Origin of the sequence: Spongiimicrobium salis, from assembly GCF_043678055.1 — a bacterium.
In the GTDB taxonomy this organism is placed as follows: Bacteria; Bacteroidota; Bacteroidia; order Flavobacteriales; family Flavobacteriaceae; genus Spongiimicrobium; species Spongiimicrobium salis.
In genome coordinates, this window is the sequence record NZ_JBHEQA010000002.1 from 458,176 (window position 1) to 573,518 (window position 115,343).

At 38.5% G+C, this 115,343-nt stretch carries 100 protein-coding genes (2 of these 100 only partly in view); 33 read left to right on the forward strand and 67 right to left on the reverse strand.

The window, feature by feature from the left end; genetic code table 11:
* Positions 1-3,139, reverse strand: partial view of a WD40/YVTN/BNR-like repeat-containing protein gene (locus ACEXOE_RS11355; protein ID WP_394748905.1) — the 5' portion only. 98 nt of this gene lie to the left of the window's left edge; only the first 3,139 of its 3,237 coding nucleotides appear in the window; it begins with the start codon at positions 3,137-3,139; its stop codon lies beyond the left edge, outside the window.
* Positions 3,140-3,580: 441 nt separating this feature from the next.
* Here ACEXOE_RS11355 and ACEXOE_RS11360 point away from each other — a divergent pair, with 441 nt between their 5' ends.
* Genes ACEXOE_RS11360 through ACEXOE_RS11370 form a run of 3 tightly spaced genes read left to right on the forward strand, consistent with a single transcriptional unit; the run spans position 3,581 to position 5,559 of the window.
* The gene (locus ACEXOE_RS11360) at positions 3,581-4,345 is read left to right on the forward strand and encodes a YHYH protein (RefSeq protein ID WP_394748906.1); all 765 of its coding nucleotides are present in this window, start codon (positions 3,581-3,583) and stop codon (positions 4,343-4,345) included.
* Complete coding sequence (locus ACEXOE_RS11365; protein WP_394748907.1) at positions 4,346-4,906, forward strand: toxin-antitoxin system YwqK family antitoxin; 561 nt, start codon at positions 4,346-4,348, stop codon at positions 4,904-4,906.
* A 5-nt stretch (positions 4,907-4,911) separates the two neighbouring features.
* On the forward strand, positions 4,912-5,559 hold the full coding sequence (locus tag ACEXOE_RS11370; RefSeq protein WP_394748908.1) for an SCO family protein: 648 nt from the start codon (positions 4,912-4,914) through the stop codon (positions 5,557-5,559).
* A gap of 74 nt (positions 5,560-5,633) precedes the next feature.
* Here the strand turns inward: ACEXOE_RS11370 and ACEXOE_RS11375 are convergent, their stop codons facing one another.
* Positions 5,634-7,646 (reverse strand): serine hydrolase domain-containing protein, encoded by a 2,013-nt coding sequence (locus ACEXOE_RS11375; protein ID WP_394748909.1) that lies wholly within the window; start codon positions 7,644-7,646, stop codon positions 5,634-5,636.
* A 52-nt stretch (positions 7,647-7,698) separates the two neighbouring features.
* Positions 7,699-8,604, reverse strand: a complete 906-nt coding sequence (locus tag ACEXOE_RS11380) for a TolB-like translocation protein (protein ID WP_394748910.1) — start codon at positions 8,602-8,604, stop codon at positions 7,699-7,701.
* A 257-nt stretch (positions 8,605-8,861) separates the two neighbouring features.
* Here ACEXOE_RS11380 and ACEXOE_RS11385 point away from each other — a divergent pair, with 257 nt between their 5' ends.
* The gene (locus tag ACEXOE_RS11385; RefSeq protein WP_394748911.1) at positions 8,862-9,878 is read left to right on the forward strand and encodes a sensor histidine kinase; all 1,017 of its coding nucleotides are present in this window, start codon (positions 8,862-8,864) and stop codon (positions 9,876-9,878) included.
* Positions 9,871-10,563, forward strand: a complete 693-nt coding sequence (locus ACEXOE_RS11390; RefSeq protein ID WP_394748912.1) for a LytR/AlgR family response regulator transcription factor — start codon at positions 9,871-9,873, stop codon at positions 10,561-10,563. Before ACEXOE_RS11385 ends, ACEXOE_RS11390 begins: the two co-directional genes overlap by 8 nt.
* A 53-nt stretch (positions 10,564-10,616) precedes the next feature.
* On the opposite strand, the gene ACEXOE_RS11395 is transcribed toward ACEXOE_RS11390, so the two are convergent.
* From ACEXOE_RS11395 to ACEXOE_RS11435, 9 genes are all read right to left on the reverse strand, one after another.
* A complete protein-coding gene (locus ACEXOE_RS11395; protein ID WP_394748913.1) occupies positions 10,617-11,747 on the reverse strand; it encodes an alpha/beta hydrolase in 1,131 nt (376 codons plus the stop codon).
* 11 nt (positions 11,748-11,758) lie between these two features.
* A complete protein-coding gene (locus tag ACEXOE_RS11400) occupies positions 11,759-13,414 on the reverse strand; it encodes an alpha/beta hydrolase-fold protein (RefSeq protein ID WP_394748914.1) in 1,656 nt (551 codons plus the stop codon).
* Between the two features lie 127 nt (positions 13,415-13,541).
* Positions 13,542-14,333: a helix-turn-helix domain-containing protein gene (locus ACEXOE_RS11405; protein WP_394748915.1), complete on the reverse strand. Its 792-nt coding sequence runs from the start codon at positions 14,331-14,333 to the stop codon at positions 13,542-13,544.
* Between the two features lie 16 nt (positions 14,334-14,349).
* The gene (locus tag ACEXOE_RS11410; protein WP_394748916.1) at positions 14,350-15,273 is read right to left on the reverse strand and encodes a TolB family protein; all 924 of its coding nucleotides are present in this window, start codon (positions 15,271-15,273) and stop codon (positions 14,350-14,352) included.
* Between the two features lie 21 nt (positions 15,274-15,294).
* Positions 15,295-16,191, reverse strand: a complete 897-nt coding sequence (locus tag ACEXOE_RS11415) for a TolB-like translocation protein (RefSeq protein WP_394748917.1) — start codon at positions 16,189-16,191, stop codon at positions 15,295-15,297.
* 10 nt (positions 16,192-16,201) lie between these two features.
* Entirely contained in the window at positions 16,202-16,852 is a 651-nt protein-coding gene (locus ACEXOE_RS11420) for a hypothetical protein (RefSeq protein ID WP_394748918.1), read from the reverse strand.
* A 5-nt stretch (positions 16,853-16,857) separates the two neighbouring features.
* Positions 16,858-17,778 carry a DUF5050 domain-containing protein gene (locus ACEXOE_RS11425; protein ID WP_394748919.1) on the reverse strand — a complete coding sequence of 307 codons (921 nt, stop codon included), beginning with the start codon at positions 17,776-17,778 and terminating at the stop codon, positions 16,858-16,860.
* Positions 17,768-19,597, reverse strand: coding sequence for a serine hydrolase (locus tag ACEXOE_RS11430; protein WP_394748920.1), 1,830 nt, complete (start codon positions 19,595-19,597; stop codon positions 17,768-17,770). The genes ACEXOE_RS11425 and ACEXOE_RS11430 overlap by 11 nt, the downstream gene beginning before the upstream one ends.
* Before the next feature lie 4 nt (positions 19,598-19,601).
* Entirely contained in the window at positions 19,602-21,434 is a 1,833-nt protein-coding gene (locus tag ACEXOE_RS11435) for a serine hydrolase (protein WP_394748921.1), read from the reverse strand.
* A 195-nt stretch (positions 21,435-21,629) separates the two neighbouring features.
* Between ACEXOE_RS11435 and ACEXOE_RS11440 the strand changes: the two genes are divergently transcribed.
* Together ACEXOE_RS11440 and ACEXOE_RS11445 are read left to right on the forward strand one after the other, a co-directional pair.
* Positions 21,630-23,312 (forward strand): histidine kinase, encoded by a 1,683-nt coding sequence (locus ACEXOE_RS11440; protein WP_394748922.1) that lies wholly within the window; start codon positions 21,630-21,632, stop codon positions 23,310-23,312.
* A 6-nt stretch (positions 23,313-23,318) separates the two neighbouring features.
* Positions 23,319-24,017 carry a LytR/AlgR family response regulator transcription factor gene (locus tag ACEXOE_RS11445; protein WP_394748923.1) on the forward strand — a complete coding sequence of 233 codons (699 nt, stop codon included), beginning with the start codon at positions 23,319-23,321 and terminating at the stop codon, positions 24,015-24,017.
* A gap of 20 nt (positions 24,018-24,037) precedes the next feature.
* Here ACEXOE_RS11445 and ACEXOE_RS11450 read toward each other — a convergent pair whose 3' ends face one another.
* From ACEXOE_RS11450 to ACEXOE_RS11475, 6 genes are all read right to left on the reverse strand, one after another.
* Entirely contained in the window at positions 24,038-25,180 is a 1,143-nt protein-coding gene (locus tag ACEXOE_RS11450) for an acyltransferase family protein (protein WP_394748924.1), read from the reverse strand.
* Between the two features lie 258 nt (positions 25,181-25,438).
* On the reverse strand, positions 25,439-26,524 hold the full coding sequence (locus tag ACEXOE_RS11455) for an alpha/beta hydrolase-fold protein (protein WP_394749627.1): 1,086 nt from the start codon (positions 26,522-26,524) through the stop codon (positions 25,439-25,441).
* 278 nt (positions 26,525-26,802) lie between these two features.
* On the reverse strand, positions 26,803-28,047 hold the full coding sequence (locus ACEXOE_RS11460; RefSeq protein WP_394748925.1) for a serine hydrolase domain-containing protein: 1,245 nt from the start codon (positions 28,045-28,047) through the stop codon (positions 26,803-26,805).
* A gap of 101 nt (positions 28,048-28,148) precedes the next feature.
* Entirely contained in the window at positions 28,149-29,003 is an 855-nt protein-coding gene (locus ACEXOE_RS11465) for a hypothetical protein (protein ID WP_394748926.1), read from the reverse strand.
* A complete protein-coding gene (locus ACEXOE_RS11470; RefSeq protein WP_394748927.1) occupies positions 29,000-30,181 on the reverse strand; it encodes a serine hydrolase domain-containing protein in 1,182 nt (393 codons plus the stop codon). The genes ACEXOE_RS11465 and ACEXOE_RS11470 overlap by 4 nt, the downstream gene beginning before the upstream one ends.
* A gap of 50 nt (positions 30,182-30,231) precedes the next feature.
* A complete protein-coding gene (locus tag ACEXOE_RS11475) occupies positions 30,232-31,128 on the reverse strand; it encodes a DUF5050 domain-containing protein (protein WP_394748928.1) in 897 nt (298 codons plus the stop codon).
* Between the two features lie 223 nt (positions 31,129-31,351).
* Between ACEXOE_RS11475 and ACEXOE_RS11480 the strand changes: the two genes are divergently transcribed.
* The 6 genes from ACEXOE_RS11480 to ACEXOE_RS11505 all read left to right on the forward strand — a co-directional run bounded on the left by ACEXOE_RS11480 (position 31,352) and on the right by ACEXOE_RS11505 (position 38,279).
* Positions 31,352-32,428, forward strand: coding sequence for a sensor histidine kinase (locus ACEXOE_RS11480; protein ID WP_394748929.1), 1,077 nt, complete (start codon positions 31,352-31,354; stop codon positions 32,426-32,428).
* Position 32,429: 1 nt separating this feature from the next.
* Positions 32,430-33,119: a LytR/AlgR family response regulator transcription factor gene (locus tag ACEXOE_RS11485; protein WP_394748930.1), complete on the forward strand. Its 690-nt coding sequence runs from the start codon at positions 32,430-32,432 to the stop codon at positions 33,117-33,119.
* A 180-nt stretch (positions 33,120-33,299) separates the two neighbouring features.
* A complete protein-coding gene (locus ACEXOE_RS11490) occupies positions 33,300-35,216 on the forward strand; it encodes a hypothetical protein (RefSeq protein ID WP_394748931.1) in 1,917 nt (638 codons plus the stop codon).
* A 186-nt stretch (positions 35,217-35,402) separates the two neighbouring features.
* Positions 35,403-36,104 carry an FKBP-type peptidyl-prolyl cis-trans isomerase N-terminal domain-containing protein gene (locus ACEXOE_RS11495; protein WP_394748932.1) on the forward strand — a complete coding sequence of 234 codons (702 nt, stop codon included), beginning with the start codon at positions 35,403-35,405 and terminating at the stop codon, positions 36,102-36,104.
* Positions 36,105-36,129: 25 nt separating this feature from the next.
* On the forward strand, positions 36,130-37,056 hold the full coding sequence (locus ACEXOE_RS11500; RefSeq protein WP_394748933.1) for a LytR/AlgR family response regulator transcription factor: 927 nt from the start codon (positions 36,130-36,132) through the stop codon (positions 37,054-37,056).
* Positions 37,057-37,163: 107 nt separating this feature from the next.
* Complete coding sequence (locus ACEXOE_RS11505; RefSeq protein ID WP_394748934.1) at positions 37,164-38,279, forward strand: acyltransferase family protein; 1,116 nt, start codon at positions 37,164-37,166, stop codon at positions 38,277-38,279.
* Between the two features lie 30 nt (positions 38,280-38,309).
* Here ACEXOE_RS11505 and ACEXOE_RS11510 read toward each other — a convergent pair whose 3' ends face one another.
* The 3 genes from ACEXOE_RS11510 to ACEXOE_RS11520 all read right to left on the reverse strand — a co-directional run bounded on the left by ACEXOE_RS11510 (position 38,310) and on the right by ACEXOE_RS11520 (position 41,051).
* Entirely contained in the window at positions 38,310-39,065 is a 756-nt protein-coding gene (locus ACEXOE_RS11510) for a DUF4097 family beta strand repeat-containing protein (RefSeq protein WP_394748935.1), read from the reverse strand.
* Positions 39,066-39,211: 146 nt separating this feature from the next.
* The gene (locus tag ACEXOE_RS11515; RefSeq protein ID WP_394748936.1) at positions 39,212-39,976 is read right to left on the reverse strand and encodes a LytR/AlgR family response regulator transcription factor; all 765 of its coding nucleotides are present in this window, start codon (positions 39,974-39,976) and stop codon (positions 39,212-39,214) included.
* A gap of 4 nt (positions 39,977-39,980) precedes the next feature.
* Complete coding sequence (locus ACEXOE_RS11520) at positions 39,981-41,051, reverse strand: sensor histidine kinase (protein WP_394748937.1); 1,071 nt, start codon at positions 41,049-41,051, stop codon at positions 39,981-39,983.
* A 212-nt stretch (positions 41,052-41,263) separates the two neighbouring features.
* On the opposite strand from ACEXOE_RS11520, the gene ACEXOE_RS11525 reads away from it, so the two are divergent.
* On the forward strand, positions 41,264-42,472 hold the full coding sequence (locus ACEXOE_RS11525) for an FG-GAP repeat domain-containing protein (RefSeq protein ID WP_394748938.1): 1,209 nt from the start codon (positions 41,264-41,266) through the stop codon (positions 42,470-42,472).
* 118 nt (positions 42,473-42,590) lie between these two features.
* Here ACEXOE_RS11525 and ACEXOE_RS11530 read toward each other — a convergent pair whose 3' ends face one another.
* From ACEXOE_RS11530 to ACEXOE_RS11540, 3 genes are all read right to left on the reverse strand, one after another.
* Positions 42,591-43,085: a hypothetical protein gene (locus ACEXOE_RS11530; RefSeq protein WP_394748939.1), complete on the reverse strand. Its 495-nt coding sequence runs from the start codon at positions 43,083-43,085 to the stop codon at positions 42,591-42,593.
* 196 nt (positions 43,086-43,281) lie between these two features.
* The gene (locus ACEXOE_RS11535) at positions 43,282-43,977 is read right to left on the reverse strand and encodes a LytR/AlgR family response regulator transcription factor (protein ID WP_394748940.1); all 696 of its coding nucleotides are present in this window, start codon (positions 43,975-43,977) and stop codon (positions 43,282-43,284) included.
* Position 43,978: 1 nt separating this feature from the next.
* Positions 43,979-44,953: a sensor histidine kinase gene (locus ACEXOE_RS11540; protein WP_394748941.1), complete on the reverse strand. Its 975-nt coding sequence runs from the start codon at positions 44,951-44,953 to the stop codon at positions 43,979-43,981.
* Between the two features lie 212 nt (positions 44,954-45,165).
* On the opposite strand from ACEXOE_RS11540, the gene ACEXOE_RS11545 reads away from it, so the two are divergent.
* Genes ACEXOE_RS11545 through ACEXOE_RS11555 form a run of 3 tightly spaced genes read left to right on the forward strand, consistent with a single transcriptional unit; the run spans position 45,166 to position 48,040 of the window.
* The gene (locus ACEXOE_RS11545) at positions 45,166-45,573 is read left to right on the forward strand and encodes a hypothetical protein (RefSeq protein ID WP_394748942.1); all 408 of its coding nucleotides are present in this window, start codon (positions 45,166-45,168) and stop codon (positions 45,571-45,573) included.
* A 2-nt stretch (positions 45,574-45,575) separates the two neighbouring features.
* Positions 45,576-46,442 carry an ABC transporter ATP-binding protein gene (locus ACEXOE_RS11550; RefSeq protein WP_394748943.1) on the forward strand — a complete coding sequence of 289 codons (867 nt, stop codon included), beginning with the start codon at positions 45,576-45,578 and terminating at the stop codon, positions 46,440-46,442.
* A 50-nt stretch (positions 46,443-46,492) separates the two neighbouring features.
* Positions 46,493-48,040 carry an ABC transporter permease gene (locus ACEXOE_RS11555; RefSeq protein ID WP_394748944.1) on the forward strand — a complete coding sequence of 516 codons (1,548 nt, stop codon included), beginning with the start codon at positions 46,493-46,495 and terminating at the stop codon, positions 48,038-48,040.
* 110 nt (positions 48,041-48,150) lie between these two features.
* Here ACEXOE_RS11555 and ACEXOE_RS11560 read toward each other — a convergent pair whose 3' ends face one another.
* On the reverse strand, positions 48,151-49,314 hold the full coding sequence (locus tag ACEXOE_RS11560) for an MFS transporter (RefSeq protein WP_394748945.1): 1,164 nt from the start codon (positions 49,312-49,314) through the stop codon (positions 48,151-48,153).
* Between the two features lie 162 nt (positions 49,315-49,476).
* On the opposite strand from ACEXOE_RS11560, the gene ACEXOE_RS11565 reads away from it, so the two are divergent.
* The 7 genes from ACEXOE_RS11565 (at position 49,477) to ACEXOE_RS11595 (ending at position 55,160) form a co-directional block, all read left to right on the forward strand.
* Entirely contained in the window at positions 49,477-50,037 is a 561-nt protein-coding gene (locus ACEXOE_RS11565; protein WP_394748946.1) for a Crp/Fnr family transcriptional regulator, read from the forward strand.
* Positions 50,038-50,196: 159 nt separating this feature from the next.
* Entirely contained in the window at positions 50,197-50,754 is a 558-nt protein-coding gene (locus ACEXOE_RS11570; RefSeq protein WP_394748947.1) for a DUF4494 domain-containing protein, read from the forward strand.
* A gap of 299 nt (positions 50,755-51,053) precedes the next feature.
* Positions 51,054-51,887: an ABC transporter ATP-binding protein gene (locus ACEXOE_RS11575; RefSeq protein ID WP_394748948.1), complete on the forward strand. Its 834-nt coding sequence runs from the start codon at positions 51,054-51,056 to the stop codon at positions 51,885-51,887.
* Between the two features lie 32 nt (positions 51,888-51,919).
* Positions 51,920-52,651, forward strand: coding sequence for a hypothetical protein (locus ACEXOE_RS11580; protein ID WP_394748949.1), 732 nt, complete (start codon positions 51,920-51,922; stop codon positions 52,649-52,651).
* Position 52,652: 1 nt separating this feature from the next.
* Positions 52,653-53,333: a hypothetical protein gene (locus tag ACEXOE_RS11585; protein ID WP_394748950.1), complete on the forward strand. Its 681-nt coding sequence runs from the start codon at positions 52,653-52,655 to the stop codon at positions 53,331-53,333.
* 28 nt (positions 53,334-53,361) lie between these two features.
* A complete protein-coding gene (locus ACEXOE_RS11590; protein ID WP_394748951.1) occupies positions 53,362-54,447 on the forward strand; it encodes a sensor histidine kinase in 1,086 nt (361 codons plus the stop codon).
* Entirely contained in the window at positions 54,444-55,160 is a 717-nt protein-coding gene (locus tag ACEXOE_RS11595; RefSeq protein WP_394748952.1) for a LytR/AlgR family response regulator transcription factor, read from the forward strand. Before ACEXOE_RS11590 ends, ACEXOE_RS11595 begins: the two co-directional genes overlap by 4 nt.
* Positions 55,161-55,254: 94 nt before the next feature.
* Here the strand turns inward: ACEXOE_RS11595 and ACEXOE_RS11600 are convergent, their stop codons facing one another.
* Complete coding sequence (locus tag ACEXOE_RS11600; protein WP_394748953.1) at positions 55,255-57,315, reverse strand: helix-turn-helix domain-containing protein; 2,061 nt, start codon at positions 57,313-57,315, stop codon at positions 55,255-55,257.
* Positions 57,316-57,570: 255 nt separating this feature from the next.
* Here ACEXOE_RS11600 and ACEXOE_RS11605 point away from each other — a divergent pair, with 255 nt between their 5' ends.
* Together ACEXOE_RS11605 and ACEXOE_RS11610 are read left to right on the forward strand one after the other, a co-directional pair.
* Positions 57,571-58,146 (forward strand): ankyrin repeat domain-containing protein, encoded by a 576-nt coding sequence (locus ACEXOE_RS11605; protein WP_394748954.1) that lies wholly within the window; start codon positions 57,571-57,573, stop codon positions 58,144-58,146.
* Positions 58,147-58,168: 22 nt separating this feature from the next.
* Complete coding sequence (locus ACEXOE_RS11610; protein WP_394748955.1) at positions 58,169-59,251, forward strand: acyltransferase family protein; 1,083 nt, start codon at positions 58,169-58,171, stop codon at positions 59,249-59,251.
* A 74-nt stretch (positions 59,252-59,325) separates the two neighbouring features.
* Here ACEXOE_RS11610 and ACEXOE_RS11615 read toward each other — a convergent pair whose 3' ends face one another.
* From ACEXOE_RS11615 to ACEXOE_RS11685, 15 genes are all read right to left on the reverse strand, one after another.
* Positions 59,326-59,535: a hypothetical protein gene (locus ACEXOE_RS11615; protein WP_394748956.1), complete on the reverse strand. Its 210-nt coding sequence runs from the start codon at positions 59,533-59,535 to the stop codon at positions 59,326-59,328.
* Between the two features lie 266 nt (positions 59,536-59,801).
* Positions 59,802-60,251 carry a hypothetical protein gene (locus tag ACEXOE_RS11620; RefSeq protein WP_394748957.1) on the reverse strand — a complete coding sequence of 150 codons (450 nt, stop codon included), beginning with the start codon at positions 60,249-60,251 and terminating at the stop codon, positions 59,802-59,804.
* 6 nt (positions 60,252-60,257) lie between these two features.
* Positions 60,258-60,806: a hypothetical protein gene (locus tag ACEXOE_RS11625; RefSeq protein WP_394748958.1), complete on the reverse strand. Its 549-nt coding sequence runs from the start codon at positions 60,804-60,806 to the stop codon at positions 60,258-60,260.
* Positions 60,807-60,898: 92 nt separating this feature from the next.
* Positions 60,899-61,900: a hypothetical protein gene (locus ACEXOE_RS11630; protein WP_394748959.1), complete on the reverse strand. Its 1,002-nt coding sequence runs from the start codon at positions 61,898-61,900 to the stop codon at positions 60,899-60,901.
* An 82-nt stretch (positions 61,901-61,982) separates the two neighbouring features.
* Complete coding sequence (locus ACEXOE_RS11635) at positions 61,983-63,980, reverse strand: cadherin domain-containing protein (RefSeq protein WP_394748960.1); 1,998 nt, start codon at positions 63,978-63,980, stop codon at positions 61,983-61,985.
* 113 nt (positions 63,981-64,093) lie between these two features.
* Positions 64,094-64,843 carry a LytR/AlgR family response regulator transcription factor gene (locus ACEXOE_RS11640; protein ID WP_394748961.1) on the reverse strand — a complete coding sequence of 250 codons (750 nt, stop codon included), beginning with the start codon at positions 64,841-64,843 and terminating at the stop codon, positions 64,094-64,096.
* A complete protein-coding gene (locus tag ACEXOE_RS11645) occupies positions 64,824-66,818 on the reverse strand; it encodes a tetratricopeptide repeat-containing sensor histidine kinase (RefSeq protein WP_394748962.1) in 1,995 nt (664 codons plus the stop codon). Before ACEXOE_RS11645 ends, ACEXOE_RS11640 begins: the two co-directional genes overlap by 20 nt.
* Positions 66,819-67,100: 282 nt before the next feature.
* Entirely contained in the window at positions 67,101-67,403 is a 303-nt protein-coding gene (locus tag ACEXOE_RS11650; RefSeq protein ID WP_394748963.1) for a hypothetical protein, read from the reverse strand.
* Between the two features lie 315 nt (positions 67,404-67,718).
* Positions 67,719-68,417, reverse strand: a complete 699-nt coding sequence (locus ACEXOE_RS11655; RefSeq protein WP_394748964.1) for an OmpA family protein — start codon at positions 68,415-68,417, stop codon at positions 67,719-67,721.
* A gap of 2 nt (positions 68,418-68,419) precedes the next feature.
* The gene (locus tag ACEXOE_RS11660; protein WP_394748965.1) at positions 68,420-68,902 is read right to left on the reverse strand and encodes a lipocalin; all 483 of its coding nucleotides are present in this window, start codon (positions 68,900-68,902) and stop codon (positions 68,420-68,422) included.
* 166 nt (positions 68,903-69,068) lie between these two features.
* Complete coding sequence (locus tag ACEXOE_RS11665; RefSeq protein ID WP_394748966.1) at positions 69,069-70,124, reverse strand: helix-turn-helix domain-containing protein; 1,056 nt, start codon at positions 70,122-70,124, stop codon at positions 69,069-69,071.
* 23 nt (positions 70,125-70,147) lie between these two features.
* Positions 70,148-71,251, reverse strand: coding sequence for a type 1 glutamine amidotransferase domain-containing protein (locus tag ACEXOE_RS11670; protein WP_394748968.1), 1,104 nt, complete (start codon positions 71,249-71,251; stop codon positions 70,148-70,150).
* Between the two features lie 111 nt (positions 71,252-71,362).
* The gene (locus ACEXOE_RS11675; RefSeq protein WP_394748969.1) at positions 71,363-72,067 is read right to left on the reverse strand and encodes a LytR/AlgR family response regulator transcription factor; all 705 of its coding nucleotides are present in this window, start codon (positions 72,065-72,067) and stop codon (positions 71,363-71,365) included.
* Positions 72,042-73,088 (reverse strand): sensor histidine kinase, encoded by a 1,047-nt coding sequence (locus ACEXOE_RS11680; protein ID WP_394748970.1) that lies wholly within the window; start codon positions 73,086-73,088, stop codon positions 72,042-72,044. The genes ACEXOE_RS11675 and ACEXOE_RS11680 overlap by 26 nt, the downstream gene beginning before the upstream one ends.
* Before the next feature lie 60 nt (positions 73,089-73,148).
* On the reverse strand, positions 73,149-74,417 hold the full coding sequence (locus ACEXOE_RS11685; RefSeq protein WP_394748971.1) for an amidohydrolase family protein: 1,269 nt from the start codon (positions 74,415-74,417) through the stop codon (positions 73,149-73,151).
* Positions 74,418-74,749: 332 nt separating this feature from the next.
* Between ACEXOE_RS11685 and ACEXOE_RS11690 the strand changes: the two genes are divergently transcribed.
* Positions 74,750-75,427 (forward strand): CPBP family intramembrane glutamic endopeptidase, encoded by a 678-nt coding sequence (locus ACEXOE_RS11690; RefSeq protein WP_394748972.1) that lies wholly within the window; start codon positions 74,750-74,752, stop codon positions 75,425-75,427.
* 75 nt (positions 75,428-75,502) lie between these two features.
* Here the strand turns inward: ACEXOE_RS11690 and ACEXOE_RS11695 are convergent, their stop codons facing one another.
* Positions 75,503-77,200 carry an alpha/beta fold hydrolase gene (locus ACEXOE_RS11695; protein WP_394748974.1) on the reverse strand — a complete coding sequence of 566 codons (1,698 nt, stop codon included), beginning with the start codon at positions 77,198-77,200 and terminating at the stop codon, positions 75,503-75,505.
* A 119-nt stretch (positions 77,201-77,319) separates the two neighbouring features.
* Entirely contained in the window at positions 77,320-78,462 is a 1,143-nt protein-coding gene (locus ACEXOE_RS11700; protein ID WP_394748975.1) for a helix-turn-helix domain-containing protein, read from the reverse strand.
* A 188-nt stretch (positions 78,463-78,650) separates the two neighbouring features.
* Here ACEXOE_RS11700 and ACEXOE_RS11705 point away from each other — a divergent pair, with 188 nt between their 5' ends.
* The gene (locus ACEXOE_RS11705; RefSeq protein WP_394748977.1) at positions 78,651-79,208 is read left to right on the forward strand and encodes a YceI family protein; all 558 of its coding nucleotides are present in this window, start codon (positions 78,651-78,653) and stop codon (positions 79,206-79,208) included.
* A gap of 97 nt (positions 79,209-79,305) precedes the next feature.
* Positions 79,306-79,878 (forward strand): hypothetical protein, encoded by a 573-nt coding sequence (locus tag ACEXOE_RS11710; protein ID WP_394748979.1) that lies wholly within the window; start codon positions 79,306-79,308, stop codon positions 79,876-79,878.
* Positions 79,879-79,930: 52 nt separating this feature from the next.
* Here ACEXOE_RS11710 and ACEXOE_RS11715 read toward each other — a convergent pair whose 3' ends face one another.
* The 8 genes from ACEXOE_RS11715 to ACEXOE_RS11750 form a co-directional block, all read right to left on the reverse strand.
* On the reverse strand, positions 79,931-80,371 hold the full coding sequence (locus ACEXOE_RS11715; protein WP_394748981.1) for an SRPBCC family protein: 441 nt from the start codon (positions 80,369-80,371) through the stop codon (positions 79,931-79,933).
* A gap of 10 nt (positions 80,372-80,381) precedes the next feature.
* A complete protein-coding gene (locus ACEXOE_RS11720; protein ID WP_394748983.1) occupies positions 80,382-82,217 on the reverse strand; it encodes an erythromycin esterase family protein in 1,836 nt (611 codons plus the stop codon).
* Between the two features lie 67 nt (positions 82,218-82,284).
* Positions 82,285-82,863 (reverse strand): GNAT family N-acetyltransferase, encoded by a 579-nt coding sequence (locus ACEXOE_RS11725; protein WP_394748984.1) that lies wholly within the window; start codon positions 82,861-82,863, stop codon positions 82,285-82,287.
* A 55-nt stretch (positions 82,864-82,918) separates the two neighbouring features.
* On the reverse strand, positions 82,919-83,371 hold the full coding sequence (locus ACEXOE_RS11730) for a hypothetical protein (protein WP_394748985.1): 453 nt from the start codon (positions 83,369-83,371) through the stop codon (positions 82,919-82,921).
* 77 nt (positions 83,372-83,448) lie between these two features.
* The gene (locus tag ACEXOE_RS11735; protein WP_394748986.1) at positions 83,449-84,267 is read right to left on the reverse strand and encodes a DUF6597 domain-containing transcriptional factor; all 819 of its coding nucleotides are present in this window, start codon (positions 84,265-84,267) and stop codon (positions 83,449-83,451) included.
* 48 nt (positions 84,268-84,315) lie between these two features.
* Positions 84,316-86,703, reverse strand: coding sequence for an ABC transporter permease (locus ACEXOE_RS11740; RefSeq protein WP_394748987.1), 2,388 nt, complete (start codon positions 86,701-86,703; stop codon positions 84,316-84,318).
* Positions 86,704-87,169: 466 nt separating this feature from the next.
* The gene (locus tag ACEXOE_RS11745; RefSeq protein WP_394748988.1) at positions 87,170-90,805 is read right to left on the reverse strand and encodes a M1 family aminopeptidase; all 3,636 of its coding nucleotides are present in this window, start codon (positions 90,803-90,805) and stop codon (positions 87,170-87,172) included.
* A 13-nt stretch (positions 90,806-90,818) separates the two neighbouring features.
* Positions 90,819-91,703 carry an ABC transporter ATP-binding protein gene (locus tag ACEXOE_RS11750; protein WP_394748989.1) on the reverse strand — a complete coding sequence of 295 codons (885 nt, stop codon included), beginning with the start codon at positions 91,701-91,703 and terminating at the stop codon, positions 90,819-90,821.
* Between the two features lie 217 nt (positions 91,704-91,920).
* Here ACEXOE_RS11750 and ACEXOE_RS11755 point away from each other — a divergent pair, with 217 nt between their 5' ends.
* Positions 91,921-92,955, forward strand: coding sequence for a sensor histidine kinase (locus tag ACEXOE_RS11755; RefSeq protein WP_394748990.1), 1,035 nt, complete (start codon positions 91,921-91,923; stop codon positions 92,953-92,955).
* A complete protein-coding gene (locus ACEXOE_RS11760; protein ID WP_394748991.1) occupies positions 92,952-93,680 on the forward strand; it encodes a LytR/AlgR family response regulator transcription factor in 729 nt (242 codons plus the stop codon). Before ACEXOE_RS11755 ends, ACEXOE_RS11760 begins: the two co-directional genes overlap by 4 nt.
* Before the next feature lie 3 nt (positions 93,681-93,683).
* Here the strand turns inward: ACEXOE_RS11760 and ACEXOE_RS11765 are convergent, their stop codons facing one another.
* From ACEXOE_RS11765 to ACEXOE_RS11790, 6 genes are all read right to left on the reverse strand, one after another.
* Entirely contained in the window at positions 93,684-94,562 is an 879-nt protein-coding gene (locus ACEXOE_RS11765; protein WP_394748992.1) for a winged helix-turn-helix domain-containing protein, read from the reverse strand.
* Positions 94,563-94,670: 108 nt separating this feature from the next.
* Positions 94,671-95,423 (reverse strand): LytR/AlgR family response regulator transcription factor, encoded by a 753-nt coding sequence (locus ACEXOE_RS11770; RefSeq protein ID WP_394748993.1) that lies wholly within the window; start codon positions 95,421-95,423, stop codon positions 94,671-94,673.
* 3 nt (positions 95,424-95,426) lie between these two features.
* A complete protein-coding gene (locus ACEXOE_RS11775; RefSeq protein WP_394748994.1) occupies positions 95,427-96,491 on the reverse strand; it encodes a sensor histidine kinase in 1,065 nt (354 codons plus the stop codon).
* 9 nt (positions 96,492-96,500) lie between these two features.
* Positions 96,501-97,301: a hypothetical protein gene (locus tag ACEXOE_RS11780; protein ID WP_394748995.1), complete on the reverse strand. Its 801-nt coding sequence runs from the start codon at positions 97,299-97,301 to the stop codon at positions 96,501-96,503.
* Positions 97,298-97,720 (reverse strand): ABA4-like family protein, encoded by a 423-nt coding sequence (locus ACEXOE_RS11785; RefSeq protein ID WP_394748996.1) that lies wholly within the window; start codon positions 97,718-97,720, stop codon positions 97,298-97,300. Before ACEXOE_RS11785 ends, ACEXOE_RS11780 begins: the two co-directional genes overlap by 4 nt.
* Positions 97,721-97,944: 224 nt before the next feature.
* The gene (locus tag ACEXOE_RS11790; protein ID WP_394748998.1) at positions 97,945-99,990 is read right to left on the reverse strand and encodes an LruC domain-containing protein; all 2,046 of its coding nucleotides are present in this window, start codon (positions 99,988-99,990) and stop codon (positions 97,945-97,947) included.
* Between the two features lie 530 nt (positions 99,991-100,520).
* Between ACEXOE_RS11790 and ACEXOE_RS11795 the strand changes: the two genes are divergently transcribed.
* Complete coding sequence (locus ACEXOE_RS11795; RefSeq protein WP_394749000.1) at positions 100,521-101,084, forward strand: hypothetical protein; 564 nt, start codon at positions 100,521-100,523, stop codon at positions 101,082-101,084.
* Positions 101,085-101,089: 5 nt separating this feature from the next.
* On the opposite strand, the gene ACEXOE_RS11800 is transcribed toward ACEXOE_RS11795, so the two are convergent.
* The 7 genes from ACEXOE_RS11800 to ACEXOE_RS11830 all read right to left on the reverse strand — a co-directional run bounded on the left by ACEXOE_RS11800 (position 101,090) and on the right by ACEXOE_RS11830 (position 108,806).
* The gene (locus tag ACEXOE_RS11800) at positions 101,090-101,767 is read right to left on the reverse strand and encodes a LytR/AlgR family response regulator transcription factor (protein ID WP_394749001.1); all 678 of its coding nucleotides are present in this window, start codon (positions 101,765-101,767) and stop codon (positions 101,090-101,092) included.
* Positions 101,764-102,684 carry a sensor histidine kinase gene (locus ACEXOE_RS11805; protein WP_394749003.1) on the reverse strand — a complete coding sequence of 307 codons (921 nt, stop codon included), beginning with the start codon at positions 102,682-102,684 and terminating at the stop codon, positions 101,764-101,766. Before ACEXOE_RS11805 ends, ACEXOE_RS11800 begins: the two co-directional genes overlap by 4 nt.
* A gap of 121 nt (positions 102,685-102,805) precedes the next feature.
* Positions 102,806-103,513 carry a hypothetical protein gene (locus ACEXOE_RS11810; protein WP_394749004.1) on the reverse strand — a complete coding sequence of 236 codons (708 nt, stop codon included), beginning with the start codon at positions 103,511-103,513 and terminating at the stop codon, positions 102,806-102,808.
* Positions 103,514-103,528: 15 nt separating this feature from the next.
* On the reverse strand, positions 103,529-105,853 hold the full coding sequence (locus ACEXOE_RS11815; RefSeq protein ID WP_394749006.1) for a TonB-dependent receptor domain-containing protein: 2,325 nt from the start codon (positions 105,851-105,853) through the stop codon (positions 103,529-103,531).
* Between the two features lie 146 nt (positions 105,854-105,999).
* Positions 106,000-106,893 (reverse strand): sugar phosphate isomerase/epimerase family protein, encoded by an 894-nt coding sequence (locus ACEXOE_RS11820; RefSeq protein ID WP_394749008.1) that lies wholly within the window; start codon positions 106,891-106,893, stop codon positions 106,000-106,002.
* Positions 106,894-106,941: 48 nt separating this feature from the next.
* Positions 106,942-107,670: a LytR/AlgR family response regulator transcription factor gene (locus ACEXOE_RS11825; protein WP_394749009.1), complete on the reverse strand. Its 729-nt coding sequence runs from the start codon at positions 107,668-107,670 to the stop codon at positions 106,942-106,944.
* Positions 107,667-108,806: a sensor histidine kinase gene (locus tag ACEXOE_RS11830; protein WP_394749010.1), complete on the reverse strand. Its 1,140-nt coding sequence runs from the start codon at positions 108,804-108,806 to the stop codon at positions 107,667-107,669. The genes ACEXOE_RS11825 and ACEXOE_RS11830 overlap by 4 nt, the downstream gene beginning before the upstream one ends.
* A gap of 241 nt (positions 108,807-109,047) precedes the next feature.
* Here ACEXOE_RS11830 and ACEXOE_RS11835 point away from each other — a divergent pair, with 241 nt between their 5' ends.
* Positions 109,048-111,486: a TonB-dependent receptor domain-containing protein gene (locus ACEXOE_RS11835; RefSeq protein ID WP_394749011.1), complete on the forward strand. Its 2,439-nt coding sequence runs from the start codon at positions 109,048-109,050 to the stop codon at positions 111,484-111,486.
* Positions 111,487-111,626: 140 nt separating this feature from the next.
* Here the strand turns inward: ACEXOE_RS11835 and ACEXOE_RS11840 are convergent, their stop codons facing one another.
* The 3 genes from ACEXOE_RS11840 to ACEXOE_RS11850 all read right to left on the reverse strand — a co-directional run.
* On the reverse strand, positions 111,627-113,339 hold the full coding sequence (locus tag ACEXOE_RS11840; RefSeq protein WP_394749012.1) for an NHL domain-containing protein: 1,713 nt from the start codon (positions 113,337-113,339) through the stop codon (positions 111,627-111,629).
* Between the two features lie 266 nt (positions 113,340-113,605).
* Positions 113,606-114,256 carry a response regulator gene (locus ACEXOE_RS11845; RefSeq protein ID WP_394749013.1) on the reverse strand — a complete coding sequence of 217 codons (651 nt, stop codon included), beginning with the start codon at positions 114,254-114,256 and terminating at the stop codon, positions 113,606-113,608.
* A gap of 42 nt (positions 114,257-114,298) precedes the next feature.
* Positions 114,299-115,343, reverse strand: the final stretch of a protein-coding gene (locus ACEXOE_RS11850) for a ligand-binding sensor domain-containing protein (RefSeq protein WP_394749014.1). 1,928 nt of this gene lie beyond the right edge of the window; 1,045 of the gene's 2,973 nt are visible here — the last part of the coding sequence; its start codon lies beyond the right edge, outside the window; it ends in the stop codon at positions 114,299-114,301.

Sequence of the window (115,343 nt, forward strand, 5' to 3'; positions counted from 1 at the left end):
ACTTTGCCTTCACCTTCTTGAGTTGACTTTGCACACGACCTAAGAAGGCTTTGTGCTCTTCGGTAGGTCCATAGGTGTTGCCGAAAGCCCTCCAACCTAAGGAGCTTCCATCACTTGCCGTGGGGTTTGAACGCTCCCCCACTTCTCCTTTGACTTTATCTCCTTGAAGTTCTTTTTCAATGTCCAATAAGGTGTTTTTGACCGTTGTTAATTGCGTATACAGACCGGCAGAGGGCGATGTGGCTTTATTTAAGGCTCTCAACATGGCATCTACCTTTTGTTGCGATCTTGATAAGGCAATATTGGTTGCTGTGAGATCTTGTTGAAAGGCGAAGACTGCATCTCTAAAGCTATCCATTTCCTGATACGCCTTTCGCGGTAGCGTGCCTTCAAACAAGGGTTCTACTTTGAAGGTTTCCGGGCCCTGTAAAACGGTGTCTTCACCATCCATACGTTTCACTAAGGTTACGGTGTAATTTCCCGGGGTAACCATTATCCCGCCTCCACGAAATCCACGTCTACCTCTTGGCGCTTGCAAGCGTTCCCCACTTTTACTGGGATAACTCAAATTCCAGTTCACACGGTTAAAGCCTTTTTTATTGGTTCCTTTTACGGTATTGATCACTTTTCCATCAGCATCCTTAATGACTAAAAGAATGGAAGGCCCATCTTGCCTATTTTCTTCTTCAAGAGCTTCCCAGCCTGGGAATTTGGCATCCCCCTTTTTTTCTTTTTCCTTTCTGATGTCTTTTTTAGACTTGATTTTATTTCCCATAAAATAAGTAAAATTGGCGCCGAAAGGAGGATTTTTTGCAATCCACTCCGCATCACCTTGACTACCTACTCTTGTAGATTGTCTGTACCAGGCTGCGGGTTTCACCGGGAAAAGTTTTGCCTCCGTATTTGCCATGCTTGCCGAATATTCCCGTAAAGGAGTAATGTCGTCCAAAATAAATATCCCTCTACCAAAGGATCCGGCCACTAAATCGTTTTCACGTCTCTGGATCGTAATGTCCCGAATCGGGATCGTAGGCATTCCGTCTTTTAATGCTGTCCAATTCCTACCACCGTTCAAAGTGACATATACACCAAATTCCGTAGCGGCAAACAATAAATCCCGCTTTACGTGATCTTGAACCAATCTCCAAATCAATAGTTTATTGGGCAAATCTCCGTTCAATAAAGTCCAACTTTTTCCCTTATCCGTACTCTTGATAATATATGGTTTATAGTCGCCATACTTGTGATTGTCCAAGGCGGCATATACCGTATTGGCATCAAAAAGATCCGCGCGGACATCATTTACAAAAGGCGTGGCAGGAACTCCTTTTATAGCACTCAAGGTGAATTTCCGCCAAGTGGTACCGCCATCTTCCGTTACTTGAATGAGGCCATCATCGGTGCCTGCATAGAGTAAGCCTTCTTGCTTGGGGGATTCTGCCAGGGAAGTGATGGTGTTGTAGTTTGACATTGCCCGGACATCCCATGCATTGTCCCAACTCTGACTAGTACCGTAATAAGGAAAAGTCATTCTTTCCTGATTTAAGGTAAGGTCTCCTGAAATCGGAGTCCAGGCATCACCTCTATTTTCTGATTTCCAAACGCGTTGCGAAGCAAAATATAATCTTTTCGGATTATGTGAACTTACCACAATGGGAGCGTCCCAATTAAAGCGCTCATGAGGGTCTCCTTCCCTTGCTTGGGGTTGAATAAATACGGTTTCCCTTGTTTTACCATCTATTCTCCACAGTGCACCTTGTTGAAACTCTCCATAGCTAATGTCCGGGTTTCCGGGTTCTGTTGCTGTTTGTGCTCCATCGGCCCCCAAGGTTTTCCACCAATCCGCACTTGCAATACCATCAGAGCTGATCGTTCTTGAAGGGCCCCCATGGGATCCATTATCTTGTGTACCTCCATACACATTATAAAAGGGTTTTGCGTCATCAACCGCAATTTTAAAATATTGGGTAATAGGTAGATTTCGTACATATTTCCAACTTTTTGTACCATCAAAACTTTCATATAGGCCTCCATCCGTACCGATCAATAAGTAGTTGGGGTCAGATTTCTTAAAGACCAGGGCATGGCTGTCACTATGTTGGTTGGATCGGCTCATGGGCCTAAAGGTTTTTCCGTGATCTTTAGATTCCAAAGCACTATTATTCATAAAATAAAGCGTTCCTTCGTGATGTGGGGAAGCAATGATTTCTTGATAATAATGTGGTCCGGTACCCCCTGCAACGGCATCGGATTGTTTTACCCAGGATTCCCCACCATTCGTACTCATAAATACCCCGCCTTTTGTTCTGTCCAATTCAATAGCTGCATAGATAACATCGGAATTGAAAGGCGACATTGCCAATCCTGTTTTTCCTAGATTCGATTTAGGAATACCATTCTTAAGGGGCTTCCATGTTTCTCCTCCATCTATACTTTTATGAAGTCCGGATCCAGGCCCCCCGCCTAGATAACCTGCCACTGTTCTATGTCGCTGCCATGTAGCGGCATACAATACATCGGGCTTATTGGGGTCAATGAGCATATCCGTTGCACCAACCCAGGCTGCATCTCCTAAGGTACGTTTCCACGTTTTCCCGCCATCGGTTGTTTTGTAGACCCCGCGCTCTCCTCCTTTGCTCCAAAGGGGCCCTTGGGAAGCTACCCATAGCGTATTTGGATCGGTAGGGTGCACAATAATTTTCGATAGGTGCTCCGAATTCTTTAAGCCCATGTTTTTCCAGGTCTTGCCATCGTCGTGACTTACATAAATACCATCACCAAAACCAGCATGTCTACCACCAACATTTTCTCCTGTTCCTACCCATATAGTATGGGGATTATTTGGATCAATAGTTACACAACCAATGGAGTATACTTTTTGTTTATCGAATAATGGCGTCCAGGTAGTTCCTGAATTCATGGTTTTCCATACCCCTCCAGAACCTACGGCCACATACCAAATACTTTCGTTTTCTGGGTGAATGGCAATATCAGCTATTCTACCTGAGGTCATTGCCGGGCCAATATTTCTAAATTTTAATCCCTTTAGGGGGTTCGTGGATTTTTCTTGCCCATTGAGATTGTAGGTCATACTGAGCGAAAAAAAACAGAGTAGCGCAAACTTGAAGAGTGTTTTCATTTCGAGGTTGGTTTTAATTAATCGAATTTTATTGAAAAAGAGGATAAATCTACAAAAAATGTAATCCTATTGTATGTGTCTTATAGCATTGTGTTAGAGATTAACCCTTTATTAACATTTTAGGCACTGTTGATGCTAAATGCGTTTGATCGAAATAGGAATAAAATAGTAGATCATGTTCCCAATGTGCGCTCTGGGATAGACGCAATGTGACCTACAAAAAGAACATTGTGAACGACATCTTCTTTCAAATAAATAAAGAATCAAGTAATTAATTGCTTTTTAGGAGATAAGAATGTCCAGGTAGGCCTGCCCCTATTGCTATTGTATTGTGTTTATAGGATTGTGAATACGCCTTATTTCTTTTTACCCCTCCATAAAATTTCATATTAAACCTTTTTTCCATAAAATGGTCCTAAAAGAAACCACAATTTTCAAAGTATGAAAGAACTTTCTATTCTCTTTATATTTTCTATTGTTTTTCTGGCATGTTCGCGGGAAGACAGTAGTTTTATTGATGAAGGACCTGACCAGGAAATATCAAATCCAAATACCACATACGATATTCGTTCGATATTGTCTAAATTTTCAGGTACTGGGTTATCGTATGAAGTTAACGGCAACACCGTCACCTTTATCACTCAAGATTTGCCGGATCACACTAGCCCGTATTGGGAAGCCGACCACCCCCTTTATGAACCTTATAATGGAACAAACTTAAATTGGAGACAAAATCCAGGAAATATTGGAGTACAAAATATTGTTTTCACCATAAGCCTGAACCCTCAAGAAGCTACCAACAAGACTCCTACAGGCCTAGGACCTATTGGAATTGCAAGAAATGGAGTGGTTTTTTTCAATCAATACGCGGCAGGAAATGCACCCCTTAGCAATGAAATTGACTCCTTTGATCAATGGCTTGGGCATCCCGCAAATACCACCTATCACTATCATGTTGAACCCACTTGGCTAACCAATGAATTTGGGAGTGATGCTTTTTTAGGGTTACTTGTAGACGGTTTTCCAGTATACGGCCCAATGGAAAATGGAAACCTCATTACCAATGCCGATTTAGATGAATATCATGGACATGTTCATGATACTCAAGATTTTCCCAATGGCATTTATCACTATCACATAACTTCAGAAGACCCCTACCTTAATGGCAATGGCTATTTTGGCACAGCCGGAAATATTACAAGATAAATGAAATCGCTAATACCATATATACTCCTCCTTTTTCTTTATTTCAATTGTGATTTTGAGAAGGCTTGGATCTTAACCGATCATCCAGATTTAAATTTGATCAATGGTACGCTTTTTTTAAGGAATACGTCATTTGATGGTCATTTGGTAGATTATTATGATGAGGACTCCTTAAAAAGCTTAACGGTATTTAAAAATGGAAGAAAAAATGGTGTAGAAAAACATTGGAATGCCAATGGTACTTTGGCTGTTGAACGTTATTACCGTAATGGAATAAAAGTAGGACGACACCGTGGGCGGTATCTTAATGGGCAATTACAATTTGAGTATTTCTTTAACGATGAAGGTCGTTATCATGGCTCAAATAAAGAGTGGTATGCCACAGGACAGTTAGCCAGAGACTTTAATTTCGTCAATGGTCACGAGGTTGGTTTACAACGTCTTTGGAAAATAAATGGAAATATACGGGCCAACTATGAAGTGCGAAATGGGGAGCGTTTTGGACTAATAGGATTAAAAAAATGCAATACGCTTACCGTCAACCGTCAAACTTTAGAATAATAAGCATGAAGAACATCCTTTTCATTATACTTTTTACCCTTAGCTATTCTTGTCATGAGAAAAAGAATGTAACGGAAGTAGTTGCTGTCCATAATGGGGAACTACCCTATTTCAATACTCCGGATTTCACCCCTACTTGGACTAAAGGAGACCATAAAATCCCTGAATTTTCTTTAATCAATCAAAATGGGGATACCATAACAAACCAAAATTATAAGGGTAAAATATATATCGCTAACTTTTTCTTTACGATTTGCCCAAGCATTTGTCCTCGTTTGACCGAAAGTATGTTCACTTTACAGGAAAAGTATGGAAAAGATGATGACATACAATTAATATCACATTCCGTTATGCCCTGGTATGATAATGTTGAAGTATTGGCAGAATATGCTGAAAATAACGGAATATTAGAAAAGAAATGGAATATAGTGACTGGCCCGCAAGAAGCCATTTATGAGCTTGCACGAAATGGATATTTTGCCGATGAAGACTTTGTTAAAACGTCTAAAGAATCAAACTTTATACATACGGAAAACTTTATTTTAGTGGATAAGGAAGGATATATACGAGGTGTTTACAATGGAACACTTCCTATAGATATGAAACGACTTTCCCGTCACATAAAGATTTTGAAAAATCAGTACCAAATGTAATGCAGGAATGAAGAGATGGGGTTAGCCTCAGTGGTTTATGAAAAGCCCCTCTATAGTTTTTCTGTGCTTATTCCCTACTTGGGGCGTAGGGTTTCAATTATCCGTGCATCCACCCAGTAGGGACTTCCGGTCCAATATGTACTTCCATCTTCCCTGTACTTTTCAACTCCTCTCCAAAAGAAGAGATATTTTCCGTCTGGAGTCAACCTGGCTCCCTGTTCATGCAGTTCGGTGTTTATGCTATTTCCCATAGACATTGCTTCTCCCCATGAACCATCTTGTTGTTTAAAACTAATGTAGATATCCGCACCGTATACACCTTCTCGCTCGGCATCCCATATCAAATAAGATTCATCTGGTGCAATGAGTGGATGGGCGATCCATATTCCAGTATTAATACTCGGATTCATTTTTTGTGGAGTTTCATAGGTACCATTGAGGAGGCGTGAATAACTCATATGACCACTACCATCCGTAAAGTCTAACGTATAAAAGTAAAAAGTTCCTTTGGAGGAGACCGAGAACCCTGTGATGGGAATAGCTTTAAAGGGCTCTTTTTTTAGTATTTCTGAATGTTTGGACCACTCTGGGTCGAATTGCGTTCTATAGGTATCAATATTACTGGATAGTATGGAAGGTTCGCCCCAACTTTTATCTTTATACTTTACCACAAACCCTAATTTGGTTTTATTGTATTTTTCCGGACGCCTGCTAAAATAGAATTCTTTCATATCGGGTGTAAACATATAGTAAGCCTCTACATTTGTTTCTGTGGAGACCAGTTTGGGAGCAAAAACTTTAGGAAGTAGCCCTGGTGGTTTTTGACCGAGATAGCGATTTGCTGGAATAGGGAATTTATCTTGGCGCTTATTTTTCCCATTTTTGGTTGAATTGCGCATAGGAACAAAAGCAGGTAAGATCCGTTCTGCGGTTGTCTGGAGCGTATTATTGTCAAGATCATGGGCAGTTATGACAATCATGAGATCAAGTTCTTCGATGAGCATGATATATTGGCCCCCACCACCCCGGGCAGATGTAGTGAAGTAGTTTTTATGGCCCACTTTCATGTCTGCCTGCCACCAAAAATAACCGTAGCCAACATTGGTAACATTGCCCTGGTCCGCGAAATTTTCGTCCTCGCTCTGGCGCACAATGCTATGGATGGCCTTATTCATAAAAGCTTCTGAAACCAGTTGTTCTCCCTCCCACTTACCTTTGTTCATGGCTAAAATGCCCCATTTGATCATGTCTCGGGAAGTCATACTAGTATGACTTCCGGCCCGAGCTATCCCGCTAACATCGATCCCCCATTCGTAATTTGTGATATTCATTTTACTAAGGAGTTCCTTTTTAATAAAATTCGCAGCTGTTCCCGGTACAACGGCCTCAAGAACTTGCATCACTAATCTGGGGTCGTCCTTATAGGCGAAAGTCTGAGATGCCTCGGTAATAGGGGCACAATGCTCAAGAAAGGCTTGAAGATGCCTCTGACCTTTTATTTGAGCCGGATTTTTCTCTATTTCTTCTCGTTTCTCCGAACTTAAATGGATTCCAGAACGCATCGTCAGTGCCTTATGCAATGTGATCTTTTCTACACCGGGAACCAATTTTGTGGGATCCAGTTCTTTGAGAAAGCTGATCAACGGTTTATCCAGATCTGCCATATTGAGATAGCCCAACTGTATCGCGCGACCTAGCGCCATACTCGTATAGGTCTTCGTTGCAGACGCTTGAAAGTGAGGCAAATCTACACGACCCCGTGAATAATACGATTCAAAGAGAAGCCTGCCCTTATGGGCAATAAGGAAACTGTCGAACTTATCGTCATTATGATCTGCGATTTCCTGTGCCAACTGAAGGATTATTTCTTTATTACCACCATTGACCCCTAATTCTCCCACAGGAATACCGTCTTTTCTATCCATTGGCGTGGCGTCTATAAACGCTTTCTGGAGATATGGAATATCCCAAAATGAACTGTTGGCTTCGGCAGCGGTAGCTTCTGGTATTTTAGGAGCATTTTGCTGGGCAAAACTCCCATTGATGATGAGAACTATGAAAAGCAGTATTCTTGTGTTGTATTGCATTGTTTTATTGTTTATCCATCCATGGTCTATGCTACGATAGCTTTCCCCTAATTTAATTCTTGGGCCTAAGGTTCTCAATAACCTGGGTAGATACCCAATGCCTACTCGCTACCCAATACTTGCTTCCGTCTTCTCTGGTTTTTTCATCTGCCCTCCAAAAAAATAAATACTTTCCATCGGGGGTTACCCTTGCACTGTTCTCCTCTACTACCGAATTTATTTGCGCTCCCAGATTTATTGCAGGCCCCCAGGAACCATTTTTTTGTTTAAAACTAATGTACAGATCGTTATCCCCATATCCACCTTCTCGTTCACTGTCCCACAGGATATAGGATTCGTCCGGAGCAATGAAGGGATGAGCATTCCATTTCCCCGTATTGATGACTTTGTCCAATGGCTTTGGCGCTTCCCGTTTCCCATTGACCACTTGCGAATAGCGAAGGACGCCATTTCCATCTCTGGTAAATTCGTCAAAGACATGAGTGTCCCTGGACGAGGTCGTCAGACGCATAATGGGGATGTCTTCATAGCTTTTACCCAAACTTTTGATTTCTGACCAACCGGTATCGGTTCGTTCTATATATTTATTTTCTAAGTAGAGTATGTTGCCATCCGGAGAGCAATCTGTAGCGGAGAATGCGTATTTTTTCCAGACCCTGTTTTCTTTACGAAAGACAATAACACGGGGACGAAAAGGAGCTTCTTGGAAGGAAGTGCCCAGAGAGGAAGTAAAGTAAAACTCCTCCATGTCTGGCTTATGTATCTCTCCTAACTCCCAACCTTCTTTGGAAGAGGTGTTTGGCGTAAAAACTTCGGCAGTTAAACCCGGTGGTTTTTGACCAAGATAGACTTCTTTTGCAGCTGCTGAATTAAGATGGTTTGTTTTCTGATCTTTAGTAGTACAGGCGTTTAAAAGCAAGATCAATACCAACATCAAAATAAAATACGTTTTTCTCATTGTTTACTTTTTATACAGTTTGTTATGAAATTGTTTGCGGTCTTCTGTTCAATCATCTTTTTGACTTAAAAGTCCAGCAACCTTCATTCAATGGGAGATAAAACTAGCATATATACCTTGCGCAATTCTTTAAATGGGACAAAGGTCATATTTAGATGATAAAGTCATTTCATCATTGATAAACCGCTTTTGTAAAGAAATCGGCAAAATTTGTAGCTATAGCTATTATCTTTATTCTTCATTTGATAAAAGAATTTATGATTGGAAAGTCTTGGAAGCATACTCTCTTTATAAATGTGGGAATCTTTGTGCTGGTATTCATACTTGAGTTATTGAGTGGATGGCTTGTCAGAGATCAATTTGATACCAATTATAGGTTCTATCTATGGGCGCTTGGTTTTACGATCAATATTATGGTAATCATTTGGGTCAACCATTTTATTTTTATTCCCTATCTCTTGGATAAAGGAAGGTATTTTTTATATGGAATACTTCTCCTTGGAATCATTTCTGTCGCAGCTTACCTAAAGGGATATAAGATCGACTGGTATACTGTTACTAAAATGTTTTTCTTTTTACTTTACACCACAGGAACTGGGATGGCCGCTTTTTTCTTAAGAAGGAATACCATCATCCAAAGGGAGAACAATGAGAAGGAAAAATTGCAGAAAGAGATGGAAATCAATTATTTAAAAGAGCAGGTAAATCCACATTTTTTGTTTAATTCTTTAAACAGTATTTATTCGCTTTCAAGGCAACAATCCCTTGAGACTCCAGATGTCGTAATGCAACTCTCTGAATTAATGCGGTATCAATTGGAGAGTGCTAAAAAAGATATCGTTTTACTAAAAGAGGAGCTTCAATTTATTGAGAATTACTTGTTGCTCGAAGAAAAAAGATTGAGTAAACGCTGTACCATTGAATTTCTGATCAGTGGAGATTTGTTGGACTTGAGAATTGCTCCAATGTTGCTTATTCCCTTTGTTGAAAACGCAATTAAACACGGTGCTCGAAGTACCAACGAGCAAAGTAAAATTGATATTTCTGTTGCCGTAAAAAATAACACCCTTCAATTTACCGTTGTAAATTCTAAACCTCAGACGGTTGCGGCATCTAGCAGAAAAGGTATGGGACTCGCAAATGTAGGAAGGCGTTTAAACCTATTATATCCCAATGCGCACACCTTGGAAATTGATGATCAGGAAAAGGGGTATCGCGTAAATTTAATTATCGATTTATCCGTTTCCATAGTAAAAAATAAAGCTAATGATTAAAGTTGGCATTGTAGACGATGAAATACTGGCACGTAAGCTTATAGCAGAGTATTGTGCTAAAATTGATAGCTTGGAATTGGTCTTAAGTACCGGTAATCCTATTGAATTTATCAATTTTATGCAACAAAACACCCTTGACTTGATCTTTCTGGATATTGAAATGCCAGAACTTAGCGGTATGGATATTTTACGTTCCATGATAAAACCTCCCAAAGTTATTTTAACTACGGCTTACTCCGAGTACGCTTTGGAAAGTTATAACTATGGTGTTGTGGATTATTTATTAAAACCTATAAAAATTGATCGCTTTTTGAAAGCGATCAACAAAGTTTCGGCTTCTTTGATAACCTCACCTAAAAAGAATAGCAAAAGTGAGGAACTTCAGATAAAGCATGATGGCATGCCCGTAAATATTGTTCTGACTTCCATTCTGTACATCCAAAGTTTTGGAAACTATTTGAAAATCTTTACCGATTCCAGAATGTACCTGATTTCCGAAACGCTTATCAACATCACCACCTTATTGCCTGAAAATTTTGAACGTACCCACAAATCCTACATTGTCAATTTAGATCGGGTGACCAAAGCAACCAGAACACAGCTGTACATTGAAAACAAAAAAGTACCTGTGAGTGCTATGTATAAGGTCATTGTTTTTAAGAAATTGGAAAGGCCGAAAGAATAAGACCACATTGAAATTTAATTTCATACCTAGCCTATAGCTCCAAAGTAGCACTCCTAATTTACCTTAAGCGCTGTGATAACATTGGAGGGATCTGGATCCCGTTGACTGCTAAAACCGATGACCTCACCTTTCCCATTTCTATTGAAATGAAAATCAAAATACCTTCCCAGAACAGCAAATTCTGAGGTAGAGACGGCTTGTATTTTTAGACCTTCTTTTGCTCCTTCGCGCATTAAGGTCAATTCTCCTTGCTGAAGGACAATATTTCGGATATAATTGCCATTTTTGTACGTTCCGCAATACGCCTTTAGTTGATCTTCGGGCAATCTCATGGAGGGGCGTTTATAAACAAATCGCATCCCTTGGTTCAATGCTTCGGCCTCCCCTCCCAAATGCCCCATGTTTTCTACTTTTCGGAAACCCAGTTCTAAACCTTTATAGTGGTGTTTTTGTATTTGATGCAGCATTTGAAGGGCACTTGTCATGTCGTTATGTTCACTGTTTATCAGGAGTACCTTGGCCTGTAGTTCGGTATGGTTTTTATGATAGGTTTCTTCAAGCGCATACGGATACTTATTATCCCACCAAAGCGTAGGATTGTGAATGATATAACGATGGAATAAAGTGGGTTGGGTAAACAGGACGTAATGGGTGAACAAAGCTGCGAATGAAGTCCCCATCAGGGTTCGGTTTGTTGGGTCGGACCGATATTGTTGATCGATCATGGGAATAATTTCATCCTCCAATACCTTTAAAAATAGTGATGCTTCCCCTGAAGTGGGTATCCTCTCAATTCTTGTGGGTGTTAAATCTCTTGTCCGGTGTGCCGTGGGATCTGTCTTGGCATGACCATGGGTAATTCCAACAATGATGATTTCCGGGCTAAAGCCATCATCCCATAAACCTTCATACACATGTGTAGTGGTACCAAATACGCGATAACCGTCCAAAGCGTAAAATACAGGATAGGTTTTCGTGCTATCCTGACCGTAACTGGCCGGAAGATTAATGTGCAGGGTATAGTCGCTTTGATTGATTTCGGATTGCAAATATATGGACGCACTACCCACAGTGAACAGATCTTCGGAGGACGTTGAGATCACCTGGGAATGCATCCAGAAAGGCAATAAACATAGGATAAAAGAGCAGCTATATAAAAGACGATGACTTAGGGTTGATTTCATTTTTGATTTCGTTATAAATTGGCAGGTTTTAGTTTGTGGATCACTTCGGTACTTACCCAATAGAAATCAGATAACCCACCTTCTTCGTTATATCTACTAAAAAATAAGTATTTACCATCTGGAGTGACGCTTGGACAAGTTTCAGAAAAAGAAGTATTTACGGCACTTCCAAGATTGATTGGCCTAGACCAGCTATGGTCTTTCTTTTTGAAATACACATAAATATCACTTCTCCTTTCTTTATCCTCCGGGTTTCTGGCATTTACCAGCATAAAATCTTGTGATGGCGCTATAAAACCATGAACACCAAATGGAATCTTCATTTCCCGTACTTTTGGAAATTCATTGTTCTCCTTAGGAGCAATATACATTTTCCGTTTAGACACATTGAAATAAAAGAGATCTCCGTTTTTGCCCATATTTGGATAAAACACCTTATCCTCATTGATAGGGGAATTCAATACTTTGGCCTCGCCCCAAGAATCGCCAGAACGATCGGCAGACCAAATTTTTACGTCCGTATTGTCAAAATTAAGCCCTGTGAAATATAATTTTTCGCCATTGGCGCTCACAAAAGGGTGCATTTCTTCCTCCTTTTTGCCTTGAGTCAATGCTGCTTTTTCAGGACGGGTCCATTTTCCGCCTTCCAACTTTGAAAAATAGATTGCTGCAGCTCCACCATCTTTATTCGCTGAAAAATAGACTTCGTTCAAATCAGGAGAAAAGGAAATGCCGTGTTCATACCTTCCCTTGATCGAAATAATATCGGGTGCAAATATTTCAGGAATCAATTGGGGAGTCGTTTGTCCAAGGTAAGCTCCTTCCAAAACCGGAAAATTCATTTTTTTGGCCAACCAGTGTATCCCATGTACTACCGCCTCTGGGAAAGCGGTTTGATGGGTTCCTTCTATGACTTCCCGTTTTAACGTTAAGCTTTTATCCTTTCTATTTTTCAGCAGTCCAATAAATTCTTCCGTATGCTTGCCCAATGTATCTTCCAATGATCCATAAGAAATGAAAACATGGGCATCTAAACTTTTATGGTTTTGTTCTGCATTGGCGGCCAGTTTAGAAAAATTTGGGATTTCCCCCATAAGTGAAGGGCTTCCCAGGATATAGTTTTTAAATGTATGGGGTTGGGTTAGTAGAATATAAGCCCCAAATTCGGCACTAAGGGAATAGCCAAAATACGTACGGTTACTGGGGTCTGTTCTATAATTGCTTTCAACATACGGTATCACATCCTCACGAATAAAGGTCAAATGGTTAGCGGCTTGCCCAAAGTGATATTTCGCTTGATGTTCTGCATTCTCGGATTTCCTACTAGTGTAATCTCGAAACCTACTTCCATGTGCACCTATTTTATCCAAAGTTCCCTGTGGATTTTTTTCCCAAGAAATTCCCACTAAAATGGCATCTTCCATAATGTACTCAGTAGCACCAGAAAGGGTCTCTACATGCCAAAGTGCATCGGTATAATAAATTACTGGATGTTTACTGCCTTCTTCTTCAAGGTATTTTTCCGGAAGTCTGATGTAGAGCTCATACGATCTTCCTGTTTCTGTATCTTTTATAGGGATTACCTCCGTTCTGGCAAATTCCAGCTTTCCTTGGGCAAATAAAGTGTTCAGGGATATTAGACAGCATAAAAGTAGCATCTGTTTCATTTTCATTTTTTTTGTTATTGATGAATTAAAAATTGATTTACAATAGTTTATATTGTTATTTCCCTACCACTCCAACTATTTTATGGATCTCTTTAATAGGGATAAACAAACATACTTTTTAGGCATATTACCAGTCTTGTAAAATCTTGCAATTCTTCTTATAACTTCCCGGAGTGACTCCCACATATTTTTTGAAACTATGCGTAAAATGACTTTGATCATAGAATCCGGATTCAAGGGCAATTTCTACTAAAGGAGTGTTGGTGTGAAAAAGCGCTTTTGAATTTTCTATTCTAAGGGCGGTCAAGTATTCCAAAGGCGTTAAACCCATACACTTTTTAAAGCTTTTTTGTAATTTAAATTTATCGATCTTAAATTCTTTTTGTAGTGTTTCCAGGCGTATTGATCGGTTATAATTTACAGACATATATCTTAGAATATCATCAAAAGCTTGGTTTGTATATCCGTTCAAATGAGCAGGTTCCGTACCATTTAAAGTATCCAAGAAAAGCGTTTCGATGATTTTGAAAATTGAGGCTTCGGTGAGGGAAAATCCATGATCTCGATAGGATATAAAGTAAGGAAAGCTAGCCAGATACGAATAATCAACACCTATTTTTTGTGCAATATATTTAACCACATCATTGCTTATATAAAGAGCCTTATACGTCCAGGCATTCTGGGTGTCGCTCCAATTTTTATGAATGGAATATGGAGGAATCAATTGTATGGCATTCTTATGAACCAAAAAATTGATATCGTTAAAAGCAATGTTTTCACTCCCATACTCAATATAAGCCAAGCTCCAAGATTGATGAAAGTGAAAAGGAAAGCTTTTGTCGACAAAGGTAGCCGACTTCAGTTCAGTACCATCTAGAATGGGTAATTTTGTGGTTTTAACCTTATTTATTGCTATCATGGGATAAGGATATCGTTTAAAGGTTTGTAGGTTTTAATTGATGAATGACTTCTGTGCTTACCCAATGTATATTGGATAGGCCAGGTTCCTCGTTTCTTTCATCCCTGCCAAAAAATAAATAGTTGCCATCTGGGGTGATACTGGGGCACTTTTCATTAAAATTGGAGTTGATCTCTGCTCCGAGATGGATTGGTTTTGTCCATCCCCCGTCCTGTTTTTTGAAATAGACATAAATATCATTGTCTTTTCTATGAGCATCTTCTTTATTTCTGCTCGTTATCACTAGATACTCTTGAGACGGTGCAATAAATCCATGATGCCCAAATGGGATGTCAACTTCCTTGGCTTCTGAAAAGCTATTGTTTTTCCGGGAGGCATAATAGGTCTTAAAATTGGATAGATTAAAATAGAATAGATCTCCGTTTTTAGATTGATTCGGATAAAATATTGGATCGACATTGATGGGGGAATCAAGTTTTACGGCATTACTCCAAGCATTCCCCAAACGCTTGACCTCCCAAATTTTCGGTTCGGGCGAGGCCGGACTATGGGCGGTAAAATAGATACTTTTACCATCAGGGCTTACAAATGGATGCATTTCTTCATCGTCTTTCCCCTTGGTGAAATTTACTTTTGTAATGGATGTCCATTGATTCCCTTCTCGTTTGGAAAAATAGATTTCCGTGGCTTCATGTTCATTATCCGCCCCAAAATACATTTCGTCCAGATCAGGGGAAAACGTAATAGCGCCCTCAAACCTTCCATTGACGGAAACAATACCAGGAGCGAAAACCTCTGGAATTAAACCTGGTGGTTTTTGTCCAAAATAAAGGGTTTCTGTAATTGATGGTTCATTAACTGTTGCCTGTTGCTTTTTTGTATAACAGGCATTGATAGATAATGCTACAGCAAGTATCATAACAAAATGTATCTTGTTCATTAATTTCAATTTTGATTTAGATTATGAGTTAGGTCTAAGATTCTCGATAACCTGAGCATCCACCCAATATCTTTTCCCTACATAATTACGACTTCCATCTTCTTTTACTTTCCACTCTCCCCTAGTAAAAAACAGATATTTTCCATCATATGTCACATGTGGAGAGCTCTCTTGGAGTTCAGTGTTTATTATTGAACCCATATTTATTGGTGTTAACCAAGAACCATCTTTGTGTTTAAAACTTATATAGATATCCGATTGTCCATAGCCGTCTTCTCGTTCTACATCCCACATCAAATAGGATTCATCTGGTGCAATATAGGGGTGAGCAATGTATTCCCCTGTATTAATCTCAGCACCCATTTTTATTGGGTTTTCATATTTGCCGTTTATCAGGCGTGAATAACCCAGGTTGCCATGTCCGTTATCTTCTTTTTTAAAAAACGGAAAATAATAGGTCCCGTTAGATGAAACTGAGATACCATGTGCCTGTTCTTTTAAAAACCCTCCTAGGCTTTTGGGCTCCGACCAACCAGTATCAGTTTTTTCCCTATACTCCTTTCCAACGTACATCGTATTGCCATCTACAGAGAATTGTGGCCATCTGATATCGGTCTCAGATTCCTGGCCCCAACCATTGTTTTCATATCGAATAATAAAAAATGTACGCTTTTTATATTTTCCATTTTTCCTAGTGAAATAAAACTCCTTCATATCTGGTGAAAATGTACCACTTTCAAACTTACCTTCTGGAGATACGATTTTAGGATCAAAAAGTTTAGGAACTAAGTTTGGTGGCTTTTCTCCAAAATACCGATCTTCTAAGCTCGGAGAATAAGAATTATTTGTTACCTGAACTTTATTACCACAGGCATTTAGAAATAGTACTCCTATTAAAATGAAATATGTTTTTTTCATTAGTTGCGCTTTATTTGGAAAAGGAAAATTTGCCCCAAGTCGTTGTATTATCTTCTACAGCCTTTTCAGGGTACAATAATCTTCCTCCATCACCTTCTTGCTGAATGCCCCCCAGCCCAAACATCATCTTCCAGGTTTGGCCCGCGAATTTTTTACGTGATATTTGCATTTGCCGATGCGTTCCTTTTGCGAATTGGGGGTCTATTCTCTTTTCAGGATCAGCAAGGCCGCTATAAGGCACCCAGAATCCGGCATAGCCCTTCAGCTCCCACTTGCCTGATGCAGGTTTCCATTCCCCGTCCGTAAGTATATGTTCCCCCATTTGGGCAGAAAGATGAAACTTGTGGAGTTGATTCGTTTCCCCATGTGCTATATAAAGGTCTAAGATCGTGTAATCCTCTGCCTTACCACAGGCACAAAAGTAGAAGTAGTCTTCATCATACATGAGATAAATGGAAGCCCCAGCGGGCAAATCGATTTTGGTTGCGGCCTCCCATTCATCATTACCACAACGCCCATCCAACAACACTGTTTTCTTGCTTGGATTGATAGTGATGGTTTCGAGGCCTTTAGTTTCCGATACTTGATGCTGCTGCTTGGCAAAGCCACTATAACTTAGTGTAACAAGTACTAAAAGAACTAATCCTATTTTGTTTTTCATCGTTTTTAGTATTGAATTGTTTTTAACCATTCCGCTTGGGAACCATGATCAATGAGTTTTCGTTTTGCAGTGCCATCGGCATTCATGACATAGATGGTTCTGTCTTTTTTGTTTTTACCTGTGGGATTTGAAAAAATGATTTGGCTACCATCCGGAGACCAAGAAGGATACCAATCCCCAATAGCACTATGGGTCAATCGTTTTTGATGGGAGCCATCGATATTCATCACATAAATTTCAAAATTTCCATCCCTATTGGACATAAAGGCAATGCGTGTTCCATCAGGGGAAACCTCAGGATGCCACTCTTCACCATCATGATGTGTTAAGCGGGTTATGTTTTTACCATTAAGATCGGCGATGCTTATGGCACTACGCTTATCTTCAAATTCCCAAGAAAAAACAAGACGGTTCCCATCAGGAGTAAAATAAGGGTTCGTTCCTTTCAGCGATTTTATTTGGGTCTGATTGCTCCCATCTGCGTTCATCATCCAAATCTCCGGATGCCTAACCCCCGCTGCATCGGTATACTCTCTTGCAAAGACTATCTTTTTTCCATCTGGAGACCAATCGGGGGCACTATCCCATGTATTTTTAGCATAGGTCAATCGTTTTCTATGATTCCCATCACTGTTCATGGTATGAATGGACCAGGTCTTTTTATCATCGTATTTTGCGTAAAACGCGATGCGCTTTCCATTGGGGGACCAAGCCGCATATCCACCATTCTGATGCGTACTTTTTATTTTCGATGTAGCGGTTTTATGGCCGGAATAGATTTCTATATTGCCTGTTTGTTTTGAACCATAGGCAATGGTATAGAATTTTGACTTGGAGGAAACAACATGCTGCCCATGACCATTGACTCCCCATACGATCAAAAAAACAAACACCATTTTTGCTGGGGTAAAATATTCAATCTTCATTGGATGTCCTTTTTTGTAGTTCCTTGCGTTTTTCCCTAGCGCGATTATTTTGCGGGTTTAACGCTATGGATTTTGAATAATTTGAAATGGCCAGATCAATTTCGCCTACTTTTACGCAAGCTTCCGCATAACTATCATATACTTGGAAACTATCTGGATAGAGTATGGTATTTAATTTGAGCGTATTTTGGGCTATTTTGATCCTTTCTTCCCTTAAAAAGTGATGCCCTAGGTCATTGAGATAGTCCTCTGTAATGGTAGGATGGTCAGGATGCTCTTCTATGAAAGCTCGATACGCCTTTAGCGCTTCCTCAAACTGGTTCTCAATAAGGAATTGTACTGGCTCTTTTTGAGAGTTCGTGGTCTTGGTCAACCTAGAAACGATGCTTTCGTTATTGGTATTGCGGTATAGCAAGTCGATCGTATTTCCTACTGTATTGGGTTTGAATTGCATCAATTGACTTGAATTCCTTCTTGCGAAAGTACTATCGGAAACTCGAATCAATTCTTCCGCATCTGCATAAAGGATATTCTTGGCAAATAGTTGATCGTCTTTTTGAAAAACTTCCACTACCCTATTCTCTGCTCGATATGTACCGCTAATCCCGTTCCTCAAGGAGGGTTTTATTTCCATTTTTTTATAAGTAGGTGCATAGTTGTCCCAGGCATATACTTTGGAGACAGCACGGAACACTTCAAAGATAAAAGCGGGGTTTGGGGTGTTGGCCAGCACTACTACGCCATAGTCATTATCTTTATGGGCCGTCATTCTACTATAAAAGCCTGTGCTCCATCCGTGATGCTCAAAGTAGATATCGTCCTTATGGTCATAAATTAAAAAACCTAATCCATAACGATCCTCTACAAAAGGCTGGAGCATCATTTCCTTGAAGCTTTTTGATAATCCGCTATTGTCATTCCCTTTTTGAACCTGCTGTATGTTAATGATAAATTTGGCAAGGTCCTTTGCGGTGGTCCATAAACCGTTGGGGGCCAATTCCGGATAAATGTGCCGTTTCCCTTTCACAGCGGAACCATCCCGTAAATAACCGGTAGCAGCCCTTTCGGACTGTGCCGCTGTTAAGGTTTGATTAAAGGTGCTGTGGTGCATCCCTAAAGGTTTTAACACCAATTCATCCATAAGCTGCGGAAATGCTTTCCCCTCCACATCCATCATCATTTGTTGTACGATGGTATAACCACCTGCCGAGATCCAAAAATTTTCACCCGGGATTTTATCCACCATAATGGGATTTGAATTCGCCGGAGGGACTCCATGTAGTACCTCTAAAAGTGTTGGTACGGCCTGATCTTTCGGATATCCTTCAAAAGCGTGCATATTGATGCCGGCAGAATGGTTCAAGAGGTGTTTTAGCGTAACCTTCTTTTCTTTGGTAAATTCATTTTCCGGTACTTTCCAGGATGTTAAATAGGTATTGATATCTTCGTTTAGTGCTACCTTATGCTGTTCCACAAGGCGCAGTGCCGCATAGGCTGTTAAGGGCATACCGATGGTGGATACTTGGAAAAGGGTTTGCTCGGTCACGGGAGTATTACTTTCCCTATCCATAAGCCCATATCCCTTTGCCCAAGCAATTTCGCCTTTATGTATAACGGCAATGCTCACTCCGGGAATACCATAGTGTTCCAAACGTGCTTCTATGGTCGAAGTAGGGTCACCTTCTATATGCACAGGATTTGTGATGAGACCGTTTTCTACTTTTTTGATCAAATCGGCAGTAGGATCAACATTTGATTTTTCCTTACAAGATTGAAAAAGAATGAGAAGGAATACAATACTATATATGGGGGTCTTCATGCGATTATTTGCTTTTTTCCAACTCCTTGAGCTTTTCTCTCGTGCGGCTATTTTGAGGGTTTAATTGGAGCGATTTGGAAAAACTTGAAATCGCCAGATCAATTTCTCCTTCTCGGATACAAGCTTCTGCATAACGATCATATACCAGAAAACTATCTGGATAAAGGAGGGTATTCAATTTAAAGGTGCTTTGCGATAATTTTGCCCTGCCCTGATTTAAAAAGTGTTCGGCAAGATCATCTACATAATCCTCACTAACCGTAAGTAGCCTAGGATGCTGCTCTCGTAAAGCCCGGTATCCTTGAAGTGCTTTTTCAAATTCCCCATCAACAAGAAATTCAATAGGCTCCTTTTGAGCGGTATTGGTTTTGACCAAGGAAGAAGTTACAGCTCCATCGTTTCTATTGATGTTGTTCATCGTGATGCTTTTGCCTTCTGTACTCGGTTTAAATTGAATCAATCGGTTTGAATTTCTCGTTACAAAAGTGCTATCGGATACTCTGATCAATTCATTGCCATCCGTATTAATTATATTTTTAGCGAAGAGCTGATCGTCTTTTTGAAAAACCTTTACTACTCTATTGTCAGCTTGATATCTTCCACTGATTCTATTGACCAAAGCAGGCTCCACCTTCATTTTGGTATAGGTAGGAATATACCCCTCCCATTCATAGGCCAAGGCTACGGCGCGAATCACTTCGGCATTAAATGCCGGAAAAGTAGAGTTGGTCATCACGACAACCCCATATCCATTGTCCCTATGGGCCATTATCTCGGCATAAAAACCTGTATTCCATCCATGGTGCCTTAAATATATTTCATCACTTTTATTAAAAAGTTGAAACCCTAACCCACAGGTAAAAGACCAGCCTGAATTACTGACACCGTAGGGTTTACCCATTAATTCGGCAAGATCTTTTGGCAATCCTTTCGTGTGTTTGCCTTTTATGGTTTGCTGTACGTTGGCCACAAACTTAGCATAGTCTGTCGCAGTGGTCCACAACCCGTACGAAGCCATAGCAGGGTACACTTTACTTTTGTGCTCTACCATGGAACCATCCTGCAAATAGCCTGTTGCCGCAATATCCAATTGTGTTTTAGAAAGCGTTTGATTGAAGGTGCTACTATGCATTTCTAAGGGTTTTAAGACGAGTTTGTTCATGATTTCTGGGAATGTTTCCCCTTCCACCTCTATCATCATTTGTTGAACGGGTACATAGCTGGCGTATGCAAAACGAACACTTTCTCCCGGCTCCTTATTGATGACGACCGGCTCGTTCAGTGCTGGGGCGGTTCCCTTTAATATTTCTAGTAAGGTTGGAATTGTTTCCTCTCTACCATAATTGCCCGTTCCACGGGGGTATACCCCGGCGGAGTGATTCAAAAGATTTTTGAGGGTAACTTTCTTTTCTTTGGTAAATTCATTTTCCGGTACCTTCCAGGATTTCAAATAATTGTTGATGTTTTCATCCAAGCCTACCTTATTTTGTTCTACAAGACGTAAGGCACCATAGGCAGATACCGGAATACTCAATGCTGATGCTTGGAAAAGTGTTTGAGGGGTTACCGGAGCGTTACTTTCCTTATCCGTTATCCCATAACCTTTGGCCCAGACAACTTCCCCATTATGTATTACGGCAATACTCGCTCCTGGAATTCCATAATGCTCCATTCGCTCTTCAATAGAAGATGTGGCATCTCCTTCTACATAAACTTGTGCTGTGGTAAGGCCCGTTTCTACTCTTTTTATAAGATCATTCGCCTCGTTCTTGGAAGATTTTTGTGCATAGGATTGAAAAAGAAAAAGGAATAGTACTACGAAGGGGATACTTTTCATGTATTAGGGTTTTTGAATGAAACGATTGAATTGATGCTGCAGGTCAATGGCCTTACAGCGACTTTTACGTCTTACAAAAGATGTATTTTTCCTTTAGGTATTCAATCTAAATTTAATCAACTGCTCTATGTGATAATGAACTGCTCAAAAAGGAGGATTATAATAAGTATCTTGCATCGGTAAACCGCTTTGATAATGAACTTGAGATCTTTGCCGATTTTCCTTTTAATAGGTTTTGTGTTCTTACTGACATCCTGCACGCAAACCCCTGTTTTTTCGGAGTATCAGACCTTTTCCAAAATCGGAGATCAAGCGGAGTGGGCAGCCAAAGATTGGAACGATGAAGATTGGGACTGGAATAAACCCAAGGTGAAAGCAGGAGAGATATTCTGGACCAGAACCAGAGTAGATATTTTAAGCCCCCCAAAACCGCTCCACCTCTACGGTATTCGACCCTATATTTACGGAGAATATGAGATTTTTTGGGATGGTGTTTTGATCGGAAAAAATGGAAATCCCGGACAAGAATCAGCACTTGGGCCTGAAGGTAAAATGTGGGCAACTTTTGCCATTCCCTCCTATTTGACGGAAGAAGGGGAGCATGTGGTGGCCATTCGATCTAGCCTCCAATTTTTTCCAGATCATGTGGGTATGCGATTAGAAGTGGATGATTATGATGATTTGCTGACCGATCGCCTCATAGAAACTTCCTATATGCATATTTTTGCAGGCGCCTTTTTGATTGCTTCTATCTACTTTCTTTTCCTTTTTCTAGGAAACAAAAAAGAATATCCTACACTGGTGTTCAGTATTAGTTGCTTTTTCTTTTTTGTATTGAACCTTGCCCAATTTATTACCACCTATGTCCCCATACACTATAGATATCACCACATTCCATTGGAAACTATAGGTGCGCTGATGTTCGGCATCTCCTTCGTGATTCCATTCTATTTTTCTATGGAATTTCCGTATCCCAAACGCAAACTTTTTTTGATCATTTATACAATCATCTTACTATTTACCTTCCTCATAAAACGTGATTTCTTTGATTTTACCGCACGTAATATGGCTTTGGCCATGTGGTTGTTTTCCTTCGGCATTGTCGTTTTTGGAGTGTATAAAAAAAAGAAAGGCGCACGTCTAGTGTTGTTGGCATTGCTATTGTCCTTATTGATCAATTCGGTTACCCGCCTTGGCATAGGGCTTTACATTAGTTTTAGCATTATACTTCTGAGTATGTTTTACCTACTTTCGTTGCGGATCAAAGAACAGCGACTGGCTTACGAAACTTCCTTGGTGCAATCTACACGTTTGCAGCTGCAATTGCTCAAAAAAAATATTCAGCCCCATTTTTTAATGAACACCTTGACATCCTTGATCGATTGGATAGAGGAATCCCCTAAGAAAGGTGTTTTGTTCATTGAAGCCCTCGCCAAAGAATTTGATCTTTTTAATCGTATAGAGAACAAAACCTTGATTCCTACTTCCCAGGAAATCGCTCTTTGTCGCAACCATCTTGAAATTATGGGGTATCGAAAAGAAATGAAATACCTCTTGAAAGAAGAAGGAATAGACCCTAAAGAAAAAGTACCTCCGGGAATTTTGCATACGCTCTTGGAAAATGGCATTACACATAGCTTGCCTCCTGAAGATAATGGTATTGAATTTCAATTGATTTTTGAAAAGGGTACAGATTATAAATGTTATACTTTTTTGACTTTTGCCCAGGTATCTGAAGCGGCCAAGGCAGGCAGGGAAGATGGTACCGGACTCAAATATGTGAAAGCTAGGCTAACGGAAAGTTATCAGGAACAATGGGAGTTTACTTCCGAACCTACGGACCATGGTTGGAAAAGTGTCATAAAAATTTATGCATAAACAAAAATGAACATTTTAATCGTAGAAGATGAAACCAGGATTGCAAAGAGAATTGAACGGATGACCCGTTCCATTTTCGGAGATGCTTTACAATCCTTAAAACATACCGACAACCTCCCTGAGGCATTGACACTTATAGAGAACAACAACTTGGATCTTGTACTTTTAGACCTAAATCTGAATGGGGATAATGGGTTTACGCTTTTAACTGCTGCCGTTTCAAGTGCTTTTCACACCATTATTATTTCTGCTTATAAAGAACAGGCCATTACCGCCTTTGAATATGGGGTGCTGGATTTTGTACCTAAACCCTTTAATAGAAATCGATTGGAACAGGCTTTTAAGGGAATCATAGCCAAGGAAAAACTGATCAGCAATAGCACAAAGTATTTGGCAGTAAAAAAAAGACAGCGAATACAATTAATATCTCTTGAAGACGTGCTATATATTAAAGGAGCCGGTGCCTATACGGAACTCTTTTTGGTAGATGGGAGAAAAGAACTGCACGATAAATCCCTGGAAAAGCTGGAGCAGTTGTTATCCCATTCTTTTGAGCGTATCCATAAATCATATCTGGTAAAATTATCCGAGATCAAGGGAATTATTGTAGAGCCCGGAAGCAAATACATCGCCGAACTTAAAAATGGAAAACGCCTTCCTATCGGCAGGACCAAGTATAAGGATTTAAGGGCAAAGTGGCTTTAAATCCTAAATTCTGGTTATAACTACATTACTTTTTTTTTCATCCCAAACAAGAATCTCATTGCATTATTGGGCCGAATAAACAGGTGATATAGCAGTATGCATATGAAGAAACAGGCAAAAAGTAGAAAAACATATTTAAAGGCCGTATTATCTGGGGTTTGAACCACATAATATCCTATAATCACAATAATGGTCTGGTGAAGGATATAAAAGGGATAAACCGCTTGATTAGAATACTTTAGCCAATTGCTTTTTTTGTTCAGATATTTTCTGCCGTACCCCAAACAGGTTAATACCCATGCCCAAGCGTTTAAATTTAGCAAAGCGATAAAAATATAAGTCTGTGGTTTTGTTATCCAATTATCCCAAAGATCAAATGGCTCCCAACCATTCCATCGTACCACATTAATGAAAATAATTAGTGTAAATGCGGCGCTAAGGTAAAACCGTCTTTTATGCTCAATTTGCTCAAGAATACCGGGGAATTTATACAGCACTACTCCAGTAAAAACAAAGAAGATAAAAAATGAATGACGCCCGATATCATGTATTAAATCGTGTGTTGTTGGAAAGTGTACGGCAAGAAAGGTATAGGGAATGATAGCCAATAGTACTACCAAAAGAATACCATATGTTTTGCTAAAGAATTTTTCCAAGGCTTTTTTAACAGCTTCACGATCTAACAGCCTATAAAGAGGTATTGATAATAAATTGTAACAAAATAAGTACGGAATAAACCAAAGGTGCAACCAGTGGAAATTCCCTTCAGGATACCATTCAAAATTTAAAAAGGTTCCGTAAAATTCAAAGAAATTAAAATCCGCGCCTTCCAATTTTCTTTCAAAATAAATTTGTGGCGCGACCAACAGGAACGTCCAGATCACCGTTGGAATAATCAGTCTTTTAAAACGTTGATACAAAAAATGTTTTTGACTCATCTTTTCAAGAAGTATCGCAGAGACAAAACCAGAAACAAGGAATAATACAGGCATTCTAAAAGAAGACATCCAATAGTTGAATTCCATTAATACGCTGCTCGTTGAAGCATCTTTAATATGCCAATCATTTTCTGCAACAAAAATCATATTAACATGAAAAATAAACATCATTAAAATGGCGATAACCCTTAAAAAATCAATGTAATAATATCTGTTTTTTTCCATGTACAGCGGAGAGGTTTTAAATGGTGGTATTGAATTCGGACGTTGGTATGCGCACGAAAAAGTTTCTTTAATCTAAAAGACGTCTTTTTTTTTCAAAAGGTTGCCTTGATTTTGACTTTTTAAAGGACCCTTGAATTTTAGGGGCTAAAATATTCCCGGAATGAAGAATGGAAATATGTTATTTATTTAAATAAAATATTAAAATTATGTAAGTTAAATAATTATTTTTCAGTATATTCTGTTGTATTTGTTGCTTCTTTATGATTTCCTTTTTTGGGCAGCTTCCAATCCTTGTTTCATTTGCGTTTCAAACTCAGAATTGGGATACTTGTTCAATCCGGCATTAAAATACTTTATGGCATTTTGGTAATCTTTGTGCCTTAAATAAAACTGCCCGAAACGATTTTGCCAATAAGCAGAATCATACCTTTTGGTAGTTAATACTTCTTTGAATTCTTCCATAAAAAAGCTAAAGTATTCAAAATTGTCCCTGTTCCAGGCTAGCCAAATCAATGAGTTCTTGGTTCCATTATTTATTTTACCATTGCCACCAAAACGTTTGGCCCTTTCTTTGAAATAAGATTTTAAATATGGAATACCACCAGAATTTATGTAAGCTTCTATATCTTCAAAAATTAAACTGCTATGATTGTGGTAATAATATCGGATTCCTTTAAACATTGCCATATGAGGCAAGGTCTCATGAAATTCATCATTAAACAATTCATATTTCCATATTAGATTTTTGGGTTCTTTCTTTTTTAAGAGTTCATAATAGGCATCCGATTGGGTGATGGTAAAGATATCTTTCTTGGAATTGGCTATGTAAGCATAAATCTCTTTATCGGTATTAAAATTTGTTATCGCTTCTTCAGAAGCACCTCCTCCGTTGGAGATAATAGCCCCTGAGAACAAACTGGTTTCTTTTAATATAAGTTCACTCACATAAAAAGCAGCTGCTTCCCATCCAAAAATGATACGCTCTGTAGTGGTTCTATAATTAGAATCGATAAATGCAATTACTTCATCTTGAAGGAAAGCGGTAAACGTCCCATTTTCGTCTCCAAATAAAGTATAGCGCGATTGACGACTACTATTAATACCAACTACGATCATTTCTGGGATGGCATCAGGGTTTCGCAATGATAGTTGAATGGATGCACCACTGGAAAAATACCATTGGCCATCCAGAATATATAATACGGGATACTTTTTGTCTGAAGTAGCATAGTTGTCAGGAAGATATATTTGTAACACTCTATCTTGATTTAAGATGTTAGAATAAATCGTAACCTGCGTTCCTATGCCAATTGTGTTATTTTCGGTTTGTGCTAATAAAGCCATATTCAAAAAACAACATAGACCGATGATGATAAATTGCTTCACGTATTTTGTTTGTTTAATTGTTTGTGGAAGCTTAAATGTAAAATCTTTACCCCATTATCATATTAGATATTAACTCCTTTATCATTTCTTTAACGCACACTACCTCCAAAACCAGAAGAATAATTGTTTCCTTAAGCTTTCAGTAACCCGGTCATCTACCCAAAAAACATCTATATTTTCATAGTTTTTCACCCCATAGTATTAGCCTCCTTATGGGTATTTCTGTGCCAGGATCTTTATTCAAGGTCAAAGAGCCCAGATTTGGAAAGTTCTCGGGCAATGACGTTAAGCTGATTACTTTCACGATTGGTATTGGAAGTCCCAAAAAATGCAATTACCAAATCTTTGGAGGGAGCAATATAGAGACCTTGCCCTCCATGTGCGCCTTTGTACAGGTCCCCGTCTTCATAGACAGCACTCCATTGATAATTGGGGTATATGGTTTCTCCTGTATGTCGCGACTTCTTTTGGAGCTTTTTGTTTACATCCCGAATTTTGTCCAAATGTGCATCAGAAATTAATGGATCCGCGTTCGTTCTGCCGCTGGGTGTAAAGGCGAGACCAAACCTGGCCAAGTCTCGAACTGTTGTTGACAGGCCATCGAGGTAGGAAAGCGAGAGTCCATTGGTATTGATTCCCAAAAGGGCATTGGATGCTGCCCCGATTCTGTTCCAAATTTCCTGTTCTACAAAATCCCTAAAAGTGAGACCACTCATTTTTTCTACTAAAAGAGTCAACAGCATAGCATCTGCATTGCTAAATTGGTATTCCGTTCCAGAAGGCTTGGCAGATTTTGCGGTGACCAAATCTTTCATGGGATCCGAACTTGGCTCAAAGATACTCAAGGATGCTGGATCAATTCCAGAGCTCATGGAAAGTATATCGGTTATTGGCACATTTTCCCAACCCGAACCTTTAAGGGCCGTAAAGTAATGATCAATAGGTTTACGGGTATCTATTAAGCCTTTATCTTCCAGAATAGCAACCGCTGTACTCACATAAACTTGGGTAATTAGAAAATTGACATGTAAATCGTTCGGAAACATTCTTGGATAGCCTTCAAAAACAATTTTGCCCTTATGAATGATAATGATCCCATTGACTTCTACCTGTTGAACATAATCATTTAAGGATAGTCCACCTCCTTTTTTTAAGTGGGTTGGGGTAATAAAGTATTTCACATCATCTCTAGGCGTTTCTTCAAGAATTTTTGGGGTATCCGACCGAGGAATATATGAGTGTGGTTTTATTTCGGAGAAGTTTAGGTAGAAATACCGTTCCAAATCCCCATAGACCGTCCAACGACCTCCTTCAAAAATGTGTTTATGAAAGCCGTAAATTTCCTCTTTCGTAAATCCGGAATAATTATAGGTCTCATATTTTGGACTTGTAGCGCTCAAAGTTTCCGTATCTGTTGTGGGCTCGCTTTTGCACCCAAGGAAAGGAAGTATTAGAAATAGTAAGCCTATTTTGTTTTTCATGATGTATATTTATATATATTCTTTCTGATTACCATAGGGATTGAGAACTATAAAGGGAATTACGCATTAAATACCTCGCATCTTTTCTATGGGGCAACATCCTATTGAGGTCTGAGATTCTCAATAATTTTTGCATCCATCCAATAGGGGTTTCCCAATACATAACTGCTTCCATCTTCCCTAGTTTTGGTATACCCTCTCCAAAAAGTGAAGTATTTTCCGTCTGGTGTCACTCTGGGGCGTTGCTCATAGACCGGAGTGTTTATCTTGTCTCCCATATTGATGGCCGTTCCCCATGAACCATCTTCCTTCCTAAAACTAATGTAAACATCAGGTCTGTTTTCGTCTTCCTTTTCGGCATCCCACATAATATAGGATTCATCTGGAGCGATAAAGGGATGCGCAATGTACTTTCCCCTATTGATAGCGCCACTCATTTTCTTTGGGGTTTCATAGGCGCCATTGATAAGGCGCGAGTACCCCATATATCCACTGCCATCCGGGTCTAGTACATAGAAATAATAGGTTCCACTGGGGGCTAGCGTTCCTCCCCATATGGGGATGTCTTTAAAAGGTTCGCTACTATTGAGCTTCTTATAATTGGGGTGAAATCGTTCTTTGTAACTATCGGTATCAGTCGGGGGAACGGACTTCCTGCTCCAATTTTGGTCCTTGTATTCCATAAAAAACAAGGTAGATTCTCCATATTCCCCACCAGACCGGGCAAAGGAAAACTCCGTCATATCGGGCAGGAACACCACCTGGGTTTCCAAGTGCTCTTCGGTAGAAACAAGGCCGGGTGCAAACAATTCAGGGGTCAGACCAGGTGGTTTTAGGCCGCGATCGAGATCTTCCGAGGGAGGAAGACTAGGATTGTCTACTTGTCGCTTCTTCGTATTGCAAGCATTTAAAAATAGGGCAATTACGAGTATTAAAATAGAATAGCTTCTTTTCATAGTTGTTGTTTTTCCAAGTTGGCGAAGACGGGTAAGATGTTTTTTGAAACCTGATTCATGATGGTATCTTTCCCGTCATGGCCGGTAATCGTAATAATTAAGTCTAGTTCTTCCACCACTATGATATGTTGTCCACCCCCGCCCCAGGCAAAATTGGCATTGTAACTTTTGTCTCCAACTGCGATATCCGTTTGATACCAAAAGTAGCCGTAAGCGTAGGTTTTAGGCTGCCAAGCGGCCGTAGGCTTGGTAATTTTTTGGGTGGCTTTGCTAATAAAAGCTTCTGGTATCAGTTGCTCTCCATTCCATTTGCCCTTATTTAAAACGAGCATGCCCCATTTGGCCATATCGCGCAAGGTCATACTCACACGCCAACCTGCTTCCGGTACACCACTAATATTCGTTTCCCATCGGTAATTTGTGATTCCCAGTTTATCGAGAAGTTCGGTTTTTATAAAATCTTTGGCCGTACCTGGCACCACAGCCTCAATGACTTGCATGACCAAAGCAGGGTCTGGCCCATATAAATAGCTTTGGGATGCATTGGTAATAGGCGCACTATGCTCCAGCCACGTTTGGACCAGCCCTTGGCCTTTCAATTGACTGGGATTTTCCTCCAATGCCCTCCTCTTTTCTTCACTGATGCGAATGCCCGAGCGCATCGTCAATACCTTGTGAAGCGTTATCTTTTCGGCGCCATCAACCAATTTTGAAGCATCTAAGTCCTTAAGAAAGCTGATTAAGGGTTTATTTAAATCGGTCATGCTCAGATAGCCCAACTGGATGGCACGCCCCAGAATCAAACTCGTATAACCTTTAGCTGCCGAGGATTGCTCATGGGCCAGGTCAACGCGACCCCGTGAATAATAAGATTCAAAAACCAATTTGTTCTTATGGGCTATTAACAGGCCGTCATAGCTACCATGTTTCTTCTCCGCTATTTCCTTAGCTAGCCTAATAAGTTCATCATCTTTCTTTAGATTGCCCACTGGAATTCCGTCTTTTCTAGAGGCTGGCGAAGTATCGATAAAAGCTTTCTCAAGTTCAGGGATATCCCTGAAAGAGAGCTGTTTTTCAGCTGTTGTAGCTTCCGGCGCAAGAGCATCACTTAGTTGGGCAAAACCTATTGTGGTGGTGAAAAGAAGTATGTAGAAGAATATGACCGCTTTGTTTTTCATAATTTTAGTTTTCCTTTTTATTGTGGACTTATATTTTTAATGGAATTTTATTAAGTTCTAATTTTGAGCCAAGCTTGACCACCTGCATTTGGAATTAATTTTTTTAGGGAAGACCCGTCTTTGTTGATCTTATAAACATGGGCGTTTTCATGGATGTCATGGGAGGTAAAGATGATTTGGGAACCATCGGGCGACCAGGAGGGTGTGGAATCCCGGACATCATTAAAGGTCAATCGCTTTTGATCAGACCCATCTATATTCATGATATAAATTTCATGATTTCCGTCCCTATTGGACATAAACACAATTTCTTTGCCATCTGGAGAAACTTCGGGATGCCAGTCTTCAGCATTGTTTTGGGTGAGCTGGATAAGGTTGGTACCATCTGTATTTGCTATGCAAATTTCACTGGTTTGTGTTTTGGAATGAAAGACAATTCTACCATCCTGAGTAAAATAGGGTGATCCACCATTCAAAGGTTTTATTTGGGTTTGCTCGCTGCCATCGGCATTCATGATCCAAATCTCTTCGGTCCAAACACCTTTCTCATTTCTATACCCCCTACCAAAAGCAATCTTTTTTCCATCTGCGGACCATGCCGGGGCACTGTCCCATTTGTTTTTGACAAAGGTCAGTCGCTTTCTATTGGTTCCATCACTGTTCATGGTATGAATAGACCATGTTTTTCTTCCATCATGATAGGCATAGGAAGCAATACGCTTTCCATCTGGAGACCAAGCGGGATAGCCATCATTCCCGGGGTAATCGGTGATTTTTATTTTTGATTTGGCCTCAGCATCGGTAAGGTAGATTTCTCCATTACCTGATTCCTTCGAAGTATAGGCAATGGTGTACGAAGCTGATTCGGAAACTTTAAGATCTTGGCCAGCTATGAAATGTGAACAATGGAAGGCCAAAATAAAAGGGAGTACTTTTAGATATTTCATTTAATTTCTATTGATGTATTACAGATTTTCACCTTTGTACAAACCTAGGGAACGGAGCTGCTCTAAATGGGTAAAATAGACGAACACGGCCTTCAAACCGAAATAAAGGCCTTAGCGGCAGATTACAAACTACTTCCGCAAATAAGCTGCGTTGGACCTGGGATAAAGAAGATTCGTCTTTTTTAAAGCTGATGTGGATTCATATTTTATATATTTATACCCTATGGTCAAAAGAAAAAACCTGATCGACTGGGTCATTCAAAATAGAATGGTTTCACACCTTACCTTTTGGTTTTTATTATTTATCATCCTTCCCGTATTGGCCGCATTGAACGACGGAAGTATAGAAAAGACGGTCACCAGTTGTCTATCCTTTTTACCCTCCCAGCTCATGGCCAGTTATCTTCTGGTCTATTATCAGGTTCCAAAACTTTTGGCCAAAAAGAAATACCTGATTTTTGGAGGCTCTTTTTTACTATCGGTTTATGTCTTTTCGGTACTTGCAAAATTTATATCGGGCCATTTTTCCGAATTTTTCCTAGGGAACAATTATCATGGGCAGGATTTTTTGGAAATATTGACAAGGCCATTTAATTTGGCCGTAGTGTACTTTCCACAGGTCTATGTCGTCGTATTTTTGATGTTTATGGTCAAAGTCTTTAAGGACCGCTTTGAAGAGCGGCATCAACTGGAAGTTTTACAAAAGGAAAAAGCCAATACGGAGCTCAAATTTTTAAAAGCACAGACCAATCCGCATTTTTTGTTCAATACCCTGAACAATCTATATGCCTTGACCTTGGAACGATCTATAAAAGCTCCGGATGTGGTCCTTAAACTGTCGGGCATGTTAGATTATATGCTGTATCAATGTAAAGATCCCGAAGTTCCCGTAAAGAAGGAAATCGCCCTGATACAAGATTATTTGGATTTGGAATCCCTGCGCTATGGGGATAAGCTTACTTTGGATTTCACGTATCAGCTGCATGATCCGAAAGTCATGATTGCTCCTTTGATCTTGATATCATTTATTGAAAATGCCTTTAAACACGGAGTGAGCAATACGCCCAAGGATGCTGTCGTTAAAATTGAGTTGACTACAGATGAGGAAAAACTGTATTTTAAGGTATTCAATACCAGACCTGCTGATCTGCATCATGGAATTAGCACTGCATCGAATTCTGGAATTGGCTTTTCCAACGCACAGCGACAGTTGGAGTTGAACTATAAAGACAATTATGAATTGAAAAGTACCAAAACAGAAGAACATTTTCAGGTGCTATTAACTATAAAATTGAGATAGTATGGGGATACAGTGCATGGTTATAGATGATGAGCCCTTGGCCATAAAGGTCATTGAAAAGCACATTGAGCAAATACCGGAACTCCAATTGGCAGCTACTTTTGACAATCCTTTGGCAGCAGGACAATTTCTTCAGAATACGCCTATTGATCTTTTGTTTTTGGATATCCAAATGCCAGTTGTCACCGGAATCGATTTTATAAAACATACAAAGATTCAACCCAAAGTCATTATAACAACTGCCTATAGGGAATATGCTTTGGAAGGCTATGAATTAGACATTATTGATTATTTGTTAAAGCCCATATCTTTTATCCGGTTCTATAAATCCATCAACAAGTATAAGGCATTGCAATCCCCTTCCCTTCCATCTTCGTCATTGGAAACGACAACGGATCATATTTTTGTAAACGCAAATAAAAGAATGATCAGAATTTTGTTTAACGATATCCTATTCATTGATAGTATTAAGGATTATGTGCGCATACATACGCAAACTGATACGGTAATTACAAAGGACAAAATAAGCACCTTTATTCAACGCCTTCCCTCTCATTTTTTAAGGAGCCATCGTTCTTACATCATCAATACGAATAAAATAGCTTCCTTGACCTCAAAAGACGTGATTTTAGTAACAGGAATGGAAATCCCTATTGGCGCCTCCTATAAGGAGATCATTAAGTTTATATGAAAGGCTTCAATAGAACAGGATTGGCCCAAGGCTTATTCCTGCTTTAAACACTTTAAGTGTCGGGCATGGTACCTCTAAATAGCTATGCCATTTAGAAAGTATACGATTATAGGCTTATTTTCGTTAATAGGAGACAAAAACCTGAATAGTACCCAAACAACCCAAACCAAATCTACCCCTATGCGCACCTTAAAAATCTTGAAGTATATCGTATTGGCTATTGTGCTGTTACCGATGAATTCCTGCGAAATTGAAGAATTTACTACCTTGGATCCTATTGTTATCAATGCTGTGGATGATGGAATGGATGGCATTAATGGGACTTCAGGCGCAACAGCAGTGATCAACGTGTTGGATAATGATACTGTGGATGATGCTCCTGCAACACCAAATACGGTAGTAATTTCGGTATTGGGACAACCCAATAGCAATATTACATTGAATGCAGATGGTACCATAGACATTGCCCCCGGAACGGCCACTGGGGAATATAGATTGGATTATGAAATATGCGATAGGAATAATGAAGACAATTGCCAGTCCGCAGAAGTTGTCCTTTTTATTTTTGCAGATAGTGACATGAGCGGTATCAACGCGGTTAATGATGGTATGGATGGAATCAATGGTACTACCGGGGCAACCGCCATTATAAACGTGTTGGACAACGATACCATTGACGGCTTGGTGGCTACCCCAAATAACGTAAATGTATCCCGCTTAGGGCAACCCAATGATTATATCACCATAAATGTTGATGGTACGGTTGATGTCGCGGCGAATACCCCAGAAGGAGAATACCGCTTGAATTATGAAATTTGTGATAGCACCAACGAAGATCGTTGTGCCTCGGCAGAAGTTGTGCTCTTTGTGTATATCCCGGACGGTTCCGGAGTCAATGCCGTTGGCGAGGCAATAGCAGGTGTTAATGGCACTACAGGCGGTACTGGAGTCATTAATGTATTGGATAACGATACTATTGATGGAATTCCGGCAACCCCTAATAATGTGAACTTATCGCGCTTAGGACAGCCTAACGATTATATCACGATCAATGCCGATGGTACCGTAGATGTGGCCCCGGGTACGCCCGAAGGGGAATATCGTTTGGGATATGAAATATGTGATAGCACCAATGAGGACCGATGTGGGAATACCGAGGTAGCCCTTTTTGTGTTTAATTCCGAATCGGCGGTAATCAATGCCGTAGATGATGGTATGGATGGTATTGATGGTACTGCAGGTGCCAATGCCGTCATCAATGTATTGGATAATGATACGGTTGATGGGATACCCGCTACGCCCAATACGGTCAATGTATCAAGATTGGGGCAACCCATAGATGGTATCGTCTTGAATGCCGATGGAACGGTGGATGTTCTGCCGGGAACACCTGAAGGAGAATACCGATTTAATTACGAGATTTGCGATAGTAGCAATGAAGATAATTGCGCATCGGCTGAAGTTGTTCTTTTTGTATTCACATCCACCCCAGCGGTCCTCAACGCCGTTAATGACGGTATGGATGGAATCAATGGTACATCCGGAGCCATTGGGGTGGTCAATGTATTGGACAACGATACCGTAGATGGTATTCCTGCTGCACCAAATACAGTTAATGTATCAAGATTGGGACAGCCTATAGATGGTATCGTCTTGAATGCGGATGGAACGGTGGATGTTCTGCCAGGAACACCCGAAGGGCAATACCGATTCAATTATGAGATTTGCGATAGCAACAATGAGGATAATTGCGCATCGGCTGAAGTCATTCTTTTTGTATTTATACCTGCCCCAGCAGTCATCAATGCCGTTGGCGAGGCAATTGCCGGGGTTAATGGCGCTACAGGCGGCACTGCGGTCATCAACGTATTGGATAATGATACGATTGACGGCGCTCCCGTTAGTACCGATACTATAAACCTATCTTTATTGGGGCAACCTGATCCCTTTGTCACCTTAAATGCAGATGGTACCGTAGATGTTGCCCCTGGAACACCAGAAGGGGAATACCGCTTGCGTTATGAACTTTGTGACAGTAACAACGAAGATAATTGTGCAACTGCCGAGGTGGCCGTATTTGTTTTCAATATGGGGTGACCAAAGATGCTAGGAAAAGCTATTTTTTCCTTAAGTATCAGCTTTCATAAAGATAAAAATACAAGATAAACAGGCTTTTCACCATAAAACATTCCATACCCTTAAGAATTACACTACGAAATACGTTTTCTTAGCTTAAAAAAGTATATTTTCGTATCCCATTTATAAGATTAAAATATACTACAAATGAAAAAAACAATTGTGTTGGTTATGGGGTTGATAACCTTAGTGGCCTGTAATAAAGAAGCACCGGGAGCTGACGTGGAATTAAAAGCAAATATTGATTCTGTAAGTTATGCCATCGGCTCTAGTCAAGCCAGAGGATTATTAAATCAAGTTCCGGACTTAAATGTTGAAGCTTTTATCAAAGGATATTTGGATGTAGCCGATTCTTTGGAAGTGAAACTCTCAGACGCCGAATGCCAAACCATTTTACAGACCTACAGTCAAAAATTGCAGGCAGAACAATTGGCGAAAAAGAATGCAGAGATAGAGAAACAATATGCTGAGGTTAAAGAATCCGGGATTGCATTTTTAGAAGCGAATAAATCCAAACCAGGCGTTAAAGTAACGGCTAGCGGTCTGCAATATGTGGTAGTGAAGGAAGGTACAGGGAAACAGCCTCAGGGACCCACTGCAGATGTAACGGTTCGTTATAAGGGAACCACTCCTGAAGGGGTGGAGTTTGACAGTAACGATTCTACCAATTTTAGATTGAATCAAGTAATTCGTGGTTGGACAGAAGCACTACAACTGATGAAAGAAGGAGGCGTATACACCTTTTATATTCCTCAAGAGTTGGCCTATGGGGCCAATCCACGACCTGGAGGACCTATAAAACCTTTTATGCCATTAGTCTTTGAGATAGAACTTCTTAAAGTGAACTAAGCATTGTAATCGGAATACTATTAAAATGGCCGGAATTCATTTTCTGGCCATTTTTTATTTTCTTGTGACCAAGATGAATGCATTGTTGAAACAAATAGCAACCTACTTAAGGGAACCTTATCCTTATTATTATAAAAACGGAAAAAAATTGTTTTTCCTGTTGTTGTTCATCGCTGTTTTAAGTTTTTTGTTCTCGTATTTTTTTGAACCCTTTGAAGTAAATGTGGCAGAACATAAAATCCATAGCCTGTGGATTTTAGTGATACACGCCTTCACTCCCTTGCCCATTGCGTTTGTTTATTTGCGCATGGTGAATGTAAAGAAAGATGAAAATGCCATTTGGACCTTGGGAAAAGAATTGCGGCATTTATCCATTATTCTTCTCCTAATAGGGTTTTGGAGTTTTTTAGTGCGTGATTTCATTTATACCAACCCCGATAATTGGTCGCTTCGGTATCTTTGGGAGGAAATTAGAAATACCTTTCTGGTAGGATTTCTTTTGTTGATGCTCATACTCCCCTTTAATCTGGAACGATTGATAAAGCGCCATAACAAGGCCCTGAAAAAAATACAGTTTAAAACCCCTGGAAGGGAACTACGTAAAGGTCTTATTACGATTCAAGGAAATACCTTGGAAGAAGATGTTGAATTGCGCATGGAGGATTTCCTTTTTGCAAAAGTAGAGGGCAATTATACAGAAATTTTTTCCTTTTCTTCTCAGCGCTTACATAAAACATTGGTCCGCGTACCCCTTAAAGTTCTGGAAGAACAATTACAGACTTATGGGGATGTATATAGAACGCATCGCTCCTATTTGGTCAACCTAAATGCGATAGTGACTATTTCCGGGAATGCGCAAGGGTATCTCCTAACCCTAAAAAATTGCTCCCTTTTAGTTCCGGTATCCCGATCAAAAATCAACGACTTCAATGCTACCTACACCAGAGGATAGATAAGGTCTTCCTTGTATTTCGTCACTTTCATTTGTCATCCATCACAAAATGGTTCGTAAGGGGGCATTTGTTTTTATGTTTGTCCACGAACAAAAAAGCAAGGGTTTTGGCAGCGAAAAAAAGACGGTACGATATTGATTGGTTACGTGTTATTGCCATTATAGCAGTATACCTACATCATATAGGTATGCCCTTTAACGGGGATGACTTCCATATTATGAATGCAACATCCAGCAAGGTTTTGGATGATATTATGGTATTTTTTGAACAGTTTAGGTTGCCCTTGTTGTTTCTTATTTCGGGTACCGGTACCATGTATGCCTTTGCCAAACGAACTTGGTTACAATTTTTGAAAGAACGCAGTGCACGTCTGATTATTCCACTCATCTTTGGCGTGCTTTTTATTGTACCTCCCCAAACCTATTACGAGCGTATAGATCATTTTGAATCTTACGGCGCTGTATATGAAACCGTATCTTTTTTTGAGGTGAATCATCTATGGTTTATTGAAAACTTATTTATACTGTCAGTACTCCTGATTCCTTTCATTGTTTTTCTGAAATCATCGAAAGCAGATCGATTGCTCCGACAATTGAATCAAGTCGTTTCCAAAAAATATGGCCTCCTCATTGGAGCGATTCCTTTAATCCTTATTACGATTGTACTAAAGCAATACTATCCGGATAACTCCAAGGCCATTGGTAACCTCTCCTCTACCTTTTACTATGGCTATTTTTTTATGGCCGGAATGTTGTTTACGGCCTCAAAGAACAGTTGGAAATACCTTAAAACCTATAGAAAATACCATGGTATTGCCTTTGTGATCAGTGCTGTTGCATTTTATGGGTACTACTTTCTGCCCAACGCCTATATAGCTCCCTACCTCTCTTTGGAAGTTCAATGGGGCATATGGTATGCGGTATGCGGCTTGGTAGGTTGGACTTTGGTAATCACCTTATTGGGATATGGACAACTTTGGTGGAACAAAAGCAGTAGGCTATTGAAAGTCTGCAATGAAGCGATTTACCCCTTTTATATTTTACATCAAACCGTGATTGTTGTGCTGGGATACTATATCATTCAATTCAATTGGAGCATTCCAGCAAAGATTATGGTATTGCTCTTTACTTCCTTTCCCCTTATTGTAATGATCTACAGATTCTTGATTTACCCCTTTAAAATACCCCGACTGCTTTTTGGAATGAAGAAGAAACCTGCTTAAGATAACTATAGTACTCGAAAAGAGGACGGCTTATTTAATTAGGCGAATGTTACCACTTACAGTGCTTAATTCGACATCATGAAGACCTTGGTCAAAGTTCCCTTGGGCAAAGCTACCTATTAGTTTTTCGCCTATAATGATTTTGGGTATCTGCCCTTCTTTTTTAATTTTTCCAATAGTTGTTTCGGCCTTTAAACTTAGAGCTTTCCCAATTTTCATTGCAATATGGCCACTTATGGTCTTTAAAGTCATGTCACCATTATATTGGTTAATGGTAATATTTCCGCTTATGATATCTGCAATAAGATTGCCATCGAAGGAAGTGATGGTTAGGTTGCCAGCAGTACTTTTTACGGTTAATGCAATGTTTTCAGGGGCATAAAGTACATATTCTGCATGAATGGGAATTCCATTAATCGTGATTTCATCATGTTCTGTATCACCATCCATTTTAATGGTAGTTCCCCTATCCTTGTTGGAGAAAATACCTTTAGATTTTTTTTGTTTTTTAAATAATCTACCATAAGAAGACTTTATCCGTATACCATTGGAGCGCTCCTTTATATCTAAATTAAAATGGTCATCAAGTTTGCCATTGTCTATTCTTACCGATGCTTTTAGAAGGATTTCATTTTTCTGCCAACTATGTACCTTAATCGTTCGAGCATAGGGCAATGTTAACATAATATGATCCGCCCTACCTATTGGAATTTCCCGTTCTAAGGTCTTTTGAGCTTCTAATTGAACATTCCAAAGGATGAACAAGATGAGTATTGATTTTTTCATTTTTGATTGATGATTTTAGAGCATAAATGCCATGTTATATACTACAAAAATGAAACTCAAAATCGATGACATAAAATTGAAAAGGACGAACTAAGGAAAAATACGAATGAAATGGGATAAAAATGCACGTAAATACCTATAGCGTTCTAAGAATCTAGCCAAATCCTAAATTTAGCCGTAGAATTTGAGCTTGTAATCAATTTGTCTTTAGCTCCTTTCATATGCAAAACCAACCTATTCTTAAAATAGTTTTCCATCCGTAAAATATGATTGATGTTGACAATATGACTTCGATTGATCTTAAAAAACTGTTTTGGGTTTAAGGTTTCGTTCAGGCGGGTAATACTCTGCGAAAACAAATGTGAGACCCCAGTATCATCAATCAGTTTACAAAAGGTTCCCGATGCTTCAATAAAACTGATGTGCTCCGTATGCAATAGGTGCATCCCTTTGGGGGTTTTAATGACGAATCTAGATTTGTAGCTATGCTGTTGCTTTAAAGCCATAGTAACATCATTTAGTACGGTCTGGTCTATGTGATACGGTCGCTCTTGATGAAAAAGTTGTCGATATTTCTGTAATGCCAGACTAATGTCCTCCACAGTATATGGTTTTAATACATAGGCAATGCCGTTAATTTTAAAGGCATCCAACAGGTATTCGTTGTACGCGGTACAGAAAATAATGGGACAATTCACGGTAAGGGACTTGAACAAATCAATGACCGTACCATCCAATAATTGAATGTCCGAAAATATGATGTCATATTTTTTGCCCTTCCCCAACAACTTCCTACCCTGTTCTATGGTTCGGGACCAATCAAAATGACAAGAAACTTCAAAATGATGGCTTAAGAGATTTAAAAGTTTTTCATAAGCGGGTATTTCATCTTCCAAAATTAATATGTTCATATGCTTACCTATAATATTCCGTTAATATAAGAATCGGAATGGTTACTTTAAAAGTTTCTTTATTTTCTTCAATACTGATTTTTTTTCCAAAGATCAACTGATAACGTTCTTTTAAGTTTTGCAACCCAGTCCCAAACGAAGTAATATCGTTCGCCGTTTCGATTTTTGTATTTGTTATGACCAAATGTTCCTGGTGTATTGCAATGATCGTTTGGATGGGAACTTTAGCGGTAGGTTTGTTGTGTTTTACGACATTCTCTACGAGAATTTGTAAGGCTCCTGTGGGAACATAGGCTTCATCATCCTGAGCTTCTCCAATGATTTGAAACGTGTAAGCATTGCCAAAACGGGTTTCAATCAAATAAAAATAGTGCTGGATCATCGCTATCTCTTCCTTTAAACTTAAGATTTCCTGGTCCTTGGATTCTATGAGGTAACGATATAGGGAAGATAAGTTTGTGATGTATTGTTTTGCTTTTGTGGGTGAGTGATCTATTAAAGCATCCAAAGTATTTAAGTTATTGAATAGGAAATGAGGGTTCAACTGAGCTTGTAATAGTTTTAATTCACTTTCTTGTTGTTTCTTTTGAATTTGAACAATATGCAATTGACTTTCAAAGTATTTTTTTGCCAGAAGTATACCAAGCGGCAGACCTGCATTCTCTGCCATTAAACCAAGTCCTCGCAATAAGGCTTCAAATACTTTTGGGAAAGTTTGCCAAGGCTTGTTTTCTGCCCAGTGCCAAGTGGTAAAGGCCACTAACCCCAGACTTGTTGCGATGATGAGGGCAAAGGCAAAAAAAAGAAAATAATTTCGCCTTCTGATAAGATATTTTGGAACAATCCATAAGAAAAATAGAAAGACGACTAAAAAAGTACAAAGTAATTCTAGAGGTATAGCCATTACATACCCAATCAGAGGTGGCCCCATATTTTGGGTACTGTGTCCATCCGGAAAGATATATTTGGTAGTGTCATAATTGACAGAGTGATCATACCCATTGATCAATACAAAAATTAGGGCATAAATACCTATGAGGAAGTAATCGGTCTTATTTAAGGTTGTATTTAACACATCTAAAAGGTAAAGATGTTAAAAAAAACCGACTTCTTTAAAGCCAGAAAAAACAAACTAGTATAAAAATCTTTTAAAATAGGGCATATTGACCATAAAACGGGCTACCAGTGGCAGGAATTCCTGTTTTTATGGTCATCCAAGAGATATGGAAATTTATGTATTGGCATTAAAATGCCTTAAATTAGCAGAAGAAATATAATACTAATTCAATGAACAGAATATGCGCCATAGGGCTTATCCTTGGAGTTTTACAAGTAAGCTATAGTCAGGAAAATAAGGGTCAAAAGAATAAAGCAACGCCTTTGTATAGAGACGTTACTACGATAAATTTACCCTATGAAGATTTGCAGTTGCTCTCCATGGATGCTGGTATAGCCGATTTGGATAAGGATGGGGATATGGATATTATTATTGCCAATGAGCACAGACCCAACATTCTGCTCGTGAATGACGGCAAAGGAAAGTTTAGCAATGAGAGTACACGTATACCTCAAGTGAATCATGACAGTGAGGATATTGGTATTGCTGACTTTGATTTGGATGGAGATCTGGATATTATTGTGGTCAGCGAAGATGATAAAACCAATGAACTGTACCTCAATAATGGCGATGGTACATTTAAGGATGCTGGAAACCGTATTCCCGTAACCGGGACCTCTAATTCCGTCCTTGTTTTTGATGTTAATAAAGATGGGGCCCTGGACATCATGATTGGGAATAATGGCCAGAACAATGTACTGATCAATGATGGCAAAGGCAATTTTAAAGATGAGAGCATTGCGCGATTGGGCAAATTTATAGACGTGACCCAAGACCTTACGTTAGGAGATATCGATAATGACGGCGATATGGATGTGTTGGTTGGAAATGAGGATGCCAACCGTATTTTGATCAATGATGGGAAGGGTTTTTTTAAAGATGAATCCTCCGCAAGATTACCCTATCGCAATGAACCCGAAGAGACAAGGGAAGTAGACGTAGCCGATATTGATGGCGATGGAGATTTAGATATATTGTACGGCAATGTACAAGCTTTTGTTGCAAACGCTTCGCGACAGAACAGATTGCTGCGTAATGATGGAAACGGTTTTTTCTCCGATATTACTTCCAGTAACTTGCCCAAAGACAACAATCGTTGTTTTGGGGTGGCATTTTTGGATATTGATCAGGACGGGGATGCCGATATTATGACAGGAAATACCAATGGGACTCGCTTTGGAGGGATTACCCCCTTTAGCGTTTATGTGAATGATGGAAAAGGAAAATACACTGAAGTCACCTCTGGAATTCTTCCGGAAAGTATTGGAGGACGGGGTTTTGATATCGACTTTATAGATTTAAACGGAGATCAAATTAAAGATCTCTTCCTAAGCAATAGAGGCTCACAAGATTTTTTGCTTTTTGGAAGGAAACCCTAAGAGATGTTGTGCAGCTAGGTTTGCCCTGCGGTCACAATTTCATACCACATGAATGGTGGACAAAAAAATGCCCGGAATACATCCTATCCCGGGCATTTTAAAATGTATTCAGAAAAGATTATTCAGAAGCCGATGTTTCCTGATGTTCCATCATTAACTTCTTATCTTCTTCCGTAATGCGTTCGTGCTCGGATAAGATACGCTGATGTTCTTTTTCCATATTATCATGCTCGGATTTCATGGAGGCATGTTCCGAAGTCATTTCTTCCAAGGACATTTCTCCAGAACCATGTTTGGTTTCCAAGTCTGCGTGCTTTGCTATCAAAGCACTATGTGCTTCGATGAGCTTACCATGCTCCTCCAATAGGGCAGTATGACTTTTTTCAGTGACCAAATGTAAGGAATCGTTCTCAATACCACTATGGGCATCTACCATTTCCTGATGATCATCCTTCATTTGACCATGTTCTGTAGCCATGGTAGCATGGGAGTCTTTCATTTCTTGATGCTTAAGGACCATTTCCTTATGTTCGGGTAACTCAGCAGGGTTCTGTTTGCAGGCGCTAAAAGTAAAAAATGCGATAGCACATGCTAGAATACTAAATGTTTTCATGATTTTTAGGTGTTTATTTGAAGGCAAATTTACCACATTTTAGGCCTTAGAATAGAGTAAAACAAGAAAATTCGATAAAAAATACAAGATAAAAACTGTTAAAACAATGCATTAGGTTGCATAAAATGCCCACCTTATATTCAAAATAACAAGAATTTTTAATAGGCCTAAAGGCCATATCTGTTTCTTGAATTAACTAGATGCGATCTAAGACCGATTTCCGATACGATTTTCCAATGGGCAGTTTCATATCGTTTTGGAGTACAAGCTGATTACCATCAATAAGCTTTAAATGATTGAAATTAATAACAGTGGATTTGTGTATTCGTATAAACTGCTGGGGTAATTTTTCTAAAAAATCGGATAGAGTCTGTGGCGTTAATATCATGCTATCCGTATAGATTTTGATATAATTTCCATAAGCTTCGATGTGACTAATACGCTCAAATTTTATTTTAATAATTTTCTTATCGCTCTTCACAAATATGGAATCGGCCTCGGCTACTTGATGTTGATTCACTGGCGGTATTGCTTCGGTTTTTACATTTACTTTCATTACCGCCTGCAAAAAACGTTCTAAGGAAAAAGGTTTAAGAAGGTAGTCCACCACGGCCAGTTCAAAACCTTCTACAGCATATTCTGAATACGCTGTTGTGATGATTACATTAGGTTTTTGCTGCATTGTTTTTAATAAACTTAAACCAGAGAGTTTGGGCATATTGATGTCCAAAAATAAAATGTCAACACTTTGTTCTTGCAAAACCTCCATTACCTCAAAGGCATTTTTACAGGTTGCAACCAGTTCTAAATAAGGTGTATCCTTAATATAGTTTTCCAATATTTGACGGGCTATAGGCTCATCGTCGGCAATAATACATTTCAATAGTTCCATCTTACAAATCAAGAATTAGTTGAACGGTATAGGTATCATTCTTTTTAACAATAGTCAATTGATGCTTTTCAGGATACAGCAATACCAATCGTTTCTTGGCATTTTGAAGTCCTATACCACTTTTACCAGCTTCCATATCGGTTTCGTTTAATTTCGTATCCACAGCATTTGTACAGGAAAACGACAAGGAACTTCCAGTAATGTCCAGGATTACTTCTACCCTGCTTTCCTGATTATGGCCCATGGCCAAATGCTTAAATGCATTTTCAACAAATACGATCAGGAGCATTGGAGCAATAGTGTTTCCGGCAATAGCTCCGGTTATATTTACATGGATCTCTGCCTGGTCTTCCAATCTTATTTTTTCCAAGGCGATATAATTTTCCAAATATTGGATTTCACGTTCTAAGGACACATAGGTCTCCTTGGTATCATATAAACTATAACGTAATAAGTCAGATAACTTTAACATCAAACCAGGCAACTTATCAGATTTAATGACAGATAATCCATAAAGGTTGTTCAGGGTATTGAATAAAAAATGTGGATTTAATTGTGCTTTCAACAGCTTTAATTCCGCATTCTTTTCCTCTTGGCGGCGCACAAAACTGTCTCTTGAAATTTTGAGTGCACTTCCAAAGGTCAAGGCCAAAATTAATATGCCAAAGAGGTTGAGGAACATGGTCCATCGGTATTCTTGATCTATTGCCCAGAGTAACAAAAAGACAGCAACCACGGTAAAAATGGAAGCATTGATGGCAAATAAAACTAGAAATCGCCATTTGTTTCTGTTAAAAAATGGAAGAATCAAGATATTGTTGATGTAGATGGCCGGTGCCAGTAATACAATAATAAATGCAGAGGGAATGACCTTATTCTCTGCTTGGATGACCCCAAGCAGTATAAAGAAAAGGCAGCACCATATGAATAGGTTTTGTATTACTTTATTATCTACCCAGTTATCTAGTTTTGACATATTTATACAAAGAAGTTCCTTCAAAAATATCTTTTCTTCTTCAAATCCCCACTTTTTAATGATAAAGAACCCCCATTTTGGTCTGAAGGGAAGGTTTTTGGTGATTTTCGTGAAATCCAAAGCTCATCACCTTTTCAGGAACGCTTATCATTCTTTTTTTTCTAAGGTTCGTTTTCATTTCATATTTGGGGCATTAATCTTAAAAATAAATAATGATGAAAAATGTAACTCAATGGATTACTATCCTTCTTTTATGCATTCAAACTATCGGTTATGCGCAAACAAAACAACTCGAAACCTCTTCGGAAAAACGGGAAGTGATCACAGTAAAGCAAAAAGTGAATGCCAACATCGATATGGAGACCTTTAAAAACTTTATAGGTACCTACTTTCTGGCAGAAGCTGACTTTGAACTGGAAATCGTGGCAGAAGATAATAAAATGTACATTATTAGCCCCTTCTCCAAAGACATCCTAATACAGAAAAATGAAAGCACTTTACGAGAACCTACACGGGGTGTGGATTTAGAGCGTATTGCAAATAATAAGAACGCGCTAAAATTTACACAAAATGGCTATGAAACCGTAATTGAAAGAGTGGCCGTACAAAACGAAAACTAAGAATGATGATTCTAGAAGTTCAAAATGTATCTAAAAGATATCCTCGAAACAGTTATGGTTTAAAGGATTTCTCTATCACCATAGAAAAAGGAATCCTTGGATTATTGGGCCCCAATGGTGCCGGTAAATCCACTTTATTGAAGATGATTGCGACCATAAATAAACCGACTTCAGGAATTATTAGTTTAAACAAAAACAATATTGTAAAAGATGCCAATTATATGCGGAAACAGTTAGGGTTTTTACCTCAGGATTTTGGGGTATATCCTAATTTAAACGCTTATGAATTTTTACATTACATGGCAGCATTGAAAGGAGTCGGTGGGACAAATTTGAAAGCTAGAATTGCACACTTGCTCGAAGGTCTAAATTTAATGGAGGTTGCCAAAAAGCCAATAGGGAGTTATTCAGGCGGCATGAAACAACGAGTGGGCATTGCCCAGACCCTATTGAACAATCCTAAAATTGTACTTTTTGATGAGCCTACAGTGGGCTTGGACCCAGAAGAGCGTGTCCGTTTTAGAAACCTCATTTCTGATTTGGCAAACGACTGCATCGTAATTCTATCTTCCCATATTGTCTCTGATATTGATACCATTGCGGATAAGGTGGCCATAATGAAAAATGGAGCGCTTATTTCTCATGGTACCCAAGAAACCAATATTGAAAGAGTACGCGGGAAAGTATTTGAAACCAGAATCAAGAAAGAAGCATTAAAAACTTTTAAAAATCAGCATATTGTAGTAAGTACCACAAGAAAAGAAGGAGCATTATATGTTCGCTATATAACAGAAAATCCGGTATCAAACTCCATAATAAAAGAAGCCAATTTAGAGGATGCATATCTGTATTTCACCAGCAAGAGTTAGGCCTGGAAAACCTGTCTTGAACGAACTAAAGATATTTTAAAAACCAACCTATGAAATCACTAATGACCCTTGTGCGATCAGATTATTTACAACGAACGAGAAGCTATGCTTTTCTAATTACACTCTGTGCTAGTTTGGCTATTGCCTATACCTTTGTGCCCGAACCTAACGCCAATTACTCTACCATACGGATTGCGAATCATGTAGGCTACTACAATTCCGCTTGGTTTGGATATGTTACGGCAATCATGACCAGTATTTTCCTTTCCTTAATAGGGTTTTATCTTGTAAGTAGTAGTGTTAAAACCGATATTGACACCAAAGTTGGACAAATCGTGGCTTCCACACCTATTTCCAATTTCCACTACTTGTTGTCTAAAGCATTAAGTAATTTTTTGGTGCTATTGACCATTGCGATCGTGGTCTTTATAATGAGTATTGTCCTTTTTGTCCTATACAACGATGGTTACCCCTTTGAATGGCATCAATTTGTACAGCCTTATGTAGTTATTGTACTGCCGGCACTTTTTTGTATTGCTATATTGGCCATTGTTTTTGAAGCTTTCTTTGGGAAATATACCATAATACAACATATAGGTTTCTTCTTTCTTTTTGCTGTTTTAATGATTTTTAGCCCGAAGAGAGAAGCCCAGTTTTCTATGGATGTATTTGGAAGTAAAATTGTCATGCATCAATTGGAACAGACCGTCAGGAAGGTTTCAAATACTCCGGAGAATACCGATTTATCTATAGGTTATGTCATAGGAAATACCCAAGAGACAAAACGATTTGAATTTAATGGCATGGATTTTCCTTTGACGTTTCTATTCAGTCGTTTTGCATGGATAGCTTTGGGAATAGTGTTGATTTTTATGATTTCGGGTTTATTTCATCGATTTAACCTCAAAGAAAGAACGTACAGACCTAAAGTTAATTCAAAAACGAAGAAATCGATATTGAAGAACGAACTAACGCTTTCCCAATTGCCAATTCCCCAAATACACTATGGCATATATCCGGTTTTAAAAACAGAATTGGTATTGCTATATCGAAAAGGAAAAAAAGGATTATGGCTCTTAAATGCACTTGGCATGTTTTTATTGATTACACTTCCTTTAGAAGCTGCACACCAAATAGTACTTCCCCTACTGTGGTTTTTACAAGTGGGACGCATTTCCGATATCAGTACCAAAGAACGGACCCATGGCCTACATTATTTTACCTTAAGTGCCTATAAACCGATCATAAGGATTCTGTTTTCGCAAATAGCTGCTGCTGTCCTATTATTATGGGTATTGGCTTCCCCCTTATGGGTTCGATTGATGATATCTACTGATTTTAATGGAATGCTGGCCATAAGTTTAGGAGCAGTTTTGGTAGTATTGCTTTCAGTAGTATTGGGGATACTATTCAAAGGAAAAAAGCTATTTGAAGTTCTTTTCTTTATGATTACCTATGCAAATATCAATCGCATTCCATTGGTGGATTACTTTGGTGGATTTGATCACCCTAGGGGATATACCCTTAAACTTGCCATTGTAATAATGATTTTAGCTGGTATTAGTGTTTTTATGAGAAAGAAGCAATCTATCCAATAGTATTTTAATTGCACTAGCGATATGTTTTCCACTTTATTGAAATCCCATTCCACTAATCTAATACCTATATACATTGTTCAAAATGAAGGTTACTTTATACAACCATTGCATTAATGGCTCTTTTTGTAGCGCAACATATAAACAAGTCCTAAACTGGCAAAAAATGCACAAACGTAAAATACAATAGGTATTTTTTCCAAGATATCCTGATAATACCATCCTGAAAGCAAAGCACCCAATCCTATACCTGCTTCTAGGGCAATATACATGGTGGCTATAGATTTTCCCTTGCTTGCGGCTTTGCTTAAATCAATGGTCCAGGCATTTACCGTCGGAGAGATGATGCCCATAGCCAATCCGTAAAGTGTTGCCCCGATCAAAAGACCACTGCGGCTATCTAGTTTTCCCAATAATGACAAGGCCAAAACGAGAACGGCCAACCCAATACTAATTACAATTTTACGGCCATAGCGATCGGAAATTTTTCCTGCAATCAGGCGTACAAAAAGGGAGGCTATCGTAAATGCAATGAAGAAAGTCCCTTTATTGAGAATGCCCAAATGGTCGCTCCAATCTGGAATTAAAGTGAGTATCACTCCAAACCCCAAATACGTCACAAAAGTGATTCCTGCCGCAGGAAGTGCTTCCATGGCTATGATGTCGGACTTTGTAATTTTAAGCGCCTGCCATTGAAATCGTTGCGTATGGATAAGGGTTTCTTTAACTCTTAGCACTAGGATAACAGCCAATAATGCCATACAGGAAGAACTGTAGAATAGTACATCGTAATTGGAGTATAGTTTAATATAACTTCCCAGGGCGGGACCAAGCGCTAATCCCAGGCTAAAACACAAGCCTTGAATCCCCATCGCCTCGCCCAAACGATTTTTAGGAATAATATCAGAAACATAAGCAGCGATGGCCGTGGGACTAAAGCCCGTGGAAAAGCCATGTAGCAGTCGTAAAAATAAAAAACCAGAAACGGCAGTAAGTATGGGATAAAATAGGCCGGTTACAACACAGACCAAGGCTCCGATAATCAATACCGGTTTACGACCGATGGTATCGGTTAATTTTCCACTAAAAGGTCGTGACAAACCTGCTGTTAATGTAAATAATCCTATAATGAACCCTTTATATTCGGCTCCTCCCAAATTGGCCAAATAACTTGGTAATTCAGGAATTAGCATATTATAACTAGCCGAAAAAAACAAAGAACTGAAACAAATTAAGATAAATTGTGGGGTATAAATTCGTTGTTTTGATGTTTTCATTGGACTTGTATGATGTTTAGCGCAATTCCAAAGGAAAAAGCAGATTCTATTCTTTTATTCTCTAATTTTACCATGAACTCAAGTAATTTTTTAGATGAGTACAGTGCAAAAAACTTATTATTTAAAAAAGTATGAAAGGACAATTGTCCCAAGCTCGAAAAAATGATTAGAAAGGACACTAATTTCTTGGCGTATATTGAAGTTTTAAATCAAAAACACCCCTCTTTTTTTGTGGAAGAGCATTATAAGGCTAAAGAAGTGATCTTGGCGCAAGATAAACGCTATCATTTCTTGTATTTTCTTAAAAAAGGAATTGCCAAATGTTATTTATCGGATGAGAACGGCAAAGACTTTATCCAAGAATTTTTGGGGGAAGGTATGGAGTTTGGGGAATTGGAAGTTTTTAGTGGAAATTTGAGTTTCTGCTCCATAGAGGCCATTTCTCCTGTTACTGTATATAAACTATCGCATCAGCATTATAGGGAATTATTGGAAAATGACCCCGTTTTCAATAAATTTGTCATGACCGCCCTAGCCTCCAAAATTGGATTTAAGGCCCCTAGGCATGCTTTTCAACAATCCTATTCCATAGAAGAAAATATGGTGAAACTTATGGAACGCTATCCAGATTATCATAAGATATTCTCTAAAAAAGATATTGCAAATTATTTGGGCATTACGGTTCGTAGCCTGAATAGAACCTTGAATGCTTTAAAGGAATAATACTCGATACACCTATATCTTTCCCATTTTTTTAAAAGCTAATCCGCTCAGGCTAAAAGTACTATAAAGTTCCTTTTGAAATTGTGAATATCTATTCCTCTTTTTAGCTTTTTCAACGAAAGTGAAGTCCTATATTTGGCAGCCCTAAAACAAAAAGATATGAGTGCAACCTGGTACGAATGTAAAGTAAAATATAGAAAGCTCGATGAAGCCTCGGGCATGCAGAAATTAAAAACAGAACCTTTTTTGGTAGATGCCGTCTCTTACACGGAGGCCGAAAGTAGGATAACGGAAGAAATGTCGGTCTATTTGAGCGATAGCGATGAAATTAAGATTACTAATATCAAAGTAGCCAATTATGCAGAAATACACCCTTTTGAGAATTCTGACCGATGGTTTAAGTCCAAAGTATCCCTGATCGCCTTTGACGAAGAAAGTGGGAAAGAGCGAAAAACAAACCAATATCTTTTGGTGCAAGCCAATGATGTAAAAGAAGCTTACGACAATACGATCGATGTCATGAAAGGCACCATGGGCGATTATACCGTACCTGCTATTGCAGAGTCTCCTATTATGGATGTGTTCCCATATTTTTCTGGCGAAGAAGGGGAATTGGAACGCTTGGAAAACTTCACGGCTTTAAAAGATTCCGTATCAAAGGATACAGAGGTTACCGAGGATATCGCCTTAAAAAACGATTTTTCAGAAGAGGAATAACAACAAAAGGCTGTCTTTGTATCACTGGATGGCCTTTTTTAAATCCTTCTACAGTTGCCCTTAGATGTATATATGCACTACTGACAGGAGGTATTGAAGCAGTTCTATGCTTCTTAATACCATAAACCCACAAATGTTTCCCAGGCAACAATTCCTTGTTGTCTACCAAAGTCCCTTTGTTGTTGGAAATACCCTTCTCGTTAATTTTATTTTCCCTTTTCTCTTAGGTCTATTACTATTGTTGCGGATGTAAACTATTCCAAAAAACGGTTTAAGCACTATTAATCCAGTAACTTACAATGATAGCCATTCAAGATTTAGGATATTATTATTCCAAAAAGAAACCTCTGTTCGATGCCCTTCGATTGCATTTTTTTCCGGGAAAAATTTATGGATTGTTGGGGAAAAATGGCGCAGGAAAATCTACGCTTATAAAGCATATCACGGGTATGCTGTTTCCTAATGCTGGAAATTGTAAGGTTTTCGGCTATGTTCCTCAAAATAGGGAAGTAAACTTTTTAAAGGAGATATTCTTTGTTCCGGAAGAATACTATTTGCCCAACCTAAAGATTCAAATCCTCTTAAACACCTATAAGGGGTTCTATCCAAATTTCAATACTGCTCAATTTATGGGGTATTTGAAAGAATTTAAAATTGGAAAAGATCGGAAAACAAGTGATTTGTCCTTGGGTCAAAAAAAGAAAATAGCCATTGGCTTCGCTCTCGCTACCAATACCAAAGTTTTAATTATGGACGAACCCACAAACGGATTGGATATTCCTTCTAAAATCACTTTTAGGAAAATGGTGAAAGATGCCTTTGCTAAAAATCGTATTGTAATCATTACTTCGCATCAAGTACGGGATTTGGACGAACTCATCGACCATCTTATTATAATGAATCAGGGTAGAATTCTTTTGGATGAAGATAAGAACCATATTGCGCAACGATTGTTATTTGAGGTGTCTAGATCAGAACCCCACGGGAATTATATCTATAAAGAGCAATTGAGTCATGGTTATGCCACTATTGGGAAGAATACTACAGCGGCATTAGGTTATGTAGATATTGAATTGCTTTTTAATGCAGTATTGTTTAATGAAGATCGTATTAACCTCCTTTTACAATCGTAAGCACCATGAAACTAAGCGCAATATCTTTATTAATGAACCGACAGTTTAATGAAAATGCTAAAATTTATGGTATAGGGCTGTTGGTGCTTATGGCTTTTTTAGCATTTATGTTCCTCCTTGTCCATCAGTGGCAAGACAGTTTCTCTGGAGCAGTGCAAAATGGCGTCTTTGTTATTGGTTTATTTCTTAGTGGTGGATTGGTCAGCAATGCAATGTTTCAAGAATTTTCCAATCTTTCAAGCTGTATTTGGCTATTGAGTCTTCCTGTAAAACATATCGAAAAATTAATGACAAGCATAATACTCTCCGTATTTCTGTTTCTAGGAGTCTATTTCGTTGTATTTTACGTTGTAGATATGGTATATCTCTCTGTTACAGGGAAACTCCAATGGAACCTTCTATTAAATCCATTTAAAGAAGGATTTTATCAGTTTTTTTTCTGGTACTTTATCTATAACGGTATCATTTTGTTGGGGAGTGTAGTTTTTAATAAACATAGTTTAATCAAAACCCTTTTAGCAGGGATACTATGCCTTATTGTTTTTAACTACATAAATACGCTGCTTCTGGAGTTCTTAATCCCTGAAGTAACCATTGTTTCCAGCTTGGCATTTGACAATTTTCAGTTTACCAACCTTGGAGAAAATATAAAAGTCTTCCTACCTGAACAAGCAGATCTTATGAGTTCCATTTTTGTTCGTGCAATTTTACCCATTTCAATATGGAGTATCGTATGGCTGAAACTAAAAGAAAAAGAAGTTTAAAATGATAAAAAGAAGTAATTTGATGGTACTAGGGCTTCTTTTGATATTGGCCTTAGGAATGTTTACCACGAATAGTATACTTAAAAAGGAATATCTTAAAATTGATTTGACCGATACGTTTAAGAACTATACTTCCGTAAATAAAGAGACCTACAAGGTATTGCATATCTCCGGTAGCAATGGCTATCCTATTGATATTATAGAAAAACCGGAGCATACGATCAAAGTCCTTCGTTCCAGACAGAAGCATTTTAAAAGTGATTTAAGAAAAGACACCTTATTTGTGGTATTTACGGGAGCCAATATTTCACAAAAACAAGCTTTTATGACAGATACTCCATCTGGTATCATTGTAGAAAGCAATACGATAAACACGGTGATTGCAAATAATACCAATACGAGAATCACAGGGTTTTCCCAACGAGACCTTAAACTAATTTTAGAAGGAAATTCCCTGACCAAAGTTTTTAATTGTACTATGGAAACATTGGCTATTGCTGCAAAAGATAATAGTCAGTTTGAATTTTCTAGAAATAATACGATCGATTCTTTATATATTGAAATGTCCAATAATTCCGTGGGCGCTTTTGAAGAAGTCAATTTTTCAGCCCTACACCATTCCTTAAAAGATAGTGTTCGGTTGGTTTTATCTAAAGAAGTTGTCCAAACAATGATGCGATAAATGATTCATAATAGTATATTCCTAGTTTATGATGGTTGCAGAACATATTATACTGGCAAGACGTTCAAAAAGGGGATTTAGAATCGTATCCCATCTATTTTTTTGGATCGTTTTGTTTTTGAGTACCTATGTTTTGGTGAAAACATCCTTTGACCCCTATAAAGATACCCCATTGGGATATTTAACCCCCTTGCGCCAAACTATTGGATGGGCAGTATTTTTCTACCCTCTGATGTACGTAGTAATCCCAATGGTCATGAAAGGAAAATGGGCTCTCTTTTTTTTGGCTATGGGAACCCTTCTTTTTCTGTACACCACCATTGATGTGTTGGGAGAAAAACTGGTGTTTCAATATTGTGAAATTTGTCGAGTAGAGGTAGCAAATAAAAATGCAGCCTACTTAAGTGTCATTGATAAAAGTTTTATAGATAATATCTTATTTAGAGGCTCCAACATTGGTTTTTTTATAAGCCTATTCTCTGGACTCCTATTACCCATAAGTATTAAATATGCCATAGATTATTACCGCTCTGAGAAAGAGAAGGTACAATTGGAACTCAACTTTTTAAAAGCACAGGTCAATCCTCACTTTTTGTTCAACACCTTGAACAATTTGTATGGCTTAATACTACATGAACGTATAGATCAATCTGCAGAAACCGTAAATCGCTTATCAGATTTTATGCGGTATTCTCTGGAAAATGCAGGTAAAAAAACAATTTCCATAGCAGAAGAAATTAAGCTGATTGAAAATTATGTAGCCCTGGAGCAATTACGTCTAAACTTCACCAAGGTAGTTTTTGAGGTGACAACGGATGATAAAATAAAAAACCTACCTCCCCTTTTATTGCTGCCATTGCTAGAGAATGCTTTTAAATATAATGTGGATAAAAGAAATACAACTATTGCTATTATATTGACTATAAAGGACGATTTGTTGCATTTTAAGATTGAAAACACTTTTCTCGCCCATACGACTAAAAATGGGATTGGTGGACTTGGGTTGAGTAATTTAAAAAAACGATTGGATTTGTATTTTTCCGATCGTTATGCGTACGATGTGAAAATCGACGAAGCTATCTATACGGCATCTTTAAAAATTGATTTGAAATGAAAATCATAAAAGCATTAGTTGTTGATGATGAACCACTAGCCAGAGAAATCATTGAGACACACCTAGAGAAAGTTCCCAATTGGGAAGTGATCGGCACTTGTGTGAATGCAGAAGATGCCTATGAGGCCCTTTTGAAATATGAAGTAGATGTGCTGTTCTTGGATATTGAAATGCCTGTTATTTCTGGAATAGAGTTTCTTCAATCCCTGCAGAGACCTCCTTTAGTAATCTTTACCACTGCCTATAGTGAATATGCTTTACAAGGCTTTGATTTAAATGTGATCGATTACTTATTAAAACCCATTTCGTTTCCTAGATTTTTTAGAGCCATTGAAAAGGTGCATGAAAAAATGAAGGATGACAATACAAGGGATGTGGTAGAAAATTCACAAGTCCATCCCTATTTTTTTGTTAAGCACGATGGCAAATTGGTAAAGATCTTATTTTCCGATATCCTTTATATTAAAGCCGAACAAGAGTATAGCTATATTTATACAAGAACGGGCAAACTATTGGTAAGTATGCATCTAAAATTATTGGAAAGCATTTTACCGCAACACTTGTTCACCAGAATTCATAGATCTTACATTATCCCACATGAAAATGCAATTTCAATTTATGGGAACACGATTAAGATCGAAAATGACCTACAACTGCCCATAGGAAATAAATACAAAGAAAACTTGTTGCGTAAGTTAAATATAAATCAATAGTCCATGGTATTTGGCAATCTGCGTTTGAAAAGTTGATTTATGAACGAACCTATACAATCAGATATTGATTGACAATTTATGGATCTCCAATGTTTTACAGCAGCTTCTGTTCTTCTAAGGATTCCTTTAGTTGTTTGTGATTTTCCCAAAAACGATCCTTGATCTTTTGCATCGTAGTCTTATATTCCGGATGACGTTGCAAGGGCTCAAGTAAGGGGTCCATTTCATAAAATAGTACCAACCAATATTGAAAATGATTTTGTGCAGCAAAAACCTTTAATTCCGCAATGGCTTCATCATACTTTCCTTCGTACACATATTTCATTGCGGTACTGGCACTTTTATAGACAGATTGATCTTTGTCACAATAAGCAGAATAGGCTTTAAAGAAGTCAGCAGCTTGCTCTGGGTATCCCATTTTTTTATAAAGCGCAGCGATTCTGATATCCTCTTGGGGATATATGTTCAATCCATATTTTTCACGTACTTCGGCAAATTTTTGGTAATAGGCAAAGGCGCTGGTATAATCTTTTTGGAAATAAGACAATTTAGCAACCTCTTGTAGAATATCCATACGCGTGCTGTCTTTTTCAAATTCAAGCTGCAATAGGGTTTTGGTGCGTTCTAAATCCCCACTTTTGGCGAACTGGATAAATGCATTTACATAAGGAGCGTAAAAGTTTGTGGAATCCTGATCTAGAGATTTATTGATATAGTTGAAGGCTTCTTCGGTAAAGCCGTTTTGGATGAGTGCATTGCTCAAATTCAAATAGATATAGCTCTTGGTTGTAGAATCCTTGGCTGCAATGTCAAATTGTATTCCCATTAAGGCATATTTAAGATATTTGCTGGTATCTGGGATATAATTTGCGTAAACAAGAGATAATACCTGGACCACAGCATTGGAATTTGGGTTGTATTCCAAAGCTTTTTCCAAATGGGGCAATGCCAATCGATATTCTTCGGTATGCATATAGTACAATGCTTTGGCAATTAGGCTTAAGTCAGATTTGGAGTCGTATAAGAGCGCCTTATCCGCATAATTGTTGATAAGCCCTGTGTATTTCTTCTCCTTTTGTGAGAGGTCCAAAAAATAATAGGACATGGACAAATTGGCATGGGCCTCCGCAAATTGTGGATCTTCGGCTATGGCTTTCTCAAATAAGGGTATAGCGATATTTAAGCCCTCTTTAGTTCTGGTATAAAAAGGATCAAGGGCCCGAAGGAAATAATCATAGGCAACAAGGTTCTCCGTAGGTTTTTTTTCAATTTGTTCCAATTCGGCCGGGGTTACCTTTACCGCTATGGCTTTGGCAATTTGCTGGGCTATTTCATTCTGTAAAGCAAATATATCTCCTACCTCCTGACTATACTGTTTTACCCAAACCGATTTATCAGTCGCGGCTTCTATCAACTGTATATTCAGTAATATCTGATTTCCAACACGTTGTCCACTGCCTTCAATCAAGTAGCTCACCTGAAGTTCTTCGGCTATTTCGGGAGCCCTTTTTTCTGTATTTCGGTATTTTTCCACAGAAGTCCTACTGATAACGTGCAGTTCTTCTATACGCTGCAGCTTATTTAAGGTAGATTCCATAAGGCCATTGACAAAATAAAGATTGGAGGAATCACTACTCTGGTTCTTAAATGGCAACACAGCAATGGATTTTTCTGTTTCTATTGGGGAAACACTGGATTTTGTATTGAAAAAGAAAAAAGAAAGAATAATAATACCTAGTACAACAGCTCCTAGTACCGACCATCCGAATCGTTTTGTCCAAGAGGCACTAATAGGGAACACTTCCTCTGTGTTTTTCCCATTCTTCTTTTCCGCTACCACAGCGTTGTTCCCCACTTCCCCGGGAGGATACCCATAATGCTCACGGAAGCATTTGGTGAAGTAAGAAGTGTTGCCAAAACCTACTTGATGCGATACTTCGGAAATAGTAGTCGAGCTTTCACGAAGCAATTCCATGGCCTCTTCAAGACGGACTTGACGAATGAATTGACTTGCGGAAAGGTTCTTATCTTTTTTGATTTTTCTGAGCAGGTTGGAACGACTCATATGCATGGCATCTGCAAGTTCGGATACCCCAAAATGCTCGTTGCTTAAATTCTCCAGAATGAGCGCTTTCGCCTGTTCGATAAAGTTCACGTTGTGGTGAGGTTTTTAATGCGGTTTTTTATTGGCTCTAAATTAGAAAAATGTAAACACATTCATACTATAAAAGTTCGCATTCATAGGGCATTAAAAGTAATGTTTTGCGTCATAATTGATAGCCTTGCGTCATAATTTTCAATACTTCATCAAATTTTATAGCATTGGCAGCATAGCTTATTGGTAGTGCATCATGGGATAAAAGATCTTTGTGACAACAAAATTAATATTGAACTCTAAACATCTAAAATCATGAAAACATCGAAAACAAACACTTTACAAAAATGGATAAGCTTTTCCTTTGTTCTTATCTTATTAACAGCTGCCTGTGGCCAGTCCAACAAAAAAGAAAGTTCACAAGCCGAAGCCAATGCTCCAACAATTGATATTCATGCGGCGGTCCTATCTGGAAACTTGGAAATAGTAAAGCAGCATATAGAAGCTGGAACAGATATCAATCAAAAAGAAGTAATGAGCGGATCTACTCCTTTAATCTCTGCGGCCAGCTTTGGAAAAAAAGACATTGCTAAAGCTCTTATAAATGCAGGTGCCGACTTAACTCCCAAAAATAATGATGGATCTACCGCATTACATGCTGCTGCCTTCTTTTGTAGGGTAGAAATCGTACAATTGTTGATAGATGCACAGATAGACAAGAACATGCGCAATAATTTTGGGGCAACCGCAAGAGAATCTGTGATGGTGCCTTTTGCGGAAGTGAAGCCCATCTACGAAATGTTACAACAGCAATTGGGACCTATTGGCTTAAAGTTAGACTTGAACGAAGTGGAAAAAACCCGCCCCGTGATTGCCATGATGCTACAATAATAAAACGAAAAGCACTATTCCAATGACCACTGAAAGAAGATACGATATAGACTGGTTACGGGTAATTGCCATTGGCTTGTTACTTATTTACCATATTTCCATTATTTTTCAACCTTGGGCCATGTTCATTGGCTTTATTAGAAGTGAAGATGCCCTAGAAGATCTATGGAAACCAATGACCTTGTTGAATGTCTGGAGAATTCCCCTCTTATTTTTTGTTTCGGGCATGGGCTGCTATTTTGCCATGCGTAAAAGGAATTGGAAACAATTGCTGGTGGAACGGATAAAACGAATACTCCTCCCCTTTATATTTGGTTTTTTTGCCATATGCCCGCTTCATATTTTTATGTTCCAAAAATATTATAATATGCCCTTGGACTACTATCCCAATGCAGGTCATCTATGGTTTCTGGGAAATATTTTTGTGTACGTCCTGTTGCTTTTACCACTGTTCTTTTACCTCAAAAGAAATGAAGATGGAAGGTTTAAAAGAATTTTGTCATCGGTGATGAAACATCCTGGAGGGCCTTTATTGATTTCCCTGTTTTTTGTTATTGAAGCTGTTCTAATAAAGCCACAACTCTTTGCCTTATATGCAGAAACTTGGCACGGCTTTTTTCTAGGATTATTAGCCTTCTTTTTTGGTTTTCTGGCCGTCTATAGTGGTAAAACCTTCTGGCAAACGGTTCTAAAATGGCGGTGGCTATATATTGTTTTAGGCATAATTTTATTCAGTATAAGATTTATAGTGTTTCGTACTGAAGCTCCTGCTTATCTAATGGCAATCGAATCGAATTGCTGGATATTTGGGGTGTTTGGTTTGGCCCATAAATATTTGAACAGACCCAGCAGTATACTGAAGTATCTGAGCAAAGCCGCATATCCGGTCTATATTATTCATATGTCCGCGCTGTATCTGGGAGCTATGCTTATTTTACCCTTATCCATATCCGCCTTGTTGAAGTTCATTTTCGTAACGCTGTTCACCTTTTTTATGTGCTATTTTATATATGAAGTCCTGATTCGGAGAATTGCATTTATAGGACCATTATTCGGGTTGAAATGGAAATCAAAGCGGATATCAAACTTTGAGCGAGCAAAGTAAATCTTAGAAAGCGATCAGCGCAGTATAAATCAAAGTGGGATGTAACTGTACATCCCACCGTTAAGATGAACGAATCATTGATTTGGAACCTCAATGATGAATGGACGCCCACCTTGTCCTTTACAACTAATATAGAGACTGGCGGTCACTCCCGGAGTATTTGTATTGGCCAACCAACTTTCTCCATCACTAAAATTGCATATTACCGTGGTTTGCCCTCCATGGATGGATTGAAGTTCTGATTTGCTTAATACTGTTCCTAATTTCAACATGTTTTTTAACATAAGACACTTTTTTTGATGTTTTGGAAATAGGTTCGGGCAACACGGGAAAAGTTACCCTTAGATAATGATTGGATTTAAGGATATTGTTGTGATAGCCTGTTTAACGATCTATAAAGCGAGAAAAGTCAAGGGTTCTGATCCATACTCTAGTTGCTTTAGATCCGCTATATTCTGATGTTTTAGTTATCTAATCTTGCGATACCTAAAAAGCATGGACCCATTTACGGGGTCCTATACTTCATTAAAATAACTATTTATGCCTTCTATCATAGATAATCCAGTAATGGTAATGCAAAAGCTTCTATTTTCTTTTGATCAATTTTGGTTAGTTCTTCCTTCTTTTTAGTGTAAAAATTATAAAAACTAAAGTTTTCATTCAGACTGAGCGAAGGTACCACTACCACAAAACTATTCGTATCATATTGAAGGGCATATATGCCAAAACTGTTCATAAAAACGGTATTGCCAAATTGTTCGCTCAGCGTCTTGTTATAAGTATACATCGCAGGAAAACATCTTTCACATGCGGCTACAGCCAACATCGTTGTACCATTGTTCTCTGCTAATTGAATAACCTTATCTTTTGTAGGGCCACTAGGGCCTTTTTCGGCCACCAACGCTACATAGGCTCCATCAATAGCGTTTGATGAAAGTACATTTTGGGCAGACAAGCCATTAAGCGCAAAAACCAGTATTAAAATAAAGTGTTGTCTCATAGTATTTTATTCTGCGGTGGTATTATAAGAGATTGTCGTGACACAAGTATCCATTCCTCCATTATTAGGAAAAGTTGCGGTATAATTTATGGTGAGCACCCCATCGGTAAGTGTGCCCGAACCCACAAATACACGATTGGCAGCATCAGTAAAATCGATTTCAATCGTGTCAGGACCAGTAACCTCTATTTCAATGATATTTCCAGAACCATATCCAAACAAATTTAGTGTGCTTAAAGTGGTAGCGTCTTCCATGCTTATATCCAAATTATAAATAAACGAACCTGCGTTGACGCTATTTTGATCACATAAATCGGTGGCTTCTATATCCGTAGCCACAAAGTTGGAGGCCCAAGGTATCGTACAGGCACCATCGGTATCTTTTTCATAACCCATATCACAATTGCAGGTACCGTTATCACAAGTGCCTTCCCCGCAACTGACCATTTCACAGGGGTCTTGAGCTATGGGGTCGGTGGTGTTTTCATTATCAGAACAGGCAGAGAAAAGTAATAAGGAAAAAACTAGAAATTTAAAAATTGAATGTTTCATCATCTATTGGAATTAAATTTAAAAACTGTGTTATTTGTTGGTTCAATAAAGGGAAAGCGGGAGATAGCCCCCCGCATCCCCAACCAACCAAAAAATCAGTTAATTGTTACAGTACTTCCACAAGCGTTATTGGCCGTATAAAATTTCGTGCCTTGAGCACCCTTGGCATCACTGTAATAATAATATAGATCGCTCGTGCAATTCTGTGTAGCGCTTTTGCCAGGAGCAATTTCCGTTGTGATAAATGCCGTTGCTGAGGAGCCAACCCATACCGTGGTCCCTTTGTTGTTTTTAACGGTCATGTTGATGCTGTTTTCAATCCATTTTTGATAGGCCAGCATGCGTTGGTATTCCGGGCTGTTAAAAATATCATCGTTGTATTGTTTAATGGCCTTTTTCATCATGGCCCTTTTATCTTCAATATATTTTTCCGTTTTGATGTTTTCCGGTTTTTTGATCCAACTTGCATACCTATTTTTTTGCAGTACACTTGCGGCATCCAGATAGGCCTGTAGTTTTTTCTTGGGTTGCATGGCCTGCATCTTTTTTGGTGATTTCATGACTGCTTTCATCATTTTAAGACCTTTTATAGGTTTTTCCTCAAACTCAAGGATATATTCCAATTTGTAATTGTCTTTATCCATATAGTCTTCCATCACGTATATGGCCCCATCAAGAAAAACGACCCTTGTAGTAGGTTCCCCTTCATACGGGTCGTATATGTACCCTACCTTCTCTTGTAATTTTTTGTTTCCTTCATAGGCATTGCTGACATAGGTCATAGGAAATGCAAAATTATCAGGAAGTAATGTGGCTTTAATTCGTTCGTTTTCATAGGTTTTACTCTCCCCTATAAACATATAAGCTTCATAAAGCCCGCTATTGGGTTCGGCTTTGAATTTTTCGATACGCAATACTTCGAACCATAAGTCTTCAATACCGCCTTTGTACTTATCCCCTTCTTGCTTGGTAATATAGGCGGTATACTTTCCTGTTTTAATATTGGCCAATTCTTCGGATTGGTTCTTTACTTCTTGTGCGTTAAGGCCCAAAACACTTGCAAAAAGACACAGGGCTACATATTTTAGTTTTTTCATTTTTAAAAAATTTGGTTTTATTGGTTTCATGGATTTTCTTAAAAGATGCCTATCCTCAAGTTCCGAATAGGCATCTGATGGGTTAGTTGAGCCCTCCTCCAATATTGTTATTATTAATTTCTATTTTTCGAATGACATGTCTCCTGTGTGAGCTCACGAACAAAATACTACCGTCAGCATTTACAGCTATACCTCTTGGATTGTTAAAGGAAGAAGCCTCAGGACCACCTGAACCATCGATATCATCTGAACGGCCATCACCAACCAAAGTGCTAACCTCAGCATTTGGAGTAATTTTTTTGATTTTATTGGATCCCGCACCGTCAGCAGTGTAAAGGTTGTTTTGCGCATCTATGTCTAAGTAAAAAATAGTACTGAAAGAAGCAGCTGTCCCTATTCCGTCGGCATCACCTCTGGTATCACTTCCTGCAAAAGTGCTGACCGTTCCTGAAGCAGTTATTTTAAAAATCTTGCGGTTTCCCGAAATCACATAAATGTTTCCGTCAGTATCCAATACTACATCATCCGGAAAGAAATCAGTGATACTTGCCAATGAAGCAGGAAGTGCAGGAGGATTAACTCCTCCCCCAGAATTCGGGTCTGAGATTAAAGTAGTCACTTCACCGGAAGGCGTAATTTTACGTACACTTCTATTTCCTCGATCGGCAACGTAAAGATTATCCTGACCGTCGATTGCAATTCCTACTGGATCAGTGAATTGGGCCGCCGTACCGGTGCCATCCGTGTTACCATCACTTCCACCAGCAAAAATAGTACCGTTGCCCGAGGTATCAAACTTAACAACTACATTATAACGTTGGTCAACTGCAAAAAGGTTGCCGTTTGAATCGAAAACAGCATCTTGTGGTATGCTCAATAAGGGGTCACGATTACCACTATTCCGGAAAAAAGTTGTTGTATTTAAGTTGGCATCAACAACTCTGATATCACCATTACCTGAATCAGCGATGTATAAATCACCATTATCAGCAATAGCCAACCCGCTGGGTAAATTAAAAGCTGAAACCATAGGACCTCCATCGATTCTACCTGTAGATCCTTGGCCACCCATAGTTGTTGTTGTAAATATTTGTGACTCCACTACATCGGTCACATTTATAACAACACTGGTTATTAGGCTAGCTTGACCATCAAATATGTCAAAAAATACAGTATAGCTGGTAGTTGTTTCAAAGTCTAGACTTTGGCCGCTAACCAGACTAATATCCCCGGTATTTTCATCTATTTCAAAAAGACTTAGAACAGCAGAAGTATTGTTCGATGTGTCAAGATCATATGTTAAATTATCGCCATCTTCATCGGTTGCGTTCAAGTTGCCTATAACTTCAGTATCTGCGATATCTTCTGCTACGGTGAACGTTGTATTGGTATCAGGAACTGTTGGAAGATCGTTCTGATCGGTTAGATTGATGATTATGCGGGCACTTGAAGTTAACATGCCATCAGACACCTCGACAACGATCGTATGTGTTGGCATAACCTCAAAATTGAGCGTAGGATGAGGGCCTGTTGTTGTACTGACTTCACCATCATTGTTTATTCGGAAAATACCAGCACTATTGGTTGTTATAGCATAAGTTAAAGCGTCTCCTTCATCATCGCTAGAAGCTATAGCGAAAAATTCTCCAGAACTAGCATTTTCTGGGAAATCAAATGTTTGATCAGCAATTATTGGCGGTGTATTTTCATCCACATCCACAACGTTTATAGTCATATTTGCAGTTGTATTGGCTTCACCGTCCGTAACATTGACGGTAATGGTATGGCTGGTGGTATTTTCAAAATCCAAGGATCGTCCTTGCGCCAAGCTCAATGCACCCGCAGCAGTAACCTCAAAAAGGTCATTGTCATTAGTTTGAATACTGAAAGTTAGGTCGTCTCCGTCGGGGTCGGTGGCAACTATATTGCCGAATACATCACTGTCAGTTACAGTTTCTGAGGCATTGAACGTTTGCGCACCAATGACAGGAGCGGTATTGTCCGGCCCATCATCATCTTTGCCACAATTAAAAAAGGTCAAAAGGGTTAAGGCTAAAATAAGTTTGATTTGCTTTCTCATAAAATTTAGGAATTTTTATAATGGTTTAAAACCCTAAAAATCATAAGAATTTACCCAGTAAGGGAGGGTAATCTTATTAAAAGGAGATTTCAACTTATTAAAGGTGATCTAGGTTAGATGCTGCTCACTATTTTTAAAAATTCATTACGTTTTTCTTTACTCACGGAAACCGTCTTGTCATTATCGAGGATGACATAACCCCCATCGCTTTTAACATATTCTTTGATATATCTCAAATTCACCAAATAAGATTTATGGGGTTTGTAAAAGTAGGGAATGGTGGAAAGTAGATCGGAGAAATATTTTAAGGGCTTGCTGATGAGCAGTTCACTTTGGTCTACCAAATAGACCTTTGCATACATGCCCTCTCCTTCGAATAGGATAATGTCTTTTAATTCAACAAATTGTATTCCCGTAGACTTTGGAAGTCCATTTTTTTTAAATTCTTCCAGGGTCAAACTGTTTTTCAGTTCTTGTAATTTTTCATCGATTTGGGAATTGCCCAATAAAACGGAACATTTCTCAACAGCCTTTACCAATTTGGAGGCCCTTAAAGGTTTCAGTAAATAGTCTACCGCCGATAATTCAAAAGCTTGTAGGGCAAATTCATTGAATGCCGTAGTAAAAATAATTTCAAAAGTAAGCTCTTCAGGTTCCAAAAAATCTAGGAGCTCCAGGCCAGAATGCTGGGGCATCTCTATATCCAAAAACAGAATATTGGGTTTTACCTGCTTGATCAGGTCAATACCCTCCAATAAAGAAGAAGCCATAAAAATCGTTTCAATTTTAGGGCAATTCTCTTCTAAGAGCACTTTGAGCAAATTCCTGGCCTTTGGCTCGTCATCAATAATTATTGTCTTCATGGATTTTTTTTATTGGTATGGTTATGATCACTTTGGTCCCCAAGGCATTTTCACCATCTTTTAAATCAATTATAGTGTATTCAATTTTTTCATTGGATTTTTCGGAAAAGAGACGCAATCTTTCCTGGATGGCATTGATTGAAAAGGATTTGTGTTGGCTCCTATTTTTGACTTTCATCTTTTTGGTTTCCTCCCTGCCTATACCATTATCTTCAATAACGCATAAAATGGTCTGTCCTTTTCCTTTTGTAAACGAAATTAAGAGTGTTCGCTTCCCTTCTTTGTGCAAGAGCCCATGTGTGATAGCATTCTCAACAAAGGGTTGAATGAGCATCGTTGGGATATGATATTCCTGTTGTTCCAAGGCATTGGAGAGGGATACTTTATACCTAAAATTATCTTCAAATCGTAATGCTTCAAGGCTCAAATAAGTCTGAAGGCTATTTACCTCCTCTTCCAAGGTAATATATTCTGAATCGCTTTGAACCAGGTAGCGCCGAATCAAATCGGCAAATCTACCTAAATATTCACTGGCCGCTCCCCTATTATTGGTGATGATATAATCTTGTACAGAGTTTAGGGCATTAAAAATAAAATGGGGATTCATCTGAGCTTTTAATGCCCGTAATTCAGAATCTTGATACTGTTTTTCTAAAGTTAGTCTTTTTTTGGTTTCCTCCAATTCCAAAGTGGTAAGGGCCATCTCTCTTTTAGCTCTTACCCTGCTTATATAAAAAAAGCCCGCTATCAATAACAATATAATAATTACCGAAGATGCTGTTAATAGTGTTCTGTTTTTTTGGTTTTCCAAGGTGATGATCGTAGCCTTTTTTTCTAAAATGTCCTTGTCGCGTTTTACTTTTTCCGTTTCAAATTTAACTTCTAAATTAGCGATAGCTTGGCGCTTTTCTATGCCAAGAATAGAGTCCGTTAGGGCAATGTCCATTTTTAAATACGCTAACGCTTTCTTTAGATTTCCTTTTTTTTCATAGAGATTGGCCAGCATTTTTTGATTATGGGAGAAAGATTTTAGGTTTTTGTGGTCTTCCAGTAGTTGCTGCGCCTTTAATAGAAATTGCTCTGCTCTGTAATATTCCCCCCATTGTATGGCGTTATTGCCCAAATTATTATATGCTAAGATGATTCCTGCATTACTTTGTAAATCTTCATAAAAATTCAACCCTTTTATAAAGTATTCATGCGCTTTTTCGTATTGTTTTTTCTTCTCAAAAATAGTACCGATATTGATGCTTAAATCGGCTAAACTCCTTGGATTGTTCTCTAGTTTTTCGGCAATTCTGGCATAGGATAATGCTTTGTCCAGCTGGTCGATTTTTTGTTTTGTGGCACATAGATTTATAGCGGTTGCTCTTACCAATGATTTGTTTTTTTGGGTCTCGGGTTCATCATACACTTTTTCGAGCAGCATATCGGCTGTTTCCCATTCCTGCATACTAATATACACTCCGGCTAGATTGAATTTTGTAATCAGTTTCCGCATTTTAAACTTTTCCCCTTTACGATCAAAATAGGCTGCTATCTCATTAAAATATTTAATGGCATTTTGATAATCCCCTTTGGCTTTAAAGGCATTGGCCAAAGAGCTTTTCACAATATTGATATCCATACTATCCTTTAAACTAGAGTGTATTTGTAAAGAGGTATGGTAATGGATGATGGCAGAATCTAAATCTCCTTTTTTGCGATAGTATATGCCCAATTCCCTCTTAAAATTGGCTTCCTCTTTTAAGGATTTTGTGGAAGATGCCCTTAAAATTCCAGTTTTTACGACAAATAAATGCAAGGCAGCATTTCTATTCCGATAGAAATTTGCACTTTCATTAAGTTTTGAAAATGCCAGGCTATCATTTTCAATATTTTCAAAAATACCTTTTAAACTGTCTATGGCATGGATCTGCGCATGAGAATAGCACATAAAACAAGTGAGGCATATAGTAAGAAGTAATTTTCGCATTCGATACAAGTAAAATGTTGGTAAACAAAAAACAATTCGGTTTACATGCTATTTTCCGGAAAAAAACAAAGTTCATTGTCAACTTGAGTTTCTTTTGTCTAGAGACCCATGAATTCAACATTATGATTTTCTTGCCACGGAACAATTTTTAAAACTACATTTTATTTTATTACCTAATTCTTTTTAACATATTAAATGGCAATACGGATGTATTTAAGACAGAAGTATAACAAATCCGCGAATTAGGGAAAGACCGATGAAATTAAAAAAAGTAGGAAAAAATTAGAGTCTAGCGTCAATTTTTTGAATGAAAGCTCGCATTTCTACGGAGATATTGGACTCTTCAATCAGGAGTTTTCTTTTAATATTATTTTCGGTGAATTTCAGGCAATAGACAAAGGAATCCTGGATATCTTCGGACAAGGTCAAACGTGCAATTTTAATCACCTCAAAGGCCTTTCGCTCTTGCTCGGTCAATTCGGTTAACAGCAGGGTACATTCCTTTATTTGACCTATAAAACCGCCAGTGCGAATACATTTTATATCCATAAATCCATTTCTTTCTGTTTCGCTAGAAGTATCCATGCCTCACTGATTATTGAATAAGGGATCCTTATTTTTTAATAAGGTCGGTTTACCCAGAAAAAACTAGATCCCAATGCTAAAAAACACTCATGGATAGGGATTTCCTAAGTGATTCTAATTCGAGGATTGACCAGTTCCTGACAAAATTAAGGCGTTATGGACTTCAGAAAAATACCTGTTTGAGGGTATTTTAAGAAGATAACCCTCTATTTCCACATTCTTAACAGCTAAAAAAATCCCCCTTTCCCACCTATATGATAAGGGAGAAAGAGGGACATTTATAGATGGGGGATCTTTCCTGAAATAAAACTTGGATTAATTTCCAGCTTGTCTTGCGGCTTCTTTCTTCATCTTTTCGCTTGGAATCAACACAATATTCACCCTACGATTCTGTGAACGTCCTTCTGGTGTATCATTCGTGGCAATAGGGCTGGTTTCCCCGAACCAATTGGTGGTACTTCGGTAGTTGCTTACCCCTTTGGTAGTCAAATATGAAGTCACGGATTGCGCACGTTGCTTGGACAGTGTCATATTATAAGTATCCGACCCCGTACTGTCTGTATGACCAATGACCAATATATTAGTATCTGGAAATTCAACCAACAAGCCCGCCATTTTGTCCAAAGTAACTTGTGAGGCCGCATTTACATCATATTTATTGGTGTCAAAATAAATGCCGCTATTTTCATCAAAAGTAACCACAATATCATCACCAACACGCTCTACTTTAGCGCCGGGTATTTCTTCTTCTATCCGTTGCGCATTTTTATCCATTTTATTTCCAATGAGCACACCTGCCGCACCTCCTACAACGCCACCTATAATGGCTCCTATTTCTCCATTGCCTCCTTTGCCAATGTTGTTCCCCAAAATGGCACCTAAAACTGCTCCTCCTGTGGCACCTATCACGGCTCCTTTTTGTTTGTTGTTGGCGTTTTGTATGGCTTTACAGTTTGTAAAACCTACTAGTGTAATCCCTATGAGTACATAGGTAAATAGACGTTTAGCTTTCATTTTTATTGAGTTTTAGAAAAGTTCATGGTAATTGTAAATGGTTTTCCATCTACTTGTAAAGTTTGTTGCCATTGCATGGCCGTATCACTGAGCGCAGTGAGGTTCAATCTAAATCCAGAGGTTTTTTGTTTATCCGCTTTCCCTAATTTTGTAGTCGGCTTTAGCAAAAAGTCATACAAACCAGTTTGTGCGTTTATTTCTTGGATGGTAAATATAAATGGACGCTCCCCTGTGGCGCAACCTCCGTTATTAATGGAATACAGGCCTGAATTATTGTTGGGGATAAATTGCCAAGTACTCCCCTCAAAACAATCTCTTGAGACATCTTGTAACAATTCTATGGAATAGGTCCCTGAAGCATTATGGGTTACATTGTCCAAGGTCCAATTGCCCTTCATGACACGTTTTGATTGAATAATTGTTTTTGAAGCATTACAGGAAACTAGCAACAAACTAATAACCAATAGTTTTACTATTTTTTGCATGTTTAAGTTTTTGAGTATTGATTATAATTACGTTTTAACCCTGTCTATGGATGTCTTGAAAGCTTAAAAAATCTCATTGGGTAGCATTCTTTATGTTTTTTAAAAGGGTAAAGAATTGTATACCATAACGTTAAGAATTTTATGGGTTTGCCGTGAAAAACCTTCACTAGGGAGTCATGGCCTTTCGATAAGCAGAGGGTGTTTTACCTTCGAATTTCTTAAAAGCACCATTAAAAGAAGATAGACTACTAAAGCCCGTGTCAAAAGCAATAGATGCAATGGTATACTGTTGGTGGTCACTATGGCTCAACATTTCTTTTGCCCGTTCAATACGGTAATGGTTGATGAAATCATTAAAATTTTGTTGGGCATATTGATTGATGATTTCGGAAGTTTTTTGAGTGCTCTTTCCGAGAAGCTTGCTTAGGCTGGAAAGAGAAATATCTGGTGCTAAATATAATTCTTTCTCTTCGGTCAGGGCTTTGATTTCGGCAAATAAAAGGGCATCATCATTCATTTGGAACGCATTTCCGTCCAGATCAAGTATTTTTAGACGAAAAGCTTTATAGCTAAGCCAATACACCACAATAGAATACATCAGCGGACCTATAACATAGGGGACGGCTTCTTCAATGATATTTAAGGCATAGGAAATCCAGATGAGGCCAAATCCCAATACGAGCAGTTGAAGCCACTGCAGGATTGCTTTTTGGGATTTGGTCTTTTGTAAGCCTTTGTAACGCTTCTTTATTTTACGTAAAAGTCGAACGCCCAGAAGAATGTAAAATGCCAAGTGGCAATAAATGAAAATAATGGTGCTTGCAAATACAATAATGGCCCGATTATTTTCAGGATTAAACCAATCGGTGCGTATGAAAAAACTCATGAACAAGACCAAGCCAAAAGGCACCCACTCCAAAAAAGTATAGCTGGACAGTTTAAAATTTGGAGTGGTCATCCCCACTATATACCAACGCAACAACGGGCCTATAGCCAATAGAAATGCCAACCCAATAAATATAAATAAGGGTTCTAGGTTTTCTCCAAAATGCAGCATCACGGATTTACCGATCCGGAAAGCCATAAAAATGAGCAACAAGCCCAATATCAAAAGAACCTTGCTTTTTTTTCTCTTAAAGAAACACAGATAAATTCCAATGAGCAATCCGTGCAAAAGGCCCGCACTGCTAATGATGATTAGAAAGATATCTGAAAATTGCAATGACAAATTTTTCTCAAATGTAACTATAATTCAGAGGAAGTAAAATCATATTTTTCGGCATGGGATACCAACGATAGTATCTCCGAAAACTGGGCAATATTGCCTTTCATGGCGGCCACTATACTATGTTGCGCCAGTAATATTCGTTTTACAGGTTTCTTTTCCCCTGCCATTTTTTCAATCATTTCTTTCGCCTTTTTTATGCCCTGTGCTTCATATATCGATAGTATTTTTACTGCATTCTCCTCATCTGTAATTCTTCTGGTCTTAGGTTCATAACCTAACTGCTGGATCATAGTTTCTGCCAAGGCCCATACGGACCAAGGGTTCTGCCCCGTAATGATATTGGTATCATGGCTTATTTTTTCCAAATACATAGTTCCCTCATCAAAACGAGCGCCTTGGGTGGTTAATTTATCCTGTAATAAAAATGGAAAAATAGCTTCGGCATCCGGGATAAGAAGCAGTTCTTCCTCATTGGTAAAGGCACTTATTTTTTTTCCTTCGATCATGGGTCTTCCATTATCCAAGGTAACGTTGACCAAAGCCGCCGGGCCATGACATACCGCACCAATGAGCTTGTTGGATTGGTAATAGTCCCGCACAATAGCCTGTATGGTCGTATTTTTAGGGAAGTCGAACATAGCCCCCTTTCCACCTACAAAATAGATGGCTTCATAAGCTTCCGGATTTACCTTGGCAATAGGGATGGTATGCGTAGTTTTGTATTGGGCCAAGGAATCGTTTAAAAAAGCAAAATCAAAGGGCCCCATGTCGTCATCGTCTATAATTACTGGAGACTTCCCTCCTAACGGACTTGCAATATCTACACTAAAACCGTTTGCTTCAAACACAAAATAGGCCCTAGCCAATTCTGTGAGTTCATAGCCTGTAATTTTACCACTGCTTCCCATAGTATCCGTGCTGGTGACTACTGCCAAGATTTTACCCCTTTTGGCTACTTTGTTTTCTGATAGATAGGACAAGTCTTTTATTTGCGTGCTCTCTAATTGTGCATTTTTGGAAGGCAATAGGCTCATAAACCAGAATCCGAATAAAAAGAGCAAAACAATAAGACTGGCAACTGCGACCAATATCCATTTAAGGATGCGATATTTTTTAAACATAATACTTCTTTTAAAGCCGCTAAATACGGCAAAGAAGTCTGGATACACTGTAGAAATGATAATTCCGTCAGTCTAAAAGATAATTTCAAAAGGACAAAGAAGTGCTGGATGTTATAAACGCGCTATAAGTTTATTGCCTATAATGGATTGGTATACCTTATTTCGAAGCGTTCTACTTATTTTAATTTTGGTTTCCCCCACATAAATTAGATTCCCTTCAAGTTTAGTAATATGACTTACACCCACTAAATAATAGCGATGTACCCGTATGAACTTATCCTTGGGCAACTCTTCTTCAATATGCTTTAATGATATCAATGTCAAATACTTGGTATCCAAGGTATGGATATGAATATAGTCATTGGCCGTTTCAATATAGGTAATAGCATCAATAAAGATCTTAATGATCATCCCGTTGGATTTAATGAAGATATGATGCTTTATAGTCTCTTCTTTTGGGCTTTCAATTTCGCCCACCTTATTCACTGCTTTCAAAAACCTTTGATACGAAAAAGGTTTTAACAAAAAGTCTACTGCGTTTAATTCAAAACCATCAAGGGCAAACTTTCGATGTGCCGTAGTAAAAATAACCTGAGGAGGACTAGAAATGGCATGTAGCAGATCAATACCTGTCATATCGGGCATTTGGATATCGAGAAACAGGATATCCACAGTTTTCTGCTTGAGTAGCTCCATAGCCTCCATAGCCGATGGCAGGGAACCGATATGTTCTAAAAAAGGCGTTTGTTCTACAAAATCCTCCAAGCCTCTACGAGCCAGGGGCTCATCATCAACGATCAAACATTTCATCTTCATGTAATTGGATTTTTAAGTGTACCGTGAACTTGGAATTTTGACAAATAATATCCAAGAGATGTCTATTGGGATAAATCAGCTCCAATCTTCTTTTTACATTGGCAAGACCAATCCCACTGCTCTCGGTATATTTTTTTTGGCGATTTTCATTGGAAATGCTGTTCTCCACACTAAAATTCAAAGTGGTATCATGTTCAATATGGGATTGAACGTGTATCCGATATCCTTGACTACTTTGCCCATGCTTGAAAGCATTTTCAATAATGGGCAGTAAGAGCATTGGAGAAATGGCCAATTGCTTTTGGATAACGGGAAAGGAATAGGCTACCTCTACTAAATCTTCATGTCGGATTTTCTCAATACTGATGTAGTTCCTTAAGTTCTCAAATTCACGCTCCAGTGCAATACTCTTTTTAGTGGCCTCATATAGTTGATGGCTTAGTATTTCTGAAAATTGAAGTAACATTTCCTTTCCTCCTTTTAGGTTTTTGCCCAGCATAACATAGATACTGTTTAATGAATTAAAAAGAAAATGAGGATTTATCTGGTTCTTCAATAAACGCAATTCCGTTTCCAATTGCTTTTGCTCGATTTCCTTCATGGATTGATCTTTTCTGTACCAAGCATCTGTTAGAAATAAGGTCATGGAGAGCCCCAATACTAGAATGACTTCAGTGGCAATAGCTATTTTTCCGGGAATACTTTCAAAAAAGGCTGCGGTAGGCAAATATATATTGATGACTTCAAAATAAAAGGAAAGATAATATGAGGTAAAAAAAGTGATTCCTAAAATACTACCAATGAGGGAAAAAATATAGCGGGGAATTTTTTTTCTAAATAGAAATTTGGGCATTAAAACATATAAGTTGAAGTATACCAAAATAGCATAGGGCAGAAAAGTAACACTATTTGTTTCTATATTTTCTAATAGGTCATTATGGTAATTAAGGTCATGGACACTCCAGAGCAGTAGAAATAGTATCCAAAACACGCCATGCTTCATCTGCTTACTAAAATTCATATTCATTTCATTAAGTTAAGGATAAATGAGTAACAAAACCTAAGATCTCATGAATTGGGATTACTTTAGAAATACGCCTTGTTTTACTCTGGCCTGTATATGCTTGTTTACATTAGCAATATCCGATAGCGGATTGCGGTTCAAAATAAGAAAGCTTGCTTCGTACCCTTCCTTTAGATAACCAATTTTTCGATAGGGAAAAATAGTTCTTGTAGCATTTTCAGTCCACATTTTAAGCAATTCAATAGGGGTGAAAACATGCAGTTGATACAAAAATTGGAATTCGCCTACGGAATTCCCATTATACTGATCCGATCCTATGGCAAGGGATACTCCTTCTTTTTTAAGCAATGCCAAGTTAGCTATTATATTGCTCACCAAAGACTCATAATTTGCTGCATTTTGCCTTTTAAGAACAAGGGATGTAGTGGTGACTACCATGATGTTTTTTTCTTTAGCAGTAATGACATCCTTCTTCTGAATAGGTTTACCATTCGATATTTCGGGAAGGTGGGCTATTTCGTCGACCCCGGCCTCAACAGCCACGTGAAAATCATAGGCCGTTTCTACATGTGCACTTACCCTAAGGTTAGCGGCATGTGCTTTTTTTACAATTTCTGGTACAATTCTAGGATCTAAACCTTTTTTACCGAAGAATAAAGTGTCATTTTTTCGTTTTTCGTATTCTTCCGAATACAATAGATTCAATTTAATAAAATCTGGCCTATAGGATAAAATGGTATTCCACTTCGTTTCTAATGCAGCTTTGTTGTCGATAATAACATAGCCATGAAATTCAATTTCTTCAAGGGAATTGAACATGCCCCGGTAATATCCGTAATCCAAATATCGTTTGCGAACCCCAATGGGATGTCCATCGGTTCCTGTCAAGGGAGCATGGGCCATACGTATATCCAAGCCTGAAGGGGTATTGTATAAGTGCATTAAGGGATCTATTCTCTTTTTTATGCTTGATAGTAATTTTACATAAAACACACCATTATCCAGATAAGATGCGATTCGTTTTTCCAATTCATGCTTACTTTCCAAATTGTGATTGTGGGCTTCGGCAAAAGGGGGAATCACATAGCGATCTGATAAATTGATAATGGTATCTATAGTCTCTTCTGGATCGGAAAAATAAATTAACCCTTCCTTTAGCCAAACGGTCTTTTTTTCAAAGCTTGTTCCATTGAACCAAAGGCCATTGTTAAATTGCATTGTTGGGGCATTTATATTCTTCTTTGCATAAGTTTTAATCCGTGCTTCTTGGGCAGTGCATGACAGCCCTAAAAGTAACATAGAAATGCGTATAACCCACTTTTTCATTTTCATAGGTGATTGATGTGAATGATAAAACAATAACACAATAGCGAGAAATAAAAAGTTAATCGCCGGGCGGAACATGACCATAGGTGGAAGGTCGCATGCCATAGATATACCTCTATTTACAAGGGGAATCCTAAAAACATTGCTATCCTAAGAATTGGGACAAACCCACCTGGCATAGGGATGTATTCCAAGGGAAATACTATAAAATCACTTTAGAAAGTGTTGTTTGTCATCTATACGCTGGACTTTTAGGTTCATCACAAAAGTTTAGGAAGATGGCCCTATGCTTCTACTTTAGCCAAAAATCAACAACCCTTAAACAATTAAAAATGAAAAGTAAAGTATATAGTGTATTGACCAAGAAGTATGTCGCCGTTTTGACCATGCTACTAACTCCCCTACTTGGTTTTATAGATAGGAATCTCGTTTTCTTTGCAGGACTGAGTGTTGCTCTTTTGATCTTATGGGCGAGTAATTTTCGGTGGTCCCATTTTGGGTTTGGAAAAAAAATCAACCTCAAAGCAATCCTGCGAAATTTCAGCATTGCCTTTCTCCTTGTGTTGGTATTTTACACCATAGAAGCATTTTTAGAGGTTTATTTTGGCAAAATTGATATTTCTTCCTTGGAGGATATCCGAGGGAACCTTGTAGGCTATATCGTTACCATGATTGTTGTATGGATATTTGCCGCCTTTGGGGAAGAATTCTTGTTTCGTGGGTATTATATGAAACAACTGGTAGCCCTATTTGGAGGCACTAAAAAAGCCTGGTGGCTTTCGGCAATCATTATTTCCATTTACTTTGGTATATCCCATATGTATCAGGGGCCGGCAGGTATTATTGGCATCGCTTTATGGCATTTTTGTGTATCCATGATATTTTATAAAGACCGAGGAAACCTGATAGCTACGATATTAATACATGGCTTTTATGATACTATTGGATTGACTTTGCTCTACTTTAGCCAGGAACGTATGATCTATGATTGGGTGGTAGGATTGTTATAAAAATAGTTTTAATGCCACTTTAGTAGGATAAAAACATAGAAGATCAACTTGATCTTCTATGTTTTTATACGTCCTTTATTTCTCTTTTAACTCCTGCAATATTCTTTGGGCATTTGGATTATCAGGACGCATGGCCAGGGTTTTTTCATAATTTTTTATGGCCAATTCTTTATTTTCCATTTTTAAGTAGGCTTCTCCAAGGCTATCATAAACATTGGCGGAATCTGGAAACCAATGCACGTTCAACTGGAAAACAATTAAGGCTTTATGGAGTTCGTTGCGCCCCATAAAATGATACCCTAGATTGTTAATGGCATTCTCATCGATACCCATATAGTTTTTCTTTTGAAGTTCCCATTGGCTAAGAATGGGCGTTATACTCTTTGCCCCCTTTTCCAATTCTTGCAAGATAAATCCACTACCAGCTTTCTTTAAGGGTCTCCCTGAAGCTAGGGAATGGTATAATTGGGTCATAAACGATCGGGTGAACATACTATGGTGATCTCCAAAGGTTTCTATGGTCTTCACGCCTTTAGACCTGAGGAAAAGAAGTTCTTCCTGAGATACACGCCCGTTAGCTTCATCAAATCTGGCATGCACAAAAGTAATATTGCTTAAATCTTTATGTCGCAGCAATTTAGTAAAGCGTTTGGCACTGTGGGTTTTGACCAACATGGTTAAATTATCTACCACCGCATTGAGCTTGTTCGCTTTGATAAAAGTTTCGGATAAATTCCTGAAAAATGGTTTTAATACAGGTTCAACACCATCTTTCCAACGTATATAACTACCGCTTTTTAGCCCCTCATAACTGCGCATGTCTTCATCGAAATCTTTTCCCATGATTACAATTTTATCGGCATTTGAAGGATACTTAAGAAGATATTCCATCACAATAGAGCCTCCGTAGGAATGCCCAATGAGATGAACAGTTTTGCCCCGATTTTTGAGATAGCTGAGTGTACGATGCAATATTTCCGCACTCTGTTGATTTTCAAAATCGCTTTGTGCCTCTGTTAAATTGGGTAGGGAAACCACGAGCTCCGGATTCAACATTGCTGCTTGTAAAGGGTAAATTTTTAACAGATTATCTGAATTTGGAAATAAATGCAGCGCATCATTGTCATGGATATTGAGCTCTAGGTCCGGACCTCCCTGTACATATACAAAAGCAACGGGATTGTTGAATTCCCCCATATGTTTAAAAAGACGAAGGGTGTCCTTGGGGATTACCGTGGGTCTATAATCATTGGAGTTTGCTTTAAAGGCTATTTGGAATAGGTTGTTTCTCGGATTTAATCGCGCCGCTTCTTTATAGTATTTTACCGCAAGAATTTCTTGGCCTAGACTTAAGTAATAATCCCCAAAGGTTCTATGGGCTCGCTCTGAATCTGAATGGACTTTCATATTTAGCTCTAGAAATAGCTTTGCTTTTTTCGGCAAGTTGTGTGTCCAAAGGTATTCCGCAATATTGCAGAGGTAGCGCTCTTGAAATGCATTTTTGGTATTGGGAAATTCTTTTAAATTTAATCGTAATAATTCCAGGCCTTCATCATATTTTCCTTGTTCTACAAATGCATAGGCCAATTCCTCCACTTCTTTCATTTGAAATAGAGGGTTTCCTGTTTTTTTCTGGTTTTCATACCATTTAAGGGCCTTCCCCATCCCCTCCTTTACTATTCTGGTTTTGAAAGTAGCTATGCCGTTTTTGGGTTCTTGTGCCAAGCACAGCTGAACGCATAAGCACGCAATGAGGATAATATTGAATTTCATAATGACTGATTTTAAATTTCTCAAATGTGATCATTATGCTATTCTTAGGCGACCGAATAATGTATTCGAACGCTTTTTTGCAAAAAAACTATTCGAACCCAACCGATAATTTATTCAGGCTATTGATGGCGCCTCCTATATTCTGAAGGGGTTTGCCCGGTGATGTTCTTAAAACTGGTATTAAAGGAAGATTTACTATTATACCCTACCTGATATAAAATTTCAAGAATGGTGAGCTGCCGATGTGCAGGAGATTTTAATAAGATCTTTGCTTTTTCAATTCTGTAATGGGCGATAAACTCATAGAAGTTTTGTTGAAGGTCATGATTGATGAGAATGGATAAGTCCGTAACTTTTATGTTCAAAGTGCTGGCGATATCTTTAATCGTAATTTCTGGATCTAAGTAAGGCGCTTCTTCTTCCATATAAGACTTTAAAGCAGCGATTTTTATATGGTTTTCATTTTTAGTGTCAAGGGCAACAGTTTTATGCGTGTTTGAGATTAACTGTAGGCTAGAATCGATTCCCGAAAACAGATTCGGGGCATATAAGGCCTTAAGCACGAGCCAACAGTTGAAAAGAAGCATGGCAATAACTACGACGAGGCGTAATTCATTCACGTAATTGTACTCATCCCAAAAAACAAATTTGTATATATTTTTATAAGAGGCCAATACAAAAATCAATACAACAATGAGATTCATATGATACAACCATTGGTAATTATAGCGTACGGCATAGTTCTCCAATAAGAGGGCTTTGTACTTTTTCAACAGCACAAATACTGCAATAATGTAGGCTATGCGCTGTACTGCTGCCATCCAATAAATAAGATTGATTTCAAGGGCGTTCGTGGCCATTATTTCCTGACCCATCATCGCAGGGATATATAGTCGGGGTAGAAGTAGAATGGTACTCAAGAGAAACGGGACAATATGCCACACATATTTTCGCTTCCATGTAAAATCGGAATATACTACGGACAATACAAAAAAATAGAGCAAAGGAGGTTGAAAAAAAGTGCCGATATCATGTCGTAAAGACTCCAAAATAATGGGGAGATCTATATAGTAACCGTAGAACAATGCCGTTGCATCTATTCCGCGGACCAACATGAAAAGTCCCAAGAGGGTATTTCCCAATCGGTTTTTAGAGTTTTTGGTAAATAAAAATAGGGCAAATAGAAAACAGACAAACACCAAAATCACGGTGGCCATGTGCAGCAGAAATTCGGTACTGTTTAGTTTTAGTGCGGTTTCCATATAAATATTGCCCAGTTTGGAGCGTATAATACAACGAATATGGCAATTTTTTATAAAATAGGATACCTCATATGGAATTCATCTATGAAGAAGGGGGGCTAAATTTTACAATTGTTGACACTTCTTTTGCATTTTTTTGACATAAGCCTTTGGAGGCCTCCTTAGTTTAGCCAAAAAAACAAAGCAACATGCAAAAAATAATCAGTATTCTACTTTTCTGCAGCACTTTGACCATGAGTGCCCAACAGGATAAAACGTACACATTGAACACAGAAAAAAGTAAGCTTCATTGGAAAGGGACCTATAGTTTTCTTTTTAATGATCATAGTGGTTTTGTACAATTTAAAGCAGGACAATTGCGAACATTTAATGGGCATATCAGTGGAGGTTCCTTTGTCATTGATATGCATTCTATTACCGATGAGGAATACCGATCGGACAGAGGCCCTATTGAACATTTAAAAGATGGTGATTTCTTTGACGTATCAAAATTCCCAGAGGCTTCATTGGTGATTACTGCAGTAAAGTACAATGAAGAATATAAGGAACATGAAATAGAAGCAATGCTCACCATAAAAAAGATAGCCAAACCAATAGCATTCAGGGCAAAGGTAGATGGACCGAAAAAACGGTTTAACGCCCGTTTTAAAATAGACCGTACACGTTGGGGCATTGTTTACAATAGCAAATTAAAGAATGAGGCTATTTCTGATGCCATTGAATTTGAGGCGACCCTTTTCTTTTGACGCTTTTATGGATGTCGCCTATTCATATCATACAAGAAAATGAACAATTAAAAATCAGGTCATTATACATTATTTAATCATTAAATTTTATTGAAACATGAAAAAATCTATGCTAATTATCGGGTTGCTATTGGGATTAGGCTGTAACCCCAATACCCAAAAGCAAGAGCGCGTCATGGCCAGCGTACTTCCTCAGCAAGCGGAAGATCTGTTGCAGGAAGCCATTGAAGAAAGAATAGGGACACCTATAGAGAAACCCTATGAAATAAAATTGAAAATGATTCCGGAGAAAAAAGACACCTATATACTGCAAGTGCGTATGTTATTGAAAGATGGCGCTTATTATGTGTCTCCCAACTCTAGAAGAGATTTTAAAGGGACTTTTGGGATTCATATGAATGATAAGCAGAAATTGAAACCGATTGATGCGCTTATTGAGACGCCAATATCTGTAGAGGAATTTGACACCCACCCTTTTGTTAATGGTTATGTGAACTGGGTTCGGGAAAATACCACTTATACCCAGCGTTTACAGCGTACTACTAATGCCAATTTTAAAATCTCGGGTCTGATTCGGTTTACTATAGAACCCAATTGCACGTTAGAACAGATTCCATTTATCATATCTTATGATCAAGGTGAAATGAAAATAGAAATAGACCAATGTTAAGGATACACAACATTTTGTTCTGATAACCTTTCACACGTTGAAAAACATAAGTTTATGCCCGTTCTTGAAATGGAATAATTTCTCCTTTTTCAAGATAGTTTTTCAGTCCATTTAAGAGCAGGGCCCAACAAAATGAGGATTGTCGGAATTCGGCATTACATTTTTTCCAGTTAGTGTGTTTAAATTTTAATTGGATGCCTTCTCGAGCTTCTTCAATGTCAAAACCAAAGCTTGTGGCATTCCAATCTGCATCGGATTTCGTCATTTTTATGTAAAACCGGGTATTGATTTCACATTCAACTACTTCACCATACCAATCATAATCTGAAGTAAAATTGAAATTATACTCATGACCTATAGCAGGAGTTCCTGAAGAGGACAAAGGCCAACAGTTATTTAGGTGTTCTGGCTCCGTTATAGCCTGGAACACCTTCTCCTTTGGAGCCTTAATGAATAGGTCATGATAAATTGAAAAATCTTGATGCTCTTCCATGATTGTTCGTTTAATGTGGTTTTTTGGCACTTGAGGTTTTATCGATAAAAAATAAACCATCAAATTGATATGGTACGACTAACCTGCCCCAATACCCATAATCTATATTGACGTGATTTGCAAAACGCAAAGGAAGGGGTTTGTTCAACCAATCAATCGTTCTAGGTAAAGCTAAGAATAAATTGTTGGAATTGGTCTTTAACGACACTTGATGCAATGCCTCTTCTAAAGATCCGACTGGACTCGGAAAAAGCGGGGCGTTTACTAGGGTTTTATAGTCATATGTCTTGAATGCAAGAAAATGCCCATTATACGTGGCTAATCCAAAGCTCTTATAATTTGAGCCATATTTTTTGGATAAAAAGGCTCCCATAGAGATACCATTATTGAAATTTGTAAAAATACCCTTGTGCTCTCCCCTACTAACATGACTGTCATGTGCCCAAAGAATTACTTTGGCTTTTGGATATACATTTTCTAAGTACCATGACATATTTATAGCCATAGCTTCATCTCTATACAAATCACCCCCATTATGCAATACTTCCTTAAAATATTGTTGTACAATATTGGCATATTGGACCCCATAGGCTATTTTTCGCTTTTCCTTATCTGTTTTGGCTAAACCTAACCAAGTTTCTTTTTTGGAACAAATAGCAGCATATATTTCCTCTGATTTCTTGATCCAATCTAGTTTTACCAAAGAATCTGTCTCTAAAAAAGGGTATTGCCCTTTTTTCTTAAGTGCTTTTAAGACAGAAGCATACCTACGATATATCCTAACATCTTGTTGTTGTATAAATTGCAATACACTATCTATGGGTTTTGTGACTTCTTGAATATCCAATCCCACAAAATAGACCATATCGTTGGGATGTTCTATGTTATAGTCACGAATCCATTGAATCATCTTATAGACTTCTACCCGGTTCCATGTGCCAAATAGCCCACGTGTAGCTTGGGCCATTGTTCCTATCCCTTGAGTAAGGTAGGCATTGATCTCCTCTCCCACAATAAAGTGGTCTTCTAAGGCAAATACCCTAAATCCTAATACCGTTACTGCATATTGCAATAATTTGTGTTTTAAGGAAAAGAACTCGCTGGTGCCATGTGTAGATTCGCCCAAGGCCACAATTTTACTCGAACCAATTGCTTTTTTAAAAAATGTCAGGTCCTCTACTTGAAGTCTTTTTTCATTTGAACTGGGCAAGGGAGAATCAAAAGAATGTACATTTTTGAATAGCCACTCTATATTATTATTGGAAAAAGCTGCTGCCGACATTACTTGGGAAACTCTTTGCCCATCAATTAACAACTCAAAGTTGTCAAACCATGCTTCTCCCAATCCTATTTGGCGGATTTTTAAGCTAAGTTTTGTGGTTGATTTAGGAAGTTTAAGATGAAGTCCAATTTTCTTCCAATCAAACGTTCCGGAAAACTCCTTGCTAGTGAGGTTTTTAATTTCAAATGTTCCAGTAATTTCATCGTAAAGCACATAGTTTAAGGATATGTATACGGACTTCTTCAGCCGCTTTCCTTTTACATTGCCCAAAATGCGAATATCCCTGCCTTTCAATTCAAAAGGTTCTAGGTTATACTCAAAAGATTGATGATAATTGGGAGATTCGTTTAGACTATAGCTGGAGTGTAAACTATAGGTTCCTTTTGTAACGGTAGTACTATCCAAGGCAAAGGAATGCCCCCAATCAGGAGAATACCAACCCCATGGACGTTTTGTCCCTTCAACACTTTGTTTTTCAAAATCGAGGTTTAGTGGCAATTGTGCATACATTCCAATGGGAAGCAGAAGTAGAAAAAAGCATTTTTTTAGTTTAGGGAAATGCATTAAAGTGGTATTAAATTAGCAAGCGTTTGTCTTATTTAGAGGGTCAGGCAAATTGTTTATGGAACTTTTATTTGTGGACGATATAGGTGATATAGTGTTCCTTTTTCGGAACATCTATTGTTGTAGTATTTGTAGTATTTTTTTTTGCGCCAATTTTTTCTGCGGCTTTTTGGGAGCGTATATTATCGTTTGCGATATAAAAAACAATACGATCTACATATTGAAAGGCGTATTGGAACATTAAACTTTTTATAGCTTTATTATAAATGCCTCCCCAATACTGTCTTGCCAAAAAAGTCCAGCCTATTTCCCATATATTCCTGAAACCTGACACTGTACGAAATTGCGAACTGCCAATAATATGACCACCTCTCTTATCCAATACAACCAAGGCTCCCTCTGATTGCATGGCATCCTTAAAGAAAATTTCAAACTCCTTGGACAGATAGCGCTTACTATGATGTTGTTCCCATATTTCCGGGTCCTTGGCAATTGCATATAAAGACTCAAAATCCTCTTCTCTTAAGGGCCTGAGATACACGAGTTCATTTTCTAAAAAGGGTTGTAGGTTCACGAGGACTAAAAGTACATCGAAATTGGGATTAATAGGATTGGTTTTTACACAAAACTTGTCCCATAATTGCATTATTGGACATGGTACGGCATCAATTGGATGTAATCAGAATATCCCTGATATGTCGTTATTGTTTGATCAAGTAATAAGAAAACCCTTGGTTTTCCGGACCAAGTACGTTTACCAAAATTTTGGTGGCATCAATCTTTTTATATTGGATTTTTTTGGGAAAGTCGTGCTTTAAGTTTTCAAAGGAAATAAGGTCGGTTAGTTCTGTGTTTAGAGTAAATGGAATAGCCTTACCTTGATTTTGATTGGGAACCAAAGCCTCATAAATTAGCATGTTTTTGGCCTTCTTGATGGATAAGGTCTCCAAGATTCTTTTTTCGTTGGCCACTTCTTTATAGGAGTGGCCTTTTAAATGAGAATCTTTCTGTTCCCAAACTTCAAAGGTGTTCTTGTTTTCAATTTTCCAGGTTCCAATCAAAAAACTTACTTTTTCCAACTTGGTTTGGGCAGAACATAGGTTACAAAGCAATAGTAAAAATAAGAGTGGCAGAATAAGGTTTATTTTTTTCATGTATATCATAGTTGGATTGGTGATATCACAAAACTATGGGAACCGACTGTTTAAATATTGTAAAAAACCGACAGCTTTTATGCTAAGGGATCAGTTCTCAAGAACAGATTGGCCATATTTACGGCGTCAAAACCATATTTTGAAGGTTCTTCCCCTGTAAATTCCTTGAAGTTCTTAATAAAATGGGACTGGTCATAAAAACCCGATAAAAAGGAAATTTCTGTCCATTCAAAATTTTCCTCCTGGATCAGGTTAAAAATACCTGAAAATCGAATGATTCTGCTAAAAAGTTTAGGGGATAATCCAATATAGGCCTTAAAGTAGCGCTCTAAACTACGTTCGCTTATGGCTGTATCTTGCAGAATTTCCTGAAGGCGCAATTGTCCTTTGGTCTCAATGATTTGTTGTACTACATGATGATATTGTTGGTATCGGGTAGCTTTGCCCATATTAAAATTCAAAAAAAGAAGCTTTAATGCGGCGATTTTGGCTTCAAAATCCTCCGTGGAAATTGCAATGTTCTTTATTTGTTCTAATGTAGGAAACAAATCATTAGGTATTGGGATTACCCTATTGGTCATGGAAGCCATATCTATATGGAAGATTTCCTTTAAGGCCCAAGGTTGGAATTTAATCCCTATCATTCCGGTTTTTCCTGTATTTTCCAAAAAGAAATGGTCGGTAATCTGCCCTGCTATCAAATAGGGTTGTTGTACAAACCATTTGCCCGAAATATTAGCTTTATAGGGATGCCCATAGTGAAATATCATTTCGGGATAGCCATCCGGGATAATTTTTTCGCGACGGATATTGTAATCTCCTTCACTATCGATACACCAAAAAGATTTAATAATGGACTGCAATGCTGGTCCTGCGGCTTGTTGACGATAAATCAAAATTAAGACGATTTATTGCAAATATAGAAACCAGCGTTCATTACTGTTTTATTCCGTCCGTAAACTTTTTGCGGGATTTACCCTAGCCGATCGTACGGTTTGTATGCTGACCGTAATATAGGCGATCAATACCAAAGCTAGGGACACCATAAAATATACAAACCAACCAATCTCTACTTGATAGGCAAAATTTTGCAACCATTGTTTCATGATCCACCAACCCGCGGGCACGGCAATACATGATGCGATACCCACCATAATTAAAAAATCTTTACCGATCAATTTGGTAATTGCATTTATTTCGGCTCCCAAAACTCTTCTTATACCTATTTCCTTACGGCGTTGGCGTGTAACAAAAGCAGTGAGTGCGAGCAAACCGATCAATGAAATTACAATGGCAATAATGCCGAAAAAAGTGATGACTTTTTGTAGCCTTAGGTAAGACGCTAACAGCAATTCAAAATCGCCATCCAGAAACGAATAGCGTATTGGGGTGCCGGGAGCGGTTTCTTCCCAGACTTCCTCTAGAGCTGCAATGGAAGAAGGAATGTCATCCGTATTGATTTTGACCAATATTGCTCCACCCGACTGATACCTGCAGGCTTCATTGCCTATGGTAAAGACCGTAGGACGTATAAGGGTTTCTGCCCCCATCACATTAAAATTGTTCACAACCCCTATAATTTCCATAGGTTTATCACAACCTTCATAATAGATGGTTTTGCCCACAGGGCTTTCCGGGGAAATACGCCTTGCGGCGGCCTCATTGATGATGGCAGTAGTAGTGTTTTGATCCGTAATAGCGTTGGTGAATTCCCTACCTTCCAATAATTTGATTTGAAGGGCTTTAAAATAATCAGTGCTTATTTTTACAGAAGCAAATCGTTGTTTGCTTCCTTCTACCAAGAAGCCTGTAGTTGTAGAATCAATGAATTTGTCCCCAGGTACCTGAGTAGATTTGGCCACATGCGTTATTCCTGCAATAGCCTCTAAGTTGTTTTTGAGCTGATCAAAACCTTGTTCGCGAACGGCCTGAGGTGCCTCTAAGCGTATGAGATGCTCTTTGTTAAAACCTAGGTCGCGTTCTTGCATAAAATGGAGTTGTTTGCTGATCACAACAATAGTAATAAGGAAAAAACCAGTGACCATAAATTGAACAACGATCAATGCATTTCTAAAAGACATTCCGTTTTTTCCTTTTGCCGCAGCCCCTTTTAAAACTTGTACTACGCTAAACTTGGACAGAAAAAAAGCAGGATACAGCCCGGACAATAGAATAATGACCAATAGACAAATGAGAAGTTGCCCAAACATCCTTAGCGTATACGATTGTCCCCAAAGATCGAGTGCTAATCCAAAAGTAGTATTGATAAGTGGCAGACATAGTTGGATGACCAGAATGGCCAACCCAAAACTTAGGAGGCATTGTAAGGTAGTTTCCACCATAAATTGCAGGATGAGATTACTCTTTTTTGAACCGAGCACTTTACGAACACCAACCTCTTTGGTACGTCCCATAGCTTGTACCACAGAAAGGTTACTAAAATTAATGCTGCCGGCGATCAAGAGCAAAAGGGCAAGGATAAACAATCCTTGAATGGTTCTTATATTGCTGGCACCATATTTTGGATAATTGTGCAATTGGGGTACGGCATCCGTATAAAATTTCTCTTCCGTTTCTGAGGTAAGATATGCCGGGTAGCTAAGACCACTTTGAACCAGACGGGCATCGAAGTACAATCGATTGATATCAATTTCAAGTTGATCTTGGGCAATTGAGGATTGGGTTTTAATATAGGTCTCAAAGGAATAATTGCTCCAAGAATTGTTCTGCGCTTGGTAAGGGTCACGCATGAGCACTTGGATATCGAGATGTGTGGGAGTCTCAGGGCGCTCAAAAACCCCTGCAACGATGCCTGTGTAGGCATTATAGAATTTAATGGATTCCCCGACCGGATTGATAGACCCAAATAGTTTTTGCGCCAATTCTATACTGATCACCACGGCATTGGGATCGTTCAGCACTTTTTCTTCCGCTCCCTGTAAGAGTGTATACGGAAAGACCTTTAAAAAAAGTGAATCCACAGTGGTCACTCCCTTCTGAAAAATGGTTTTGCCATTGGCATCTATTTGCGTTTCATAGTCCCCTGAAGATTGTATGGAGGTGGCCGCTTCTACCTCCGGATAATTTTCTGCTAAAAATTGCGCTAAAGGAGCTTGGGTGGCTTGGCTAATATCGTTTCCTTTCTTGATGGAAAGTTTATAGACTTGATTCAGGCTTTCATCCCAACGATCATAACTTAATTCATAGTTTAAAAATAGTAAAACCACCATAACACTGGACAAGCCTGCGGAGAGCCCCAGGATATTAATGGCACTGAATGCTTTACTTTTTAGAATATTCCGCCAGCCGATTTTGATATAATTTTTAAACATGATCTATTTGAATTAAGGCACACAAGGGTATGGGATAAAATAGAAATACGCAAATAACATAGTTTCTTGGCCTAAAACTATGCCAAAACCATAAAGTACTGTAAAATAGATGTTTAGTGTAATTTTAAGGCAAGTTCCTGTAAAAATAATGGACACTTAATGTCCATTATTTTAACGATGGTATATATTTCCTCGAGGGTAAAATAACTATATTATACTTTCAAGCCTAGTATAAAAAGATGTTTCAACATAATACATCAAAAACCCTCAATCAAAAAACAAATACTTCCATGAGTCCATTGCGAATACATCAGCTTTCAAAAACCTTTGCCAATGAGGTTAGAGCTTTGGATTGATTTTTTTGTGAAGGATACCGCTGTATTATGGAGATATCATTATAGTTTCCATAATACTAGCGCTATTACAGGGTATAGCTCACCTTAGTGGAATTAATTGCTTTGGAATTTTAAAGCGCCACGTTCTTAGGGACAATAGCTTTACTGTTATCATCAATGATCTGTTCGATCAGCAGACGTTTGGGGTCAATAGAAGCTTTCATGGGAAGTGTGGGAAGCTGAAAACGAAACTGCATTTGTTCTTCTGTCAGGAGTACTTTTTCAACCCATAATAATTCTTTCTCTTCCTCATCTTTAAACAATCCTATTTCTACCCAGTCGTGTTGTGCTACTTCTTTTTCCACTCCTGCCTCATCTACATTGAACTTGTGTGCTTCTACATCCACAATGATTTCATACGTTTCCCCCTCTTTTTTTTCATAGGTCGCCTTGGTCACTTGATAATCATATAAGGTTACTTTTTTGAACCAATCATGGAACATGGATTTTAATTCTTCAGGCACCTGAGGTTCCAAATAGGCCAAAAAGTCCATGGTGGTAGGATATGGTGGGGGCGCATAAGCATAGGCATCCAAGAAGTCTCTTAAAGCAGCATTTACCTTATTTTCTCCGATATATTCTTGTAATGCATACAATACCAAACTCCCTTTTCCATAATGTATATAGGGTTGATTTCGAACCTTATATAAGGGTTTTTCTACTTCACTTTCTGCACCACGTCCTCTTAAGTAACGCTCAAAATCATAGGCCAAATGCCTTTTCATTTTCAGGGGATCTTTCAATTTATGTTTCATCACCATTAAGGAAGAATACTCGGCCAGACTTTCAGATAATAAAGTGGCTCCTTCCACATTGGCGCCAATGACCTGATGTGCCCAATATTGATGTGCTATTTCATGAGCCACCACCGCATTGATGATATTGTAATTCTCTGAATTTGAGAGGTTGGTAATAAAACCGGCTTCTTCAGAATAGGGCATGGTACCAGGGAAGGCCTGGGCAAAAGGATAATATCGGGGAATCTCTACAATTCTGGCTTGTTTGTGATAATAAGGGCCAAAATGTTCGATATAGTAAGCAAGGGCGTTTTCCACAGCATCCAGCATAATAGCTACATTATAAGCATGGGCCTCATCATAGTACACTTCAATATCGATGCCATTCCAATTTTTATGGGCAATTTCATAATCAGCAGACATAAAATTGGTAAAATTCAGCGAACTATGGTTGGTTTGATATTTAAAATAAGATCGATCTCCTTCGGTCCATTTTTTTTCCAAGCTACCCGGTGCGATGGCTATTTGATTTTTAGCAGTTGTTATCAAAGTGGAAATATTGACCCAATGGGATAGATTTCTTGAAACATAATTTTCCATTTTAGCATTTTTATCCTTCAATGAACGTATGCCAACGGCAGGAGGTAGATTTCGTTTTTTTCTTTCCTCAGGATCAGAAATTTCATTGAATACTTCATAACCAAAGGCCGGCAGAATATCGGAACTATCAAAAAAAGTTCCATTGCGTACCACGCGTATATTGGATATCGTATTTTCAAAACCCGCTGCTTTGTAGTCGGCCTCTAGCTCTATTTGCATACTTTCCCCGGGAGCCAAGGCCTTGTTTAACTTAAAAATTTGATATCCCAATTCCGTATCATGATACACCGAACTTGCTTTGGGAACCTTAATTTTTTTTAGCCATGGTGATTTTTTTAAATCCATGGTATTGCCATTAAACCCAATAAAATGGAACAAGGAATAATGTAGGGAATCAATGCTGACATTTTCTAGGTTTTGTAGGGTCAGTTGGGCCTTTATACTCACGTTTCGTTGATCGGGGTAGATGGATACATCATAGTCTATAGCGGTTATTTTGGGTTGCGGGAGCTGCTCAAATTTCTTGTATTTTTTTTCATAGGACAACTGCATGGCTTGAAGCTCGGCTTTGCTATGATAGGTATTTAAAACGTGGGTGTTATAGTAAATAAAGCTTGCCGTAAGAAGAAATAAGAGAAAGACTATTGAAAATCCATACAGATAATCTTTGTTCAAATGTTTTTTGGCCATTTTCCAACGATCTTGAATACCTTTAATATTCCCTCGGATCCAAAATAAGCTTGCAAGGATAATAAACAAAACTCCAAAAAGCATCCAATAGAGGTTGAACCAATTCTTCGCTACTAGGGCACTGCCAAAACCATTCATGTCCGAATAGGTATATGTTGGTGTAAAGCCAAGGAATACCAGATACGATTTAATGTCCAACACATCAACGATAAGGAATTCAAAAAGGAATAATAACAAACCGGAAATAAAATATGCCAGGTATTTATGATTCATAAAAATCTGGATTCCGATAAGAATACAGGACCAAATGATATAAAACGGTAGTCCCGAAAAGATAAAATCCAATAGGTATACATCAAGTTGAGGCGTAACATCCCCTTGCACCAATTGAAACCCAACGGCAACCAAGAGCAGAAAAAAATCAAAGAGTACATTAATGCCGATCAATGCTGTGATTTTAGCCATCAACATGATTAAAGATAGATGCGGAGTGCCATCAATAACCCCGTTTATATGATGTGCACGTTCTTTCCAAATGACTTCTCCACTGAAGAAAAGGAGCATCACCATTCCCAATACCGTACTTATAGGCCTACTAAAATCCATTATTTTATAGGTAAGGAAATGGGATTTTAAGCCATGATATTCCAAACCATTTAGAAGTCTGTTGAGCAACATTAAAACTCCAAGTATGACGACTATTTTAAAGGTGTTGCTTTTAAGTAAATCATAAAAATTGATTTTTAAAAGGCTTATAAATTGTGCCCATACTCCTTTAAAATTATAGCTGGTTTCTACCTTAGGACATCTAAAAGAGGATGAAATGGAAGGAGTTGTCGTATTTTTTTCGGGTTTAATTGATTTTTGCTTCCGCGCTTTGAAAGAAAATGAAAAATAGGACGCGGTCAGAAGGAGAAGACCAATGCTTCCCCAAAGAAGCCTGTTCCAGAATACCAAACCGGTGTAGCCAAGGATAGTATTGTTTTTATCAAAACTTGTAAAATATTTTGCGTCAAGGGTATAGGCATTGATTCCTAAAATATCGATCAGACCTCCTAAGGCTTCTGTATTTAAATCTCGTACAAAGACATTGGAAACCAGATATGCAGTTAAGATAAATACACTGGCTAAGAATGAAATGATGGTGTTTTTCCAAATGGAGGCAATGGCGAAAACAATAGTTCCGGAAATAAAGATGTTCGGAAGAATAAATAGAAAAAAATTGTTCATGAAGGCCTGTGCATATAGTGGTCCCATTCTATCCGCTGCGATCAACCCACTGGAGACCCCCATATGCGTCCCCATGCCAAAACCAACAAATATGCCCAACATAGGGATGATCGAAAGTATCATTGCTCCTGCGAAACGACCGAAAAAATAATGGGCTTTATGAATGGGCGTACTGAACAAGATAGCACTAAAATTATGTTGGTAATCCTGTAACGCTGCATAATTAAAATATGCGGTGACAACGAGAAGTGCAAAAAGGGATAATTGACTGGTGTAAAAAGTTAGGATATGGGGGGCATTTTTTAAGGTATTCCCCACAGCGCCCCCAAAGCCGATATCTTCATTGACCAAACCCACAAATGTGATAAGGGTGAATAAGATGAAAAATATATAGAGCATGGGACGTTTCAGGCCCGAGACTACTTCTCTGATAAAAAATGTTCTAAACATGAGTTTTTAGGTATTAAGCGGATAATGATGAAGTGTTGATCTTAGAGAAAAAAACGTCCTCTAAGGTTGGGGATACAGCTTCAAAATCGGCCCCTGGTTTTGTGTTGCTCCGTACATGAATCAAGGGCTTCCCTCCTATCATTTTATTGGAAATCACATCGTATTCGTGTTGATACGCCTCCAATTCGCTCCTAGAAATCAGTTTTTGCCAAACTTGATGCTCCAATGTAGCGATCACCTCTTCTGGACTTCCTTTACATATAATTTGTCCATAGTTCATTATAGCCATATTAGGGCATAGTTCTTTTACATCTTCTACAATATGCGTAGACAGTATGACAATGACATTTTCGGCAATGTCGGCCAAAAGGTTATGAAATCTGTTGCGTTCCCCTGGATCAAGACCCGCTGTAGGTTCATCTACAATAATAAGTTCTGGATTCCCCATGATTGCCTGCGCTATGCCGATACGCTGTTTCATTCCTCCGGAAAAACCTTTCACCGCTTTATGGCGTTTTTCATAGAGATTTACGCGGTCCAATAAAAAGTTAACCAACTCATGACGTTTTTTAGCAGGTGTGATTCCCTTTAATATGGCCATATGGTTCAACAGTTGTTTCGCCGTTATTTTTGGATATACCCCAAATTCTTGTGGAAGATAACCCAGTTTTTTTCGCAGTTCCCTTGGGTTTTTCAACACATCTATTTCTCCTAAGCTTATGCTTCCGCTATCTGCCTCCTGTAAAGTGGCCAATGTTCGCATTAAAGAAGATTTTCCCGCGCCATTGGGGCCTAAAAGCCCAAACATACCACTGTTTATTTCTAGGGATATATTGCGCAGTGCCCGTACACCATTCCCATAGGTTTTGTTGAGTTCGTGAATTTTGAGTTGCATCATAGGTACTTGGTTTAGAATGAAGTCCAAAAGAACAAGGCAGAAGGAGGAAACCGAATTTTATTTAACCAACGCCTTATTTTTAACAGTAGAAAAGCTTGTTTCCAACACAAACATGGTTTATGGGTGAAAATGGGGTTTTGATCTACAGATTTGTAGTGTTCATCAATTAGACTGGAATAGCGCTGTTTGTTTTGATATTTTTGTGGGGATGCAAACTATGGAACCAACGAATTATACAAAAAAACTACTTCAACATCTCTTTGTGCTGTTGGCGCTTTGCTTTATTATGGCCACCCTCTTTGCAATTCCCAGATGGGGAGCTATGAATTTTGAATTATTTGTCATGGATTTTCTTCAAGTAGCCCTAGGCATATTTCTATTCTTAGGTCCGGCAATTTACGTCAATGTTTATGTATTGATCCCCAAATACCTAGTTCCCAAAAACTATTTGAAATATGCTTTCTTTTTAACAAGTCTTATACTCTGTTGGGGAGCCTTTATTGGGGTGGTTGAACCTTGGACGGATGAACACTGGTTTCATGAATCCCAGGAATCCAAAACTACGGTACTATCAGGAATTATGGTGATGGCATTTATCCTATTGATTAGCACGCTTTTAAATCTTTCTTATCGTTGGTTCATACAACTCTCAAGAATAAAGCAAATTGAAAACGATAGGCTTCAATTGGAGCTGTCTTCTTTAAAAAGTCAGATCAGTCCTCATTTTTTCTTTAATACCCTGAACAATTTATACGCGCTGTCCCTTGAAAAATCAGATAAGACTTCCGAGGTCATTCTAAAGCTTTCAGAAATGATGCGTTATACTATCTACGATTGTAAGGAACCCCGTGTGCCCATAAAAAGTGAAGTCACTTATATCGAAAATTTCATTGCGTTACAGAAGGTACGTCACCACCAACGAGGACAGATTAACTTTGAAAAGGAAATTGAAAGCCCAAATACCCAAATTGCACCGATGATTCTAATTATTTTTGTAGAAAACGCTTTTAAACACGGTTTTGATTTGCTCAAGAAAGAGGCATTTTTAGATATTGACCTTAAAGTTAGCGGCAAGCGCTTAAAATTTCAAATTAGAAATAATTTTAAGATAGATCATGAGCTGAATACTCCTGGAATAGGTTTAGAGAATGTAAAAAGAAGATTATCATTGTTATACCCAACAACCCATATATTGAAGATAAGTTCAAAAAAGAACCTTTTTATTGTTGATTTAGAACTCCAGTTACGATGAAATGTATTATTGTAGATGATGAGCCTTTGGCCCATATTGTAATCAATACCTATGCCGATAAACTTTCTTTTTTACATATTGAGAAAGAGTGTTATTCGGCATCCGAAGCGATCAACTATTTGCATGAACATGAAGTTGATCTTATTTTCTTGGATATCAATATGCCGGAATTGCAGGGATTGGATTTTCTTCGAACCTTAGAAAATCCGCCTTTCGTCATTATTACCACAGCTTACCAAGAATACGCCATTGAGGGATATGAACTCAATGTCATGGATTACCTTTTAAAACCCTTTAGTTATGGGCGCTTCCTTAAAGCGGTGCAAAAAGTAGCTGATCAAAAAAAACTATTGGAAACATCGGTAAAAGAAATACTTGGGAATGAAGTTGCTGAAAATTCGACATCACCACAACATCAAGTTTCCAGCATTTTTATAAAAGGCGATAAAAAAATACATCAGATCCAATTGGATGATATCCTGTATTTGGAGAGCCTAGGAAGCTATGTGAAAGTCCATACGGAACGTGAAACCATTACTACTTTAGATCGTTTGATGAATTTGGAAAATAAATTGCCGTCTAAGTGGTTTTTGCGTATCCATAAATCCTACATTATCGCCCTTAAACATGTTCGGAGCATTCAAGGAAATCGACTTCAAATTGGTGAGGTAGTTATTCCAATCGGAAATGTCTACAAACGAAATCTTTATGATGCCATGAAATAGATTTTAATTTTGCCCCAAAACCACCAATTTATACCCTACGCCATGTACATTGACCAATTTAATGGCTTTGTCCTCTTGTAATTTTTTTCGAAGTTTGGAAATATAGGTGTCCAAACTCCTTCCAACAATTACGCCATTGTCTTCCCAGACTTTTTTAGTCAATTCATCTCTTTTGATAACTGTATTTGGATGGGCTACAAAAATTGCGAGTAATTCGCACTCTTTCCGCGAAAGATTGATCTCTACCGCTTCCCGTACCAATTTGTTTTGTTCTGGATAAAACTGAAAACGTCCAATGGATGTATACCTTTCCCTCTCATGTTTTAATTCCTTACTTTTTTTCCTTTGGTATAGCATTAGTCCTATAAGACCTAATATTGATATGCCCAAAAGGAGGTATAAGGCAATAGGATTATTTGAGGAGGCTGGTGTATGCTGTGTGAATACTACATGTATGCGATAACAATACATAGGTAACAAACGATTGGCACAAGGAATTATGGTATGTTCTATGGAAGCGTTCATTTCATAGCTATACGCCACTTCATTATCCACACATTGCAATACTTCAATACGGTAATATTCCGGAAGATTGGCTTTTTGAAAACTTTGTCTTACGATATTTACCAAGCTATCGGGTAAAATGGAGAGGTCCCGATGAAATGAAAGCTCGTATTTGTTGTCTTCCAAGAACGTTATTGGGGGAATCAGGGAGGTAGAATCCTTATTGCCGAGTAAAAGCTTATTTCCTACATCACGCAATGCTACTTTTACCCTTCCGGGAAATTCACTATCCCTTTCCCGTGAATCGGCACAACCCCATGCTACACCAATACATAGGATAAGGCTCCCTATGATATACCAATTTATTCTATGCATCATGCCTACAAATAACTGGCAATTTCATGACAATTTATAGCTGTTGACATTTCTTTTACACTTTTTTGACACTTTATGGACGTGTTTGTACACGGGAAAGTTCATTAAACTTTATCGATTCATCCAAGCTTTAAAGGCATTCGTTTTTTGTCGACTTACAATGAACTCCTGGTCTCGGGCGTTGCTAAGGGTCAGGATCAGCCTATGGTTGAAATAAGGATGTATTTTTTCTATGGCCTTTTTGGTCACTAACTGCCCTCTGTTAATTCGATAAAACTGATTGGAATCAACCGAATCAAAAAATTGATCAAGAGTCTCATCAATAATGTATCGTTTATTGGGGGTAACACCAAAAGTGATGCTCTCTTGGGAATAACAGTACAGAAGGTCTGAAATTTTAATCTGTACATACCCATTCCCATCTTTTACCAACAAACCTTCCCGTTTAACCGTTCCTTGCATGCTATGTAGAAGTTGACTTAGGACTTCAGGGGCTATAATGGTGTTCTGATTGGATTTTTCAAATTTTAGCAATGCCCGGTCCAAATCTTCCTCTTGAATGGGTTTTAATAAATAGTCAACACTGTTCACCTGAAATGCCTGTATGGCATATTGATCAAATGCTGTGGTAAAAATAATGGGAGCATTGACTTCTATTTTTTGAAAGATTTCAAAGCTGAGACCATCGGCTAACTGGATATCCATGAATATTAGATTTGGTCCGGTATTATGGGTAAACCAATGCAATGCTTCTTCCACGGTGTCAATAATGCCTAGCAACTCATACGTAAACCCTCTTGCGCTTAACAGGCGTTGTAATTGATTTGCCGCCCTGGATTCGTCTTCAATGATCAGTATACGCATATTCTAGTGTTTTTTGTCTGTAGTCTTTAACAAGGGAATGGAAACCTTAAATTCTTTTCCATCATTTTCGACCTTTATAGGGGTAGAAGAAATTAAGGCATATCTTTTTTCTATATTTCGCAACCCTAATTTGGTAGAGGGCAGCTGTGTAGATTTTAATTGAATTTTATTGCCTACCTCAAGATAACCGTTCATAGCCTTTACCTCGATGATAAGGGGTTTGGCTTTTGAAATGACATTGTGCTTTATGGCGTTTTCCAGCAACAGCTGAAGACTCATAGGCGCCACCATCTGATGTAATACAGTATCCGGAATGGCCCATTGCAATTTTAAGTTACTTCCAAATCGTTCTGATTGGATATGAATATAGGCTTTAGCGAATCGCAATTCATGACTGAGAGGTGTCAAATTCACGTTGCCAGCTTCTAAGATAAAACGATATACATCAGAGAGTTTGTCTACAAATTTTTTGGCATCTTCCTTAGGGTTTTGATCAATAATATCCCTTAAAGTATTTAAGCTATTGAATAAAAAATGGGGTTGTGCCTGATTTCTAAGCGTGTCCAATTGCGCCTGTACAATCATCTGCTTTGCCTGTTCTTCTTCCCGAATGGAATTCTTAAGCCGTACATAATTGTACATAGCTTCATAAATAGCGATCACCATGGTGCTAATGAGGATAATGGGCAAAAGAATCCTTACACGCCTTAAAGGGTGATAATATTCTTCTCCTAGGATTTGGGATACCACAATATTGCCCAAGCCATCCACAAGGGTTACTGTAAGTACTATCGCCAGGAAAACCAAAGTCACCCTTTTCCCGATATCTTTAATTTCAGGAAATTTCTTTCTCAGGAAAATCAAATTAAACCGCATGATAAACCAATTGAAGGCAGAGAAAAACAACGAAATACTCCAATGCCATATGGCGACTCCAAAAGGATATCGATAAAAGGAATTTGTAAAAAGATAATCGGTAACAAAACTTAAAATAATAATACCAAAAACAAGGAACCAGGTGTCATCAAATCCAATATATGTAATTCGCTTTTCCTTATTTACGATCATAATTTACAATTATAGCCCTATCAATGGCATCCCTTGTTTTGCCTGATAGAAGGTGAAGCCTATCCAACTGGCATAGAACAAACCGAAAATGACTACGGCGATAAGCTGGTTTTTAGTTGAAATCTTTGCTCTGTAAGCAAGCCATAGTGCGAATAACGGAATTATTTGTATGCCATGCAATCCAAAGAAATGGGCAATCCTAAGATCTCCGGCAATGGTACTCCAATTCACTAGGGGCAGTCCGGCTCCCCCATCGGCTACTCCAACGTTATGGGCCATCTGACTGATCATTTGACCTCCTACCCAACTTCCGAAAAGAACGACCACCCATCCCATAAATAATGCCCATTGTACTGCTTTTGGAACTTCGATTTTTAAACGGAGGCTATCAATGATGAACAAAATCATGATGAGCACGTTGATAGCAATGAGCAGTCCCATCATTGAAAAGAGCATGGCATCGAATGCGTTGGAGATGTTGTAATGGGATTGAACACCCCTTGCTCCCTGATAAACAATAATGCCGATTTCCACTAGTAATGTCCAGGAAGTGAGGTTATTGATGATATTTCGCTTTCTTTTGGAATAGGGATATATGGAGGTGAGGTATCCTACAGTGAGAATATAAATGCCTCCAGAAATAGAGAATTTCAAGGGCTTGATCCACACATTGACCCCCATTAAGGTTCTGTCGTCTATCAACAAGCCTAGGAGACAGAATATTACCGAGAGAAAATGAATGATTACGATCCAATATAACTTTGGACTTTTTTCTTTTACGGTGCGGAATATATTTTTCAGAAATATCATGCTTTTTGTTGTTTAAGGGTACGTAGTATCATGAAAAGTAGAAATCCTATAGGACCAAACATGAAAGTCGCAAAAAGACAGGGAGCCATTAACAATTGATGTATTCCCAAATGTTTATTTTGATCTAACATCCACATTCCAAGCAAAAGATCAAAAGCTAGATAATGAACCCATCCGGCTAAAACAGCATTCTCTTCCGTAAACAATGCCATTACGGAGCTGAGGCTGCCAAAATCCATCCATCCGCCTATTTGTATGGCCTGAAAAATATAGAAGGCATAGCAGAGGGACAATAATAATGGAATAATTTTGTAGGTGATTAAAAAGCGGGTTACTTTCCATTTTGGCAAGAGAATCATAAGAACCCACATAGGTATGGCCGTCATATTGGCCATTGAAAAAACTTCTGTTGGTGTCATTGTTATTGGTTTTAAAAAATATTGGTTGATAGTAATGACACAAAAATGATCATGTTTGCCCTCTTACGGAACTGTTTTATGTTCAATCATCGTTAATGGAGGTTGAATTGTACTGAATCAACCGATCGTATTATGACGGCTTCATGGAAGTTTGATTCTAAGAGGTATACAAAAAACAAAAAGGCCTTAAAATTAAGACCTTTCTGCCGGGGGTAGGTTTGGCACTATTGTACCTTTAAATCCGATTCGTTTCGGTAACCATTACTATCTTTATACCAATCGCTGAAGTTTACACCTCCAGAAGTCACCCATTCATTAAAATGGTTATATGCCCTATTTACCGGGACTCGTTCTTTGGGCACCCTGAAATTATGAATGATGTTTATGGCCCATGGCAATCCTATGTCCGTAGCAAAATTCCCATCTTCGTCCCTGTTTACCCCTTCTACTGTAGTATCATTGATACCCAGGGTGGTTCTTGGACTGTTGGGTAAATGTATTTCCCTTGTTCTGTCCATATCAATGATCAAGAAGGGATTGAACGGGGCATTCCCTAATTGTGCCGTGGGAATTGGCGTGTTAAAGGTTACTGACACCGTATGTGGCACATTTAATTGTCGTTCATGGTTGTCAAAGAGGATGACCACCGCATTATCCTGGCCTTCTTCCACCCCATTTGAAGCCACGTTTATATAATTCTCCGTGATGGAGGTTCCGGTAACTGCCGTTACTTCTCCCGGAGCAATATTCTCAAATTCAAGACCAAATCCGTTGACAAAATTAGCACCGTCAGAGGTCACTTCATAATGAATGTCTAATTGTACCGCTTCATTTTGAGCATTTAGTACAGCTACAAATCTATAATTCACCGCGGTATCGTTAAAATCGTAATCTCCTAAATATGGCCATAAGTCTTCAAAAGCAACAGTTCCCCATCCATATTTACTGGGTGTAAATTGCTCAAAAGCTTTTTCAGCATCGTCTGGGAATTCATCATCACTATCCATAATACCATCTCCATCGGAATCTTGATCCACCATATTTTCATCAAAAATGCGATAGGTTGTTAAATCATTTATGGTTCTTCCAAAGTCAATTCCACTATTGGAATTCGGTCCATAGCGATATTCCCATCCACCGGTTTGTGTATCCATAACAATAAGATTGGAACTAGAACCATTGTTGGCCAACCAAAGTTCATTATTGGAGTCAAAGGTCATGGAAGTTGGACTAAAGGGCAGCCCTTCCCCACTGATTCTTGTAGATTGATACACATTATTGTTATCCAAATCTAAGCGATACAAGCCGGAAAAAGTACATAAAAAGAGGACGCCATCTTCAGCAAAGGCCAAATCTCCTCCCGCGGTACTGTCTAACCCTTCTATATCCCAGGTAGATAAAGTGTTGGCATTATTAGGATCGATGGTATAGACTTTTGCTCCAGTAGAGAAGTATAAAAGTCCGTCATCTGAACTATAGTCCAAACGGGGTCCACCTCTGCCTACATTACCCATACTTGTCCAAGTATTATTGGCAATATCATAGCGATTCAGGGGATACGGATTGCCTTTTCCAATAGAATAGAGATATCCATTTTCCTGATCAATGGCACAAGTGAAACTCCCGTTGGGCATATCGGATAAATAGGTTAAGGTTCCATCCAAGGGATCCACCTGGAATAGTTCGGCGGAACCGTTGACACAGAATAAGAAATCGTCTACTCCTGCTTTGCCTGTTTTAGAAGCCTTACTAGCAACCGTATGGATGTAATTGGCCTTGTTATTGGCAATATCTATAATTTGGGAAGAAAATTTCCCTCCCTCTTTTCTTCGTATATACAATTGCGAATAATACGATGGCACAGTCAAAGAATGTTTGATTTCACCGTTATAGGGAATACCAGAGAATACAATATGATTTAGAATATCACTACTGTATTCGAGAGTAGTATCTTCTTGACCCTCGTCATTAATAATGTCAATTTCTGATCCTATTTCAGCTGCACCACTATAGGCATAGACATCATAGCGTGCATTGGGCGTATTGTCAGTAATTGTAATTTCAACGATTTCCGAAGTTTCAAATTCAAAACCTTGTGGAATTTGTAGGTTCAGTATTTCCAATTCGGGAACAGGTACTTCCTCTTCTTCAGAAATGGGAGTATTGTCATCTGGCGTTGCAGAAGCATCGAAGTTGTCTTTAACACATGAAATGAGTACCATTGCACATATACAGGCGGTGAGGTACTTTAATGTAACTTGTTTTAGCATAGCATAAATAATTTATAGGCTCAAAGAAAATCTCTTTACTCCTATTGTAGGTTTCTATTTATTTGGGTGACACCTTACTGTTGGTAAATGACATCAATGCATAGACGAATGCCATTTGAAAGTGTCGAAATCCCATATTGAACGAAAAAACTTACAAAATGTTATATTCATGCCTCGAATTCCGGTATGTTTACTAGGGGATCTTCTAGGGTACTGTCAACATTATTTAAAATTTTATAGGTTTTAGAGAGGAAGTATTCTTTTGCTTTTAAGCAGTTAAGCTATTGTTTGTCAGTTATTTATAATTCCATAGAACATCGCATATTTTACAAATCCCTTAAGTTAAGACCTCTTAAAACATTGCAATTTTATTTTTATCAAAACAATTCGATCTCTCTAAAGATTTAGGTGTATTTTCGATAAAAATGCGTATTGGAAAAGGTTGAAGTGTTGGACTTATATAAATCTAAATATGATTTTAAAGCCACGAATGCTCCAATTCTTTTATCTTTAGCACTTAATATTTTACCATGAAATCTATTTTTAGTCTCGTCTGTTTGTGTTTGTTTTTTACGGTTCAAAGCCAAAAGCAAGGAGAATCAAAGTTTCCGTTGGAAGGTCCTTCGGATTGGCGTAAAGAAGTGCTTTCCCTTCCTTTAAGTTTTGCTCCTGAGTTGGCCTATGAGGGTACAGAGTATGTACTTTTTGCAAAAGGCTGGAGCGACCAAAATGCCACTGACTTTTGGACCTATACCTTTGCTTGGGTCTTGGACGAATCTCCGGAATTTACTGCCGATATATTAAATATAGATCTTAAACATTATTTTGATGGTTTAATGACGGCCGTTTCTGGCAGTGAAATAAACAGCACCAAGGCCCAATTAAAAGCTGTGAAAAATGAAGGCTTTTTTGAAGGTCAAGTAAAGGTTTTTGATGCGTTTTTCCTGAAGGATACCAAGGAACTCAATGTACGTGTACAACCTGTGTATTGCCATAAAGCAAAGAAACACTTCGTTTATTTTAGGTTTTCCCCAAAAGCTTTTGATACTCCTTTATGGAATACCATGAAGATGATTAGGATTCCCTGTGAATAGGATACTTATGTTTTGATACGCATTAAAAATGCTTCTTTAAATGTTTTTCCTATAGGAATGGCCACATCCCCTATAAATACTTGGTTACCATAGATTTTACTTATTTTTTTAATGTTGATCACATAGGAACGATGCACTTGTGCAAAAGGGAGGCCTTGTAATTTTTTGTTCCAATTTCTGAGGCTATCCAAAACGAGCACTTCTTTTTCAGAAGTGACCACATTCACATAGTCTACTTCTGCTTTTAGAAAAAGAATGTCCTTTGTATTGATGGTATAAATAGTTTTATCCGAGTACAAAAACAATTGTTCGCTTGTCTTTTGCTGTTGGGATAACCACAAATGGTGTACCCGCATGACGGCTTTAAAAAAGCGTTCATAAGAAAAAGGTTTTACCAAATAATCAATGACTGCTTCTTCAAAAGCTTCAATGGCATAATGTGCGTAGGCACTACTTACTATGATAAAGGGGGCTTTACGTAAGGTTTTTAGGAAGTGTAGACCGTTTAATTCGGGGAGTTGAATATCCAAAAATAAAAGATCTGCCCTTTCCAGTAATTCCGGGGGAATATCCAAGCCTGTTTCATAGGTACCCAAACAATCCATAAAAGGCGTTTTGGAAATATAGTTCTCCAAGACCTCTTGTGCAGATTTTTCATCTTCTAAAATTATACATTGCATCATAGTTCCATGGTCAATACTACTTCAAATTCATTTTCTTTCTTAACAATATCCAAGGTATGCCGGCCTGGATATAGTAGTTCCAGTCTCTTTTTGGTGGTGTGAATCCCTACCCCACTGTCCGCCCAATGTACATCCATTTCTTGTTTTAAATTCGCATTGAATGCGTTTTTACAATGAAAAGAAAACGTTTTTTGCGCCAGTAGTATTGCAATAGAAATGGGGTGCTGTTCTCCTTTGAGCATACTACTGTACTTAAATGCATTTTCTATAAACCCAATGCATAGTAGGGGTGCTATTTCTTGCTTTGGATCATCTAAAGTAACAGAAAAATGCACATCTACTTTATCGGAAAGACGTTCTTGTTGCAAATTGATATAATCCTTTAAATGCTTTATTTCCTGTGCTAGCGCTACGAATTCCTGCTGTCCTTCATGCAGTACATAGCGGAAACCATCAGATAACTTTAATATCAGTTCTGGGGTTTTATCATCTTTTTTTAGCGCGTTTGCATAAATGGTGTTCAGTGTATTGAAGAGGAAATGAGGATTTATCTGGGCTTTTAAAGCCTGCATTTCGGCATATTTCTTTTCCTCGGCCAAAATATTGATTTCCAATTGCTTTTTGTACAGATTTTTCACGGAATATATGGTAAAAAATACAATACCGAAACTAATGTAGGTTAATAAGTTTGCAATAAAATGCTTCCAAAAATGAGTGTTTCCTGTATGAAAAAACCGATCTGCATATTCATAGAGGCTAGCATTTAGAATCAATACGCTTAAGGCGATAATGATGTCCCTTTTTTTATCATATCTTGGAAAGAACCACAAATACAGGAAATAAGATATGGTCATTTTAAAGAACAAAGAAGTAAGTTCATGGGGAAAAGACATGGGATACCCCCCTAAGTTGTCCATATACTTTATATAGGGATAAAACAAGACCATGCTCCATAAGAAAATATGAAATATGGGCTCTAGTCTTATAAAGGTCCGATAATTATCTTTATGCTCCATTACCATAGGCAAGTTACAGTTTTCAAGGATATGATATCCTCAAATCTTTGAGTGCTATTTTGGCCAGGGTCAGCTTTTTTCCTGTGGTACCGCTAATTCTAAAAATTAGATGTCCTCCGGTCAAGGCATTATGATCGGTTTCCTCAAAAATAAGGTGATCATTAAGTTTAAACCACAACTTGGAACCTTGCTTTCCTATTTCCACATCATACCATTGCTGGGTTTCCATTATGTTTGAAGGACTTCTATGGTAAAATCCCCTATGATAAGGAGATAAGTTTTTAAAGAAGAATGGCGTATTGCCATGCGACAAATTATTGAAAGTAAGATTATAATGTTCTTTTTGCGTACGCCAGGTCCAAAATTCCTGCCCTTTGGTACCTTCCGGAGGTAAGCTAAGCGCTTCGGTGGCCCCTGCATCGGATACATTAAAGAGTACAATGTTTACGGACGAAGACGATAGCGCCTTTACTTTGTAGTTTAAAATAATATCAGCAGGATAGGGTTTTGGACTTATAAGAAAATAACCATCTGCTCCCGCTATTTCTTCCATAATAAGTTGGTCTCCCTGAATGCTTGTTTTTCCTTTATCCAATGTGGGCCAGGAGCCCAACTCTTCCGGACTTATTTTTTCTCCTATGGCAGATGTTCCGCACCCGCAGTTTATAGCACAGAGTGTGATACATAAAAAGTTGATACTGGCAAGTTTTAAGATGTGATAAAGTTTCATATGTTTTAGGTTTTATTAGTCCGTGGTGCCCGGATGATCATAGTTCCTGGCTTTTCTATTTCGTACCTTCCCTTTATTTTGAAAAAGCGCATAGTTGAGATTAAAGAGAACTCCAAAAGTCTGTGTTTGAAACCTCCAGATTTCTTCTTGTCGCACATCAGCTGTAATCAAAGTATTCTTGCGTAGATTGATATCCAAAACGTCTACAATTCTGAGGTTTGCTGTAAGCCTATTGTCAAAAAACCGAGCTCTTAATGCCAAGTCTATACGATTTCTAGGTGCTGTATAAATAAATTCACTTTGATTTTTTGGAGTATGCTGATAGCTGATATCCGCACTAAGGCCATTGCCTATTTTAAAGCTGTTCTTTAGATGTATTCGGGAGGAAAATAAGGTGTTCCAAGTAAGCTCGACTGTTGTATTTACCTTGGTGTAATAATAGTTGGCAGACAGTTGAGTAGTCCAGAATGGAGAGACATTAAATCGCATATCGGTTTCCACACCATACGATTGCCTCGAACCAACATTCGTAAAGCTAATCGTACGTACTCCGGCTTCATCTATGGTCTGCAACCATTGTATGACATCTGTAATACTCCGATAGAACATTGCGGTGGACCATGTAAATTTTCTTCCTTTATAGAGATAATTGAATTCTAGATTATCGCTAAATTCTGGGGTTAAACCAGGATTTGGATCCCATTGAAAAAACTGATTTCCTAATTGAAAAGGGTTGATATGATGAAAGTTCGGCCTTGAAAGCCTTTTGCTATATCCCAAGGTAAAACTAGTATTAGTGTTTGGGATATAGGAAATATGCCCGGAAGGAAAAAGATTGGAAAACTGCAACGTTATGTTTTCATTATTGGAAGTGTTAGTAGAATTGGACGTAAAATACTCATAACGTAATCCAGTTTCCCAAGAGAATTTATCGAGATTCGATTGTACAACGGCATATAAACCTAGGATATCCTCCTGATATTGAAAAGTATCTTCAAAAGAAATACTGGTTGCTGAATTGAATTCGGTATAGCTTTCCAGACTTCTTTGATTAAAAGAAGCTCCTGTCTCAAGACCCGTACTTTCAGAGAAAGGCAGGTTGTAGTCCAGCGCAAGGGCATGAAGGGTGTTCCTGTTATTTTGTTGTTCATTGAACAAGAACTCATTTTCTTCAAAATCCATTGCTGGTTGAATATTATTGTTTTTGGTAAGGTGATAATCAATTTCTAAAAATTGCTCTTGACCTTTCATTTTTAGGCGATAGTTGGTATTGAAGTTTGTTGTTTTATGAGTATGGGAAGAGTTTCTGGTATAGGTAAAATCATCCCTTCCGGTGACATTGGTATAAAAAGTATTGTTTTGAAAGCTATGATAGTCGTTGGTATGATCGACTTCAAAGGACAATTCGTTATTGGCGTTAAAGAAGAAATCAAATCCAGAAGATATGCGTTCTACAACTCCACTAAAATCGTGTGGCGTAAAAAAATCCCGCGTATTTCCATTGGTATAGCGTTGGCGGATGGTTTGCTTACTATTCATGTCCCGAAGTTCCCTTGAGGCACTCATACGTATGTTGAGAAGATTGAAGTTGTAATTGGTTTGTATGCCATACCCATGACGTTTTGTACCCACAGAAGCATTAAGGATAAGGTTTAGACCTTCCGCCCTATTTCTTTTTAGAATCACATTAATGATACCGGAAAGTCCGTCTGCTTGATTTTTTGCTGAAGGAGCGGTGATGATTTCTACTTTTTCTACGGATGATGCCGGTATTTGATTTAATAATTCTGTTGCATTGAGGGCCGAAGGTTTCCCATTGATGAGCAAACGAACATTGCCACTACCACGAAGACTAATAGTTCCAATACCCAAATCGGTCTGAATTTCTGTAATTTGATCAAAAGCTTCCAATACCGTAGCTCCGGATTGTTGCAAATCCGAACCAAGATGAATTAACTTTCTATCGATTTTCAATTGTGTGGTGGTTCTTTCCGTTTGTACAATTACTTCATCCAATTGATAATCTTCAACCTCCAAAGCGATATTGATATTTTCAATATCCCGAATATCCTTTATGTAAACCAGATAGGTTTTATATCCGATAAAACTGATTTCAAAGTGGGTGAGTTTTTCTTGGGTTCGCAAGCTAAAAATACCTTCATCATTTGTGGAGGCACCATCAACTAAGGTATTATGGAAATATCCCGCTACAGTTGCGGTAACAATAGCCTCCGAACTCACCTTATCCATAACTACGCCCTTATAGGTGATTTTTTCTTGGGCGAAACCAAAAAAGGTATTTCCTAATATAACGGTAATGAGAAGTAAAAAACGAAACATAGTTGAGCGTTGAGGCTCAAATGTGCCATTCTTTTTAGAGTTGGAAAATTTTTATCTGTCAACCTCTATTGCTGCTCTGTCAACGAAACATTTCTTGAGGTGTTGCCCTGTTTGAAGGCCCCAAGCCTATTGCTATTCCATTTGATTTACAAGTAGTGCTGCAGGTGTTTTTTAAAGTAGGTGGCACTATCTGTAATACTCTGTATGGAATTTTTGGCGAAATTGCCCCCTTGTTCCAAATAGTAGAATTCCAGACCGGCACGCTCCGCTTCGGGGAGAATCGTTGTATAATCAATAGAACCATTCCCCAATTCCGTATAATCACGGCTTAGCTTATGCATATCCTTGATGTGCCACATGACATAGCGTCCTGGCTGCTTGGCAATCAATTCAGCCGGACTCAAGGGTGAGGAGTGCATTACCCAATACAAATCCATTTGCAACTTGACCAAGGATGGATCGGTATCCCGTAAAATAATATCATAGCCGGTCGCCCCTCCATGATCCGTGAATTCAAAATCATGATTGTGATATGCAAAACCTAAACCAGCCTTAGTTACCTGTTCCCCAATATGATTTAAGCGTTCGCTCAATACCTTAAACTTTTCTAAGCTACGATATTCAGGTGCCAACCAGGGCCATGTAATATAACTTTTATCCAAGGCTTTCGCTCCAACGATACATTGATCCACAAAACGCCTCAATTCATCCATAGGGCGTTCTAAAAAAGGGGAAAAACCATAATGTCCACTACTTGCGGTAAGTTGTAGGTCTTCCAAAATATTTTTGAATTCAGCGGCCTTGTACCCGTAATAGGTGCCTTGATCTACATCATATCCATAGGTTTCCAAGTCTTGATACCCAAGTGCGGCGGCAATCTTTAAACTTCCGAGAGGATCTTTTTCCATAGCATCACGAATGGTAAAAAGTTGAAGCCCCATTTTATATTTGGGGGTATTTTTGTTGGAAGTACAGGATAAGGGAATCATAAGGGCGGAAAGGGCTAAACTGGATTGTTGTACAAAGCTTCTTCGTTTCATAAATAGATATTCTACTTTTTCAAATATAAGCCCTATTCCCCTAACCTACTATTTTTTTGTATTCCATAGGTTATCCCCCAAAATCTTTGGAAGCACCTCTTTTTTATAATTGCGGCTCAAAGGAATCTTAAAAGAAGGCAAAATGATTTCATGATTGGCTACCCCTTCAATTTTATCCAAAGCCACAATATACGATTTATGGACACGGATGAAAGCATTGGAATCCAATTTGCTAGCAACATTCTTAAGAAACAGCAAACTCACATATTTTCGGGAAGAAGTTTGTATAATGACATAATTCTGCATGGCTTGTACAAAGAGAATTTCATCATGGTAAATCTTTTCATAAGTGCCATCACATTTTATGAAAAAACAAGTCCGTTCCTCTTCGTTTATAGGAGCACTATATTGTTTTTGCAATAAACTATGCTGTTGTTTGGCCTTGGTCGCCGCAGCAAAAAAACGATTAAAGGCAATAGGCTTGAGGAGATAATCCAGTACGTTTAGATCAAAACCTTCGATAGCATAATTTGGAAAAGCCGTAGTGAGTATGGTCATTGGTGGTTTTGGATTTGACTTTAGGTATTCAAGTCCATTCATCAAAGGCATTTGTACGTCCAAAAACAATACATCTACCGGATACTTTTCTAGCAGTATAGGGACGTCCAATGCCGAAATACCAGTACCCACGCATTGCATAAAATCTACCTGTTCCACATAATTAGTGATACATTCCCGTGCCAAAGGCTCGTCATCGATAACAATACAATTGATCATCCGCTCACTTTTTTTAAGGATATCCCTTGCTCGGCCTTTGACAATACCAATTGCAACGAAACATTGTGATGGTCCTTGCCTTTAACTACTACAAGGGTATGGTCTTCTGGGTAAATAATGTCCAAACGACGTCTTACATTTTTAAGGCCTAATCCGCCATAAGTAATCTCTTCTGGCAGTGCATGCATCATCTCAAAATTGGCACTATTGCTAATTTCGAACATTAAGGATTCTTCTTTCAATACAACCTTTAATGTAATCCACTTTTTTAATTGTTGGTCCTCAGATACATGTTTAAATGCATTTTCAATAAAGGGAATCAATATAAATGGCGCAATGGTAAATTCCTGAGGAATCTCTTTAGGGAGGTTGACCTCAAGGTCAAAATTTTGATTCTGGCGCAAGCGCTCTAATTGAATGAAGTTTTGAATATAATTCAATTCATTTTCCAAGGGGATTTTAGCACTATTGCATTCGTATAATTGATAACGGAGGAGATTGGAAAATTGGACTAAGGAATTGGATGCCATCTTAGGATCTTTATTGATCAACACAAAAATGCTATTGATGGTATTGAACAGAAAATGTGGATTGAATTGAGATTTAAGGAATTTTAGTTCGGTCTCTAGTTTCTCTTTTTCCAATTTCTGTTGTCTTTTTTGGTCTTCCATCCACATTTTGGTCAATTTAATACTCATACCCAAAGTCATTGCACCAACACATGAAGTCAGGGCATTGTGTTTAAAAATGGTCAAAGGAGTTTCTGGAGAAACATTATATAAGCTGTATACGGATTCGTCTGCAATCCAAGCCGCCACAAAGTAGTTGGTTGTAATGGCTGTTGCCATTAGAAAGATGGTGATTGTCATAAAGAGAAAAAACAGAAAGTACCTGCCCGGTTGTAGAAATTTAGGAATGATGAAGTAAAGACAAAAATAGACTCCCAATGCCTGATACACTACATAACCAAGATATTTTACAATACCGTGAGGAGAGGCAATACCCTCAAAAACCTCCGTGACACTGCCCGTAAAAACGGTCCACCATATAAAATGGTATGCGGCCCAGAAAAGAATATGATGTACCTTAAAACGCTCTAGTACCTTTACGATATGACTTAATGTATTCGCGTTCATCGATTTAAATTAAGGATAGTCCTGAACAAGATACAATGACGATTCTTGTTTGTCAAGGGGAGACTCAAATAACTTGCTATCAGGTGCATATTTATTGATGAACGGCATTTCTGAAATAAATAGGGATCGAATTTTAAAAATAAAGGAGGGATTCATCCACTCGTAAAGAAGAACGCCCCTGTAATCATTCTCTTTTTCTTTCTTCCATTCAATTCCCCTATTTGCTTCGAAAATCAAACCGATGAAGTATTCTTATAGCTATTTTCTCTGTATTCTCTTTGGAGTGCAACACCTATGCAGTCAAATTTCAGGAACTATTGTGGACCATCAACAAAACCCTATTGCTTTTGCCAATGTCCAACTTCTGGATGCGGATACCCAAGTGCTGCAAACAGGAACAATTTCTGATGAACAAGGGAATTTCATCGTAAATTTTGAAGATAAGGGTACTTTTTTCATTCGGGTGGGTTTATTATCCTATTCCGATTGGAATTCTCCTGTATTTAATATTGCGGAAGCTGATTTTTCTTTGGATTTGGCGACCATTGTCCTCCAGGAAGAAGTGACGGCACTGGAAGGGGTTGCGGTTACCGCACAAAGAAAGGTCATACAACGTACACAAGAAGGAACCGTAATCAATGTTCAAGAAAGTATTTTAACCCAAGGCAGTACCGCCTTACAACTATTGGAACGATCTCCAGGTGTGATCTTAGATCAGCGTAATGGGAGTTTTTCATTGAATGGCAAAAGTGGAACCTTGGTGATGATCAATGGAAAAGTACAGCGTATTCCAACAGCCGATCTTATACGTTTACTCAATGGAATGAGTGCAAATACCATTGAAAAGATTGAATTGTTGACCAATCCATCTGTACGCTATGATGTGGATGGGAATGCCGGTATCATCAATATTGTACTCTCAAAAAATGAACGTTTGGGATTGCGGGGAAATTTGGATAGCAGTATTGGATACGGGGAAGGCCCAAAACAAACTACGGGAATCAATTTAAACTATGGCGGAGAAAGAAACTCCTGGTATGGAAGCTACACCTATTCTTATGATGACAGTTCCGACGGGTTTATAGGAATCGGATCCACAGAAATTGAAGCCTTGGGGGGAAATACATTTATTGATTTCAGGAATAGGAGACGTCAAATCAATAGAAATCATATGTTTAACTTGGGATATGAGCAACAACTTTCCAAAACGACGGTTTTGGGCGGAAACCTATTGCTCAACTATGGTAAACCATTGGTCAATATTGATAATCGGGGACTGTATGACTTTGAGGTAGATCCATTTCTGGAAGCAGAGATTCATCTCAATGGCGATGGGTCAACACGGAATAATACATTGGGCGCATATGCAGAAATACAGCGAGAGCAGATGAATCTTTCTATCCATGCAGATTATATCAATTACAGTACAAAAAATCCTAATATTGTTCAAAGTGATTATTTTAATGCACTGGGTGAAGTAATTCAACCTGATGGAGATATCTACAACAATGGAAATAGAGGGATAAACGAAACCAATATTGATGTAGGGGTACTTCAGCTAGATTATGCCTATACGTTAAGTGAGGAAGCTACTGTTGAGACAGGAATAAAAGGATCCTTATCCAAAACAAGGAATGACGCCCGAATTGAAATATTACAAGGCAATGCATTTGTTCCAGATAATCGATTTATAAGTACCATAGCGAATACAGAAAAAATTGGAGCAATCTATGCTTTGACCGAGTACAGTATTTCAAAGAAATTGAGTACCCAAATTGGGCTTCGTTATGAGTATTGGAATCAAGATTTTAATGATGCTAATTTAAATCGAAGTTTTGGCAGACTGTTTCCTTCCCTCTTTCTAACACACACCCTTTCTGATACTACGGCCTTAAATTGGGTATATCATAAACGTATTACCCGGCCCAATTACGCTGATTTGGCCTCTTTTTTGACTTATAACAGTCCAACTTCGGTATTTAGTGGAAATCCGAGATTACTGCCGGCCATTACGGATAATCTTGGTCTTACGTATACCAACAAGGGGTTTAGTCTGTCCCTAATGGCCTCCCATGAGCAGAATCCTATTGCCCGTTTCCAGATTACACGAAATGCCCAGAGCAATGTAGCCGTTATAGCTCCGGTAAATTTGGATTTTCAACAAAGTCTGGATTTACAGAGCAATATTCCCATACGTTTTAATCATTGGTGGAATATGAATTTTAATGGTACACTAGGGTTGCGCAGGTTTAAACTGTTACATACCGAAGAACAGCTCACGCATAACTATATCCATTATAACTTTAATGCAAATCACAATCTACAATTGGCTGCTGGCTTTTCTGTCGAACTTTCCGGCTGGTATACCTCAAATCATTTTAATGGAACTGGACGTATTAAAGGGTTTGGCAGTTTAAATTTTGGGCTTCGAAAGGATTTTAAAAACGGAGGCAGTCTTCAATTTTCAATAACAGACCTCTTTCAAAGTGTAGATATCAAGTCGCAAGTAGGTACGCTGACACGGGAGGCATTCGGAGATGAATTTGATGTGGAATACAGTGCTGAATCTGGTTTTTCACGGATTTATAGAATAGGGTATTCGTACTCTTTTGGAAACAAAAAGGTGAAAGAGAGCAGAACAAAATCTGGAGCAGCTAGTGAGAAATCCAGATTGCAATGATAGCCAAAAGCATAAGAAGTTTTGTGAAGAACAGTATCCTGATGAAAATACCCAAAGATTTATTATGCTGTGATCAGGGCTGGAATGTATTAAAAAAGGAGCCCTAAGGCCCCTTTCAGTAGATTTTAATATGCCAATTACTATTCCACAGGGACTAATCTTCGAATCCTATGGTTACGGGTATCGGCTACATAGATGACTCCATTGGCGTCTACGGCAATGCGCTCCGTTAAATCAAAGGAAGCTACATCTCCGGGACCATCCATGGTACCGATCGAATTACCTCCGGCAATGGTGATTACATCGCCGTTAGGGCTTATTCTTCGGATACGGATATTATCGGTATCCGTGACATAGACATTCCCTTGGGCATCTACGGTAACCCCGCTAGGTCTATTAAATCGGGCTTCTATTCCATTGCCTTCGGCGAAACCAGATCCGCTTCCTGCAAAAGTGGTCACATTTCCATTGGGATCTATTCTTCGAATCTGATGGTTACTTTCATCCGCTACATAAATATTCCCCATGGCATCCGCAGCGACATCTACTGGATTTCTGAATAGGGCATTGATGCCATTGCCATTTTGGAATCCCTGGCCATTTCCTGCAATCGTAGATACGTTACCACTCTGATCAATCATACGGATTCTATGACTTCGGGTATCGGCAACAAAAGCGTTACCATTATTATCTACCGTAATGCCTGCACTTAGACGGAAACGCGCTATTGGCCCTGGTCCATCCTCAAAATTTGAAACCCCATTTCCTGCAATGGTCACCACATTTGCGTTGGCATCTATGGTTCTAATAGCATTATTATCCGATACAAAGATGACTCCACTTGGTGCTACCGCCAAACCTAAGGGGAAGTCAAAAGCAGCATTAAATCCTTGTCCATCGGAGATGACAGCGGCTCCAGAACCGGCTATAGTGGTCACATTTCCTTGTGGGTCGATCATACGGATGCGATGGTTGCCCGAATCAGCTACATATACATTTCCTGCTTGATCTACAGCCACTCCATGAGGTTCATTGAACAACGCATTGGTTCCTTGTCCGTCCTGAAATCCTTGTGTACTTCCTGCAAGGGTACTCACCGTATATAGGACCATATTTTCATCAACATCGGTCACATCAATACTGATCACGGCAGAAGAGCTCATTCCTCCATCTGTTGCCTCCACAGTGATATCGTGGGTAGTGGCCGTTTCAAAATCCAACGATTGGCCATTCGCCAAACTCAAGATACCTCCGCTACTCAGTTCAAACAATCCATTATCATTAGTGGTTATGCTAAAAGAAATATTATCTCCCTCTGCATCCGTGGCCACCACGGTTCCAATGGTGACCGTATCATCAATATCCTCAGCCACTTCAAAACGTTGGGGCGCTATAGTCGGTGCGGTATTTTCTGCTTCGTCCAAAACAGTAATGGTAATATCCGCAGCAGTATTTGATTCCCCATCAGAAACACTGACGGTGATGGTATGCGAGCTTGCTGTCTCAAAATCTAAATTTTGACCGGCCGCTACGGAAAGTTGCCCACCTGTGGTATTCGCATCACCAGCGGTAATGGTAAAAAGATCATTATCATTGGCAGTAATGCTAAAGCTAAGGTCATCGCCATCAGCATCGTTCGCCATTACAGTTCCAATAAGCATTCCACTAGCAATGCTCTCGGAAGCTTCAAAACTTTGAGCTTCAATGGTCGGTGCGGTATTGGTGGTTCCCGTAGGTGGGTTTGTTGGGGGATTTGTAGGTGGTGTGGGATCCGAAGAATCATCACTTTCGCAAGCCATAAAGCCTACGATGCATAAGGTAATAACGGTTAAAAAGTATTTTGTTTTGTACATACTTTGAAGAAATTTAAAAGTCAATATTGGTTCTTAATTTCTACAAAGGTGATACAAAGTACGGCATATATGCTATACCGTGTTTAAGGTATTTTTCAATGAAAATCAGGGTAAAATCTGTTAAAAAATAGGTTCGGCCGAAGTACTATTGAGCCGTTTTGGATAAGGATATTATCCATTCAACGCCTTGGAAAAGGAAATGTTATCCTTATTTTTTTGAAAAGGGATAGAAAACAACCAAGAGCAAGCAGCGAGAGAATGCCAACTTAAATCAAGCGTTTTTTAATGGCCTTTGCTGTTAGGCTACTGCGGTTGTGTACCTGAAGTTTTTTGTAGATGTTCTTGGTATGCGTATCCACGGTATGTCTGCTGATAAATAAGGTCTCCCCTATTTGATCAATGGTCATTCCCGCTACCAAATGTTTTAAAATGGTGGTTTCCCTTTTGGTAAGTATCTCTTCTTTTTTTGATCGTTCCGTGGGCGGGACCAACATGCGCATCATTTTTTTGGCAATACTGGGAGAAATGGGGGCCCCGCCCTTCAGTACCTCCCATATGCCTTTAATGAGATCTTCTCCGGAGGTTCGTTTTAGGAGGTAGCCATCGGCACCCGCCTTGATTGCATCAAAAACGCGTTCATCATCATCAAAAATGGTCAACATAATAATGGCCACTTCTGGAAATTGTTCTTTCATGATCGGAACACTTTCAATACCCGACATACCGGGAAGTCCAATGTCATGTAAAATAACATCAGGTTTCTTTTTTCCTTTAAAAGCGGCTATCCCCTCTTCTACTGCACCAAAGGAACAGGATAATTCAAAATCGTCTTCATCGCCTACAAGGTCTTCCAAAGAAGTCCTGAAGAAGGTATCGTCCTCAATGATCCAAATGTTGTATTTGTCGGTTTTAAGCATACAGAAATAAACTATAATAAATTAAAATATACCATACCGCAATTACGGTAATTTTACAGAAAGGCGAATAAGGGTCCCTTGGTCTATGCCACTGTCCATGCGAAGCACCGCTTTTAAATCTTCTGCTCGCTTTTTCATGCTGGAAACTCCGTGGCCCTGTTTTTTTACAGCTGGATCGAAGCCTTTTCCATTATCTTTGATTTGATAAACGAACTGTTTATGATCTCCGATAAAATCAATGCTCACTTCTGTGGCCTGAGCATGTTTGGCGGCATTGTGGATACTTTCTTTGATAAATAGAAATAAATTTCGCTTCTGTTCCGGGCTAAAATCACGTTTTGGATATTGCGCTCCCAAATCTTCTTTAAAATGCAGTGTGACCCCGGGCAATAACTCTTGGGCAACCGCCTTACTTTTGGATACCAAATCCTCTAAACTTTGTTTATGGGGATCGATCAACCAAACAATAGCATCCAATAATGAAGCGAGGGTTCTGGCATTTTTTGTAATTCTGCTCACCAGTTCAGGTTTGGCATTTCCCTTGTTCAATTGGCGTTGCACCATATCCCCTGTCAAAGCAATACTGCTAAGGCCACTCCCTATCTCATCGTGCAAGTCACCAGCTATACGCAATTTAATGCGTTCTACTTCCAATAATTTTTTCACACGATAACGATACGCTAACCACAGGAATAAGACGATTAGAAGGAATACAAGTCCCCTAAACCAATAAGTCTCCCAAAAAGGAGGCGTTATTTCAATGCTAAGATGAACCATTTCCGGATTCCACAAACCATCATTGTTAGCAGCTTGCAGATAAAAATCATAGGAACCTGGAGGGACCTGAACATAACGGGCCTGACGATTTCCTGTGTCTTCCCGCCAATCTGGGTCGTAATTCTTTAATTGATATTTATATTGGTTTTGGGCAGGATTGGTATAATTGAGCGTCACATAGGAAAATTCCAAAATGTTCTGATACCATGGAAGCTTGATCTGCTGTTTTTTATTTATAGGCGGACTAAATACGGAATCTGGCATAATGACTCGTACGGAAGTTAGGTAAACAGGGGGTACTTTAGGATTT

Bases quoted from the DNA above. Each gene is read 5' to 3' on its own strand.
- ACEXOE_RS11360 (WP_394748906.1), top strand. From the start codon at position 3,581: ATGAAAGAACTTTCTATTCTCTTTATATTTTCTATTGTTTTTCTGGCA.
- ACEXOE_RS11365 (WP_394748907.1), top strand. From the start codon at position 4,346: ATGAAATCGCTAATACCATATATACTCCTCCTTTTTCTTTATTTCAAT.
- ACEXOE_RS11370 (WP_394748908.1), top strand. From the start codon at position 4,912: ATGAAGAACATCCTTTTCATTATACTTTTTACCCTTAGCTATTCTTGT.
- ACEXOE_RS11375 (WP_394748909.1), bottom strand. From the start codon at position 7,646: ATGCAATACAACACAAGAATACTGCTTTTCATAGTTCTCATCATCAAT.
- ACEXOE_RS11380 (WP_394748910.1), bottom strand. From the start codon at position 8,604: ATGAGAAAAACGTATTTTATTTTGATGTTGGTATTGATCTTGCTTTTA.
- ACEXOE_RS11385 (WP_394748911.1), top strand. From the start codon at position 8,862: ATGATTGGAAAGTCTTGGAAGCATACTCTCTTTATAAATGTGGGAATC.
- ACEXOE_RS11390 (WP_394748912.1), top strand. From the start codon at position 9,871: ATGATTAAAGTTGGCATTGTAGACGATGAAATACTGGCACGTAAGCTT.
- ACEXOE_RS11395 (WP_394748913.1), bottom strand. From the start codon at position 11,747: ATGAAATCAACCCTAAGTCATCGTCTTTTATATAGCTGCTCTTTTATC.
- ACEXOE_RS11400 (WP_394748914.1), bottom strand. From the start codon at position 13,414: ATGAAACAGATGCTACTTTTATGCTGTCTAATATCCCTGAACACTTTA.
- ACEXOE_RS11405 (WP_394748915.1), bottom strand. From the start codon at position 14,333: ATGATAGCAATAAATAAGGTTAAAACCACAAAATTACCCATTCTAGAT.
- ACEXOE_RS11410 (WP_394748916.1), bottom strand. From the start codon at position 15,273: ATGAACAAGATACATTTTGTTATGATACTTGCTGTAGCATTATCTATC.
- ACEXOE_RS11415 (WP_394748917.1), bottom strand. From the start codon at position 16,191: ATGAAAAAAACATATTTCATTTTAATAGGAGTACTATTTCTAAATGCC.
- ACEXOE_RS11420 (WP_394748918.1), bottom strand. From the start codon at position 16,852: ATGAAAAACAAAATAGGATTAGTTCTTTTAGTACTTGTTACACTAAGT.
- ACEXOE_RS11425 (WP_394748919.1), bottom strand. From the start codon at position 17,778: ATGAAGATTGAATATTTTACCCCAGCAAAAATGGTGTTTGTTTTTTTG.
- ACEXOE_RS11430 (WP_394748920.1), bottom strand. From the start codon at position 19,597: ATGAAGACCCCCATATATAGTATTGTATTCCTTCTCATTCTTTTTCAA.
- ACEXOE_RS11435 (WP_394748921.1), bottom strand. From the start codon at position 21,434: ATGAAAAGTATCCCCTTCGTAGTACTATTCCTTTTTCTTTTTCAATCC.
- ACEXOE_RS11440 (WP_394748922.1), top strand. From the start codon at position 21,630: ATGAACTTGAGATCTTTGCCGATTTTCCTTTTAATAGGTTTTGTGTTC.
- ACEXOE_RS11445 (WP_394748923.1), top strand. From the start codon at position 23,319: ATGAACATTTTAATCGTAGAAGATGAAACCAGGATTGCAAAGAGAATT.
- ACEXOE_RS11450 (WP_394748924.1), bottom strand. From the start codon at position 25,180: ATGGAAAAAAACAGATATTATTACATTGATTTTTTAAGGGTTATCGCC.
- ACEXOE_RS11455 (WP_394749627.1), bottom strand. From the start codon at position 26,524: ATGGCTTTATTAGCACAAACCGAAAATAACACAATTGGCATAGGAACG.
- ACEXOE_RS11460 (WP_394748925.1), bottom strand. From the start codon at position 28,047: ATGAAAAACAAAATAGGCTTACTATTTCTAATACTTCCTTTCCTTGGG.
- ACEXOE_RS11465 (WP_394748926.1), bottom strand. From the start codon at position 29,003: ATGAAAAGAAGCTATTCTATTTTAATACTCGTAATTGCCCTATTTTTA.
- ACEXOE_RS11470 (WP_394748927.1), bottom strand. From the start codon at position 30,181: ATGAAAAACAAAGCGGTCATATTCTTCTACATACTTCTTTTCACCACC.
- ACEXOE_RS11475 (WP_394748928.1), bottom strand. From the start codon at position 31,128: ATGAAATATCTAAAAGTACTCCCTTTTATTTTGGCCTTCCATTGTTCA.
- ACEXOE_RS11480 (WP_394748929.1), top strand. From the start codon at position 31,352: ATGGTCAAAAGAAAAAACCTGATCGACTGGGTCATTCAAAATAGAATG.
- ACEXOE_RS11485 (WP_394748930.1), top strand. From the start codon at position 32,430: ATGGGGATACAGTGCATGGTTATAGATGATGAGCCCTTGGCCATAAAG.
- ACEXOE_RS11490 (WP_394748931.1), top strand. From the start codon at position 33,300: ATGCGCACCTTAAAAATCTTGAAGTATATCGTATTGGCTATTGTGCTG.
- ACEXOE_RS11495 (WP_394748932.1), top strand. From the start codon at position 35,403: ATGAAAAAAACAATTGTGTTGGTTATGGGGTTGATAACCTTAGTGGCC.
- ACEXOE_RS11500 (WP_394748933.1), top strand. From the start codon at position 36,130: ATGGCCGGAATTCATTTTCTGGCCATTTTTTATTTTCTTGTGACCAAG.
- ACEXOE_RS11510 (WP_394748935.1), bottom strand. From the start codon at position 39,065: ATGAAAAAATCAATACTCATCTTGTTCATCCTTTGGAATGTTCAATTA.
- ACEXOE_RS11515 (WP_394748936.1), bottom strand. From the start codon at position 39,976: ATGAACATATTAATTTTGGAAGATGAAATACCCGCTTATGAAAAACTT.
- ACEXOE_RS11525 (WP_394748938.1), top strand. From the start codon at position 41,264: ATGAACAGAATATGCGCCATAGGGCTTATCCTTGGAGTTTTACAAGTA.
- ACEXOE_RS11530 (WP_394748939.1), bottom strand. From the start codon at position 43,085: ATGAAAACATTTAGTATTCTAGCATGTGCTATCGCATTTTTTACTTTT.
- ACEXOE_RS11535 (WP_394748940.1), bottom strand. From the start codon at position 43,977: ATGGAACTATTGAAATGTATTATTGCCGACGATGAGCCTATAGCCCGT.
- ACEXOE_RS11540 (WP_394748941.1), bottom strand. From the start codon at position 44,953: ATGTCAAAACTAGATAACTGGGTAGATAATAAAGTAATACAAAACCTA.
- ACEXOE_RS11545 (WP_394748942.1), top strand. From the start codon at position 45,166: ATGATGAAAAATGTAACTCAATGGATTACTATCCTTCTTTTATGCATT.
- ACEXOE_RS11550 (WP_394748943.1), top strand. From the start codon at position 45,576: ATGATGATTCTAGAAGTTCAAAATGTATCTAAAAGATATCCTCGAAAC.
- ACEXOE_RS11555 (WP_394748944.1), top strand. From the start codon at position 46,493: ATGAAATCACTAATGACCCTTGTGCGATCAGATTATTTACAACGAACG.
- ACEXOE_RS11560 (WP_394748945.1), bottom strand. From the start codon at position 49,314: ATGAAAACATCAAAACAACGAATTTATACCCCACAATTTATCTTAATT.
- ACEXOE_RS11565 (WP_394748946.1), top strand. From the start codon at position 49,477: ATGATTAGAAAGGACACTAATTTCTTGGCGTATATTGAAGTTTTAAAT.
- ACEXOE_RS11570 (WP_394748947.1), top strand. From the start codon at position 50,197: ATGAGTGCAACCTGGTACGAATGTAAAGTAAAATATAGAAAGCTCGAT.
- ACEXOE_RS11575 (WP_394748948.1), top strand. From the start codon at position 51,054: ATGATAGCCATTCAAGATTTAGGATATTATTATTCCAAAAAGAAACCT.
- ACEXOE_RS11580 (WP_394748949.1), top strand. From the start codon at position 51,920: ATGAACCGACAGTTTAATGAAAATGCTAAAATTTATGGTATAGGGCTG.
- ACEXOE_RS11585 (WP_394748950.1), top strand. From the start codon at position 52,653: ATGATAAAAAGAAGTAATTTGATGGTACTAGGGCTTCTTTTGATATTG.
- ACEXOE_RS11590 (WP_394748951.1), top strand. From the start codon at position 53,362: ATGATGGTTGCAGAACATATTATACTGGCAAGACGTTCAAAAAGGGGA.
- ACEXOE_RS11595 (WP_394748952.1), top strand. From the start codon at position 54,444: ATGAAAATCATAAAAGCATTAGTTGTTGATGATGAACCACTAGCCAGA.
- ACEXOE_RS11605 (WP_394748954.1), top strand. From the start codon at position 57,571: ATGAAAACATCGAAAACAAACACTTTACAAAAATGGATAAGCTTTTCC.
- ACEXOE_RS11610 (WP_394748955.1), top strand. From the start codon at position 58,169: ATGACCACTGAAAGAAGATACGATATAGACTGGTTACGGGTAATTGCC.
- ACEXOE_RS11615 (WP_394748956.1), bottom strand. From the start codon at position 59,535: ATGTTAAAAAACATGTTGAAATTAGGAACAGTATTAAGCAAATCAGAA.
- ACEXOE_RS11620 (WP_394748957.1), bottom strand. From the start codon at position 60,251: ATGAGACAACACTTTATTTTAATACTGGTTTTTGCGCTTAATGGCTTG.
- ACEXOE_RS11625 (WP_394748958.1), bottom strand. From the start codon at position 60,806: ATGATGAAACATTCAATTTTTAAATTTCTAGTTTTTTCCTTATTACTT.
- ACEXOE_RS11630 (WP_394748959.1), bottom strand. From the start codon at position 61,900: ATGAAAAAACTAAAATATGTAGCCCTGTGTCTTTTTGCAAGTGTTTTG.
- ACEXOE_RS11635 (WP_394748960.1), bottom strand. From the start codon at position 63,980: ATGAGAAAGCAAATCAAACTTATTTTAGCCTTAACCCTTTTGACCTTT.
- ACEXOE_RS11640 (WP_394748961.1), bottom strand. From the start codon at position 64,843: ATGAAGACAATAATTATTGATGACGAGCCAAAGGCCAGGAATTTGCTC.
- ACEXOE_RS11645 (WP_394748962.1), bottom strand. From the start codon at position 66,818: ATGCGAAAATTACTTCTTACTATATGCCTCACTTGTTTTATGTGCTAT.
- ACEXOE_RS11650 (WP_394748963.1), bottom strand. From the start codon at position 67,403: ATGGATACTTCTAGCGAAACAGAAAGAAATGGATTTATGGATATAAAA.
- ACEXOE_RS11655 (WP_394748964.1), bottom strand. From the start codon at position 68,417: ATGAAAGCTAAACGTCTATTTACCTATGTACTCATAGGGATTACACTA.
- ACEXOE_RS11660 (WP_394748965.1), bottom strand. From the start codon at position 68,902: ATGCAAAAAATAGTAAAACTATTGGTTATTAGTTTGTTGCTAGTTTCC.
- ACEXOE_RS11670 (WP_394748968.1), bottom strand. From the start codon at position 71,251: ATGTTTAAAAAATATCGCATCCTTAAATGGATATTGGTCGCAGTTGCC.
- ACEXOE_RS11675 (WP_394748969.1), bottom strand. From the start codon at position 72,067: ATGAAGATGAAATGTTTGATCGTTGATGATGAGCCCCTGGCTCGTAGA.
- ACEXOE_RS11680 (WP_394748970.1), bottom strand. From the start codon at position 73,088: ATGAATTTTAGTAAGCAGATGAAGCATGGCGTGTTTTGGATACTATTT.
- ACEXOE_RS11685 (WP_394748971.1), bottom strand. From the start codon at position 74,417: ATGAAAAAGTGGGTTATACGCATTTCTATGTTACTTTTAGGGCTGTCA.
- ACEXOE_RS11690 (WP_394748972.1), top strand. From the start codon at position 74,750: ATGAAAAGTAAAGTATATAGTGTATTGACCAAGAAGTATGTCGCCGTT.
- ACEXOE_RS11695 (WP_394748974.1), bottom strand. From the start codon at position 77,200: ATGAAATTCAATATTATCCTCATTGCGTGCTTATGCGTTCAGCTGTGC.
- ACEXOE_RS11700 (WP_394748975.1), bottom strand. From the start codon at position 78,462: ATGGAAACCGCACTAAAACTAAACAGTACCGAATTTCTGCTGCACATG.
- ACEXOE_RS11705 (WP_394748977.1), top strand. From the start codon at position 78,651: ATGCAAAAAATAATCAGTATTCTACTTTTCTGCAGCACTTTGACCATG.
- ACEXOE_RS11710 (WP_394748979.1), top strand. From the start codon at position 79,306: ATGAAAAAATCTATGCTAATTATCGGGTTGCTATTGGGATTAGGCTGT.
- ACEXOE_RS11715 (WP_394748981.1), bottom strand. From the start codon at position 80,371: ATGGAAGAGCATCAAGATTTTTCAATTTATCATGACCTATTCATTAAG.
- ACEXOE_RS11720 (WP_394748983.1), bottom strand. From the start codon at position 82,217: ATGCATTTCCCTAAACTAAAAAAATGCTTTTTTCTACTTCTGCTTCCC.
- ACEXOE_RS11725 (WP_394748984.1), bottom strand. From the start codon at position 82,863: ATGCAATTATGGGACAAGTTTTGTGTAAAAACCAATCCTATTAATCCC.
- ACEXOE_RS11730 (WP_394748985.1), bottom strand. From the start codon at position 83,371: ATGAAAAAAATAAACCTTATTCTGCCACTCTTATTTTTACTATTGCTT.
- ACEXOE_RS11740 (WP_394748987.1), bottom strand. From the start codon at position 86,703: ATGTTTAAAAATTATATCAAAATCGGCTGGCGGAATATTCTAAAAAGT.
- ACEXOE_RS11745 (WP_394748988.1), bottom strand. From the start codon at position 90,805: ATGTTTAGAACATTTTTTATCAGAGAAGTAGTCTCGGGCCTGAAACGT.
- ACEXOE_RS11750 (WP_394748989.1), bottom strand. From the start codon at position 91,703: ATGATGCAACTCAAAATTCACGAACTCAACAAAACCTATGGGAATGGT.
- ACEXOE_RS11755 (WP_394748990.1), top strand. From the start codon at position 91,921: ATGGAACCAACGAATTATACAAAAAAACTACTTCAACATCTCTTTGTG.
- ACEXOE_RS11760 (WP_394748991.1), top strand. From the start codon at position 92,952: ATGAAATGTATTATTGTAGATGATGAGCCTTTGGCCCATATTGTAATC.
- ACEXOE_RS11765 (WP_394748992.1), bottom strand. From the start codon at position 94,562: ATGATGCATAGAATAAATTGGTATATCATAGGGAGCCTTATCCTATGT.
- ACEXOE_RS11770 (WP_394748993.1), bottom strand. From the start codon at position 95,423: ATGCGTATACTGATCATTGAAGACGAATCCAGGGCGGCAAATCAATTA.
- ACEXOE_RS11775 (WP_394748994.1), bottom strand. From the start codon at position 96,491: ATGATCGTAAATAAGGAAAAGCGAATTACATATATTGGATTTGATGAC.
- ACEXOE_RS11780 (WP_394748995.1), bottom strand. From the start codon at position 97,301: ATGATATTTCTGAAAAATATATTCCGCACCGTAAAAGAAAAAAGTCCA.
- ACEXOE_RS11785 (WP_394748996.1), bottom strand. From the start codon at position 97,720: ATGACACCAACAGAAGTTTTTTCAATGGCCAATATGACGGCCATACCT.
- ACEXOE_RS11790 (WP_394748998.1), bottom strand. From the start codon at position 99,990: ATGCTAAAACAAGTTACATTAAAGTACCTCACCGCCTGTATATGTGCA.
- ACEXOE_RS11795 (WP_394749000.1), top strand. From the start codon at position 100,521: ATGAAATCTATTTTTAGTCTCGTCTGTTTGTGTTTGTTTTTTACGGTT.
- ACEXOE_RS11800 (WP_394749001.1), bottom strand. From the start codon at position 101,767: ATGATGCAATGTATAATTTTAGAAGATGAAAAATCTGCACAAGAGGTC.
- ACEXOE_RS11805 (WP_394749003.1), bottom strand. From the start codon at position 102,684: ATGGACAACTTAGGGGGGTATCCCATGTCTTTTCCCCATGAACTTACT.
- ACEXOE_RS11810 (WP_394749004.1), bottom strand. From the start codon at position 103,513: ATGAAACTTTATCACATCTTAAAACTTGCCAGTATCAACTTTTTATGT.
- ACEXOE_RS11815 (WP_394749006.1), bottom strand. From the start codon at position 105,853: ATGTTTCGTTTTTTACTTCTCATTACCGTTATATTAGGAAATACCTTT.
- ACEXOE_RS11820 (WP_394749008.1), bottom strand. From the start codon at position 106,893: ATGAAACGAAGAAGCTTTGTACAACAATCCAGTTTAGCCCTTTCCGCC.
- ACEXOE_RS11825 (WP_394749009.1), bottom strand. From the start codon at position 107,670: ATGATCAATTGTATTGTTATCGATGACGAGCCTTTGGCACGGGAATGT.
- ACEXOE_RS11830 (WP_394749010.1), bottom strand. From the start codon at position 108,806: ATGAACGCGAATACATTAAGTCATATCGTAAAGGTACTAGAGCGTTTT.
- ACEXOE_RS11835 (WP_394749011.1), top strand. From the start codon at position 109,048: ATGAAGTATTCTTATAGCTATTTTCTCTGTATTCTCTTTGGAGTGCAA.
- ACEXOE_RS11840 (WP_394749012.1), bottom strand. From the start codon at position 113,339: ATGTACAAAACAAAATACTTTTTAACCGTTATTACCTTATGCATCGTA.
- ACEXOE_RS11845 (WP_394749013.1), bottom strand. From the start codon at position 114,256: ATGCTTAAAACCGACAAATACAACATTTGGATCATTGAGGACGATACC.